This is a genomic window from Microbacterium sp. gxy059 (assembly GCF_050958665.1).
GTDB lineage: Bacteria > Actinomycetota > Actinomycetes > Actinomycetales > Microbacteriaceae > Microbacterium.
In genome coordinates this window covers 1-112,195 of record NZ_JAMXWT010000006.1, presented here as the reverse complement: position 1 = coordinate 112,195, position 112,195 = coordinate 1, and the positions used below count along the sequence as shown (strand labels likewise).

Annotated in this window: 111 protein-coding genes and 6 tRNA genes (1 of these 117 cut by a window edge); 92 read left to right on the top strand and 25 right to left on the bottom strand. The window is 72.2% G+C overall.

Annotated elements, in window-relative coordinates; translation table 11 throughout:
- Window positions 1-282: the 3' portion of a glyoxalase superfamily protein gene (locus NHL53_RS05770; RefSeq protein WP_433775892.1), read on the top strand. It extends 249 nt beyond the left edge of the window; only the last 282 of its 531 coding nucleotides appear in the window; the start codon falls outside the window, past its left edge; it ends in the stop codon at window positions 280-282.
- Window positions 283-334: 52 nt separating this feature from the next.
- Here the strand turns inward: NHL53_RS05770 and NHL53_RS05765 are convergent.
- Window positions 335-408 (bottom strand) — tRNA-Val (locus NHL53_RS05765).
- Between the two features lie 233 nt (window positions 409-641).
- Here NHL53_RS05765 and NHL53_RS05760 point away from each other — a divergent pair.
- The 7 genes from NHL53_RS05760 (at window position 642) to NHL53_RS05730 (ending at window position 4,047) form a co-directional block, all read left to right on the top strand.
- Window positions 642-714, top strand: a tRNA-Gly gene (locus tag NHL53_RS05760).
- Window positions 715-767: 53 nt separating this feature from the next.
- Window positions 768-841 (top strand) — tRNA-Cys (locus NHL53_RS05755).
- Window positions 842-863: 22 nt separating this feature from the next.
- Window positions 864-935 (top strand) — tRNA-Val (locus tag NHL53_RS05750).
- Between the two features lie 34 nt (window positions 936-969).
- Window positions 970-1,045, top strand: a tRNA-Gly gene (locus NHL53_RS05745).
- A gap of 58 nt (window positions 1,046-1,103) precedes the next feature.
- Window positions 1,104-1,478, top strand: coding sequence for an ankyrin repeat domain-containing protein (locus tag NHL53_RS05740; protein ID WP_433775891.1), 375 nt, complete (start codon window positions 1,104-1,106; stop codon window positions 1,476-1,478).
- Window positions 1,479-1,558: 80 nt separating this feature from the next.
- Window positions 1,559-3,490, top strand: a complete 1,932-nt coding sequence (thrS, locus tag NHL53_RS05735; RefSeq protein ID WP_433775917.1) for a threonine--tRNA ligase — start codon at window positions 1,559-1,561, stop codon at window positions 3,488-3,490.
- Window positions 3,487-4,047 (top strand): HIT family protein, encoded by a 561-nt coding sequence (locus NHL53_RS05730; RefSeq protein ID WP_433775890.1) that lies wholly within the window; start codon window positions 3,487-3,489, stop codon window positions 4,045-4,047. The genes thrS and NHL53_RS05730 overlap by 4 nt, the downstream gene beginning before the upstream one ends.
- On the opposite strand, the gene NHL53_RS05725 is transcribed toward NHL53_RS05730, so the two are convergent.
- Window positions 4,017-5,393 carry an aminotransferase class I/II-fold pyridoxal phosphate-dependent enzyme gene (locus NHL53_RS05725; RefSeq protein ID WP_433775889.1) on the bottom strand — a complete coding sequence of 459 codons (1,377 nt, stop codon included), beginning with the start codon at window positions 5,391-5,393 and terminating at the stop codon, window positions 4,017-4,019. The two genes, NHL53_RS05730 and NHL53_RS05725, sit on opposite strands and share 31 nt — an antisense overlap.
- Window positions 5,394-5,476: 83 nt before the next feature.
- Between NHL53_RS05725 and pdxS the strand changes: the two genes are divergently transcribed.
- Both pdxS and pdxT read left to right on the top strand, forming a co-directional pair.
- Window positions 5,477-6,364, top strand: a complete 888-nt coding sequence (gene pdxS, locus NHL53_RS05720; RefSeq protein ID WP_433775888.1) for a pyridoxal 5'-phosphate synthase lyase subunit PdxS — start codon at window positions 5,477-5,479, stop codon at window positions 6,362-6,364.
- Window positions 6,354-6,944, top strand: coding sequence for a pyridoxal 5'-phosphate synthase glutaminase subunit PdxT (gene pdxT, locus NHL53_RS05715; protein WP_433775887.1), 591 nt, complete (start codon window positions 6,354-6,356; stop codon window positions 6,942-6,944). Before pdxS ends, pdxT begins: the two co-directional genes overlap by 11 nt.
- Before the next feature lie 29 nt (window positions 6,945-6,973).
- Here the strand turns inward: pdxT and pdxY are convergent, their stop codons facing one another.
- On the bottom strand, window positions 6,974-7,825 hold the full coding sequence (gene pdxY / locus NHL53_RS05710) for a pyridoxal kinase PdxY (RefSeq protein ID WP_433775886.1): 852 nt from the start codon (window positions 7,823-7,825) through the stop codon (window positions 6,974-6,976).
- Window positions 7,826-7,902: 77 nt separating this feature from the next.
- Here pdxY and NHL53_RS05705 point away from each other — a divergent pair, with 77 nt between their 5' ends.
- The 9 genes from NHL53_RS05705 (at window position 7,903) to NHL53_RS05665 (ending at window position 17,559) form a co-directional block, all read left to right on the top strand.
- Entirely contained in the window at window positions 7,903-8,802 is a 900-nt protein-coding gene (locus NHL53_RS05705; protein ID WP_433775885.1) for a L,D-transpeptidase family protein, read from the top strand.
- Window positions 8,803-8,911: 109 nt separating this feature from the next.
- Entirely contained in the window at window positions 8,912-9,670 is a 759-nt protein-coding gene (locus tag NHL53_RS05700; RefSeq protein WP_433775884.1) for a YebC/PmpR family DNA-binding transcriptional regulator, read from the top strand.
- Between the two features lie 66 nt (window positions 9,671-9,736).
- A complete protein-coding gene (gene ruvC / locus NHL53_RS05695) occupies window positions 9,737-10,321 on the top strand; it encodes a crossover junction endodeoxyribonuclease RuvC (protein WP_433775883.1) in 585 nt (194 codons plus the stop codon).
- A 9-nt stretch (window positions 10,322-10,330) separates the two neighbouring features.
- Entirely contained in the window at window positions 10,331-10,951 is a 621-nt protein-coding gene (gene ruvA, locus NHL53_RS05690) for a Holliday junction branch migration protein RuvA (RefSeq protein WP_433775882.1), read from the top strand.
- A complete protein-coding gene (ruvB, locus tag NHL53_RS05685) occupies window positions 10,944-11,972 on the top strand; it encodes a Holliday junction branch migration DNA helicase RuvB (protein WP_433775881.1) in 1,029 nt (342 codons plus the stop codon). The genes ruvA and ruvB overlap by 8 nt, the downstream gene beginning before the upstream one ends.
- 90 nt (window positions 11,973-12,062) lie before the next feature.
- A complete protein-coding gene (locus NHL53_RS05680) occupies window positions 12,063-12,509 on the top strand; it encodes a preprotein translocase subunit YajC (RefSeq protein WP_433775880.1) in 447 nt (148 codons plus the stop codon).
- Between the two features lie 69 nt (window positions 12,510-12,578).
- Window positions 12,579-14,294, top strand: a complete 1,716-nt coding sequence (gene secD / locus NHL53_RS05675) for a protein translocase subunit SecD (RefSeq protein ID WP_433775879.1) — start codon at window positions 12,579-12,581, stop codon at window positions 14,292-14,294.
- Window positions 14,294-15,265 carry a protein translocase subunit SecF gene (gene secF / locus NHL53_RS05670; RefSeq protein ID WP_433775878.1) on the top strand — a complete coding sequence of 324 codons (972 nt, stop codon included), beginning with the start codon at window positions 14,294-14,296 and terminating at the stop codon, window positions 15,263-15,265. Before secD ends, secF begins: the two co-directional genes overlap by 1 nt.
- A gap of 41 nt (window positions 15,266-15,306) precedes the next feature.
- Window positions 15,307-17,559: a RelA/SpoT family protein gene (locus NHL53_RS05665; RefSeq protein WP_433775877.1), complete on the top strand. Its 2,253-nt coding sequence runs from the start codon at window positions 15,307-15,309 to the stop codon at window positions 17,557-17,559.
- Here NHL53_RS05665 and NHL53_RS05660 read toward each other — a convergent pair.
- From NHL53_RS05660 to NHL53_RS05650, 3 genes are all read right to left on the bottom strand, one after another.
- Window positions 17,538-18,107: a hypothetical protein gene (locus tag NHL53_RS05660; RefSeq protein WP_433775876.1), complete on the bottom strand. Its 570-nt coding sequence runs from the start codon at window positions 18,105-18,107 to the stop codon at window positions 17,538-17,540. The two genes, NHL53_RS05665 and NHL53_RS05660, sit on opposite strands and share 22 nt — an antisense overlap.
- A gap of 55 nt (window positions 18,108-18,162) precedes the next feature.
- The gene (locus tag NHL53_RS05655) at window positions 18,163-19,563 is read right to left on the bottom strand and encodes a DUF349 domain-containing protein (RefSeq protein ID WP_433775875.1); all 1,401 of its coding nucleotides are present in this window, start codon (window positions 19,561-19,563) and stop codon (window positions 18,163-18,165) included.
- Between the two features lie 87 nt (window positions 19,564-19,650).
- Entirely contained in the window at window positions 19,651-19,881 is a 231-nt protein-coding gene (locus NHL53_RS05650; protein WP_433775874.1) for a dioxygenase, read from the bottom strand.
- A gap of 112 nt (window positions 19,882-19,993) precedes the next feature.
- On the opposite strand from NHL53_RS05650, the gene NHL53_RS05645 reads away from it, so the two are divergent.
- From NHL53_RS05645 to NHL53_RS05525, 25 genes are all read left to right on the top strand, one after another.
- Window positions 19,994-21,322 carry a replication-associated recombination protein A gene (locus NHL53_RS05645; RefSeq protein WP_433775873.1) on the top strand — a complete coding sequence of 443 codons (1,329 nt, stop codon included), beginning with the start codon at window positions 19,994-19,996 and terminating at the stop codon, window positions 21,320-21,322.
- A 149-nt stretch (window positions 21,323-21,471) separates the two neighbouring features.
- A complete protein-coding gene (gene rpsD / locus NHL53_RS05640) occupies window positions 21,472-22,101 on the top strand; it encodes a 30S ribosomal protein S4 (protein ID WP_433775872.1) in 630 nt (209 codons plus the stop codon).
- A 133-nt stretch (window positions 22,102-22,234) separates the two neighbouring features.
- A complete protein-coding gene (locus tag NHL53_RS05635; protein WP_433775871.1) occupies window positions 22,235-22,414 on the top strand; it encodes a hypothetical protein in 180 nt (59 codons plus the stop codon).
- Between the two features lie 76 nt (window positions 22,415-22,490).
- A complete protein-coding gene (gene alaS / locus NHL53_RS05630) occupies window positions 22,491-25,151 on the top strand; it encodes an alanine--tRNA ligase (protein ID WP_433775870.1) in 2,661 nt (886 codons plus the stop codon).
- Window positions 25,152-25,156: 5 nt separating this feature from the next.
- The gene (ruvX, locus tag NHL53_RS05625; protein WP_433775869.1) at window positions 25,157-25,627 is read left to right on the top strand and encodes a Holliday junction resolvase RuvX; all 471 of its coding nucleotides are present in this window, start codon (window positions 25,157-25,159) and stop codon (window positions 25,625-25,627) included.
- 10 nt (window positions 25,628-25,637) lie between these two features.
- Window positions 25,638-27,152, top strand: a complete 1,515-nt coding sequence (gene mltG / locus NHL53_RS05620) for an endolytic transglycosylase MltG (RefSeq protein ID WP_433775868.1) — start codon at window positions 25,638-25,640, stop codon at window positions 27,150-27,152.
- Window positions 27,152-27,985, top strand: a complete 834-nt coding sequence (locus NHL53_RS05615; RefSeq protein ID WP_433775867.1) for a shikimate dehydrogenase family protein — start codon at window positions 27,152-27,154, stop codon at window positions 27,983-27,985. Before mltG ends, NHL53_RS05615 begins: the two co-directional genes overlap by 1 nt.
- Window positions 27,986-28,021: 36 nt before the next feature.
- Window positions 28,022-29,230: a chorismate synthase gene (gene aroC, locus NHL53_RS05610; protein ID WP_433775866.1), complete on the top strand. Its 1,209-nt coding sequence runs from the start codon at window positions 28,022-28,024 to the stop codon at window positions 29,228-29,230.
- The gene (locus tag NHL53_RS05605; RefSeq protein ID WP_433775865.1) at window positions 29,223-29,786 is read left to right on the top strand and encodes a shikimate kinase; all 564 of its coding nucleotides are present in this window, start codon (window positions 29,223-29,225) and stop codon (window positions 29,784-29,786) included. The genes aroC and NHL53_RS05605 overlap by 8 nt, the downstream gene beginning before the upstream one ends.
- Window positions 29,783-30,901, top strand: a complete 1,119-nt coding sequence (gene aroB / locus NHL53_RS05600) for a 3-dehydroquinate synthase (protein ID WP_433775864.1) — start codon at window positions 29,783-29,785, stop codon at window positions 30,899-30,901. Before NHL53_RS05605 ends, aroB begins: the two co-directional genes overlap by 4 nt.
- 65 nt (window positions 30,902-30,966) lie before the next feature.
- Complete coding sequence (gene efp / locus NHL53_RS05595) at window positions 30,967-31,530, top strand: elongation factor P (protein ID WP_433775863.1); 564 nt, start codon at window positions 30,967-30,969, stop codon at window positions 31,528-31,530.
- Between the two features lie 18 nt (window positions 31,531-31,548).
- The gene (gene nusB, locus NHL53_RS05590; protein WP_433775862.1) at window positions 31,549-31,959 is read left to right on the top strand and encodes a transcription antitermination factor NusB; all 411 of its coding nucleotides are present in this window, start codon (window positions 31,549-31,551) and stop codon (window positions 31,957-31,959) included.
- A gap of 71 nt (window positions 31,960-32,030) precedes the next feature.
- A complete protein-coding gene (gene pyrR / locus NHL53_RS05585; protein ID WP_433775861.1) occupies window positions 32,031-32,579 on the top strand; it encodes a bifunctional pyr operon transcriptional regulator/uracil phosphoribosyltransferase PyrR in 549 nt (182 codons plus the stop codon).
- On the top strand, window positions 32,576-33,544 hold the full coding sequence (locus NHL53_RS05580) for an aspartate carbamoyltransferase catalytic subunit (RefSeq protein ID WP_433775860.1): 969 nt from the start codon (window positions 32,576-32,578) through the stop codon (window positions 33,542-33,544). The genes pyrR and NHL53_RS05580 overlap by 4 nt, the downstream gene beginning before the upstream one ends.
- The gene (locus NHL53_RS05575; RefSeq protein WP_433775859.1) at window positions 33,541-34,851 is read left to right on the top strand and encodes a dihydroorotase; all 1,311 of its coding nucleotides are present in this window, start codon (window positions 33,541-33,543) and stop codon (window positions 34,849-34,851) included. The genes NHL53_RS05580 and NHL53_RS05575 overlap by 4 nt, the downstream gene beginning before the upstream one ends.
- On the top strand, window positions 34,848-35,351 hold the full coding sequence (locus NHL53_RS05570; protein WP_433775858.1) for a hypothetical protein: 504 nt from the start codon (window positions 34,848-34,850) through the stop codon (window positions 35,349-35,351). Before NHL53_RS05575 ends, NHL53_RS05570 begins: the two co-directional genes overlap by 4 nt.
- Entirely contained in the window at window positions 35,348-36,523 is a 1,176-nt protein-coding gene (gene carA, locus NHL53_RS05565; protein ID WP_433775857.1) for a glutamine-hydrolyzing carbamoyl-phosphate synthase small subunit, read from the top strand. The genes NHL53_RS05570 and carA overlap by 4 nt, the downstream gene beginning before the upstream one ends.
- A complete protein-coding gene (gene carB, locus NHL53_RS05560) occupies window positions 36,516-39,812 on the top strand; it encodes a carbamoyl-phosphate synthase large subunit (RefSeq protein ID WP_433775856.1) in 3,297 nt (1,098 codons plus the stop codon). The genes carA and carB overlap by 8 nt, the downstream gene beginning before the upstream one ends.
- Window positions 39,809-40,690 carry an orotidine-5'-phosphate decarboxylase gene (gene pyrF / locus NHL53_RS05555; protein WP_433775855.1) on the top strand — a complete coding sequence of 294 codons (882 nt, stop codon included), beginning with the start codon at window positions 39,809-39,811 and terminating at the stop codon, window positions 40,688-40,690. The genes carB and pyrF overlap by 4 nt, the downstream gene beginning before the upstream one ends.
- Complete coding sequence (gene gmk / locus NHL53_RS05550) at window positions 40,683-41,591, top strand: guanylate kinase (RefSeq protein WP_433775854.1); 909 nt, start codon at window positions 40,683-40,685, stop codon at window positions 41,589-41,591. Before pyrF ends, gmk begins: the two co-directional genes overlap by 8 nt.
- A 35-nt stretch (window positions 41,592-41,626) precedes the next feature.
- Complete coding sequence (rpoZ, locus tag NHL53_RS05545; RefSeq protein ID WP_433775853.1) at window positions 41,627-41,884, top strand: DNA-directed RNA polymerase subunit omega; 258 nt, start codon at window positions 41,627-41,629, stop codon at window positions 41,882-41,884.
- A gap of 114 nt (window positions 41,885-41,998) precedes the next feature.
- Window positions 41,999-43,189 carry a methionine adenosyltransferase gene (metK, locus tag NHL53_RS05540; RefSeq protein WP_433775852.1) on the top strand — a complete coding sequence of 397 codons (1,191 nt, stop codon included), beginning with the start codon at window positions 41,999-42,001 and terminating at the stop codon, window positions 43,187-43,189.
- A gap of 11 nt (window positions 43,190-43,200) precedes the next feature.
- Window positions 43,201-45,210: a primosomal protein N' gene (locus NHL53_RS05535; RefSeq protein WP_433775851.1), complete on the top strand. Its 2,010-nt coding sequence runs from the start codon at window positions 43,201-43,203 to the stop codon at window positions 45,208-45,210.
- 45 nt (window positions 45,211-45,255) lie between these two features.
- Window positions 45,256-46,176 carry a methionyl-tRNA formyltransferase gene (gene fmt / locus NHL53_RS05530; RefSeq protein WP_433775916.1) on the top strand — a complete coding sequence of 307 codons (921 nt, stop codon included), beginning with the start codon at window positions 45,256-45,258 and terminating at the stop codon, window positions 46,174-46,176.
- Window positions 46,173-47,582 carry an RsmB/NOP family class I SAM-dependent RNA methyltransferase gene (locus tag NHL53_RS05525; protein WP_433775850.1) on the top strand — a complete coding sequence of 470 codons (1,410 nt, stop codon included), beginning with the start codon at window positions 46,173-46,175 and terminating at the stop codon, window positions 47,580-47,582. Before fmt ends, NHL53_RS05525 begins: the two co-directional genes overlap by 4 nt.
- Before the next feature lie 10 nt (window positions 47,583-47,592).
- On the opposite strand, the gene NHL53_RS05520 is transcribed toward NHL53_RS05525, so the two are convergent.
- A complete protein-coding gene (locus NHL53_RS05520) occupies window positions 47,593-49,134 on the bottom strand; it encodes a hypothetical protein (protein ID WP_433775849.1) in 1,542 nt (513 codons plus the stop codon).
- Window positions 49,135-49,215: 81 nt separating this feature from the next.
- Here NHL53_RS05520 and rpe point away from each other — a divergent pair, with 81 nt between their 5' ends.
- The 16 genes from rpe to NHL53_RS05440 all read left to right on the top strand — a co-directional run bounded on the left by rpe (window position 49,216) and on the right by NHL53_RS05440 (window position 65,500).
- A complete protein-coding gene (rpe, locus tag NHL53_RS05515; protein ID WP_433775848.1) occupies window positions 49,216-49,926 on the top strand; it encodes a ribulose-phosphate 3-epimerase in 711 nt (236 codons plus the stop codon).
- Window positions 49,923-50,186, top strand: coding sequence for a phosphoribosyl-ATP diphosphatase (locus NHL53_RS05510; RefSeq protein ID WP_433775847.1), 264 nt, complete (start codon window positions 49,923-49,925; stop codon window positions 50,184-50,186). Before rpe ends, NHL53_RS05510 begins: the two co-directional genes overlap by 4 nt.
- A gap of 49 nt (window positions 50,187-50,235) precedes the next feature.
- Complete coding sequence (hisG, locus tag NHL53_RS05505; RefSeq protein WP_433775846.1) at window positions 50,236-51,078, top strand: ATP phosphoribosyltransferase; 843 nt, start codon at window positions 50,236-50,238, stop codon at window positions 51,076-51,078.
- On the top strand, window positions 51,065-51,844 hold the full coding sequence (gene hisF / locus NHL53_RS05500; protein ID WP_433775845.1) for an imidazole glycerol phosphate synthase subunit HisF: 780 nt from the start codon (window positions 51,065-51,067) through the stop codon (window positions 51,842-51,844). Before hisG ends, hisF begins: the two co-directional genes overlap by 14 nt.
- Window positions 51,841-52,197: a phosphoribosyl-AMP cyclohydrolase gene (hisI, locus tag NHL53_RS05495; RefSeq protein WP_433775844.1), complete on the top strand. Its 357-nt coding sequence runs from the start codon at window positions 51,841-51,843 to the stop codon at window positions 52,195-52,197. Before hisF ends, hisI begins: the two co-directional genes overlap by 4 nt.
- Before the next feature lie 38 nt (window positions 52,198-52,235).
- Window positions 52,236-52,799 (top strand): Trp biosynthesis-associated membrane protein, encoded by a 564-nt coding sequence (locus NHL53_RS05490; RefSeq protein WP_433775843.1) that lies wholly within the window; start codon window positions 52,236-52,238, stop codon window positions 52,797-52,799.
- A gap of 80 nt (window positions 52,800-52,879) precedes the next feature.
- Window positions 52,880-53,110: a DUF6704 family protein gene (locus NHL53_RS05485; RefSeq protein WP_433775842.1), complete on the top strand. Its 231-nt coding sequence runs from the start codon at window positions 52,880-52,882 to the stop codon at window positions 53,108-53,110.
- A complete protein-coding gene (trpC, locus tag NHL53_RS05480) occupies window positions 53,110-53,904 on the top strand; it encodes an indole-3-glycerol phosphate synthase TrpC (RefSeq protein ID WP_433775841.1) in 795 nt (264 codons plus the stop codon). Before NHL53_RS05485 ends, trpC begins: the two co-directional genes overlap by 1 nt.
- Complete coding sequence (gene trpB / locus NHL53_RS05475; protein WP_433775840.1) at window positions 53,901-55,115, top strand: tryptophan synthase subunit beta; 1,215 nt, start codon at window positions 53,901-53,903, stop codon at window positions 55,113-55,115. Before trpC ends, trpB begins: the two co-directional genes overlap by 4 nt.
- Window positions 55,112-55,906: a tryptophan synthase subunit alpha gene (trpA, locus tag NHL53_RS05470; RefSeq protein WP_433775839.1), complete on the top strand. Its 795-nt coding sequence runs from the start codon at window positions 55,112-55,114 to the stop codon at window positions 55,904-55,906. The genes trpB and trpA overlap by 4 nt, the downstream gene beginning before the upstream one ends.
- A 28-nt stretch (window positions 55,907-55,934) precedes the next feature.
- A complete protein-coding gene (gene lgt / locus NHL53_RS05465; RefSeq protein WP_433775838.1) occupies window positions 55,935-56,948 on the top strand; it encodes a prolipoprotein diacylglyceryl transferase in 1,014 nt (337 codons plus the stop codon).
- Window positions 56,949-57,071: 123 nt separating this feature from the next.
- Entirely contained in the window at window positions 57,072-61,637 is a 4,566-nt protein-coding gene (gene gltB / locus NHL53_RS05460) for a glutamate synthase large subunit (RefSeq protein WP_433775837.1), read from the top strand.
- Window positions 61,630-63,087 carry a glutamate synthase subunit beta gene (locus tag NHL53_RS05455; protein WP_433775836.1) on the top strand — a complete coding sequence of 486 codons (1,458 nt, stop codon included), beginning with the start codon at window positions 61,630-61,632 and terminating at the stop codon, window positions 63,085-63,087. The genes gltB and NHL53_RS05455 overlap by 8 nt, the downstream gene beginning before the upstream one ends.
- Before the next feature lie 152 nt (window positions 63,088-63,239).
- A complete protein-coding gene (pyk, locus tag NHL53_RS05450; RefSeq protein WP_433775835.1) occupies window positions 63,240-64,682 on the top strand; it encodes a pyruvate kinase in 1,443 nt (480 codons plus the stop codon).
- Window positions 64,683-64,726: 44 nt separating this feature from the next.
- Window positions 64,727-64,809 (top strand) — tRNA-Leu (locus NHL53_RS05445).
- Between the two features lie 67 nt (window positions 64,810-64,876).
- The gene (locus NHL53_RS05440) at window positions 64,877-65,500 is read left to right on the top strand and encodes an ANTAR domain-containing response regulator (RefSeq protein ID WP_433775834.1); all 624 of its coding nucleotides are present in this window, start codon (window positions 64,877-64,879) and stop codon (window positions 65,498-65,500) included.
- 45 nt (window positions 65,501-65,545) lie between these two features.
- Here the strand turns inward: NHL53_RS05440 and NHL53_RS05435 are convergent, their stop codons facing one another.
- Window positions 65,546-65,899 carry a hotdog fold thioesterase gene (locus NHL53_RS05435; RefSeq protein WP_433775915.1) on the bottom strand — a complete coding sequence of 118 codons (354 nt, stop codon included), beginning with the start codon at window positions 65,897-65,899 and terminating at the stop codon, window positions 65,546-65,548.
- A gap of 136 nt (window positions 65,900-66,035) precedes the next feature.
- Between NHL53_RS05435 and polA the strand changes: the two genes are divergently transcribed.
- From polA to NHL53_RS05385, 10 genes are all read left to right on the top strand, one after another.
- Window positions 66,036-68,663 (top strand): DNA polymerase I, encoded by a 2,628-nt coding sequence (polA, locus tag NHL53_RS05430; RefSeq protein ID WP_433775833.1) that lies wholly within the window; start codon window positions 66,036-66,038, stop codon window positions 68,661-68,663.
- Between the two features lie 21 nt (window positions 68,664-68,684).
- Window positions 68,685-70,343, top strand: coding sequence for a DUF885 domain-containing protein (locus NHL53_RS05425; protein WP_433775832.1), 1,659 nt, complete (start codon window positions 68,685-68,687; stop codon window positions 70,341-70,343).
- Window positions 70,344-70,388: 45 nt separating this feature from the next.
- On the top strand, window positions 70,389-71,726 hold the full coding sequence (locus NHL53_RS05420) for an MFS transporter (protein WP_433775831.1): 1,338 nt from the start codon (window positions 70,389-70,391) through the stop codon (window positions 71,724-71,726).
- Between the two features lie 34 nt (window positions 71,727-71,760).
- Window positions 71,761-72,519, top strand: a complete 759-nt coding sequence (locus NHL53_RS05415; RefSeq protein ID WP_433775830.1) for an SGNH/GDSL hydrolase family protein — start codon at window positions 71,761-71,763, stop codon at window positions 72,517-72,519.
- A gap of 21 nt (window positions 72,520-72,540) precedes the next feature.
- Window positions 72,541-73,599 (top strand): LLM class flavin-dependent oxidoreductase, encoded by a 1,059-nt coding sequence (locus tag NHL53_RS05410; protein ID WP_433775829.1) that lies wholly within the window; start codon window positions 72,541-72,543, stop codon window positions 73,597-73,599.
- A 98-nt stretch (window positions 73,600-73,697) separates the two neighbouring features.
- A complete protein-coding gene (locus NHL53_RS05405) occupies window positions 73,698-74,198 on the top strand; it encodes a hypothetical protein (RefSeq protein WP_433775828.1) in 501 nt (166 codons plus the stop codon).
- Window positions 74,195-74,509, top strand: coding sequence for a transcriptional regulator (locus NHL53_RS05400; protein ID WP_165132445.1), 315 nt, complete (start codon window positions 74,195-74,197; stop codon window positions 74,507-74,509). Before NHL53_RS05405 ends, NHL53_RS05400 begins: the two co-directional genes overlap by 4 nt.
- Before the next feature lie 184 nt (window positions 74,510-74,693).
- Window positions 74,694-75,152, top strand: a complete 459-nt coding sequence (locus NHL53_RS05395) for an acetyltransferase (RefSeq protein ID WP_433775827.1) — start codon at window positions 74,694-74,696, stop codon at window positions 75,150-75,152.
- Between the two features lie 319 nt (window positions 75,153-75,471).
- Complete coding sequence (locus NHL53_RS05390; protein WP_433775826.1) at window positions 75,472-75,951, top strand: hypothetical protein; 480 nt, start codon at window positions 75,472-75,474, stop codon at window positions 75,949-75,951.
- Between the two features lie 278 nt (window positions 75,952-76,229).
- A complete protein-coding gene (locus NHL53_RS05385; RefSeq protein ID WP_433775825.1) occupies window positions 76,230-76,940 on the top strand; it encodes a transglycosylase family protein in 711 nt (236 codons plus the stop codon).
- 428 nt (window positions 76,941-77,368) lie between these two features.
- On the opposite strand, the gene NHL53_RS05380 is transcribed toward NHL53_RS05385, so the two are convergent.
- Window positions 77,369-78,859: a deoxyguanosinetriphosphate triphosphohydrolase family protein gene (locus tag NHL53_RS05380; RefSeq protein ID WP_433775824.1), complete on the bottom strand. Its 1,491-nt coding sequence runs from the start codon at window positions 78,857-78,859 to the stop codon at window positions 77,369-77,371.
- A 54-nt stretch (window positions 78,860-78,913) separates the two neighbouring features.
- On the opposite strand from NHL53_RS05380, the gene NHL53_RS05375 reads away from it, so the two are divergent.
- From NHL53_RS05375 to NHL53_RS05360, 4 genes are read left to right on the top strand one after another with little or no spacing between them, the layout of a single operon-like run.
- Window positions 78,914-79,627, top strand: coding sequence for a DUF1345 domain-containing protein (locus tag NHL53_RS05375; RefSeq protein WP_433775823.1), 714 nt, complete (start codon window positions 78,914-78,916; stop codon window positions 79,625-79,627).
- Between the two features lie 20 nt (window positions 79,628-79,647).
- A complete protein-coding gene (locus tag NHL53_RS05370; protein ID WP_433775822.1) occupies window positions 79,648-79,932 on the top strand; it encodes an SIMPL domain-containing protein in 285 nt (94 codons plus the stop codon).
- Between the two features lie 14 nt (window positions 79,933-79,946).
- The gene (locus NHL53_RS05365; RefSeq protein ID WP_433775914.1) at window positions 79,947-80,675 is read left to right on the top strand and encodes a formylglycine-generating enzyme family protein; all 729 of its coding nucleotides are present in this window, start codon (window positions 79,947-79,949) and stop codon (window positions 80,673-80,675) included.
- A gap of 21 nt (window positions 80,676-80,696) precedes the next feature.
- Window positions 80,697-81,308, top strand: coding sequence for a GrpB family protein (locus tag NHL53_RS05360; RefSeq protein ID WP_433775821.1), 612 nt, complete (start codon window positions 80,697-80,699; stop codon window positions 81,306-81,308).
- Between the two features lie 15 nt (window positions 81,309-81,323).
- On the opposite strand, the gene hrpB is transcribed toward NHL53_RS05360, so the two are convergent.
- Window positions 81,324-83,882, bottom strand: a complete 2,559-nt coding sequence (gene hrpB, locus NHL53_RS05355; protein WP_433775820.1) for an ATP-dependent helicase HrpB — start codon at window positions 83,880-83,882, stop codon at window positions 81,324-81,326.
- 70 nt (window positions 83,883-83,952) lie between these two features.
- Between hrpB and NHL53_RS05350 the strand changes: the two genes are divergently transcribed.
- Entirely contained in the window at window positions 83,953-84,663 is a 711-nt protein-coding gene (locus NHL53_RS05350; RefSeq protein ID WP_433775819.1) for a hypothetical protein, read from the top strand.
- Window positions 84,664-84,763: 100 nt separating this feature from the next.
- On the opposite strand, the gene NHL53_RS05345 is transcribed toward NHL53_RS05350, so the two are convergent.
- Both NHL53_RS05345 and NHL53_RS05340 read right to left on the bottom strand, forming a co-directional pair.
- The gene (locus NHL53_RS05345; protein WP_433775818.1) at window positions 84,764-85,351 is read right to left on the bottom strand and encodes a hypothetical protein; all 588 of its coding nucleotides are present in this window, start codon (window positions 85,349-85,351) and stop codon (window positions 84,764-84,766) included.
- Window positions 85,348-85,839: a hypothetical protein gene (locus NHL53_RS05340; RefSeq protein WP_433775817.1), complete on the bottom strand. Its 492-nt coding sequence runs from the start codon at window positions 85,837-85,839 to the stop codon at window positions 85,348-85,350. Before NHL53_RS05340 ends, NHL53_RS05345 begins: the two co-directional genes overlap by 4 nt.
- An 81-nt stretch (window positions 85,840-85,920) precedes the next feature.
- Here NHL53_RS05340 and NHL53_RS05335 point away from each other — a divergent pair, with 81 nt between their 5' ends.
- The 3 genes from NHL53_RS05335 to NHL53_RS05325 all read left to right on the top strand — a co-directional run bounded on the left by NHL53_RS05335 (window position 85,921) and on the right by NHL53_RS05325 (window position 87,856).
- The gene (locus NHL53_RS05335; RefSeq protein WP_433775816.1) at window positions 85,921-86,268 is read left to right on the top strand and encodes a PadR family transcriptional regulator; all 348 of its coding nucleotides are present in this window, start codon (window positions 85,921-85,923) and stop codon (window positions 86,266-86,268) included.
- A gap of 1 nt (window position 86,269) precedes the next feature.
- On the top strand, window positions 86,270-87,217 hold the full coding sequence (locus NHL53_RS05330; RefSeq protein ID WP_433775815.1) for a permease prefix domain 1-containing protein: 948 nt from the start codon (window positions 86,270-86,272) through the stop codon (window positions 87,215-87,217).
- Window positions 87,218-87,292: 75 nt separating this feature from the next.
- A complete protein-coding gene (locus NHL53_RS05325) occupies window positions 87,293-87,856 on the top strand; it encodes a pyridoxine/pyridoxamine 5'-phosphate oxidase (RefSeq protein WP_433775814.1) in 564 nt (187 codons plus the stop codon).
- Here NHL53_RS05325 and NHL53_RS05320 read toward each other — a convergent pair.
- Together NHL53_RS05320 and NHL53_RS05315 are read right to left on the bottom strand one after the other, a co-directional pair.
- Window positions 87,853-88,518 carry an HAD family hydrolase gene (locus NHL53_RS05320; RefSeq protein ID WP_433775813.1) on the bottom strand — a complete coding sequence of 222 codons (666 nt, stop codon included), beginning with the start codon at window positions 88,516-88,518 and terminating at the stop codon, window positions 87,853-87,855. The genes NHL53_RS05325 and NHL53_RS05320 overlap by 4 nt on opposite strands.
- A gap of 30 nt (window positions 88,519-88,548) precedes the next feature.
- The gene (locus NHL53_RS05315; RefSeq protein WP_433775812.1) at window positions 88,549-89,004 is read right to left on the bottom strand and encodes an Lrp/AsnC family transcriptional regulator; all 456 of its coding nucleotides are present in this window, start codon (window positions 89,002-89,004) and stop codon (window positions 88,549-88,551) included.
- A 98-nt stretch (window positions 89,005-89,102) separates the two neighbouring features.
- Here NHL53_RS05315 and NHL53_RS05310 point away from each other — a divergent pair, with 98 nt between their 5' ends.
- The 3 genes from NHL53_RS05310 (at window position 89,103) to NHL53_RS05300 (ending at window position 91,488) form a co-directional block, all read left to right on the top strand.
- The gene (locus NHL53_RS05310) at window positions 89,103-89,747 is read left to right on the top strand and encodes a LysE family translocator (protein ID WP_433775811.1); all 645 of its coding nucleotides are present in this window, start codon (window positions 89,103-89,105) and stop codon (window positions 89,745-89,747) included.
- Window positions 89,748-89,768: 21 nt separating this feature from the next.
- Window positions 89,769-90,425 carry an HAD-IA family hydrolase gene (locus NHL53_RS05305; protein ID WP_433775810.1) on the top strand — a complete coding sequence of 219 codons (657 nt, stop codon included), beginning with the start codon at window positions 89,769-89,771 and terminating at the stop codon, window positions 90,423-90,425.
- An 85-nt stretch (window positions 90,426-90,510) separates the two neighbouring features.
- Window positions 90,511-91,488 (top strand): nucleoside hydrolase, encoded by a 978-nt coding sequence (locus NHL53_RS05300; protein WP_433775809.1) that lies wholly within the window; start codon window positions 90,511-90,513, stop codon window positions 91,486-91,488.
- A gap of 91 nt (window positions 91,489-91,579) precedes the next feature.
- On the opposite strand, the gene NHL53_RS05295 is transcribed toward NHL53_RS05300, so the two are convergent.
- Complete coding sequence (locus NHL53_RS05295) at window positions 91,580-92,308, bottom strand: alpha/beta fold hydrolase (protein ID WP_433775808.1); 729 nt, start codon at window positions 92,306-92,308, stop codon at window positions 91,580-91,582.
- A gap of 104 nt (window positions 92,309-92,412) precedes the next feature.
- On the opposite strand from NHL53_RS05295, the gene NHL53_RS05290 reads away from it, so the two are divergent.
- The 4 genes from NHL53_RS05290 (at window position 92,413) to NHL53_RS05275 (ending at window position 94,758) form a co-directional block, all read left to right on the top strand.
- Window positions 92,413-92,949: a GNAT family N-acetyltransferase gene (locus NHL53_RS05290; protein ID WP_433775807.1), complete on the top strand. Its 537-nt coding sequence runs from the start codon at window positions 92,413-92,415 to the stop codon at window positions 92,947-92,949.
- 82 nt (window positions 92,950-93,031) lie between these two features.
- A complete protein-coding gene (locus NHL53_RS05285; RefSeq protein ID WP_433775806.1) occupies window positions 93,032-93,835 on the top strand; it encodes a hypothetical protein in 804 nt (267 codons plus the stop codon).
- A gap of 38 nt (window positions 93,836-93,873) precedes the next feature.
- Window positions 93,874-94,311: an AAA family ATPase gene (locus NHL53_RS05280; RefSeq protein ID WP_433775805.1), complete on the top strand. Its 438-nt coding sequence runs from the start codon at window positions 93,874-93,876 to the stop codon at window positions 94,309-94,311.
- Window positions 94,312-94,506: 195 nt separating this feature from the next.
- Window positions 94,507-94,758 (top strand): HEAT repeat domain-containing protein, encoded by a 252-nt coding sequence (locus NHL53_RS05275; protein WP_433775803.1) that lies wholly within the window; start codon window positions 94,507-94,509, stop codon window positions 94,756-94,758.
- 75 nt (window positions 94,759-94,833) lie between these two features.
- On the opposite strand, the gene NHL53_RS05270 is transcribed toward NHL53_RS05275, so the two are convergent.
- Together NHL53_RS05270 and NHL53_RS05265 are read right to left on the bottom strand one after the other, a co-directional pair.
- Window positions 94,834-96,057, bottom strand: coding sequence for an MFS transporter (locus NHL53_RS05270; protein ID WP_433775802.1), 1,224 nt, complete (start codon window positions 96,055-96,057; stop codon window positions 94,834-94,836).
- 91 nt (window positions 96,058-96,148) lie between these two features.
- Window positions 96,149-96,646 (bottom strand): alpha/beta fold hydrolase, encoded by a 498-nt coding sequence (locus NHL53_RS05265; RefSeq protein ID WP_433775913.1) that lies wholly within the window; start codon window positions 96,644-96,646, stop codon window positions 96,149-96,151.
- A gap of 229 nt (window positions 96,647-96,875) precedes the next feature.
- On the opposite strand from NHL53_RS05265, the gene NHL53_RS05260 reads away from it, so the two are divergent.
- Window positions 96,876-97,586, top strand: coding sequence for a helix-turn-helix domain-containing protein (locus NHL53_RS05260; RefSeq protein WP_433775801.1), 711 nt, complete (start codon window positions 96,876-96,878; stop codon window positions 97,584-97,586).
- On the opposite strand, the gene NHL53_RS05255 is transcribed toward NHL53_RS05260, so the two are convergent.
- Entirely contained in the window at window positions 97,568-98,143 is a 576-nt protein-coding gene (locus tag NHL53_RS05255) for a dihydrofolate reductase family protein (RefSeq protein ID WP_433775800.1), read from the bottom strand. The genes NHL53_RS05260 and NHL53_RS05255 overlap by 19 nt on opposite strands.
- A gap of 160 nt (window positions 98,144-98,303) precedes the next feature.
- Here NHL53_RS05255 and NHL53_RS05250 point away from each other — a divergent pair, with 160 nt between their 5' ends.
- A complete protein-coding gene (locus NHL53_RS05250; protein ID WP_433775798.1) occupies window positions 98,304-98,993 on the top strand; it encodes an aspartate/glutamate racemase family protein in 690 nt (229 codons plus the stop codon).
- A 103-nt stretch (window positions 98,994-99,096) separates the two neighbouring features.
- On the opposite strand, the gene NHL53_RS05245 is transcribed toward NHL53_RS05250, so the two are convergent.
- Window positions 99,097-99,582 (bottom strand): HIT family protein, encoded by a 486-nt coding sequence (locus NHL53_RS05245; RefSeq protein WP_433775796.1) that lies wholly within the window; start codon window positions 99,580-99,582, stop codon window positions 99,097-99,099.
- Window positions 99,583-99,811: 229 nt separating this feature from the next.
- Here NHL53_RS05245 and NHL53_RS05240 point away from each other — a divergent pair, with 229 nt between their 5' ends.
- Window positions 99,812-101,143, top strand: a complete 1,332-nt coding sequence (locus NHL53_RS05240) for a M20/M25/M40 family metallo-hydrolase (protein WP_433775795.1) — start codon at window positions 99,812-99,814, stop codon at window positions 101,141-101,143.
- Window positions 101,140-102,561 (top strand): MFS transporter, encoded by a 1,422-nt coding sequence (locus NHL53_RS05235; RefSeq protein ID WP_433775793.1) that lies wholly within the window; start codon window positions 101,140-101,142, stop codon window positions 102,559-102,561. The genes NHL53_RS05240 and NHL53_RS05235 overlap by 4 nt, the downstream gene beginning before the upstream one ends.
- On the opposite strand, the gene NHL53_RS05230 is transcribed toward NHL53_RS05235, so the two are convergent.
- On the bottom strand, window positions 102,551-104,920 hold the full coding sequence (locus tag NHL53_RS05230; protein ID WP_433775791.1) for an ATP-binding cassette domain-containing protein: 2,370 nt from the start codon (window positions 104,918-104,920) through the stop codon (window positions 102,551-102,553). The genes NHL53_RS05235 and NHL53_RS05230 overlap by 11 nt on opposite strands.
- A 110-nt stretch (window positions 104,921-105,030) precedes the next feature.
- Here NHL53_RS05230 and NHL53_RS05225 point away from each other — a divergent pair, with 110 nt between their 5' ends.
- Window positions 105,031-105,951 (top strand): AEC family transporter, encoded by a 921-nt coding sequence (locus NHL53_RS05225; protein WP_433775789.1) that lies wholly within the window; start codon window positions 105,031-105,033, stop codon window positions 105,949-105,951.
- On the opposite strand, the gene NHL53_RS05220 is transcribed toward NHL53_RS05225, so the two are convergent.
- The 5 genes from NHL53_RS05220 to NHL53_RS05200 all read right to left on the bottom strand — a co-directional run bounded on the left by NHL53_RS05220 (window position 105,867) and on the right by NHL53_RS05200 (window position 110,640).
- Window positions 105,867-106,559, bottom strand: coding sequence for a DedA family protein (locus tag NHL53_RS05220; protein WP_433775788.1), 693 nt, complete (start codon window positions 106,557-106,559; stop codon window positions 105,867-105,869). The genes NHL53_RS05225 and NHL53_RS05220 overlap by 85 nt on opposite strands.
- 16 nt (window positions 106,560-106,575) lie before the next feature.
- A complete protein-coding gene (locus NHL53_RS05215; protein WP_433775787.1) occupies window positions 106,576-107,868 on the bottom strand; it encodes an acyltransferase family protein in 1,293 nt (430 codons plus the stop codon).
- A gap of 94 nt (window positions 107,869-107,962) precedes the next feature.
- Complete coding sequence (locus NHL53_RS05210) at window positions 107,963-108,637, bottom strand: response regulator (protein ID WP_433775786.1); 675 nt, start codon at window positions 108,635-108,637, stop codon at window positions 107,963-107,965.
- Window positions 108,634-109,842, bottom strand: coding sequence for a sensor histidine kinase (locus NHL53_RS05205; protein ID WP_433775785.1), 1,209 nt, complete (start codon window positions 109,840-109,842; stop codon window positions 108,634-108,636). The genes NHL53_RS05210 and NHL53_RS05205 overlap by 4 nt, the downstream gene beginning before the upstream one ends.
- A 27-nt stretch (window positions 109,843-109,869) precedes the next feature.
- Window positions 109,870-110,640 (bottom strand): SDR family oxidoreductase, encoded by a 771-nt coding sequence (locus tag NHL53_RS05200; RefSeq protein ID WP_433775783.1) that lies wholly within the window; start codon window positions 110,638-110,640, stop codon window positions 109,870-109,872.
- A 149-nt stretch (window positions 110,641-110,789) separates the two neighbouring features.
- Here NHL53_RS05200 and NHL53_RS05195 point away from each other — a divergent pair, with 149 nt between their 5' ends.
- Together NHL53_RS05195 and NHL53_RS05190 are read left to right on the top strand one after the other, a co-directional pair.
- Entirely contained in the window at window positions 110,790-111,590 is an 801-nt protein-coding gene (locus NHL53_RS05195) for a glycerophosphodiester phosphodiesterase family protein (RefSeq protein WP_433775782.1), read from the top strand.
- Window positions 111,591-111,766: 176 nt separating this feature from the next.
- Window positions 111,767-112,162, top strand: coding sequence for an RNA polymerase-binding protein RbpA (locus NHL53_RS05190; protein ID WP_433775780.1), 396 nt, complete (start codon window positions 111,767-111,769; stop codon window positions 112,160-112,162).
- Window positions 112,163-112,195 lie beyond the last annotated feature (33 nt).

Below are 112,195 nucleotides of genomic sequence, written 5' to 3'. Positions count from 1 at the left end.
GACGTCGAGTGGGAGCACCGGTTCGAGGCGGGCTGGCCGCTCTACGTGCGCATCCGGCGCGGCGACACGGTGCTCGACCTCTCCGAGCACCACGGCGACGGCACCCCCGGTACCGTCGCCTGGGTGCCCGTTCAGGATGTTCGCGCGCTCCATGCCGAGGTGTCGGAGCGGCCGCACCCGCGCCTTCGGCCGGGCATCGACGGCACCGCGCCGGGCGGCCCCACGATGGAGGTCATCGACCCGTGGGGGAACGTGCTGCGCTTCTGCGAGCCCACTGCGTGATCCGGGCCGGGGACGACGAAGGCCCCGGTCATGTGACCGGGGCCTTCTGCGGTGGGCGATGCGGGACTCGAACCCACGACCTCTTCCGTGTGAAGGAAGCGCGCTAACCAACTGCGCCAATCGCCCGTGTGGAGTTGTCGTGCCAGCGGCACAAGAGACGATAGTACAGGAAGAAGCGGCCAGGCTCGGAATGCGCGCGCCGCCCGGGGGTGTCGCGCGACGGGGCCGGGGCGTCCCGGCCTCGCCGGCACGGGCGGCGCCCCGCCGGACACGCCCGGATGCGCGATCCGGTTTGGCAGACGGCCGGGGCTGGGCTAATGTATTTCAAGTGCCCGGCGCAGTCAGCCGGAAACGAAGATGCGGATGTAGCGCAGTTGGTAGCGCATCACCTTGCCAAGGTGAGGGTCGCGAGTTCGAGTCTCGTCATCCGCTCGAGTGCAGGGCCACCGACGGGTGACTCGGCATGCGGGTTCGAATCCCACCACGGTGGCGTGGCCGAGAGGCTAGGCACCGGCCTGCAAAGCCGTTTACACGGGTTCGAATCCCGTCGCCACCTCCACTCAACTGAATAGCCTTCACAGGCGCGATTGGCGCAGCGGTAGCGCGCTTCCCTGACACGGAAGAGGTCACTGGTTCGATCCCAGTATCGCGCACGACGATCCCCGGCTCGCCGGGGTTGTCGTCTCTGCGGATGTAGCGCAGCTGGTAGCGCATCACCTTGCCAAGGTGAGGGTCGCGAGTTCGAGTCTCGTCATCCGCTCCATGTCGAAAGGGCCCGGTTCACGCCGGGCCCTTTCGTCGTTCCGGAGAAGGGAATCACCATGACTGACGAGATGCCCGACGACGACGTCGTCGCCTTCGCCTCCCGCCTGTTCGATCTCGCCCGCGCGGGCGACCAGGCGCTCCTCGCGTGCGTGGATCAGGGGGTGAGTGCTGACCTCGCCAATGGAGCGGGGGACACGCTGCTCATGCTCGCCGCCTACAGCGGCCACGCGGCCCTCGTCGCCGGGCTGATCGAGCGGGGCGCCGATCCGAACCGGGCCAACGACCGCGGACAGACGCCGCTCGCGGGCGCGGTCTTCAAGGGGCACGACGACGTCGCGCGGATCCTCGCCGACGCCGGAGCGGACCCCGACGCGGGAACCCCCTCCGCGCGGGAGGCCGCCGCGATGTTCGGCCGCGAGCTCCCGGCCTGACGGATCCGTCCAGACGCGCGGAATAGGATGGTGCCGTGACCACTGGATTCGATCTGTTCCCCGAGAAGAACGTCGTCGCGATGCGCGTCGACGGCGAGCTGAAGGACCTCGCGACCGAGGTCTCCGACACGCAGACGACCGAGGCGGTCACGATCGAGAGCGAGGACGGCCTCGCGATCCTGCGGCACTCGACCGCTCACGTCCTCGCGCAGGCGGTGCAGGAGCTCCACCCGCAGGCGAACCTCGGCATCGGACCGCCGATCGCCGATGGCTTCTACTACGACTTCGGCGTCGACGAGCCCTTCACCCCGGAGGACCTGCGCGCGATCAAGAAGCAGATGCAGCGCATCGTCAAGCAGGGTCAGCGCTTCGCGCGTCGCGTCGTCGCCGACGACGAGGCCCGCGCCGAGCTCGCCGACGAGCCGTTCAAGCTCGAGCTCATCGGGCTCAAGGGCGGCAAGAAGGAGGCCGCGGAGGGCGCGAGCGTCGAGGTCGGCGCCGGCGAGCTGACCATCTACGACAACGTCGACCCGAAGACGGGCCAGACCGTCTGGAAGGACCTCTGCCGCGGGCCTCACGTGCCGAGCACGCGTCTGCTCGGGAACGGGTGGGACATCGTGCGCGTCGCCGGAGCGTACTGGCGCGGCAGCGAGAAGAACCCGCAGCTCCAGCGCATCTACGGCACCGCCTGGCCCACCAAGGACGATCTGGTGGCCTACCAGAACCGTCTCGCGGAGGCGGCGCGCCGGGATCACCGCAAGCTCGGCCGCGAGCTCGACCTGTTCTCGTTCCCCGATGAGATCGGCTCCGGCCTGTCGGTGTGGCACCCCAAGGGCGGCGTCGTACGCGGCGAGATGGAGCAGCACGCGAGGCGCCGGCACATCGAGAACGGCTACACGTACGTCTACACGCCCCACATCTCGAAGCGCGACCTCTTCGACGCGTCCGGGCACCTCGCGACCTACGCGGATGGCATCTGGCCGCCGATCCGGATGGACGAGGAGCGCGACGACGACGGTCACGTCACCAAGCAGGGCGCCGACTACTACCTGAAGCCCATGAACTGCCCGATGCACATCCTCATCTACAAGGAGCGCGCGCGCAGCTATCGCGACCTGCCCCTGCGGTACGCCGAGAACGGCACGGTCTACCGCAACGAGCTCTCCGGCGCGCTGCACGGCCTCACGCGCGTGCGCGGCTTCACGCAGGACGACTCCCATCTCTTCGTCACGCCCGAGCAGCTCGAGGGCGAGGTGACGAAGGTGCTCGAGTTCATCCTCTCGATGCTGCGCGACTTCGGGCTCGACGACTTCGAGCTGGAGCTGTCGATGCGCGACGACGAGAAGGCCAAGTGGATCGGCTCCGACGAGTTCTGGGAGTACTCGACGAACGCCCTGCGCAACGTCGCCGTCGCGAGCGGGCTGAAGCTCACCGAGGTGCCGGGCGAGGCGGCTTTCTACGGGCCGAAGATCGACCTCAAGACCCGCGACGCGCTCGGCCGCGTCTGGCAGCTCTCGACGGTGCAGGTCGACCCGAACCTGCCCGAGCGGTTCGATCTCGAGTACACGGCCGCAGACGGCACGAAGCAGCGGCCCATCATGATCCACCGCGCGCTGTTCGGTTCCATCGAGCGGTTCTTCGCGATCCTCCTCGAGCACTACGCGGGCGACTTCCCGCTGTGGCTCGCGCCCGTGCAGGCGGTGGGCGTGCCCGTGGCAGACGAGTTCGCCGACTACCTCGGCGAGGTCGTCGACCGGCTGCGCCGGTCGGGCGTGCGCGCCGAGCTGGACGCCTCCGACGACCGCATGCAGAAGAAGATCCGCACGCACACCACGGGCAAGGTGCCGGTGATCCTCATCGCGGGCGAGCAGGACCGCTCCGCGGGCACGGTCTCGTTCCGGTTCCGCGACGGCTCCCAGCGCAACGGCGTGCCGGTCGACGAGGCCGTCGCGCTGCTCGCGCGCCTCATCGAGGAGAAGAAGCTCGTGCTGACCGACGAGGACGCCGCGTGACGCCCGACCCCGAGCGGGAGTTCGCGCAGCTCGAGCCCGAGAGCGCGTTCGGCGGCACGCCCGACGCGTTCCAGCGCCTCTGGACGCCGCACCGCATGGCGTACATCAGCGCAGGGGCCGACGTGAACCGGGGGAGCGGCTGCCCCTTCTGCGCCAACCCGCAGAAGTCCGACGAGGAGGGGCTCATCGTGCACCGCGGCGAGCACGCCTTCGTGGCGCTCAACCTCTTCCCGTACAACTCGGGCCACCTCCTCGTGTGCCCGTATCGCCACGTCGGCCTGTACGACGAGGCCACGCCGCAGGAGGTCGCCGAGATCGCCCACCTCACGCAGGTGGGCATGCGGGTGCTGCGCGCGACCTCGCGCTGCGACGGGTTCAACATCGGCATGAACCAGGGCCAGGTCGCGGGCGCCGGGATCGAGGAGCACCTGCACCAGCACATCGTGCCGCGGTGGGCGTCGGACGCGAACTTCTTCCCGATCATCGCGCGCACGAAGGCCCTGCCCCAGCTGCTCGGCGAAGTGCGTCAGGCCGTCGCGGAGGCCTGGCCCCGCTGATCCCCTGCGCGGACGGCCTCCTCGCAGCTCGCGGCGAGGTCGTCCGCCAGGCGCCGCGCGTCTGCGTCGTCGAGCGGGTGGACCGTGAGGCGCAGGTGCCGCGACGACTCCGGGGCCTCGACCTGGAAGTCGTCGCCGACGCGGGCGATCCAGCCCCGGGTCGCGAGACGCGCGGCGACCTCCGCGGCCGCTGCCGGGAGCGGCACCCACAGGCTCAGCCCGTCGCGCGCCGCGGCGTCGAAGCCGCGCTCGCGGAGGAGCTCCGCGAAGGCGGCGTTGCGCCGAGCGTAGTGCGCTCCGGCGCTCGCGATCGTCCGAAGGGCCCCGTCATCCGTGAGCATCGCGTGGGAGAGGCGCTGCAGGAGGTGGCTGACCCAGGTCGTCCCGGGGCTCAGGCGCAGCGCGAGGCGGTCGGCGGTCGCAGGGTCCGACGCGACGAGCGCGAGCGACATGTCGGGCCCGAGGAACTTCGACACCGACCGCACGAGCGCCCAGCGCCGGCGCCCGGGCGCGATGAGGGAGCGATACGGCGCGCGCGCGAGCAGGGAGAAGTGGTCGTCCTCGATCACGAGGACGTCGGGATGCTCGGCGAGCACGCCCCGCAGCCGTCGCGCGCGCTCCTCGCTGAGGCTGGCGCCGGTCGGGTTCTGCGCGCGCGGCGTGCAGAGCACCGCCCGCACGCCGGCATCGAGCGCGGCGCGCAGCCCCTCGACGGTCATGCCCTCGTCGTCGACGGGGACCGCCACGGGGCGGTAGCCCGCGAGGCGCACGGTGCGGAGCGTCGCGAGGAAGCAGGGATCCTCGATCGCCACCGCGTCGTCGCGCACGAGCGCCTGGGCGAGCAACCGCTCGACCGCGTCGAAGGCGCCGCCCGTGACGGTCAGCCGCATGTCGCTCGGCGCGTCGGGGGAGAGGGACTCGTCGGCCCAGTCCGCGAGGCCGGGGTCGATGACGGGCTCGCCGTAGAGCACGGGCGTCCCGGCGAGCGACGCGAGCGCGGCGCCCCTGTCGGGAATCCGCGCGGGATCCGGATTGCCCGTGCCGACGTCGCGGAGCTCCCGCTCGCCGGCGTACCCCTCCTGCGGCGTGGACGCGGGCGGTGCGACGCGGGTCCCGCCCCGACCCTGGGAGACGACGAGACCCGCGTGCGCGAGCTGCCGGTAGGCGGACACCGCCGTGTTGCGGTTCACGCCGAGCTCGTCCGCGAGTGCCCGCACCGGCGGAAGCCGATCGCCGGGGGCGAGGTCGCCGCGCTCGATGAGCGCGCGGAGCTCGTCCGCGATGTCGGACGCGGTCCGGCCGGAGATCCGCGTCGTCGCGCGGCTCGCGCCCTCGGGTTCGTCCACCTCCTCAGCCTACGCGGCGACGTGCTACGTTATGGCCTATGCCAAAGTGCGTCCGCCGGACGCCACGACGAGAAGAGGCGACAGTGAGCGAGACGACGGGGACGACGCGGGTCAAGAGAGGGCTTGCCGACATGCTGAAGGGCGGCGTCATCATGGACGTCGTCACGGCGGACCAGGCGCGCATCGCCGAGGACGCCGGGGCCGTGGCGGTCATGGCGCTCGAGCGCGTGCCCGCGGACATCCGCGCCCAGGGCGGCGTGGCGCGGATGAGCGCGCCGGTTCTCATCGAGGAGATCCAGGCGGCCGTCTCGATCCCCGTCATGGCGAAGGCCCGCATCGGGCACTTCGTCGAGGCCCAGGTGCTGCAGCAGCTAGGCGTCGACTACATCGACGAGTCGGAGGTGCTCTCGCCGGCCGACTACGTCAACCACATCGACAAGCAGCCCTTCACGACCCCGTTCGTCTGCGGCGCGACGAACCTCGGGGAGGCGCTGCGGCGCATCGCCGAGGGCGCCGCGATGATCCGCTCGAAGGGGGAGGCCGGAACGGGTGACGTGTCGGAGGCGACGCGCCACATCCGCCAGATCACGTCGGAGATCCGCGCGCTCGGAGCGAAGGGCGACGACGAGCTCTACGTGGCGGCGAAGGAGCTCCAGGCGCCCTACGACCTCGTCGTCGAGGTCGCGCGCACCGGATCCCTGCCCGTCGTCCTGTTCACGGCCGGCGGCGTCGCGACCCCGGCCGACGCGGCCATGATGATGCAGCTCGGCGCGGACGGCGTGTTCGTGGGGTCCGGGATCTTCGCCTCCGGCGACCCGGACGCGCGCGCCCGGGCGATCGTGCGGGCGACCGCCTCGTTCGACGACCCCGCGGCGGTCGCGGACGCCTCGCGCGGGCTCGGCCCCGCCATGGTGGGCATCAGCGTGTCGGAGATCCCCGCTCCGCACCGTCTCGCCGAGCGTGGCTGGTAGCGGCCCCCGCGTCGGGGTCCTCGCCCTCCAGGGCGGTGTGCGCGAGCACATCCGCCTGCTCGACGAGCTCGGCGCGCGCACGTCCGCCGTGCGTCGGCCTGAGGACCTCGAGGAGATCGACGGGATCGTCCTCCCGGGCGGCGAGTCCGGAGCCATCAGCAGGCTGCTCGACGTCGTCGGGCTGCGCGAGCCCCTCCTGGCCCGCCTGCGGGAGGGGCTGCCTGCCTACGGGACGTGCGCGGGGCTGATCCTGCTCGCCGACCGCGTCGAGGGCGCCGCGCCGGGCCAGCGTCCGCTCGGGGGCATCGACGCGACCGTGCGTCGCAACGCGTTCGGCCGGCAGAACGAGTCGTTCGAGGCCGACCTCGCTTCCCCCGACCTCGGCGATCCCCCGGTGCGCGCGGCGTTCATCCGAGCGCCCGTCGTCGTGCAGGTCGGGGCGAGCGTGCGGGTGCTGGCTGCCCTGCCGGACGGGCGGCCCGTCGCGGTCGAGGACGGCGTGCGGATCGGCACGTCGTTCCATCCCGAGGTGACGGGGGAGACGCGCTTCCACCGGCGCCTCCTCGACCGCTTGGGGTGAGCGTGGGCGCGGTCCGCGCCCCATGACGCTCAGCGCACGCGGCGCGGCGCGAACTCCATCCGGGGCGCCGCGTAGTGATCCTGCGCCTCGATGAGCTGCAGCTCCTTCGTGCCCGCGGCGTGGGTCTGCTCCAGCAGGCCGAACACGCTCGACGCCGTGCGCGCGAGGGCGTCGGCCGCATCGCCCGTGCGCACGTAGTGCGAGGTGAACAGCGCGGCGGTCACGTCGCCCGAGCCGTTCGCCTTCATCGGCAGATACGGCGTCTGCACGATCCAGGCGCCCGCGTCGTCGACCGCCATCATCTCGATCGTCCCCTCGGGGCGGTCCGGGCGCTCGACGCTCGTCACCAGCACGGTCCGGGGGCCCATGGCGCGGGCGGCGTCGACGGAGGCGAGCGTCGACTCGACCGTGTCGGGCGACGTCCCCGTCAGGAAGCCGAGCTCGAACTGGTTCGGCGTGATGATGTCGGCGACCGGCACCACCTTGTCGCGCAGCAGGTCGGGGATCGCGGGCGCCACGAAGCAGCCCGACTTCGCGTTGCCCATCACGGGATCGCACGCGTACACCGCGTCGGGGTTGGCGGCCTTCACGCGGGCGACCGCGTCGACGATGACGTCCGCGATGCCCTCGGATCCCTGGTAGCCGCTGAGGACGGCGTCGAGTGACGAGAAGGCGCCGCGGTCCTCGACGCCCGCGATGACCTCCGCGACGTCCTCCGCCGAGATGACGGGGCCGCGCCAGGCGCCGTAGCCCGTGTGATTCGAGAAGTTCACGGTGAAGACGGGCAGCACCTCGACGCCGATGCGCTGCATGGGGAACACGGCGGCCGAGTTTCCGGCATGGCCGTAGGCGACCGCCGACTGGATGGAGAGGATCTGCATGCCTCGATTCTGTCACCCGCGCGCCCGCTCCCCGGCCGCCGTTGCGCGCCGAGGCGCCTCCGGGGGAGCATGGGCGCATGGCGGAGGTGCGCGGACGGGTTCTCGCGGGGTGGGCGGTCGCCGCGGGCGTCGCGCTCGTCGTCGCGGTCGCGGTGCTCTGGGCGCTCCTCGGCCCCCGCGACGAGCCTCCGATCGAGTCGGCGCCCGCGGCGACGCAGGAGCCGCGCGAGCCCGCGCCTGCGCCGACGAAGCGCCCTCCGGGCTTCCCCGAGAACACCGAGACCTACGACCTCGATCCGCTGCCCGCCGCCGAGGTGTTCGCGATCCTCCCGGAGCTCGAGGTCGACGACGACCCGCTCGCCGAGACCGCCGGCCTCGTCGCGAACGCGGAGGAGGAGCGGATCCCCGTCTTCGCCGACCCCGAGGCCGACCCCGTCGCCTCCCTGGCGCGCGATCAGCGATACGGAGGGACGGCCGTCCCGGTCGTCGAGAAGCAGGACCACTGGGTGCGCGTGCTCCTGCCCGGGCGGCGGGGCCTGCCGCCGGACGGCGATCCGCGGCAGCTGACCGGATGGCTGCGCGCCGCCGACGTGAGCCTCGCCGAGCAGGAGGCGCGCGTGGACGTCCGGCTCGACGAGGGCGTCATCGAGATCGCGCGCGAGGACGGCGAGAGCGAGCGGCTCGACGGGCCGTTCGCGTGGGGCGAGGCCGCGACCCCGACGCCCGTCGGGCGCTCGTTCATCATGCTCAGCGAGGTGACCTCGCTCGACTACGCGCGCGGGCATCCGGTGGTGTACCTCGCGGCGCAGTCGCCGACGCTCGCGGGCTTCGCGGGGCAGTCGGTCGCGGTCACCGCGTTCCACTACCACGACGTCCACGAGGGGCCGATCTCCAACGGGTGCCTGCGACTCGGAGCCGCCGACATCGGCCGGCTCGCGGAGCTGCCGCTCGGCACCCCGGTGTTCGTCCACGGCTGATCGCACGAGACGGCGCGCCGTCTCCCCTTAGAATGGACGACGGCCCTCTGACCGGCGCCGAGCCGACGCACGTCGCCACGAGGGTCGTACACACTCTCGGAGGAAGCGAATGTCCGGACATTCCAAGTGGGCGACCACGAAGCACAAGAAGGCCGTCATCGACGCCAAGCGTGCCAAGTCGTTCGCCAAGCTCATCAAGAACATCGAGGTCGCGGCCCGTCTCGGCGGCCCCGACGTGCAGGGCAACCCGACGCTGTACGACGCGGTCCAGAAGGCCAAGAAGACCTCGGTCCCCAACGACAACATCGACCGCGCGATCAAGCGCGGCGCCGGCATCGGCGGCGAGGCGGTCGAGTACACGACGATCATGTACGAGGCCTACGGGCAGGGCGGCACCGCGCTGCTCATCGAGTGCCTCACCGATAACAAGAACCGCGCGGCGGCCGACGTGCGCACGGCGGTGACCCGCAACGGCGGCAACATGGCCGACCCCGGCAGCGTCTCGTTCAACTTCGAGCGCAAGGGCGTCATCATCGCCTCGGGCGAGGGCACCACCGAGGACGACGTCATGATGACGGCGCTCGAGGCCGGCGCGCAGGACGTGCAGCCCCACCCCGACGGGTTCGAGATCGTCACGGAGGCGAGCGACATGGTCGCCGTCCGGCAGGCGCTCCAGGCCGGCGGGATCGACTACGAGTCGGCCGACGCGGCCTTCGTGCCGAACGTCCAGGTGCCGCTCGACGCCGACACGGCCCGCAAGGTGTTCAAGCTCATCGACGCCCTCGAGGACCTCGACGACGTGCAGAACGTGTTCACGAACCTCGACCTCTCTCCCGAGGTCCAGAAGGAGCTCCAGGACGAGGACTGAGCCGTCCCTCCGCGAAACGCCCCGCCGATGCCTCCGCGCCTCGGCGGGGCGTCTACGTTGGAAGCCATGACGACGCGCGTGCTCGGGATCGATCCGGGCCTCACCCGGTGCGGAGTCGGCGTCGTCGACGTCGAGCGCAACCGCCGAGCGAGCCTCGTGCACGTCGGCGTGGTGCGCGCTCCCGTCGACGCGCCGGTCGGCGACCGGCTCGCCATCATCGCCCGGGGGATCCGCGAGGTGCTCGACGCGCACGCGCCCGACGTCGTCGCGGTCGAGCGGGTCTTCGCCCAGCACAACCGCTCGTCGGTGATGGGCACGGCTCAGGCGAGCGGCGTCGCCCTCATGCTCGCCGCGGAGCGCGGGCTCGCGACGGCGACGCACACCCCCAGCGAGGTGAAGGCCGCGGTCACCGGATACGGGTCCGCGGACAAGGCGCAGGTGCAGCACATGGTGGCGCGCGTGCTGGGGCTGGCCGAGCCGCCGCAGCCCGCCGACGCCGCCGACGCGATCGCGATCGCGCTCTGCCACGCCTGGCGATCCGGGGTCGCGGCCGCGGTCGCGGCCGAGAGCTCCACGCCCGCGCAGCGCGCCTGGGCCGAGGCCGAGAAGCGCACGCGCGGCGCTCGAACATACGTGCGAACGCCGCGATAGGGTGGGGGCATGATCTCCTCGCTCCGGGGCTCCGTGCTGTCCGCCGGCCCCGACACGCTCGTGCTCGATGTCTCCGGCGTGGGATTCGCCGTCGCGGTGCCCCCCGACCTGGCCCGCACCGCCCGCGTGGGAGAGGAGCTGTTCGTGCACACCACGCTCATCGTGCGCGACGACGCGATGAGCCTGTTCGGCTTCGCGACCCGCGAGGAGCTCGACGTGTTCGGCGTCCTCCTCGGCGTCTCGGGCGTCGGCCCCAAGTCGGCGCTCGGCGTGCTGTCCGGCATGACGATCGACCAGATCGCGGAGGCCGTCGCGGCCGAGGACGACAAGCCGTTCCGCAAAGTGTCCGGCATCGGGCCGAAGACCGCGAAGCTCATCGCCGTGCAGCTCCAGGGCCGACTGCAGGCCCCCGTTCCCTCCGCGCCCCGCGGATCGGCCCCCGCTCCCGCGGTGTCCGAGCAGGTCGTCGCGGCCGTCGCCGGGCTCGGCTGGCCCGAGAAGACCGCCCGCGAGGCCGTCGCGCAGGCCGCCGAGACGGCGAGCGAGGCCGACCGCTCGTCGGTGCAGGCGCTCCTGCGCGTGACGCTCGCCGTCCTGGGGCCCGCGCAGTCCGGGGGCGCGCGTGGCTGACGACGTCGTGTCGCCCGAGCCGCAGGACGAGGTCGAGCTCGCGGTCGAGGGGGCGCTGCGCCCCCAGAGCCTCGCCGACTTCGTCGGCCAGCAGAAGGTGCGCGGGCAGCTGCAGCTGCTGCTCGACGCCGCGCGCATCCAGGCGCGGCCCGCCGACCACATCCTGCTCGCCGGCCCTCCCGGGCTCGGCAAGACGACGCTCGCGATGATCGTGGCGCACGAGTCCGAGCGCCCGCTGCGCATGTCGAGCGGCCCGGCGATTCAGCACGCGGGCGACCTGGCGGCGCTGCTGTCGAGCCTCATGCCGGGCGAGGTGCTCTTCATCGACGAGATCCACCGGATGGCCAGGTCTGCCGAGGAGATGCTCTATCTCGCGATGGAGGACTTCCGCATCGACATCATGGTGGGCAAGGGCGCGGGCGCCACGAGCATCCCCCTGGATCTCGCGCCCTTCACCCTCGTCGGCGCGACGACGCGCTCGGGTCTCCTGCCGGGCCCCCTCCGCGACCGGTTCGGATTCACGGCGCACCTCGAGTTCTACGAGCCCGAGGAGCTCGAGCGCGTGATCGGGCGTTCGGCCGAGGTGCTCGGGATCGGGCTCGGCGACGCGCAGCGCGAGGAGATCGCCCGCCGCTCGCGGGGCACGCCGCGCATCGCGAACCGGCTGCTGCGCCGCGTGCGCGACTGGGCGCTCGTGCACGGCGGGGGAGCGGCGCTCGACCTCGACGGCGTGCGCGCGGCCCTCGATCTCTACGACGTCGACGACATCGGCCTGGACCGCCTCGACCGGGCCGTCCTCGACGCGCTCGTCCGACGCTTCCGCGGCGGCCCCGTCGGGCTGTCGACGCTGTCCGTCACCGTGGGCGAGGAGCAGGACACGGTCGAGAGCGTCGTCGAGCCCTACCTCGTGCGCGTCGGGCTCATGGCGCGCACCCCGCGCGGACGGGTCGCGACGCCCGCCGCATACGGACATCTCGGCATCCCGCATCCGGAGGAGCCCACCTCGGTCGATGGCCTATAATCGGTGAGATGCGCCGGGGCACACCTGGCGCCTCCTCTCGCGACGCTCTGATCGCGAGGCCCCCAGCTGTGAAAGGCGCTACCCGAACCTATGGACATCGCTCTCCTCGTCGTCGCGGGCGGCCTCATCGTCATGATGATCGTCAGCTCCAACCGCCGCCGCAAGAAGATGCAGGAGGAGGAGGAGAAGCGCCAGCGCTCTCTGCTCCCCGGCGCCCCCGTCATGACCCGGGCGGGCCTCTACGGGACGCTCGTCTCGTTCGACGCCGAAGACCTCACGAAGCGCGCCGTGATCGAGATCGCTCCGGGCGTCGAGGTCGAGGTGCACGCGCAGACGGTCGTCATCGACCCCGACGCGCAGCTCGAGGACGAGCCGGTCGAGGCGGAGGACGAGGCGATCGAGGACGACGAGACGATCGAGGTTCCCGACGATCTCCAGGGTCTCGAGGAGCTCGAGAAGACCGATCGTCCCGCCGACGACGAGGAGACGCGCTCGGGCGACTCCTCTGACGCCGACACGCGCGACGACAAGAACTGATCGGCAGCGCCGCCGGAGGATCCCTCCGGCGGCGTCTGCGTCCATTCACGAACGAAGGCAAGAGACGCCGTGTCGACTTCCTCTCCGACGCGCCGCGCATGGCGCGCCCTGATCGGCCTGCTCGGGATCACGCTGGTCCTGTTCGGCGCGAACGCCCTGGGCGTTCACCTGTTCAAGGAGGGCACCTGGGTGCCCGAGCTCGCGCTCGACCTGCAGGGCGGCACCCAGATCGTCATGGCGGCCGACACCGAGGGCGCCACTCCGACCAGCGAGCAGATGCAGCAGGCGGTGCAGATCATCCGCCAGCGCGTCGACGCCTCCGGCGTGGGCGAGGCGCAGGTGACCACCCAGGGATCCGAGAACATCGTCGTCCAGATCCCCGGCACCGCCGACGAGCAGACCCGCGAGCGCGTGCAGGCCAGCGCGCAGATGCAGCTGCGCCCCGTGATCTACGCGACCGACCCCGCGACGAGCTTCGTCGGCGAGGACGGCGAGGAGACGCCGTTCCCGACGCCTGACGACAGCATGAACGACGAGCGCACGGTCGAGCCGACGAACGCCAGCGACATCAACTGGGTGACCGACCGGCTGTGGGCCGAGATGCAGTCGTACGACTGCACGGCGGAGGACAACGACCCGGCGCACTCGCCGTCGGCCGAGCCGCTCATCACCTGCGACGTCGAGAACCAGGTCAAGTACATCCTCGGCCCGGTCGAGCTCGACGGCTCCGCGATCGACGACGCGCAGGCGGCGATCACGCAGGACAACGGCCGCTGGGCCGTGCAGATCACCTTCGACAGCGAGGGCGCGAAGACCTTCGGCGAGATCAGCCAGCGCCTCTACGGTCAGCAGCCGCCCCTCAACCAGTTCGCGTTCGTCCTCGACGGCGACGTGATCTCCGCGCCGTCGATGGACGCCGTCATCACCAACGGCCAGCCGCAGATCTCCGGCCCCGGCATCGCCGAGGAGTCGGCGAAGCTCCTCGCCGACCAGCTGCGCTTCGGCGCGCTGCCCATGAGCTTCGAGGTCGTCTCGAGCGACACCATCTCGGCGACCCTCGGCTCGCAGCAGCTCATGATCGGCCTCGTCGCCGGCCTCATCGGCCTCGCGCTGGTCGCGCTGTGGGTGCTGCTGGTCAGCTACCGCGCGCTCGGATTCGTGATCATCGCGTCGCTCGCCGTCATGGCGGTCCTCACGTTCGTCCTGCTCTGCCTGCTGTCCTGGCGCATCGACTATCGCCTGTCGCTCGCGGGCGTGGCGGGACTCATCGTGACGATCGGCTTCACCGCCGACTCGTTCATCGTCTACTTCGAACGCATCCGAGACGAGATGCGCGACGGCAAGTCCCCGACGGCCGCCGTCGAGGACGGCTGGGACCGCGCGAAGCGCACGATCTTCATCTCGAAGTCGATCAACATCCTCGCCGCCGTCGTGCTGTACATCCTCGCCGACGCGACGGTGAAGGGCTTCGCCTTCACCCTCGGCCTCACGACGCTGCTCGACGTGCTGATCTTCGTGATCTTCACGCATCCCGTCATGCAGCTGCTCGTGCGCACGAAGTTCTTCGGGGGAGGACACCCCCTGTCCGGACTGAACCCGGAGCTGCTCGGGGCCGTGCACGAGGAGCGCACGACGTTCCGGCGCCCGGTCGCTGTGGCGCCGCGCCGGTCCCGCTCGCAGGGAGAGGCCGAGCGCCGCCAGACCATCGCCGAGCGCAAACGCGCCGAGCAGCTCGCCGCGGGCGAGTCCGATACCGGCTCCGCGAACGGGGAGGGGGACCGCTGATGCGCTCCATGAACGAGCTCGGAAACGATCTCTACACCGGCAAGACATCCGTTCCGTTCATCCCGCGGCGGCGGATGTGGTTCATCATCGCCATCGCCCTCGTGGCGCTGTCCGCTCTCGCGCCGTTCGTGCGCGGGGTGGAGTTCTCGATCGAGTTCACGGGCGGATCGCAGTTCACGATCTCGAACCCGGCGTCGACCGATCAGGCGATCGCGACCGACGCGGTCGCCGAGGTCGCGCCCTCGGCGGAGTCGCAGGTCACGGTGGTCGGCGATGCCGACATCCGCGTGCAGACCTCCCAGCTGACCAACGACGAGACCCGCGACCTGTCGACGGCGCTGGCGGACGCCTACGGGGTGAGCGCCGACGAGGTCACCGACTCGTTCATCGGCCCGACCTGGGGGCAGGACGTCACGAAGCAGTCCCTCTGGGGCCTCGGGATCTTCCTCGCTCTGACCTTCCTCGTCCTCGCGATCTACTTCCGCACCTGGAAGATGTCTGTGGCGGCCATCATCGGCCTCCTCGACGTGCTGGTGATCACCATCGGGATCTATTCCCTCGCGGGCTTCCAGATCTCGCCTTCTGCGGTCATCGGGTTCCTCACGATCCTCGCCTACTCGCTGTACGACACGGCCGTGGTGTTCGACAAGATCCGCGAGAACACGGCAGACGAGGAATCGCAGCGCACCTTCGGGGAGTCGGTGAACCTCGCCGTCAACCAGACGCTGATCCGCTCCATCAACACCGCGGTCGTCGCGGCGCTGCCCGTCGGCGCGATCCTCTTCATCGGCGTGTTCGGGATGGGCGCGGAGACGCTCAGCGACATCTCGCTGTCGATCTTCGTGGGCATCCTCGTCGGCACCTACTCGACGATGTTCGTCGCCGCCCCGCTCTACGCGCTCCTGCGCGAGAAGGAGCCGGCGATCCAGCAGCACGACCAGCGTGTGCGCGAGGCGCGCGGCGAGGCCTGAGCGACATAGGATGAGCGCACTCGCGGGAGGGGTATCCGGACATGGCTGACGCGCAGACGACATCCACGGGTCCCAGTCTGCGCTGGCTCGTGCCCCGCATCTTCACGCGGGCGAAGCCGAACGCCGATGTGCAGAAGCTCATCGACACGGTCCGCTCCCACCACCCGCGGGGCGACATCGCGATCATCGACAAGGCCTATCGGGTCGCGGAGGAGAAGCACCGCGGGCAGAAACGGCAGAGCGGCGAGCCGTACATCACCCATCCCCTCGCCGTCGCCCAGATCCTGGCGGAGCTCGGCCTCGGACCGCGGGCGATCGCGGCGGCGCTCCTGCACGACACGGTCGAGGACACCGGGTACCCGCTCGACGAGCTGACGGCCGAGTTCGGCGACGAGGTGGCCCTCCTCGTCGACGGCGTGACGAAGCTCGACAAGGTCAAGTACGGCGAGAGCGCGCAGGCGGAGACCGTGCGCAAGATGATCGTCGCGATGTCGAAGGACGTGCGCGTCCTCATCATCAAGCTGGCCGACCGCCTGCACAACGCGCGGACCTGGGGCTTCGTCCCGCCCGAGAAGGCGAAGAAGAAGGCCACGGAGACGCTCGAGATCTACGCGCCTCTCGCTCACCGGCTCGGCATCCAGGCCATCAAGAGCGAGCTGGAGGACCTCTCCTTCGCCGTGCTGTACCCGAAGATCTACAACGAGATCGACAGCCTCGTGAAGCAGCGCACCCCGCAGCGGGAGCAGTACGTGCAGCGCGTGATCGACGAGGTCAACCGCGACCTGTCCGACCTGAGGATCCGCGGGACCGTGTCCGGCCGGCCGAAGCAGCTCTACTCCGTCTATCAGAAGATGGTCGTCCGCGGCCGCGAGTTCGACGACATCTACGACCTGATCGGCATCCGCGTGATCGTGCAGACGGTGCGCGACTGCTACGGCGTCCTCGGCGCCATCCACGCGCGCTGGACGCCGCTGCCCGGCCGCTTCAAGGACTACATCGCGACCCCGAAGTTCAACCTCTACCGGTCGCTCCACACGACCGTGATCGGCCCGGGCGGGCGCACCGTCGAGATCCAGATCCGCACGCAGGAGATGCATCAGCAGGCCGAGTACGGCGTGGCCGCGCACTGGATGTACAAGGAGCGGATGGCGTCGAACGCCGGGCGCGCCGACGAGAAGGCCTCCGGGCCCGACATGGCGTGGATCGCGCGGCTCAGCGACTGGCAGGCCGAGACGAAGGACCCGGGGGAGTTCCTCGATTCGCTCCGCTTCGAGATCGGGGCGAAGGAGGTCTACGTCTTCACCCCGAAGGGACGGGTCATCGGCCTCCCCGCGGGCGCCACGCCCGTCGACTTCGCCTTCGCGGTGCACACCGAGATCGGCTATCGCACGATGGGCGCGAAGGTCAACGGGCGCCTGGTGCCGCTCGAGACCGAGCTGCAGTCGGGCGACGTGGTCGAGGTCTTCACCTCGAAGAACCCCGATGCGGGGCCCAGCCAGGACTGGCTGACCTTCGTGAAGTCCACGCGCGCGCGCAACAAGATCCGCGGGTGGTTCACCAAGGAGCGCCGCGAGGAGGCCATCGAGCAGGGCAAGGAGAGCATCGCCCGCGCCATGCGCCGGCACCACCTGCCGCTCGCGCGCCTCAAGGAGGCGCTGCCCGAGGTCGCCTCGATCATGCGATACGAGGACATCTCGGCGCTCTACGCGGCGGTGGGCGAGGGGCACGTGTCCTCGCAGTCCGTCCTCGAGAAGGTGCAGGCGGCGCTGAGCGACGCGGAGCCGGCGACGGGCGCCATCGAGCTGCCCCCGACGGCCAGCGAGCGGTCGGCCGCGCGCGCCGGCGACTCCGGGATCCTCGTGCGCGGCGCGCCCGACATCCTCGTGAAGCTCGCAAAATGCTGCACCCCCGTGCCGGGCGACGAGATCGTCGGATTCGTCACGCGGGGGAGCGGCGTGTCCGTCCACCGCGCCGACTGCACGAACGTCCAGGCGCTGAGTCGCACCCCGGAGCGCATGATCGACGTCGAATGGGCGCCGCAGGCGGGCTCGGTGTTCCTCGTGCAGATCCAGGTCGAGGCGCTCGATCGGGCGGGGCTGCTCAGCGACATCACGCGGATCCTCACCGAGCACCACGTGAACATCCTGTCGGCGTCCGTCAGCACCTCGCGCAACCGGCTCGCGATCAGCCGCTACGTGTTCGAGATGGGCGACACCGTGCACCTCGATCGGGTGCTGAACGCGGTGCGGCGGATCGAGGGCGTCTACGACGTCTACCGCGTCACGTCGTCCTGAGCCTGTTCGGCGCGGAGCGCCGCGACGCCGCTCCTCATCGTGCGCGCATGCGGGAGGCGCGGGATGCCCTCCAGGTGCGCCAGGAGGGACTCCTGGGCGAGGGGATCGCGCAGGAGGCGCCTGACCGCTCCGCCCACGGCTTCGGAGGGCTCCCCGAGATGGGAGGCCCACAGGTCGTAGACGGTGCGCCCGAGGCCGGAGACCTCCGTTCCGCCCCGTGAGACGACGTGCGCGGGATCGATGCGCCTGCTCAGCAGCCGCGCGCCGTCCGGCGCCGGCGCGCCGGACCCGCTGCGGCCGCGGATGAGCCGCAACCGGACGATCTCCGGCGGGCGGCGGAGCGCGCCGTGCACCCAGGCCGCGGCCAGCTCGACGATCGCGCAGCCGCGCGGCACGAGGTGTCCGAGCGTCGCCGCACGCAGATCCGGTCGATCGATCGAGGCGACAGGAGAGAAGGCCTCGCCGACAGGGACGACGTCTCCGTCGAGGAGCGCGGCGGACAGCTCCGCGGGTGAGAGGGCGCCGGGGCGGAGGACGAAGGGGGCCATGACGCGAGTATCCCGCGTCATGGCCCCTGGCGTTCGTGCCTGTGGACGGAAGTCGTCAGCCGCCGATCGCGCGCAGCCAGGCGACGCGCGCGTCGAGCGCCTCCTGGGCGTCCGAGATGGCCTTCGCGTCGCCCGACTCCTGCGCGCGGGAGAGCTCAGCCTCGAGGTCGGAGATCGCCTCGCGCAGCTGGGAGCCGAGGTCGTTCGCACGCGCCTTCGTCTCCGGGTTGTTGCGCGTCCAGTCCACGTCCTCGCGCTCCTTGAGGGCGACCTCGATGCGGCGCATGCGGCTGTCGAGACCGCGCTCGACCTCCCGCGGGAAGATGCGCCCGATCTCGTCCCACCGGCGCTGGATGTCGGTGAGCACCGACCTGGCCTTCTTCAGGTCGGCGATGTCGGCGACCTTCTCCGCTTCGGCGAGCAGAGCCTCGCGTGCCTCGATGCGCGGCTTCGACTCGGCCTCCTCCTCGGCGCTCCGCTCGGCGCGAGCGCCGTAGAGGACGTCGCCCGCGGCCTTGAACCGCGCCCACAGCGCGTCGTCGGCCTTCCGGCCGGCGCGGCCCGAGCGCTTCCACTCGTCGAGGAGCGCGCGATAGGCGGGGATGCCCTGCTCGCCCTGCGAGGCAAGGGCCTCGGCGCGCTCGATGATGCGCGTCTTCTCGGCCTTCGCCGTCTTGTGCGTCTCGTCCAGCTCCGCGAAGAACGCCCGTCGGGCGCGCTCGACGCGGGAGCGGGCGTCGCGGAAGCGCTTCCAGAGGGCCTGCGCGGTCGACTTCGGCAGGCGGGGTCCGTTCTTCTGGTGCGTCTGCCATGCGGCGAAGAGGTCGTTCAGCTCGGCCGTCGCCTGCTTCCACTGCACGCTCTTCGGATCGCGGGCGGCGAGCTGCTCGACCTGCACGACGATCTGCTCGCGCTCGGCGATCGCGGCGTCCACCGCGGCGCGCTGAGCGGCCTGCTCGGCCTTCGCGGCCTCCTCCAGGGCGTCGAGGACGACCGTGAGCCGCTGCTCGAGGGCGGCGAGGTCGCCGACCGCGGCCGCGCCGACGACGTCGTCGCGGAGCTGCGCCGCCTGCTTGCGCAGCTCGGACGCCGAGGCGCCGCCCGCCTGGTGGCGCTGCTCGATCGCCGCGATCTTGAAGGCGAGGTCGTCGTACTTGCGGACGTAGTACTGCAGAGCCTCGTCGTGGGTGCCGTCGGGGTACTCGCCCACGACGCGCCACGCGTCGCCCTCGCGCACCGACACGACGCCGTTCTCGTCGACGCGGCCCCAGTCGGCGGCACCCGGCGTCGCGGGCGGGGCCGGCACGACGGGCTGCTCCTCGGCAGCGGCGGCAGGGGCGGGTGCGGGCTTCGCGCGCTTGGCGAGCGCGGCAGGGCTCGGAACCGGACCGGGGACGGGCGCCTCGGCGGCGTCGTCGTTCTGAGAGGTCTGGGGGGTGTTGTCGGAGGTCGACACGAGGGGCTCCTTAGCGCGGCGTCCGCGGGAAGGGGAACAGGACGCGCCCAGCCTAGTACGCGAATCGGCCCTCGGACGAGGGGAGGGTCACGACCCGTCTTCGGCGACGCCGGACTCGGCGGCCGAGCCGGGCCCCACGGTGTAGAACAGCGTCTGGCCGCCGATGGCGCCGAGCACGATGGCGCTCGCGACGCTCAGGGCGATGATGTTGTCGCGTCGACGCCGTCCGGTCTGGACGGCGTGGACCTGCTGGCGCGCCGCGTAGGCGCGAGCGCGATCGCGCTCTTCGCGCGCAGCGCGCTTCTTGGCCGTTGCCACGGGAACTCCTCATCTGCAGCCGACGTGGGACCGCCCGAGAGACTACGCCCGCACGGGGGCGGAACCAAACTGGCGCGCCCGCACCTCGCGAAGGCCGCGTAACGTGGACGGGATGAACGCATCCGGCGCCCTCTTCCAGGGGCAGACCCCGCTCGCCGTGCGGATGCGCCCGACGTCCCTCGACGAGGTGGCGGGGCAGCAGCACCTCCTCGGCCCCGGATCCCCGATCGTGGCTCTGGCGGATCCCGAGGCCTCGAAGCCCGGCACCGTCTCGGTGATCCTCTGGGGTCCGCCCGGCACCGGCAAGACCACGCTCGCGCAGGCGATCGCCCGCTCGTCGGGGCGCCGCTTCGTCGAGCTCTCCGCGATCACGGCCGGAGTGAAGGACGTGCGCGAGGTGATGCAGCAGGCGCTCGACCAGCGCGACCTGTACGGCCAGTCCACGATCCTCTTCCTCGACGAGATCCACCGCTTCACGAAGGCGCAGCAGGACGCCCTCCTCCCCGGCGTGGAGAACGGATGGGTGATCCTCATCGCGGCGACGACGGAGAACCCGTCGTTCTCCGTCATCTCGCCCCTGCTGTCGCGCTCCCTGCTGCTGACGCTGACGCCGCTCACCGACGACGACCTCGCGATGCTCGTGGACCGCGCGGTCGGCGACGCGAGGGGCCTCGCGGGCGCCGTCGACCTGGAGGACGAGGCGCGGGAGGCGATCGTCCACCTCGCCTCCGGAGACGCCAGGCGCGCGCTCACCGCGCTCGAGGCGGCGGCCGGCGTCGCGCTCAGCGAGCGGCAGGACGACGAGCGGCCCGTCGTCACGGCGGAGCGCGTCGCCCAGGCCGTCGACCGCGCGCTGCTGCGCTACGACCGGCAGGGCGACGAGCACTACGACGTCATCAGCGCCTTCATCAAGTCGATCCGCGGATCCGATCCCGACGCGGCGATCCACTACCTCGCGCGCATGATCGAGGCGGGGGAGGATCCGCGCTTCATCGCGCGGCGGCTCATGGTGCACGCCGCGGAGGACATCGGGATGGCCGACCCGCGCGCGCTGCAGATCGCCGTCGCGGCGGCGGATGCCGTGCAGCGGATCGGCATGCCGGAGGGGCGGATCCCGCTCGCCGAGGCCACCGTGTACCTCGCGACCGCGCCGAAGTCGGCCGCCGTGACGGTCGCGATCGAGCAGGCGATCGCCGACGTGCGCGCGGGGAGGATCGGCACCGTGCCGAAGCACCTGCGCGACTCCCACTATCCGGGGGCGAAGCGCCTCGGGCACGGCAAGGGCTACCTCTACCCCCACGACGACGCGCGGGGCGTGCTCGCCCAGCAGTACCTCCCGGATCCGCTGCGGGGGAAGCGCTACTACGAGCCGACCGGGCACGGCGAGGAGCGGGTGGTCTCGGAGCGCCTGGAGAGGATCCGACGGATCCTGAACGGCTGAGGCCCGAGCGCCTGATAAGATCGATCGGCTCGAGATCCGAGCACATCCCCTTCGCATGTCCCGCGGGCAGTCCGGCGTACGCCCGCGATCGGGACGAACGGGGAATGTACGCCCGTGTCAGCCGCACCCGCGGCACGTGAAAGGAAATCATGGTCACCAAGGCACAGGACCGTCGCAAGGTCCGCCTGTCGCGCGCGCTCGGCGTCGCGCTCACCCCGAAGGCCGCGCGCTACCTCGAGAAGCGTCCCTACGGCCCCGGTCAGCACGGCCGCACGAAGCGCCGCACCGACAGCGACTACGCGGTCCGTCTGCGCGAGAAGCAGCGTCTGCGCGAGCAGTACGGCATCCGCGAGAAGCAGCTGCGCATCGCGTTCAACGAGGCGCGCCGCCAGGACGGCCTGACGGGTGAGAACCTCGTCGAGCTGCTCGAGATGCGCCTCGACGCGCTCGTGCTGCGGTCGGGCTTCGCCCGCACCACGGCTCAGGCCCGTCAGTTCGTCGTGCACCGCCACATCCTCGTGGACGGCAAGATCGTCGACCGTCCGTCGTTCCGCGTGAAGCCGGGCCAGACGATCGAGGTCAAGGCCAAGAGCGAGGGCCTCGAGCCCTTCCAGGTCGCGGCCGCCGGCGGCCACGCCGAGGTCCTGCCCCCCGTTCCGGGCTACCTCGAGGTGTCCCTCGACAAGCTCCAGACGACGCTCGTGCGCCGTCCGAAGCGCGCCGAGGTCCCCGTGGTGTGCGAGGTCCAGCTCGTCGTCGAGTACTACGCCGCGCGCTGATCGCCTCATCGGCATCTCAGAGGGCGTCGCGGGCTTCGTGCTCGCGACGCCCTCTGTCGCACCCACGGTCGTCCCGACGAGCGCCTAGGATGGAGTCTCGCGTGACCGTTCGCCTCTCGACCCCGGAGAAGACATGAAGAACCTGCTGCTGCTCGTCCTCGGCGTCCTCGGCGGATTCGTGCTGGCGCACCTCGTCAACAAGGATCCGCGCGGCAACGAGCTGCTCGCGTCGATCGACGCGAGGATCAGCGGCTTCACGGATGCGGTGGGCGACGCCTACCGCGCGGAGGTCGCGCGCGACGAGCGCGCCTGACCCCTCTCCGCCCCGCCCGCGGTCGTCTCCGGACGGCCGCTTCCTCCCGTCACAGACCAAGGACACACACCCTCACATGAAGACCGCGGAGATCGCCAACCGCTACCTCGAGTTCTTCCGGAAGAAGGACCACACGATCGTCCCGTCGGCGTCGCTCGTCAGCGACGACCCGTCGCTGATGTTCACGGTCGCCGGCATGGTGCCCTTCATCCCCCACTTCACCGGCGTGGTCCCGGCTCCGCATCCGCGGATCGCCGACCTGCAGAAGTGCATCCGGACGAACGACATCGAGGAGGTCGGCAGGACCGCCCGCCACGGCACGTTCTTCCAGATGATGGGCAACTGGTCGTTCGGCGACTACTTCAAGGAGGAGGCCATCAGCTACGCCTGGGAGCTCCTCACTTCGAGCGAGGCCGACGGCGGCCTCGGATTCGACGAGAAGGACCTCTGGGTCACGGTCTACGAGGACGACGACGAGGCGGAGGACCTCTGGCGGCGCCTCGCCGGCCTGCCCGCGTCGCGCATCCAGCGCATGGGCCGCGAAGACAACTACTGGACGACGGGACAGCCCGGTCCGGCCGGCCCCTGCTCCGAGATCTACTTCGACCGCGGTCCCGCCTACGGGCGCGACGGCGGGCCGGCGGTCGACGACGACCGCTTCCTCGAGATCTGGAACCTCGTCTTCATGCAGTACGCGATCGAGAACGTGCGCTCGAAGGTCGAGTTCGACATCGTCGGGGAGCTCCCCGAGAAGAACATCGACACCGGCATGGGGCTCGAGCGCGTCGCGTTCCTCAAGCAGGGCGTCGAGAACATGTACGAGACCGACCAGGTGCGTCCGGTGCTCGACCGCGCGGCGGACATCAGCGGGCGCCGCTACGGGGTCGACAGGGAGGACGACGTGCGCTTCCGCGTCGTCGCCGACCACGTGCGGTCCTCGCTCATGCTGCTCAGCGACGGGGTGACGCCGTCGAACGAGGGCCGCGGATACATCCTGCGTCGGCTCATGCGCCGCACGGTGCGCTCGATGCGCCTCCTCGGCGTCGAGGAGGCCACGTTCCCCGAGCTCTTCGCCGCGTCGCGCGACGCCATGGCCGACAACTACCCCGAGCTGCGCGCCGACTGGCAGCGGATCTCGTCCTCCGCCTTCGCGGAGGAGGAGACGTTCCTGCGCACGCTCACGGCCGGATCCACGATCCTCGACACCGCCGTCGGCCAGGCGAAGGAGTCCGGGCGCACTCAGCTGGCGGGCGACCAGGCCTTCCTGCTGCACGACACCTACGGCTTCCCGATCGATCTCACCCTCGAGGTCGCCGAGGAGGCCGGCCTCGGCGTCGACCGCGACGCCTTCGACGCCCTCATGCGCGAGCAGCGGCAGCGGGCGAAGGCCGACGCGCGCTCGCGCAAGCAGACGATCGCCGACGTGAGCGTCTACCGCGACCTCCGCGCGCAGGGCGAGACGACGTTCACCGGCTACGACGATCTCGTCACCGAGACCCGCGTGCTCGGGCTCCTCGTCGACGGCGCCCCCGCGCAGAGGGCGACGGCGGGGCAGATCGCCGAGGTGGTGCTCTCCGAGACCGCGCTGTACGCCGAGTCGGGCGGCCAGGTGGCCGACCGGGGCACGATCACGGGCAGCGGCTTCGAGCTCGAGGTGCTCGACGTGCAGCGTCCCGTCCCCGGCCTCATCAGCCACACCGTGCAGGTGACGACGGGCGAGGTGGGCGTCGGCGACGCCGCGACCACCGTGGTCGACGCCGCCAACCGGCGTGCGGCGCAGCAGGCGCACTCCGCGACGCACCTCGTGCACGCCGCCCTTCGCGACACGCTCGGCTCGGGGGCGACGCAGGCCGGATCCCTCAACCGCGCCGGCTACCTGCGCTTCGACTTCACGTGGGGCCAGGCGCTGTCGCCCGAGACGCGCAGCGAGATCGAGGAGATCGCCAACAACGCGGTCCGCGACAACCTCGAGGTGACGACCCGCCTGCTCTCGCTCGACGAGGCGAAGGCCCAGGGCGCCATGGCGCTCTTCGGCGAGAAGTACGGCGAGACGGTCCGCATGGTCGACATCGGCGGGCCCTGGTCGCGCGAGCTCTGCGGCGGCACGCACGTCGCGGCGTCGTCCGAGATCGGCCTCATCTCGCTCACGGGCGAGTCGTCGGTGGGGGCGAGCAACCGTCGCGTCGAGGCGCTCGTGGGGGAGGACGCCTTCCGCGAGCTCACGGCCGAGCGCGCTCTCGTCGCCGAGCTGACCTCCTCGCTGAAGACCCCGAGGGACCGGCTCCTCGATCGCGTGTCCGAGCTCTCCGCGAGCCTCAAGGCCGCGGAGAAGCGCATCGCGGCGTTCGAGGCGCAGGCTCTGCAGCAGCGCGTACCCGATCTCGCCGGCCGGGCGTCGCGCGCGGGACGCGTCTCGCTCGTGGCGGAGTCGCTCGGGCAGGTCGGGTCGGCGGACGACGTGCGCGCGCTCGTGACGCAGGTGCGCGAGCGCCTCGGATCGGACCCGGCGGTCGTCGTCCTCGCGGGCGAGGCGAACGGACGGCCCGTCGTGGTCGTCGCGACCAACGAGGCCGCGCGCCGCGAGGGAGCCCAGGCGGGCGCCCTCGTCAAGGTCGCGTCGCAGACGCTCGGCGGCGGAGGCGGCGGCAAGCCGGACCTCGCGCAGGGCGGCGGCGCGGACGCGCAGGCGATCCCCGCGGCGCTCGACGCCGTGCGACGCGCCGTCGAGGGGCTCTGACCCGCATGCAGGAGTTCCGGCGGGGGGTCCGGCTCGGCGTCGACGTCGGCCGGGCCCGCATCGGCGTCGCGCGATGCGACCCCGACGGGATGCTCGCGGTGCCCGTCGAGACGGTGCCCCGCGACGACGGATCCCTGGGGCGCATCGGCGCCCTCATCGACGAGCACGAGCCCGTCGAGATCGTCGTCGGGCTCCCGCTGAACATGCGCGGCGAGGACACGCCGTCGACGACCGACGCCCGCGAGTTCGCCGACGCGATCCGCGCCGCCCGGCCGGATCGGGCCGTGCGGCTCGTCGACGAGCGTCTGAGCACGGTGAGCGCCCACCAGGCGCTGCGCCAGTCCGGACGCTCTCAGAAGGCGTCCCGCGGCGTCGTCGACCAGGTCGCCGCCGTGGTGTTCCTGCAGCACGCGATCGACACCGAGAAGCGAACAGGCCGCGCACCCGGCGAGGTGCTCGGCCCGGACGAGGAGTGACCACACGCGTATGACCGACCCGTCGACCTCCCCCCACGGCGCGCCCCTCACTCGGCGCGAGATGCGCTCCCGCCAGCGCGCCTCCGAGCAGACCGCCGCGGACGACGCGACGAGACGCCAGGAGGAGGTCGTGCGCGCGGAGAGGGCGGCGCGCCTCGCCGCGGTCGCCCGCGCGGAGGAGGCCGAATCGGCCAGGGACTCGGTGCCGACCGGGAGCGAGGAGCCGGCGCGCGCGCCCCGCGAGGAGGCGGCGCCCCGCCCGACGGCGAGCGAGCGGCCCGCTCCTCGCCCGACGGCGAGTGCGCAGGCCGGCCCCCGCCCGCCGCGCGACGAGCGGCCTGCGGCGTCCGCCGCGGGATCCGAGCCGCCGACGCAGACCGCCTCGACCTCGCTCGAGACGCTGTTCGACGACGGGGACGGCCCCGCCCGCAAGGAGAGGAGGCGACGCGGGGGATGCGCCATCTGGGCGATCGTCATCGTCGTGATCCTCGGCGGCGCCGTCGCGGGAGGCCTCTACGCGATCGACTCGCTCGGACAGCGCGTGGGCAGCTTCCTCGGGCTGAACCAGGAGCCGGCCGACTACGAGGAGGGCGAGGCGACGGGGGAGGCCCTCGTCGCGATCGCGCAGGGCGACACGGGGTACGAGGTGTCGGTCAGCCTCTACGAGGCCGGCGTGACGCTCACCGAGTCCGCCTTCTACGACATGCTCGTGCGCGCGCAGCAGAACCCGGAGTTCCAGCCGGGCGTGTACCGCCTCCAGCAGAAGATGACGTCGGCCGCCGCCCTCGCCGCGCTCGAGGACCCGGACAGCCTCGTGCAGGGCGGCGTCGGATTCCCCGAGGGCACCTCGATCGACGGCGCCGTCCCGGTCATCGCGACGGGGCTCGACGTGTCGGAGGACGAGGTGCGCGCGGCGCTCGAGGACCCCGCCGACTACGGCGTCGACGCCGACAGCCTCGAAGGATGGCTCTTCCCGGCGACCTACAACTTCGGTCCCGACACGTCTCCCGCCGAGGCGATCCAGGCGATGGTCGACCGCACCCGCTCCTCCCTCGACAGCGCGGGCGTCTCCGGCGGCGACGCGCAGCGGATCCTCACGATCGCGTCGATCATCGAGCGCGAGGCGCGCTTCCCGGACGACTTCTACAAGGTCTCGCGCGTCATCGAGAACCGGATCGACTCGTCGAACCCGGAGACCCACGGGTACCTGCAGATGGACTCGACCGCCCAGTACGGATACGGCGAGATGCACGACGGCAGCGCGTCGAGCACCCAGGAGGCGCTCGACGACGACAACCCGTGGAACACCTACCAGCACACGGGGCTGCCCGCCGGGCCGATCTCGAACCCGGGAGACCGGGCGATCGACGCGGCGATGAACCCCGCCGCGGGCGACTGGCTCTACTTCGTGACGGTCGACCTCGACTCCGGCGAGACCGTCTTCACGAACACGTACGCGGAGCACGAGGAGGCCGTCCAGCAGTGGCAGGAGTGGTGCGCGGACAACCCGGACCGGGGCTGCTGATGCCCGCCGCGCACCTCGAGGTGTGGGGCTCGCCGATCGGGCACAGCCGCTCGCCGCAGCTGCACCTCGCCGCCTACCGCGCGCTCGGCCTCGACTGGGGGTTCTCGCGCCGCGAGGTCTCGCCCGACCGGTTCGACGCGATGCTCGCCTCCTCGTCCGCGCGCGGCCTCGCCGTGACCCACCCCCTCAAGGAGCGCGCCTTCCGGGCGACCGGCGAGCGCGACCGCCGCGCGCTGCTCACCCGCGTCGCGAACACGCTGCTCCTGCGGGGGCCCGACGGCGGCGCCCCGGACGGCGGCCCCCGCGCGTTCAACACGGACGTCGGCGGCATCGTGCGCGCCCTGCGCGAGGAGCGGGGCGACGCGCCCGTCGACCGCGTGCGCATCGTCGGATCCGGCGCGACGGCGACCTCCGCCCTCGTCGCGGCCGCCGAGATGGGCGCGTCGCGCATCGAGATCGCCGCGCGTCGCCCCGAGCGCGCCGCGGCCCTCGCCGGCCTCGCCCCGGATCTCGGGGCGGACGTGCGCGTCGCCGCGCTCCCCGACGCCGCGGACGAGGTCGACCTCACGATCGCGACGCTGCCCGGGGGCACCGCGCTGCCGGACGAGACAGCGGATCGCCTCGGTGCGATCGGCGGGGCGCTCTTCGACGTCGCCTACAGCCCCTGGCCGTCGCCGCTCGCGACGCGGTGGCCAGGAGCGGCGGGGCACGGTCTCGGGATGCTGCTGCACCAGGCGGTGCTGCAGGTGCGGATCTTCGTCGGCGGCGATCCCGACCTGCCGCTCCCGGACGAGCCCGCGATCGTCGACGCCATGCGCCGCGCGGTCGCGTGACGCGGACCCGCTCGCGGAGCATGGGAGACTAGTGCCATGCTCCGCGTGCTGACGGCCGGCGAATCGCACGGCCCCGAACTCATCGCCGTCATGGAGGGACTCCCCGCGGGGGTCCCCGTCTCGTCGTCGGCCATCCAGGCCGACCTCCAGCGCCGCAAGCTCGGCTACGGCCGCGGCTCGCGCATGAAGTTCGAGCAGGACGAGCTGACGATCTCCAGCGGCGTGCGGCACGGCAGCACGCTCGGCAGCCCCATCGCGCTGCGCGTGGGGAACACCGAGTGGCCCAAGTGGACCGAGGTCATGAGCCCCGAGCCCGTCGAGCTCACCGCGAAGTCGCGCGGGCGCTCCGCTCCGCTCACCCGCCCGCGTCCGGGCCACGCCGACCTCGTCGGCATGCAGAAGTACGGCTTCGACGAGGCCCGCCCGATCCTCGAGCGCGCGAGCGCCCGAGAGACGGCGGCGCGGGTGGCGCTGGGCGCCATCGCACGCAGCTTCCTGGGCGAGCTCGGCATCCGCCTCGTGAGCCACACCCTGTCGATCGGCCCCGTGCAGGTGCCGGCCGACGCGCCGGTCCCCGGCCCCGACGACGTCGACGCCCTCGACGCCGATCCGCTGCGCTGCTTCCACGCGGACACCAGCGCCCGCATGGTCGCGGAGGTCGACGACGCGAAGAAGGCGGGAGACACCCTCGGCGGCATCGTCGAGGTCCTCGCCTACGGCCTCCCCCCTGGCCTCGGCTCCCACGTGCAGTGGGATCGCCGCCTCGACGCGAAGCTCGCGCAGGCGCTCATGAGCATCCAGGCCATCAAGGGCATCGAGGTCGGCGACGGCTTCGAGACGACGCGCCGCCGCGGCTCCGCCGCCCACGACGAGCTGCACCCCACGGACGACGGCGTCGCGCGCGGCACCGACCGCGCGGGCGGCACCGAGGGCGGGATGTCGACGGGAACCGTGCTGCGCGTGCGCGCCGGGATGAAGCCCATCGCCACGGTGCCCCGGGCGCTCGAGACCGTCGACGTGTCCACCGGCGAGAAGGCGACGGCGCACCACCAGCGCTCCGACGTGTGCGCGGTCCCCGCGGCGGGCGTCGTGGCCGAGGCGATGGTCGCGATCACGCTCGCGGACGTCGTGCTCGAGAAGTTCGGCGGCGACTCGATCGACGAGACGCGCCGCAACCTCGACGCGTACCTCGCCGCGATCCCCGACACCCTGCGCACGACCGCGGCGTCGCTGCCGCATGGCTGACGGGCGGGCCGTCTGCTTCATCGGCCCGATGGGGGCGGGGAAGACGAGCATCGGACGGCGCGTCGCGAAGCGCCTCGGCGTGCCGTTCGCCGACACGGACGCGGCGATCGTCCGCGCGCACGGGCCGATCGCCGAGATCTTCCGCACCCGCGGCGAGAGCGCGTTCCGCGAGATCGAGCGCGAGGCCGTTCGCGAGGCCGTCGAGGCCGGCGGGGTCGTCTCGCTCGGCGGTGGCGCGGTGCTCGCGCCGGAGACGCAGCGACTGCTCGCCGAGCACCTCGTCGTGCTCCTCACGGTCTCGGAGCGCACCGTCGCCTCGCGGATCCGCGGGGGGCGGCGCCCGCTCCTCGCGGGCGAGGACCCGATGGCCGAATGGCGGCGGATCGGCGAGGAGAGGCGGCCGGTGTACGAGCGGCTCGCGGATCGGACGTTCGACACCTCCCACGGCCCCCTGCGGCGCGTGGTAGACGACGCGGCCGCCTGGGCGGCCGAGCGGCTGGGCATCGAGCTGAGCCCGGCCGGAGAGCACGGAGAAGGCGAGGAGAACGCGCGATGAGCGAGGAGACGACCATCCGGGTGGAGGGCGATCCCGGCTACGACGTGACGGTGCGCCGCGGCGCCAGGCACGACCTGCGCCAGGCGCTGCCCCCTGAGGCGAAGAAGGTGCTCATCGTGCACCAGCCGTCGCTCGGGCGGATCGCCGGCGACCTCCGGGAGGAGCTGCTCGCGGAGGGCGGCATCGAGGTGCTGCTCGCCGAGATCCCGGACGCGGAGGACGCCAAGCGGGTCGAGGTCGCCTCCTTCCTCTGGCAGATCCTCGGCCAGGCAGACTTCACCCGGACCGACGCGATCGTGGGCTTCGGCGGGGGAGCGGCGACCGACCTCGCGGGCTTCGCGGCCGCGACCTGGCTGCGGGGCGTCGCGGTCGTGCAGGTCCCGACCACCGTGCTGGGCATGGTCGACGCGGCGATCGGCGGCAAGACCGGCATCAACACGGCCGAGGGGAAGAACCTCGTCGGCAGCTTCTGGGCCCCGCGCGCGGTGCTCTGCGACCTCGAGCTCCTCGAGCCGCTGCCCGCGAACGAGGCGGTCGCCGGCTTCGCGGAGGTGCTCAAGGCCGGCTTCGTGCGCTATCCCGAGATCCTCGACATCGTCGAGGCCGATCCGGCGCGCGCGGTCGACGTGACCACCGACGAGTTCCGTCGCTGCATCGAGCTGGCGATCCGCATGAAGGCGGAGGTCGTGGGCGTCGACTTCCGGGAGGCCGGCCCGCGCGAGATCCTCAACTACGGACACACCCTCGGACACGCGATCGAGCATGCGGAGCGGTACCAGTGGCGCCACGGCGCGGCGGTCTCGATCGGCATGATGTACGCGGCCGAGCTGTCGCGCCTCGCGGGACGCCTCGGCGACGCGGCCGTCGACCGCCACCGGAGCATCCTCACCTCGCTCGGGCTCCCGACGACCTACCGCGCGGGCGCCTGGAACCAGCTGCTCGCGACGATGCAGCGCGACAAGAAGGCGCGCGCGGGCCAGCTGCGATTCGTCCTCCTCGACGACATCGGCAAGCCGACCGTGCTGCAGGCGCCCGACCAGTCCCTGCTCTTCGCCGCCTACCAGGAGATCGCCGAGGAGAGCGCGGGCGGCATCATCCAGGTCGGATCGCGATAGAATCTCCCGTCGGGCCCGCGCGCCCGGATCATCCACCCCTCACGACGGAACGGAACTCCCTCCTCATGGCATCGACCGCAGACATCCGCAACGGCGTCGTCCTCTCGATCGACGGACAGCTCTGGAGCGTTGTGGAGTTCCAGCACGTCAAGCCCGGCAAGGGCGGCGCGTTCGTCCGCACGAAGATGAAGAACGTCGTCTCCGGGAAGACGGTCGACCGCACGTTCAACGCGGGGGCGAAGATCGACATCCAGAACGTCGACCGCAGCGACTACCAGTACCTGTACAACGACGGCGACTCGTTCGTGTTCATGGACGTCGACGACTACGACCAGATCAACGTGCCGGCCGTCGTGGTGGGCGACGCCTCGCGCTTCCTGCTCGAGCAGATGATGGTCACGATCGCCATGCACGACGGCCAGCCGCTCTACATCGAGATGCCCCCGTCGGTCGTCCTCGAGATCACCTACACCGAGCCGGGCCTGCAGGGCGACCGCTCGAACGCGGGCACCAAGCCCGCGACGGTGCAGACGGGCGCCGAGATCCAGGTCCCGCTCTTCGTGGGCGAGGGCACCAAGATCAAGGTCGACACGCGCTCGGGCGAGTACCTCGGCCGCGTCAACGACTGATCAGGGGCGACGGATCACGTGAGCGCACGGACCAAGGCGCGCAGGCGCGCGCTGAACATGCTCTTCTCGTCCGACGTGCGCGGCGACGACCTCGCCGTCACGCTGGCGGCGGAGGCGAAGCGCGCCGCGGGCGAGCCCGAGCGCCAGGCCTCCTGGCTGTACGCCAGGGAGATCGTGGACGGCGTCGTCGACCATCGCGACGAGATCGACGAGCAGATCGCCACCCACAGCCGCGACTGGCGCCTCGAGCGCATGCCAGCGGTCGACCGGGCGCTGCTGCGGCTGGGCACCTGGGAGATCCTCTGGAACGAGGACGTCCCGACCGCCGTGGCCATCGACGAGGCCGTCGAGCTGGCCAAGGAGCTCTCGACCGAGGAGTCGGGGGCCTTCGTGCACGGCGTGCTCGCGCGCATCGCGCGGTCGAACTGAATACACTGGTCGCAGCACCTCGAATCCAGCACCTTTAACCCCGTCCCGTGAGGCGGAGAAGGGAGCGGCGGATGAGCACACGCACCGTGCTCCAGGAAGCCGACATGTCGCGCGCGCTGACGCGCATCGCCCACGAGATCCTCGAGTCGAACCGCGGGGCCTCCGGCCTCGTCCTCCTCGGGATCCCCACGCGCGGGGTGTTCCTCGCCCGTCGCCTCGGCGCGCTCATCGAGCGCTTCGCCGGCGAGAGCGTGCCCGTCGGGGCGCTCGACGTCACGATGTACCGCGACGACCTCGCGCAGCACCCGACCCGCGCCCCGCAGCCGACGGACATCCCCGCGAGCGGGGTGGACGGGCGCGTCGTCGTCCTCGTCGACGACGTGCTGTTCTCCGGACGCACGATCCGCGCGGCGCTCGACGCGATCGGCGACATCGGGCGGCCCTCCGCCGTGCGCCTCGCGATCCTCGCCGACCGCGGCCACCGCGAGGTGCCGATCCGGCCCGACTTCGTGGGGAAGAACCTGCCGTCCTCCCGCTCGGAGCGCGTGAACGTGCGGCTGGCGGAGATCGACGGCGCCGACGAGATCAGCATCGCCTCGCCCGAGGGGAGCGCCTCATGAGGCACCTTCTCGACACGAAGACGCTGAGCCGCGCGGACGCGATCCGCATCCTCGACGTCGCCGAGGACATGGCAGACACGCAGGGGCGCGAGGTGCGCAAGCTCCCCACGCTGCGCGGGCGCACGGTCGTCAACCTCTTCTTCGAGGACTCCACGCGCACGCGCATCTCGTTCGAGGCGGCCGCGAAGCGGCTCTCGGCCGACGTCATCAACTTCTCGGCGAAGGGGTCCAGCGTGTCCAAGGGCGAGAGCCTGCAGGACACGGCGCAGACGCTGCAGGCGATGAACGCCGACGCCGTGGTCGTCCGGCACGGCGCCTCCGGCGCGCCGCGCACGCTCGCCACGAGCGGCTGGATCGACGCGGGCGTCGTGAACGCCGGCGACGGCATGCACGAGCACCCGACGCAGGCGCTCCTCGACGCCTTCACGATGCGCCGCAGGCGCTACGGCGCCGAGTCCCGGGGCCGCGACCTCGCCGGATACCGCGTCGCGATCGTCGGCGACATCCTGCACTCGCGCGTCGCCCGCTCCAACGTGTGGCTGCTCGACGCCCTCGGCGCCGAGGTGACGCTCGTCGCCCCGCCCACCCTGCTGCCGCAGGACGTGTCCGCCTGGCCCGCGACGGTGCGCTACAGCATCGACGAGGCGATCGCGGAGGCGCCGGACGCTCTCATGATGCTCCGCATCCAGCTCGAGCGGATGAACGCCGCGTTCTTCCCCTCCTCGCGCGAGTACACGCGGTGGTGGGGGCTCGACCCCGTCCGGCTGGCGGCACTTCCGAGCGATACGATCGTGATGCATCCCGGCCCGATGAACCGCGGGCTCGAGATCTGCGCGGAAGCCGCCGACTCGCCGCGCGCCACGGTGCGCGAGCAGGTCGCGAACGGGGTGTCCGTGCGCATGGCCGTGCTCTACCTGCTGCTGGCGGGGGAGCGGAACACACCGACGAACGAGGAGGACCGATGAGCGAGGTGCTCCTCATCCAGGGCGCGCAGATCGAGGGCGGCGACCGGGCCGACATCCTGATCGAGGACGGCCGCGTGGCCGAGGTGGGCGCGGGGCTCTCGCGACGAGGCGCCCGCGTGATCGACGCCGACGGCCTCATCGCGCTGCGCGGTCTCGTCGACCTGCACGTCCACCTCCGCGAGCCGGGCTTCGAAGCGAGCGAGACCGTGCTGACCGGCACGAGGGCCGCCGCCGCGGGCGGGTTCACGGCGGTGTTCGCGATGCCCAACACGAGGCCCGTCGCCGACACGGCCGGCGTGGTCGAGCAGGAGCTCGCCCTCGGCGAGGAGGCCGGATACGCGACCGTGCAGCCGATCGGCGCCGTCACGGTCGGGCAGCAGGGAGAGCGGCTCGCGGAGCTCGGGGCCATGGCCGACTCGCGCGCCCGGGTGCGGGTCTTCAGCGACGACGGCTTCTGCGTCTCCGATCCGCTGATCATGCGCCGCGCGCTCGAATACGTGAAGGCCTTCGGCGGCGTCATCGCGCAGCACGCGCAGGACCCCCGGCTCACGGAGGGCGCCCTCATGAACGAGGGCGTCGTCTCGGCGGAGCTCGGACTGACCGGCTGGCCCGCCGTCGCGGAGGAGTCGATCATCGCGCGCGACGTGCTGCTCGCCGAGCACGTCGGGTCGCGCCTGCACGTGTGCCACCTGTCGACCGCGGGCAGCGTCGACATCGTCCGCTGGGCGAAGAAGCGGGGCATCGCCGTCACGGCCGAGGTCACCCCGCACCACCTCCTGCTCACCGACGAGAGCGCGCGCGGCTACGACGCGCGCTTCAAGGTCAACCCGCCGCTGCGCACCGAGGAGGACGTCCTCGCGGTGCGGGAGGGGCTCGCCGACGGGACGATCGACATCGTCGCGACCGACCACGCCCCGCACCCGGCCGAGGCGAAGGCCACCGAGTGGGCCGCCGCCGCGCACGGCATGGTCGGCCTCGAGAGCGCCCTGCGCGTCGTCCACGACACGATGGTCGCCACCGGCGCCCTCGACTGGGACGACGTCGCGCGGGTCCTGTCCCGCACGCCCGCCGAGATCGGCCAGCTGTCCGGTCACGGACGGCCCGTCGCCGCGGGAGAGCCCGCCGAGCTGACGCTGTACGACCCCGCAGCGGGCGGCGCGTTCTCCGCCGCGGACCTCCGCGGCCGGAGCGCGAACTCGCCCTACCTCGGACGGGAGCTGCCAGGCAGCGTGCGCTGGACGATCCACGGCGGCCGGGTCACCCTCGCCGACGGGGAGCTCGCACCGGCGGACGAGGTGCGCCGGTGACCCGGGAGGTGGCCGGCATCGTCATGCTGGCGCTGGCCGTCATCGGCCTCGCCCTCATGCTGTGGGGCTGGAGGCGACGACGCGCGCGCGACGCGGGCGTCCGCGTGCCGACGGGAGCGCCGACGGGCGCCCACGTCGCATCCTTCTCCGGCTTCTACGTCGCGACGACCCGCCGCGACGCGCCCCTCGACCGCATCACCGCGCGGCCGCTCGCGTTCCGCGCGCAGGCCGACATCGAGATGACGACGGACGGCCTCGCCCTTGCCCTGCCGGGGGAGGAGACGGTCTTCATCCCCGCCGGCGCCATCTCGGGCGTCGGCCGCGCCACCTGGACCATCGACCGCGTTGTCGAGCGCGACGGCCTCGTCGTCGTCTCGTGGACCGCGGCCGACGCCGAACTCGACACCTACCTGCGGCTGCAGGACGACGATCCGTCTCGACTCATCGAGGCCGTCTCGTCCCAGGCCGCCACCGACACATCCTCAGGAGCAACCCGATGACGTCCACCGACATCCGCACGCTCCTCGACCGGGATCCCGCCGTTCTCGTCCTGGAGGACGGCACCCGCTACGCGGGCCGCGCCTACGGAGCGCGCGGCAGGACCCTGGGCGAGGTGGTCTTCACGACCGGCATGACCGGCTACCAGGAGACCCTCACCGACCCCTCCTACGCGGGGCAGATCGTCCTGCAGACGGCGCCCCACATCGGCAACACGGGCGTGAACAGCGAGGACCCCGAGTCCCGGCGCATCTGGGTGGCCGGGTACATCGTGCGCGACCCCTCCCGCGTCGTGTCGAACTGGCGGGCGGAGGGATCGCTCGACGACCAGCTCGCCTCCTCGGGCGTCGTCGGCATCTCCGGGCTCGACACCCGGGCCGTGACCCGCAGGATCCGCTCCGAGGGCTCCATGCGCGGGGGCGTCTTCTCCGGCGCCGATGCGGAGCTCGACGCGGACGAGCAGCTCCGCATCGTGCGCGAGGCGCCGCAGATGGCGGGCCGCAGCCTCTCCCAGGAGGTGTCGGTCTCCGAGACCGAGGTGACCCCCGCCGTGGGCGAGCGCATCGGCAACCTCGCCGTGATCGACCTCGGCATCAAGCAGGCGACCGTCGAGAACCTCGCGCGGCGCGGCTTCGACGTGCACGTCATGCCGCAGGACTCGACGGCGGAGCAGATCCGCGCGATCGACCCCGTCGCGGTGTTCTACTCGAACGGCCCCGGCGACCCGGCGGCGAGCGACGCCCACGTCGAGCTCCTGCGCGGCGTGCTGCGCGACGGCATCCCGTACTTCGGCATCTGCTTCGGCAACCAGCTGTTCGGCCGCGCGCTCGGCTTCGGCACGTACAAGCTGCCGTTCGGCCACCGCGGCGCGAACCAGCCGGTGCTCGACAAGGCGACCGGCCGCGTTGAGATCACCTCGCAGAACCACGGATTCGCGGTCGACGCACCCCTCGAGGAGATCGTCGACAGCCCCGAGGGCTTCGGCCGGGTCGAGGTGAGCCACATCGGCCTCAACGACCGGGTCGTCGAGGGGCTGCGCGCGCTGGACATCCCGGCGTTCTCCGTGCAGTACCACCCGGAGGCCGAGGGCGGCCCCCACGACGCCAACTACCTCTTCGATCGATTCCGCGACATGGTCGTGGACGCACTGAGCAAGAAGGGCACCCATGCCTAAGCGCGACGACATCCAGTCCGTTCTCGTCATCGGGTCGGGCCCGATCGTCATCGGCCAGGCGTGCGAGTTCGACTACTCGGGGACGCAGGCGTGCCGCGTCCTGCGCGAGGAGGGCGTGCGCGTCATCCTCGTGAACTCGAACCCCGCGACGATCATGACCGATCCCGACTTCGCCGACGCGACCTACGTCGAGCCGATCACCCCCGAGATCATCGAGTCGATCATCGTCAAGGAGCGTCCGGACGCGATCCTGCCGACCCTCGGCGGCCAGACCGCCCTGAACGCGGCGATGGCCCTGCACGAGCAGGGGATCCTGGAGCGCCACGGCGTCGAGCTGATCGGCGCGAACGTCGACGCGATCCGCAAGGGCGAGGACCGCCAGGTCTTCAAGGAGCTCGTCGTCGCCTCGGGCGCTGAGGTGGCGCGCAGCCGCATCGCGCACACGATGGACGAGGTCCTCGCCGCCGCGGACGACCTCGGCTACCCGCTCGTCGTGCGCCCCTCGTTCACGATGGGCGGGCTCGGATCCGGCTTCGCGTTCGACGAGGAGCAGCTGCGCCGCATCGCCGGCAGCGGTCTGCGCGAGTCGACCACGACCGAGGTTCTCCTCGAGGAGTCGATCCTCGGCTGGAAGGAGTACGAGCTCGAGCTCATGCGCGACACGGCCGACAACACGGTCGTCGTCTGCTCCATCGAGAACGTCGACCCGGTCGGCGTGCACACGGGCGACTCGATCACGGTCGCGCCGTCGCTGACCCTGACCGACGAGGAGTACCAGAAGCTCCGCGACATCGGCATCGACATCATCCGCGCGGTGGGGGTCGACACGGGCGGCTGCAACATCCAGTTCGCCGTCGATCCCGAGACGGGGCGCATCATCGTCATCGAGATGAACCCCCGCGTCTCGCGGTCGTCCGCGCTCGCGTCGAAGGCGACGGGCTTCCCGATCGCGAAGCTCGCCGCGAAGCTCGCTCTCGGCTACCGCCTCGACGAGGTCCCGAACGACATCACGGGCGTCACGCCCGCCTCGTTCGAGCCGACCCTCGACTACGTCGTCGTCAAGGTGCCGCGCTTCGCCTTCGAGAAGTTCCCGGCCGCCGACCCCACCCTCACGACGACCATGAAGTCGGTCGGCGAGGCGATGGCGATCGGCCGCAACTACACGACGGCGCTGCAGAAGGCGCTGCGCTCGATCGAGAAGCGCGGATCCAGCTTCCACTGGGGCGCCGAGGAGCGGACGGTCGACGAGCTGCTCGCGTCGATGACGATCCCCACCGACGGGCGCATCGTCGACGTGCAGCAGGCGCTGCGCCTCGGCGCGACGCCCGAGCAGGTGTTCGAGGCGACGAAGATCGACCCGTGGTTCATCGACCAGATCGTCCTCATCAACGAGGTCGCCGACGCGGTCGCCCAGGCCCCGGCGCTCGACGACGAGGCGCTGCTCCTCGCGAAGGAGCACGGCTTCTCCGACGCGCAGATCGCCCAGCTCCGCGGTCTCGCTGAGGAGGACGTCAGGGCGCTGCGCCACGAGCGCGGGCTCCGCCCCGTCTACAAGACGGTCGACACCTGCGCGGGCGAGTTCCCGGCTCTCACGCCGTATCACTACTCCTCCTACGACCTCGAGACGGAGGTCGCGCCCAGCGACCGCCGCAAGGTCGTGATCATCGGATCGGGCCCGAACCGCATCGGCCAGGGTGTCGAGTTCGACTACTCGTGCGTGCACGCGTCGTTCGCGCTGAGCGACGCGGGCTTCGAGACCGTGATGATCAACTGCAACCCCGAGACGGTCTCGACCGACTACGACACGTCCGACCGCCTCTACTTCGAGCCGCTCACGCTCGAGGACGTGCTCGAGGTGCTGCACGCGGAGTCGGCCTCGGGCGAGATCCACGGCGTGATCTGCCAGCTGGGCGGCCAGACGCCTCTCGCGCTCTCGCACGGGATCCAGGAGGCGGGCTACCGGATCCTCGGCACGAGCCCGGCCGCGATCGATCTCGCGGAGGACCGCAAGCTGTTCGGCGAGATCCTCGAGCGGGGCGACCTCGTGGCGCCGCGCAACGGCACGGCGACGAGCGAGGAGGAGGCCGTGCGGATCGCCGAGGAGATCGGCTACCCCGTTCTCGTGCGCCCCTCGTTCGTGCTGGGCGGCCGCGGCATGGAGATCGTCTACGACACGGCCAGCCTGCACGACTACTTCCGCCGCATCGCGTCGAGCGCGATCATCGGCCCGGACGCGCCGCTGCTCGTCGACCGCTTCCTCGACGACGCCGTGGAGATCGACGTCGACGCGCTGTTCGACGGCGACGACCTCTACGTCGGCGGGATCATGGAGCACCTCGAGGAGGCGGGCATCCACTCGGGCGACTCGTCGTGCACCCTGCCGCCCATGTCGCTCGGCCGCAGCGAGATCGACCGGGTCGTCCAGGCGACCCGCGCGATCGCGGAGGGAGTGGGCGTGCGCGGCCTCATCAACGTGCAGTACGCGATCAGCGCCGGCGTGCTCTATGTGATCGAGGCCAACCCGCGCGCGAGCCGCACCGTCCCGTTCGTCTCGAAGGCCCTCGGCATCCAGCTCGCGAAGGCGGCGAGCCGCGTCATGGCGGGCGAGTCGATCGCCGAGCTGCGCGCGGAGGGCGTGCTGCCCGAGCAGGACGGATCGCGGGTGCCGCTCGACGCGCCCGTCGCCGTGAAGGAGGCCGTGCTGCCGTTCAAGCGCTTCCGAACCGCGGACGGCGCCATCGTCGATTCGGTGCTCGGGCCGGAGATGCGCTCGACGGGCGAGGTCATGGGCATCGACCGCGACTTCCCGACGGCGTTCGCGAAGAGCCAGGACGCGGCCTACGCGGGCGGCATCCCGCTGTCGGGGACCGTGTTCATCTCGGTCGCGGACAGCGACAAGCGCGACGTCATCCTCCCCGCGCACCGTCTGCAGCAGCTCGGCTTCCGGCTGCTGGCGACGGAGGGCACGGCGGAGATCCTCGCGCGCAACGGCATCGAGGTGTCCGTCGTGCGCAAGTACAGCGAGACGCAGGCGTCGGGCGAGGACAACATCGTCGACCTCATCACCCGCGGCGAGGTGGACATCGTCGTGAACACCCCGAGCGGCATGTCGGCGCGCGCCGACGGGTACGAGATCCGCGCCGCCGCGGTGGGTGCCGACAAGGCGCTCTTCACGACGATCTCCGTGCTCGGCGCCGCCGTGAGCGCGATGGACTCGATGCGCGACGGCTTCGGGGTGAAGAGCCTGCAGGAGTTCGCGCGCGAGCGCGCCGCCGGAGAGGCCGCATGACCGAGACGTTCGGACAGCGGGTCCGCGCCGCCCTCCGGCGGCGCGGCCCGCTCTGCGCGGGGATCGACCCGCACCCCGGTCTGCTCGACGACTGGGGCCTGACGCAGGACGCGGCGGGCGCGCGGGAGTTCGGCCTGCGGGTCGTCGACGCGGCGGCGGGGCGCGTGGCGTTCGCGAAGCCCCAGGTGTCGTTCTTCGAGCGCTTCGGCTCGGCGGGGAGCGCCGCGCTCGAGGACGTGATGCGCGCGGCCAGGGAGGCGGGCCTCCTCGTCATCGCCGACGCGAAGCGCGGAGACATCGGCTCCACGATGGACGCCTACGCGGCCGCATGGCTCACGCCGGGCTCGCCCCTCGAGGCCGACGCGCTCACCGTGAGCCCGTACCTCGGGGTGGGTGCGCTCGACGGGGCGCTCGACCTGGCGCTCGCGCACGGCAAGGGGCTCTTCGTCCTCGCGGCGACGAGCAATCCCGAGGCAGAGCCGCTGCAGCGCGCCGTCGGGGCCGGCGGCGCGACGGTGGCCGCGGGCGTCATCGCCGAGGTGTCGCGGCGCAGCGCCGCGCGGACGGAGCCGGGGGAGTGGGCGAGCGCCGGGTTCGTGATCGGCGCGACCGTGGACTGGGCGCGCGCGGGGATCGCTCCGTTCGCCCCCCTCGCGCCGATCCTGGCGCCGGGCTTCGGGTTCCAGGGCGCTCGGCCGGGCGATCTCGTCGACCTCTACGGCCCGATGGCGCCCGCGGTGATCGCGAGCGAGAGCCGAAGCATTCTCTCGGCTGGGCCTGGGAGAATCGCCGACGTGATCGCAGAACGCGCCCTTCTCTATCCCGCCGCAGGCGACGCCCCCGCGGGGCGCGACGCACAGGAGCCGCAGGATGTCTGAGCCCGTGCGTCCCCCCGAGGTCGATCGTGTCGCCGCGTCGCGCAAGGCCGTCGCCGCCCGCCGGGCGCGTGCGAGCCTGAAGCGCGACCTGTCCACGCGCGTCGTGTCGCCCCAGGATGTTCTGCGCGCGGCGACCGCCGACCCGCAGTCGGCCGCGGGCACGCTGCGTGTGCCGGAGTTCCTCACCGCTCTGCCGGCGATCGGCGAGGGCAAGCGCGATCGCGTGCTCGCCGAGCTGAAGATCTCTCCGGTCAAGCGACTGGGCGGTCTCGGCGCGCGGCAGCGCGAGGCTCTCCGCCAGTGGCTCGATCAGCGCTCGCCCGAGCCGCAGCCCCGCCCCGGCCGCAGCCGCCTGGTCGTGCTGGCGGGCCCCACCGCCGTGGGCAAGGGAACGGTGGCGGCGCACATCCGCGAGAACCACCCCGACGTGCTGCTGTCCGTGTCGGCGACGACGCGCGCGCCGCGTCCGGGCGAGGTCGACGGCGAGCACTACTTCTTCGTCGACGACGCCGAGTTCGACCGCATGGTCGCCGACGGCGAGCTGCTCGAGTGGGCGACCGTGCACGGCGTCCACCGCTACGGCACGCCGCGCGGTCCGATCGATCGCGCGCTGTCCGAGGGGCGCTCGGTGCTGCTCGAGATCGACATGCAGGGCGCGTTCCAGGTGCGGGAGTCGGATCCGCGGGCCACGCTCGTGTTCCTCCTCCCTCCGACCTGGGACGAGCTGGTGAGCCGGCTCGTCGGCCGCGGTACGGAGGGCGAGGAGGAGCGGGCCCGCCGCCTGCGCACGGCGAAGGCCGAGCTCGCGGCGCAGGGCGAGTTCGATTTCCGGATCGTGAACGACGACGTCGCCGATGCGGCGGCGCAGGTCGTAGACTTGATGCAGGCGTCTGCGCGCTGAGGCTCTCTCGCGCGCTGAAACAGGAGGAACAGGCAATGGCCGCAGAGAACAAGGGCATCATCGACCCGCCCATCGACGAGCTGCTGGATCGCGTCGACTCGAAGTACCAGCTCGTGATCTACGGGGCGAAGCGCGCCCGCCAGATCAACGACTACTACACGGATCTGCAGGAGGGCTCGCTCTTCGACAACGTCGGCCCCCTGGTCGACGCGGCCGTCGAGGACAAGCCGCTCTCGATCGCTCTTCGCGAGATCCACGAGGACAAGCTGCGCATGCGCCCCGCCGGGGAGTGAGCGCCGCGCCTCGCTGAAGAAGCCGCCGAGGACCCCCGTCATTCGTTTGTCGGGGGTCCTCGTCATCGTTGTCCCGAGCATCCGTCCCGTCCGAAGCGAATACCGAGGTCCGCTATGAGCCTGCGCCTGTTCACGTCCGAGTCCGTCACCGAGGGCCACCCCGACAAGATCTGCGATCAGATCAGCGACAGCGTGCTCGACGCGCTGCTCGCCGACGATCCCGGGGCGCGCGTCGCGGTCGAGACGCTCGTCACGACCGGTCTCGTGCACGTGGCGGGGGAGATCCGCACCGAGGGCTACGCGGACATCTCGACGATCGTGCGCCGCGTGATCCGCGACATCGGCTACACGTCGAGCGAGATGGGCTTCGACGCCGACTCGTGCGGCGTGACGGTGTCGGTGGGCGAGCAGTCGGTCGAGATCGGCGACGGCGTGACGACGAGCGAGGAGCACCGCTCGGGCGAGACGGGCGACGAGCTCGACGCGCAGGGCGCGGGAGACCAGGGCATCATGTTCGGCTACGCGACCGACGAGACGCCGGAGCTCATGCCGATGGCCGCGTGGACGGCGCACCGGATGGCGGAGCGGCTGACGAAGGTGCGCCGATCGGGCGAGCTCGCCTTCCTCCGCCCGGACGGCAAGACCCAGGTGACGGTCGGCTACGACGGAGACGTCCCCCGCACCATCGAGACGGTCGTGCTGTCGACCCAGCACCACCCCGACATCTCGCAGGCCGACCTCGAGGAGGCCGTGAACCGGCTCGTGGTGCAGCCGGTGCTCGAGCAGACCGGGCTCGACGTCTCCGGTGCCGAGCTGCACATCAACCCGTCCGGCAGCTTCGTGCTCGGCGGGCCGAAGGCCGACGCGGGCCTCACGGGCCGCAAGATCATCGTCGACACCTACGGCGGCGCGGCGCGGCACGGCGGAGGCGCCTTCAGCGGCAAGGACCCGTCGAAGGTCGACCGCTCGGCGGCCTACGCGATGCGCTGGGTCGCGAAGAACGCGGTGGCGGCGGGGCTCGCGCGACGCCTCGAGGTGCAGGTGGCCTACGCCATCGGCCGGGCGCGACCCGTCGGCCTGTACGTCGAGACGTTCGGCACGGGAGCCGTGTCCGACGAGACGATCACCGCGGCGATCCGCGAGGTCTTCGACCTGCGGCCGGCCGCGATCATCCGCGATCTGGACCTGCTGCGTCCCATCTACGCGCAGACGGCCGCGTACGGGCACTTCGGCCGCGAGCTGCCCGACTTCACGTGGGAGCGCACCGACCGCGTCGAGGCGCTGCGCCGGGCCGCGGGCCTCTGACGGCGGCGACCGTGACGGCGGGTGACGTCGGCGGGTCGCGCGCCATCGCGCGCGTCGCGGTCGACACGCCCCTGCCGCAGCTCGACCGCCTCTTCGACTACGCCATCCCGCGCGAGCTCGCCGATCAGGTGGTGCCGGGGGTGCGCGTCAAGGCGCCCCTGCGCACCGCCGGGCGCGTCATCGAGGGGTTCGTCGTCGAGGTGGCGACGGAGTCCGACGCCGAGCGGGCTCTGAGCGAGATCGAGCAGGTCGTGTCGGCCGCCCGCGTGCTCCCCGAGCGCCTGCACCGTCTCGCGCGCGCCGTCGCCGACCGGGCGGCGGGCTCGCTGAGCGACGTGCTGCGGCTCGCGATCCCCCGGCGCATGGTACGCGTCGAGAAGGCGTGGCTCGCCGCCGACCCGGCGGCGCCGCCTGTGCCGACCGCCGAGGCGCGGGATCGCGCCGCCCGGGTGCTCTCGGCGTTCCCCGACCTCGACGAGCGGATCGCGGCGGGCGAGCGCCTCGCCGTCGACGCCCCTCCCGGGGTGTCCGCGGGGCTCCCCGCGTGGACCGCGCTGCTCGCCGCGGCGGCCACGACGACGCTCGCCCGCGGGGCCTCCGCGGTCATCGCCGTGCCCGACCATCGCGACCTCGACCTCCTCGAGCAGGCGCTGCGGGACCTCGCCCCGTCCGACGCGATCGTGCGGCACGACGCCCAGCAGTCGGGCCCCGAGCGCTACGCGGGGTACCTGCGCACGCTCGAGGACGCGCCGTGCATCGTGATCGGCAACCGCTCGGCGGTCTATGCGCCGGTGCCGCGCCTCGGCCTGCTCGCGCTGTGGGACGACGGCGACAGCCTCCTCGAGGAGCCGCTCGCGCCCTACGTCCACGCGCGCGACGTCGCGCTCGTGCGGCAGAGCGCCGACGGCGGGGCCCTGCTGTTCGCAGGGCACACCCGCACGAGCGACGTCGAGAGGCTCGTCGCGATCGGCTACGCGCACGACTGCCCGGCGACCCGCCGCGCCTCGCCCCGCGTCGTCCTCGGCGCGCCGCAGGACACGCCGCAGACCGGCCGCATCCCGTCCGCGTCGTTCCGCGCGGCGCGGGAGGCGCTCGAGCGCGGGCCGGTGCTCGTGCAGGTGGCGCGCCCCGGCTACGCTCCGACCCTCGTCTGCGCCGAGTGCCGCGCGCCCGCGCGGTGCCTCACCTGCGGCGGGCCGCTGCACGCCACCGGGCGCGGCGCCACCCCCGTGTGCACCCGGTGCGCGCGCGAGGCGCGCGGGTGGATGTGCCGGTCCTGCGAGTCGACGCGCGTGCGCCTCGCCTCCTCGGGATCCGAGCGCACCGCCGATGAGCTCGGACGGGCCTTCCCCGGGGTGCGGGTGATCGTCGCCGACGGCGCCCATCCCGTGAGCGAGGTCGACGACGAGCCCGCTCTCGTGATCGCCACGCGCGGCGCCGAGCCTCTCCCGGCAGGCGGATACGCGATGGTGCTGCTGCTCGACGGCGATCGCATGCTGCAGGCCCCCGAGCTGCGCATCGGCGAGTCGTGCCTGCGCTGGTGGTCGAACGCCGCCGCGCTCGCGGCTCCCGACGCCCCCGTGCACCTGGTGGGCGTCACGGGGCCGGTGGCGAGGGCCCTCGCCACCTGGACCCAGCCCGCGTACGCCCGCACCCAGCTCGCCGAGCGCGCGCCCCTCCGGATGCCTCCGGCGGCTCGGGTGGCGCGCGTCGACGGCGACGCCGAGGTCGTCGAGGCGGCGCTCGACCGGCTCCGCGCCGACGTCCCGGCCCTCGACGACGAGGCGATCCTCGGGCCGGTCCCGCTCGACGACATCGCGGATCGTCGCCGCTCGCGCGCGCTCGTGCGGGTCGACTACGCGCACGGCCGCGACGTCGCGCAGAGCCTGCGCGCGTCGGTCGTCCAGGCGGCCATGGCGTCGCGCAGCCGGTCGCGGCGCCGCGAGCCCGGCTCAGGCCGCGTGCGGCCGCCGGGCAATACACTCGCTGTGCGGTTCGACCTCGTCGAGCCCGACCTCTAGACCCCCGCGAAAGGCCGCCCCGACATGCCCGAGCCCTCCGACCGTCTGCGGATCGTCTTCGCCGGAACCCCCGACGCGGCGGTTCCCTCGCTCACCGCGCTGCATGAGGCGGGGCACGACATCGCGGCCGTCGTCACCCGCCCCGACGCGCCGCTCGGGCGCCGCCGCGTGCTCACGCCGTCCCCCGTGGCGCAGGAGGCCGAGCGGCTGGGGCTGCCGGTCATCCGCGCCGCGCGGCTCGACGAGGAGGCGACGGAGCGCCTCGCGGCCCTGGGCGCCGACCTCGGCGTGATCGTCGCCTACGGCGGCCTCGTGCGGGAGCCGCTGCTGTCGACGCCGCCCCGGGGGTGGATCAACCTGCACTTCTCGCTGCTGCCGCGCTGGAGGGGAGCGGCGCCCGTGCAGCACGCGCTCATCGCCGGCGACGCCGAGACCGGCGCCGCCGTCTTCCAGCTCGTCGAGGGGCTCGACGCGGGAGACCTCCTCGCCGTGGAGCGCGTCGTCCCGGGCGCGGAGCAGACCGCGGGCGAGCTCCTCGCGCAGCTCGCCGGCAGCGGCGCGGGGCTGCTCCGCGACGCCGTCGCCGCGATCGCGCGCGGCGAGGCGACCCCGCGCCCCCAGGAGGGCGAGCCGACGCTCGCCCCGAAGCTGACGCTCTCCGACGGACTCCTCGACTGGACGCGCCCCGCCGACGAGGTGCACGCGCGCTATCGCGGGACGACGCCCGAGCCGGGGGCGCACACGACCGTCGACGGAGCGCGTCTCAAGGTGCTCGCGGCGCGGCGCGCGGAGGGCGACGCCGTCTCGCTCGAGCCGGGGGAAGCGCGGGGCGTCCGCGACGGCGTCCTCGTCGGCACCGCGACCGAGCCGCTGCTCGTCACCCGCGTCCAGCCCGCGGGCAAGGGCGCGATGGCCGCCGCCGACTGGCTCCGCGGCGCACGCGGCGACGTGGTGCTGGGCTCGTGAGCGACCGACGCCCCGCGCGACGTCCCCGACGCTCTCCCCGTCCGGCGGGTCGCGTCCAGCTCGCGCGAGAGGTCGCGTACACCGTGCTGCGCGCGGTCGACGCCTCGGACGCCTACGCCAACCTGCTCCTGCCGAAGGAGATCGACCGCGCGGGGCTGAGCGCGGCCGACGCGGCCTTCGCGACCGAGCTGACCTACGGCACGCTGCGCCGCCGCGGCACGTACGACGCGGTGATCGCCGAGGCCTCGGGGCGCGACGTCCGCCAGATCGACCCGGCGGTGCTCGACGCGCTCCGCCTGGGCGCCCACCAGCTGCTCGCCACGCGCGTCGCCTCCCACGCCGCGGTGGACGAGTCGGTGACGATCGTCTCCCGCGAGGCCGGCCGGGGCGCGTCCGGCTTCGCCAACGCCGTCCTGAGGCGCATCTCGCGCGAGACCCCCGGCGTCTGGGAGGAGCGGATCCTCGAGGGAGCCCGATCGGACGACGAGGCGCTCGCGATGCGCTTCTCCCACCCGGTGTGGGTGATCAGGGCCCTCCGCCGCGCCCTCGCGGCCGAGGGACGGGAGACGGAGCTCGAGGAGCTGCTCGACGCCGACAACGCCTCGCCGTCGGTCACGATGGCCGCCCTGCCGGGGCTCGCGGAGCCCGGAGGGCGCCGCACGCCGTTCTCGCCCGTGGGCTTCCGCGCGCCGCAGGGCGATCCCGAGCCGATCGTGCGCGCCTCGGGCGGCGCGCAGCGAGTGCAGGACGAGGGATCCCAGCTCGTCGCGCTGGCGCTCGCGCGGGCGGTGCCCGTGCGCGACGGGGAGGAGTGGCTCGACCTGTGCGCGGGGCCGGGCGGGAAGACCGCGCTGCTCGGCGCCGAGGCGATGCGCGCCGGAGCGACGCTCGAGGCGAACGAGCTCGTCCCCGCCCGCGCCGGTCTCGTCGGGCGCGCCCTCGAGGCGGTGCCCGCGGAGGTGCGGGTGCACGTCGGCGACGGACGCGCGTTCGCGAGGGCTCGGGCGGGCCGCTACGACCGGATCCTCGTCGATGCGCCGTGCACGGGCCTCGGCGCGCTGCGTCGCCGCCCCGAGGCGCGCTGGCGCAAGCGCCCCGAGGACGTGGCCGAGCTGGCGGAGCTGCAGGGCGAGCTGCTCGACGCCGCGATCGATGCGGCGGCGCCGGGCGGCCTCGTCGCCTACGTGACGTGCTCGCCCCATCTCGCCGAGACGGCGGGCATCGTGCGCGACGCGCTGCGTCGGAGGGACGACGTCGAGGAGCTCGACGCCCGCGCCGCGATCCGCGCCGTCTCCCGCGCGGAGATCGACCTGCCCCCGCAGGAGGACGGGTCGGGGCGGGCGCAGCTCTGGCCGCACCGTCACGGCGTCGACGCGATGAGCCTGTCGCTTCTGCGTCGCCGCTGACGCGGCGCCGTCAGTACTGCCGCCAGGTGACGGCGGGCGTCTCGAGGTCGCGCAGGTCGACCGCGGGCTGGGCCGCGAACACGAAGGCCTCGCAGTCGACCTCCTCCGCGCCGTCGAGGCAGCGGGCGGAGACGGTCAGATGCACGCCGCGCGTGGCGCGGACGACGAGCGGGTCGTCGTAGGTGGGATCAGGCTCCGTCCCGTCGTCGTCCTGCTCGCCGCGCACCGTGCGGGTGACCGTGCCGTCGATCGGCTCGAGCCCGCCGAACCAGTCGGCGTCGACCGGGGCGCACGACGCATCGAGGTCGCGGGAGGCGAGGCAGGCGTCGAGCGAGCGGTCGACGGCGTCCGCGACGATGTCGAGGCCCTCGTCGGACAGCGCGGCCTCGTGGAAGACGCGCGCGGGATTCGGGATCGCGAGCCGATCGCCGGACAGCCGGTGCTGCTCGCCGTCCTCGCTGAACCAGGCGGGTTCGATGAGGTCGCTCGCCGTGTCGAGCGCGTACAGCCCGGGGAGCATCGGGTACCAGAGGTCGGGCTCGAGGGGGACGCCCTCGATCGTCAGGTCGAGCGCGGCGAGCTGCTCTCCGTAGCGGATCGAGAGCGACGACGGGCTGATGAGCCAGTCGCCGCCCGACCGCCAGAGGTCGAGCTGCGCCTCGTGGGTCTCGCCGCCCAGCGCCATGGCGACGTCGGCGACGGCGTGGGAGGAGTAGTCGGGGTCGAGCTCCACGGAGACGTCGGGGAAGCCCTCGAGCGGCGCGCGCTCGTGCGCCGCCTCGAAGACGGCCTCGTCGAGCAGCGCGTGGTCCTCGCCCGTGCCGGATTCGTCGAGCGACAGGTACGAGAGGGCCTCGTCCCTCTCGCCCTCCGCGACGGCGTCGAAGAAGCGCAGCACCGTCTCGGTCGCCGCCGTCTCCGCGGACGCGACCTCCTCCGGGTCGGGATCGTTCCGCGAGGATCCCCCGGAGGAGAAGATCGCCCCGGCCGAGATGAGGAGCACCGGGATGCCGATGACGGCCGCGACGACGCCCAGCGCGATCCGTCCCGCGCCCGAGGAGCCGGTCGTCGCGGGGGAGGGCGCAGGGGGAGGGACCGGCGGGATGGCGGGCGCCTTCTGGCGGGCTCGCTCCGGCGACGCGGCGGCGCCGACGGGCGGCGGCCCCGGCATCGCGGCGTCGGCCGGGGCGGGCGACGGGGCCGTCTCGGGCTCCGGCGGCGCGACGGGGCCCTGATCCTCCGGCTCCTCGCGTTCGGCGGCGGGGAGCGGCGCGGGCGGCGGGGCCTCGCCCCGCGGTTCGACGCGCTCCGGGGCCGTCCCCTCATCTCCGGGCGCCTCAGGATCCGCGGGGGAGTGCTCGGCGGGCGGTGCCGGCGAGGGGGCCGGAGCGTCCTCCGCCGGAGGGGAGGGGGCGGGGGCCCTCTCCGTCGACGCGCCCGGCTCGCCCTCGGCGTCGTCCGATCCGGCGTCGTCGTCGCGCTGCCACGGCATGCGGCGATCCCAGGCGTAGGCGTCTCGGTCGGAGCGCTTCCAGGGGAAGTCGTCGCTCATCGGTGGTGCCTCCCCGTCCTCTGCGAGCCCGACCCAGCGTATCCCGCCCGCAGAGCCGCCCGGTGCGGCGATAATGACGGGGTGAGCCTTCCCGACGCCCCGCGCATCAACCCGAGCATCCTGTCCGCCGACTTCGCGAACATGCAGCGCGACCTCGAGCGGATCGCCGCGGCCGACCTCGTGCACGTCGACGTCATGGACAACCACTTCGTGCCGAACCTCACGTTCGGGCCGCAGATGGTCGAGCGGATCCAGCAGACGAGTCCCGTCCCGCTCGACGTGCACCTCATGATCTCCGACCCGGATCGCTGGGCGCCGGGGTACGCCGAGATCGGGGCGGCCTCCGTGACGTTCCACGTCGAGGCGGCCGCCGACCCGGTCGGGGTCGCGCGTCGGCTGCGCGAGATCGGCTCCCGCGCGGGCGTCGCCGTGAAGCCCGACACGCCCGTCGAGCCTCTGCTCGATCACCTCGGCGAGTTCGACCAGGTGCTCGTGATGACGGTCGAGCCCGGCTTCGGGGGGCAGGCGTTCCGCCCCGAGACGCTGCCGAAGCTGCGGCTGCTCCGGCAGGAGGCCTCGCGCCGAGGAGCGGACGTGTGGCTGCAGGTCGACGGCGGCATCGCGCCGGGCACGATCGAGCAGGCCGCGGCGGCGGGAGCCGACACGTTCGTCGCCGGATCCGCGGTGTTCGGCGCGGACGACATCGAGGCGCGCATCGGCGAGCTCCGCGAACTCGCGCGGGCGCACGCGTGCGCCGATCGGTCCGCGGGAGCGAGTAGCCTGAACGGGTGAAATCGTTCGATGACCTGTTCGCCGAGCTGAGCGAGAAGGCCCAGACGCGCCCCGAGGGCTCCGGCACGGTTGCGGAGCTCGACCGCGGCGTGCACTTCATCGGGAAGAAGATCGTCGAGGAGGCCGCCGAGGTCTGGATGGCGTCGGAGTACGAGTCCGACGCCGAGGCGGCCGAGGAGATGTCGCAGCTGCTCTACCACCTGCAGGTGATGATGATCGCCAAGGGCCTCACCCTCGAAGACGTCTACCGACATCTCTGAGCCCGCGCCCGCCTCCCTCCCCATCGATCCAGGAAAGAACCCCTTCGCCGTGCTCCGTATCGCCATCCCCAACAAGGGATCCCTCTCCGAGACCGCCGTGCAGATGCTGAAGGAGGCGGGGTACGCGACCCGCCGCGACGCGAAGACGCTGCATCTGATCGACGAGGCGAACGGCGTCGAGTTCTTCTACCTCCGTCCCCGCGACATCGCGACCTACGTCGCGCGCGGCGCGCTCGACGTCGGCCTCACGGGGCGCGACCTCCTGCTCGACGTGCGGATGCCGGAGGCCAGGGAGATCGAGTCGCTCGGCTTCGGGAGCTCCACCTTCCGCTTCGCCGCGCCTCCCGGGCGCTTCTCGTCGCTCGCGGACCTCGACGGCGCGCGCATCGCCACCTCCTACACGGGACTCGTGGAGTCGTTCCTCGCCGAGCAGGGCATCTCCGTCGACGTCGTGCCGCTCAACGGCGCGGTGGAGTCGGCCGTCGAGCTCGGCATCGCCGACGCCGTCGCGGACGTCGTCGAGACGGGCACGACGCTCCGTCAGGCCGGCCTCGAGATCTTCGGCCCCGTGATGCTCGAGTCGGAGGCCGTGCTCATCGGGGGGCCGCGCGAGCCGGAGGGCCTCGAGAAGCTCCTCCGGCGCCTGCGCGGCGTGCTCGTCGCCCGGCGCTACGTGATGCTCGACTACGACCTTCCTGCCGAGGCACTGGACGCCGCGAGCGGCGTCGCCCAGGGGATCCAGTCGCCGACCGTGTCGCCGCTGCAGCGCGAGGGGTGGGTGGCCGTGCGCGTCATGGTGCCCCAGCGCGACGTGAACCGCATCATGGACGACCTGTACGCCCTCGGCGCCCGCGCCCTGCTCGTGACGGCGATCCACAATGCCCGCCTCTGACGCGGCGGGCGTCGCCACGCGCGTCATCCCCTGCCTCGACGTCTCGGACGGGCGCGTCGTCAAGGGCGTGAACTTCGAGAACCTCCGCGAGATGGGCGACCCGGTCGAGCTGGCTCGCGAGTACTTCGCGCAGGGCGCCGACGAGCTGACCTTCCTCGACGTGAGCGCCACGGTCGAGGAGCGCTCGACGATGTACGACGTGGTGCGCCGCACCGCCGAGCAGGTGTTCATCCCGCTGACCGTCGGCGGGGGAGTGCGCTCCGTCGACGACGTCGCGCGGCTGCAGGAGGTCGGCGCCGACAAGGTGGGCGTGAACTCCGCCGCGATCGCGCGACCCGACCTGCTGGACGAGATCGCCGACCGCTTCGGGGCGCAGGCCCTCGTGCTCTCGCTCGACATCCGCCGCTCGCCGGAGACGCCGAGCGGATTCGTCGTGACGACCCACGGCGGACGGCGCGCGACCGCTCTCGACGCGCTCGCCTGGGCGCGCGAGGCCATCGAGCGCGGCGCGGGGGAGCTGCTCGTCAACTCCATCGACGCCGACGGGACCAAGAGCGGCTTCGACCTCGAGCTCATCGAGCGCGTGCGCGCGCTCGCGACCGTCCCGGTGATCGCCTCAGGAGGGGCGGGCGAGGTGTCGCACTTCGCGCCCGCCGTGCGCGCCGGGGCCGACGCGGTGCTCGCGGCGACGGTGTTCCACTCCGGGCAGATGACGATCGGCGAGGTCAAGCGGGCCATGAGCTCAGAGGGGGTCGCGGTCCGATGAGCGACGACGTCCTGGACCGCATCGCCCAGGTGCGCTTCGACGCGCAGGGCCTCGTCCCCGCGATCGTCCAGCAGCACGACACGCGCGAGGTGCTCATGCTCGCGTGGATGGACAGGGAGGCGCTGCGCCGCACCCTCGTCGAGGGGCGCGTGACCTACTGGTCGCGCAGCCGCGGCGAGTACTGGCGCAAAGGCGACACGTCCGGGCACATCCAGCGGGTCCGCGGCGCGCGCATCGACTGCGACGCCGACGTCGTGCTGCTGTTCGTCGAGCAGACGGGCGCCGCGTGCCACACCGGGACCCGCACCTGCTTCGACGGCGACGAGCGCGACCTGAGGCCGGAGACGCCGTGACCGGCGGCTGGACCGTCCGCCGGGGTCGGTCGGCGAGCGTGTTGGCGATCATCGCGGGCGGCGCCCTCGCCCTCATCTCCTCGACGCAGACGTGGGCCGTCGCGCGGGTCGCCGGGGCGGACGTGCCCGCTCCCGGGTCGGAGGCGCTGTCGCTGCTGCAGCCGCTGAGCCTCGCCGCCCTGGCCCTGGCGCTCGCCCTGGCGCTCGCGGGCCGCGCGACCCGCGTCGTCCTCTCGATCCTCGCGATCGCGATCGGCGGCGGGCTCGTCGCGATCGCGGCGCCCGTCATCGCGGGAGACGGGCTTGCGGCCGTGCAGACCACCGTGACGGAGCACACGGGGCTCGCCGGGGAGGAGGCGCTCTCCGACCTCGTCGAGCGGGTGGCGCTCACCCCGTGGCCCGTGATCGCCGCCTGCTGCGGCGCGCTGGTCGTCGCCGGAGGCGTCCTCGCGCTCGCGACGGGGAGGCGGTGGCGCGACGGCGGCAGGCGGTACGGCGCGTCGACCCGCCGGGCGCAGACGGACGAGAGCGTCCCGCTCGACGCCGTCGACTCGTGGGACGAGCTCTCGCGAGGCGACGACCCGACCCGTCCGGACGCCTGACCCGCGGGGCGCCGCCAGGCCGGACCCGCACGCATCCCCTAGACTCGGATCAGCCCCTGCTTCACTCGAGGAGTTCCCCTATGACCAACCCCATCGGCGACCCCGGCCACGGACACTCGCCCGCCGCCTGGACCAGTGTGATCATCATGCTGATCGCGATCTCGATCGGAACGGTGGCGCTGTTCCTCGGCGAGATCTGGCTCGTCTGGGCCTCCGCCGGTCTCCTCGTGCTGGGCCCGATCCTCGGGTTCATCCTGTCGAAGGCCGGGTACGGCGTGAACGGGCCGAAGTACCAGCCCAAGGCGCACTGATGTCGCTCCTGGCCGACCTGACGGCGGGGGCGGTCGAGGACGCCGAGCGTCGGAGGGACGCCCGCCCGCTCGCGGATGTCGAGCGCGCGGCGGCCGAGCGCCCCGAGCCGCTCGACGCCGTCGCCGCCCTGCGCCGCGCCGAGACCGTGCGCGTCATCGCCGAGGTCAAGCGCGCGAGCCCCTCGCGCGGCGATCTCGCGGCGATCCCCGACCCCGCCCACCAGGCCGGCCTGTACGCGGAGGGCGGCGCGAGCGCGATCAGCGTGCTGACCGAGCAGCGCCGCTTCAAGGGATCGCTCGACGATCTCGCCGCTGTCGCGGAGCGCGTCGACGTGCCCGTGCTGCGCAAGGACTTCATCGCGACGCCGTACCAGGTGGCGGAGGCGCGCGCCGCGGGAGCCGATCTCGTGCTCCTCATCGTCGCGGGCCTCGAGCCGCGCGTCCTCGGCGAGCTGTTCGCGCTCATCGTCGATATGGGGATGACGCCGCTCGTCGAGGCGCATTCGCGCGACGAGGTGCGCATCGCCGCCGATCTCGGGGCGCCGCTCATCGGCGTCAACGCCCGCGATCTCACCGACTTCTCGCTCGACCGCGACCTGTTCGCCCGCCTCGCGGGGGAGATCCCCGACGGCACGGTGCGGATCGCGGAGTCGGCGGTGTTCGCCCCCGACGACGTCGTCCACTACCGGCGCTCGGGCGCCGACGCGGTGCTCATCGGGGAGGCGCTCGTGACGGGCGACCCGGTGGCGACGCTGCGCTCGTTCATCTCCGCGACCGAGGGGATCCCCGTATGACCCTGCGCGAGCAGCCCGGACCGTTCTTCGGCGACTTCGGCGGACGGTTCATGCCCGAGTCGCTCATCGCGGCGATCGACGAGCTGACGGCGGCGCACGCGGAGGCGATGGCCGATCCCGCCTTCCGCGCGGAGCTCGCCCAGCTGCTGACCGATTACGCGGGGCGCCCGTCGCCGCTCACCGAGGTGCCGCGCTTCGCGGAGCACGCCGGGGGAGCGCGCGTCTTCCTCAAGCGCGAGGATCTCAACCACACCGGCAGCCACAAGATCAACAACGTGCTCGGTCAGGCGCTCCTCACCCGTCGCCTGGGCAAGACGCGCGTGATCGCCGAGACGGGAGCGGGCCAGCACGGCGTCGCGACCGCGACCGCCGCCGCGCTGTTCGGCCTCGAGTGCACGATCTACATGGGGGAGGTCGACACGGAGCGCCAGGCGCTCAACGTCGCCCGCATGCGCCTCCTCGGCGCCGAGGTCGTGCCCGTGACCACCGGATCCCGCACGCTGAAGGACGCGATCAACGAGGCGTACCGCGACTGGGTCGCCTCGGTCGAGACCACGAACTACCTCTTCGGCACGGCGGCGGGGCCCCACCCGTTCCCGGCGATGGTGCGCGACTTCCAGAAGGTCATCTCGGAGGAGGCGCGCGGCCAGCTGCTCGACCGCGCCGGACGCCTGCCCGACGCGGTCCTCGCGTGCGTGGGCGGCGGATCGAACGCGATCGGCATGTTCGACGCCTTCATCGACGATCCCGGCGTCGCGCTGTACGGGGTGGAGGCCGCCGGCGACGGCGTCGACACCGACCGGCACGCCGCGTCGATCCAGCGAGGGCGCCCCGGCGTGCTGCACGGCGCGCGCACCTACGTGCTGATGGACGACGACGGGCAGACGATCGAGTCGCACTCGATCTCCGCGGGGCTCGACTACCCGGGCGTCGGCCCGGAGCACGCCTGGCTCGCGGCCACGGGTCGCGCGTCGTACATCCCGGCGACGGACGCCGAGGCGATGGAGGCGCTGCGCCTCCTCAGCCGCACGGAGGGCATCATCCCGGCGATCGAGTCGGCGCACGCCCTCGCGGGAGCGATGCGGGTCGGCCGCGAGCTCGGCCCCGACGCGGTCCTCGCCGTGTGCCTGTCCGGCCGCGGAGACAAGGACATGGACACCGCGGCCCGCTTCTTCGACCTGTACGACGAGCACGAGGGAGACGAGCGATGACATCGCCGGTCGAGCGCGCGATCGACCGCGCGAAGGCCGAGGGGCGCGGGGCGCTCGTCGGCTACCTGCCCGCGGGCTATCCGGACGTCGAGACGTCGATCGAGGCCATCGTGGCGCTCGCGGAGAACGGAGCGGACGTCATCGAGCTGGGCCCGCCCTACAGCGACCCGGTGATGGACGGCCCCGTCATCCAGGAGGCGACCTCCGCCGCCCTCGCGAACGGCTTCCGCACCCGCGACCTGTTCGACGTGATCCGCGAGGTGACGCGTCGCACCGACGTCCCGGTGCTCGTCATGACCTACTGGAACCTCGTCGTCCAGCACGGCGTCGACCGCTACGCGGACGATCTCGCCGCGGCAGGCGGCGCGGGGCTCATCACGCCCGACATCACGCCGGATGCCGCAGACGACTGGATCGCCGCCTCCGAGCGGGCCGGCCTCGACCGCGTGTTCCTCGCCGCGCCCACGTCGTCCGACGAGCGTCTCCGCCTCGTGGCGGAGACGTCCACGGGATTCGTCTACACGGTGTCGACGATGGGCATCACGGGCGAGCGCCAGGAGCTCGACCGGGCCGCCAGGGCGCTCACCGGACGACTGCGCGAGGCGGGCGCCGAGCGCGCCTGCGTCGGCATCGGCATCTCCACCGCCGAGCACGTGGCGAACGTCGTGTCCTACGCCGACGGCGCGATCGTCGGCACGGCCTTCGTGCGCGCGCTGCGCGGCGGAGGCGTCGAGGGCCTCGCGGCGAAGGTCCGCGAGCTCGCCGCCGGCACCCGCGCTCACCGATCCTGATCGCCGAAGGACGTACACTCACCTCATCATGCTGTCTTCCCCGTCGCTCGCGCCCGCGAGCATCCCCAGCCCTCCCGTGTCCTCCTGGACCTTCGGGAGCGAGTTCACGATCGGATCGCTCACGTTCGGTCCGTTCACGATCCACATCTACGCGCTGTGCATCCTGCTCGGCATGGTCGTCGCGACGATCATGACCCACCGTCGCCTCACGCGGCGCGGAGCGGAGCCGTGGATCGTCATCGACATCGGCGTGCCCGCCGTGATCCTCGCGTTCATCGGGGCCCGCGCGTTCCACGTCCTGACGCACTTCGACTTCTACTTCGCGGGCGACCGCGAATGGTGGAATCCCATGGTGCGCCACGCGATCTGGAACATCTGGGACGGCGGCATCGCCATCTTCGGCGCGCTCCTCGGCGGCGCCCTCGGCGCCTGGATCGGCTGCCGGTTCACGGGGATCCGCTTCACGACCTTCGCCGATGCGATCGCTCCCGGGCTGCTGCTCGCGCAGGCGCTCGGCCGGTTCGGCAACTGGTTCAACCAGGAGCTCTTCGGCCTGCCGACCGACCTGCCGTGGGGCCTCGAGATCGACTCCGACAACCCGGCGATCCCCGTCGGCCTGCCGGAGGGCACGCTGTTCCACCCGACGTTCCTCTACGAGGTGCTCTGGAACGGCCTCGGCGTGATCGTCCTGCTGTGGCTCGGACGCCGCGTCGGCATGCAGTGGGGGCGCCTCTTCGCGGTCTACCTCGTCTGGTACGGCGCGGGACGCGTGGTGTGGGAGTCGATCCGCATCGATCCGAGCGAGGTCATCCTCGGTCTGCGCACCAACGTCTGGGCGGCGATCGGCGCGGTCGTGCTCGGCATCGTGATCCTCGTCGTGCAGCGCAGGCACCAGGGACTGGAGCCCTCGCCGTATCGCCCTGGCCGCGTTCCGGAGGAGCTCGACGAGGCGTTACACTCGCAGAGCGACTTCGTGGACGTGAGCGACCCCGATACGTCCGCCGTCGCAGAAGAGCCGTCGCCACAAGCGTCGCAGCGATGACCTGATCGCTCTGCTGTCCCTTCGGAGGGGGCACGAGGTCGCCAGGCCCGCGCGAGACGGCTGTTCGCGCGGGCCGATGGCGTCCCGCCTCGTCAGTGACCCTCGAAGAAGGACAGCAACCAGATGTACTTCCAGCCCCCTTACGGCGCCAGCGGCGCCTATCCTCCGCAGCAGGGCATGTACAGCCCGCGTTTCGAGAAGGACGCGTGCGGCCTCGCGATGGTCGCCACGCTCCGCGGAGAAGCCGGGCACGACATCGTCGCCCTGGCGCTGGAGGCTCTGCGGAATCTGGAGCACCGGGGCGCCGTCGGTTCCGACGCCGGCACGGGAGACGGCGCCGGGATCCTCACCCAGATGCCCGACGCGTTCTTCCGCGCGGTGACGGACATCGATCTCCCGCCCGTCGGCCGCTATGCGGCCGGGGCGATCTTCCTCCCCACAGACCCCTCCGCCCGCGCGGAGCAGAAGGCCGGCGTCGCCCGCCTCGCGGCGCTCGAGAACCTGGAGGTCCTCGGCTGGCGCGACGTCCCCGTCGCCCCCGAGCACCTCGGTCGCCTCGCCCGCGACGCGCAGCCCGTCATCGAGCAGCTCTTCCTCGCCGGGCGAGCCGACGCGCCGCTCGAGGGCCTCGCGCTCGATCGCCGCGCGTATCGCCTGCGCAAGCGCGCGCAGCACGAGCTCGGCGCGTACATCGTGTCGCTCTCCAGCCGCACCCTCGGCTACAAGGGCATGGTCACGACGCTGCAGCTCGAGCCGTTCTACCTCGATCTGCAGGATCCGCGGTTCGCGACGGAGCTCGCGATCGTCCACTCGCGCTACTCGACCAACACCTTCCCCTCCTGGCCCCTCGCGCAGCCGCTGCGCCTCATGGCCCACAACGGCGAGATCAACACGATCGGCGGCAACCGCAACTGGATGCGCGCCCGGCAGTCGCAGCTCGAGAGCGAGCTGCTCGGCGACATCCGACCGCTGCTGCCCATCTGCTCCGACCACGAGAGCGACTCGGCGTCGTTCGACGAGACCCTCGAGCTGCTGACGCTCACCGGCCGGTCGCTGCCGCACGCGCTCCTGATGATGGTCCCGGAGGCGTACGAGACGAAGGACGACCTGGATCCGGATCTGCGGGCCTTCTACCGCTACCACGCGGGCCAGATGGAGCCGTGGGACGGGCCGGCGGCGATCCTCGCGACCGACGGCGCCCGCGTGTGCGCCACGCTCGACCGCAACGGACTGCGCCCCGGTCGCTGGACCGAGACGACCGACGGGCTCGTCGTCGTCGGATCCGAGACGGGCGTGCTCGACTTCGCCCCCGAGCGCATCGCGCGCCGCGGACGGCTGCAGCCCGGCACGATGTTCGTCGTCGACACGGCCGAGGGGCGGATCATCTCCGACGAGGAGATCAAGCGCGACCTCGCGACGCAGGAGCCGTGGCAGGAGTGGCTCGATCGCGGCACCGTGCGGCTGGCCGATCTGCCGGAGCGCGAGCACCTCCTGCACCCGGCCGCGTCGATCCGTCGGCGTCAGCGCACGTTCGGCTACACGGAGGAGGAGCTCAAGATCCTCCTCGCGCCGATGGGGCGCGCCGGGCAGGAGCCGATCGGCGCCATGGGATCCGACACCGCGATCGCCGTGCTGAGCGATCGCCCCCGTCTGCTGTTCGACTACTTCGTGCAGCGCTTCGCGCAGGTGACGAACCCGCCGCTCGACGCGATCCGCGAGGAGACGGTGACGACGCTCGCGCTGTCGCTCGGACCGTCGGGCAACCTCCTCAGCTGGGGGCCGGAGAACGCGCGCGGCGTCGGCCTCGACTTCCCGGTCATCGACAACGACGAGCTCGCGAAGATCCAGCACATCGGCCGGGCGCTGCCGGGCCGCGCGTCCGTCACGATCCACGGCCTCTACCGCGTCTCGGAGGGCGCGGACGGCATGCGCCGTCGCCTCGAGGAGATGTGCGCCGAGGCCGACCGCGCGATCGCCGAGGGCGCCGAGTTCCTCGTCATCAGTGACCGCGACTCGAACCAGGACCTCGCCCCGATCCCCACGCTCCTCGCGGTGGCGGCCGTGCACCACCACCTCATCCGGGCCGAGACGCGCATGCGCGTCGGGCTCGTGGTGGAGGCGGGCGACGTGCGCGAGGTGCACCACGTCGCCGTCCTCGTGGGATACGGCGCGAGCGCGGTCAACCCGTACCTCGCGATGGAGACGGTGGAGCACCTGGTGCGCAGCGGGACGTTGTCCGGGGTGACGCCGGAGCAGGCCGTCGCGAACCTCATCACCGCGCTCGGCAAGGGCGTGCTGAAGATCATGTCGAAGATCGGCATCTCGGCCGTGTCGTCCTACGCGGGCGCGCAGGTCTTCGAGGCGGTGGGGCTCGCGCCCGGCCTCGTCGAGGAGTTCTTCACGGGCACCGAGACGAAGATCGCCGGCGTCGGCCTCGACGTCATCGCCAGGGAGACCGCCGAACGCCACGCGTACGCGTACCCCGAGGACCGAGCGCCGCGCGCGCACGAGCGCCTCTGGACGGGCGGCGAGTACCAGTGGCGCCGCGACGGGTCGCCCCACCTCTTCTCGCCGGAGACGATCTTCCGCCTGCAGCACTCGACGCGCTCGCGGCGCTACGACATCTTCCGCGAGTACACCCGCGGCGTCGACGAGCAGGCGGAGCAGCTGAAGACGCTGCGCGGCCTGTTCCGCCTGCGCACCGACGAGCGGCCCCCCGTGCCGATCGACGAGGTGGAGCCGGTGTCGAGCATCGTCCGGCGCTTCTCGACGGGCGCGATGAGCTACGGCTCCATCTCGCGCGAGGCGCACGAGACGCTGGCGATCGCCATGAACCGGCTCGGCGCGAAGTCGAACACGGGGGAGGGCGGCGAGGACGTCGAGCGCCTCCTCGACCCCGAGCGCCGCAGCGCGATCAAGCAGGTCGCCTCCGGGCGCTTCGGCGTGACGAGCATGTACCTGTCGCACGCCGACGACCTCCAGATCAAGCTCGCGCAGGGCGCGAAGCCCGGGGAGGGCGGCCAGCTGCCGCCGGGCAAGGTCTACCCCTGGGTCGCGCGGACGCGGCACTCGACGCCGGGCGTCGGGCTCATCTCGCCGCCCCCGCACCACGACATCTACTCGATCGAGGACCTCAAGCAGCTCATCTTCGACCTGAAGCGGGCCAACCCTCGCGCCCGGGTCCACACGAAGCTCGTCAGCCAGTCGGGCATCGGCGCGGTCGCGGCGGGCGTCGCGAAGGCGCTGAGCGACGTGATCCTCATCTCGGGGCACGACGGCGGCACGGGCGCGAGCCCGCTGAACTCGCTGAAGCACGCCGGCACGCCCTGGGAGCTGGGGCTCGCCGAGACGCAGCAGACCCTCATGCTGAACGGGCTGCGCGACCGGGTCGTGCTGCAGGCCGACGGGCAGATGAAGACGGGGCGCGACGTGATCATCGCCGCGCTCCTCGGAGCCGAGGAGTTCGGCTTCGCGACGGCTCCGCTCGTGGTGGAGGGCTGCATCATGATGCGGGTCTGCCACCTCGACACCTGCCCCGTCGGCGTCGCCACGCAGAACCCGGTCCTGCGCTCGCGCTTCACGGGCAGGGCCGAGCACGTCATCACCTTCATGGAGTTCATCGCGCAGGAGGTGCGCGAGCACCTCGCCGCCCTCGGCTTCCGCTCGCTCGACGAGGCGATCGGCCGGGTGGACCTCCTCGACGTCGACCGCGCGATCCGGCACTGGAAGGCCGACGGCCTCGACCTGTCGCCGATCCTGCACGGCCCGAGCCTGCCGGACGTCGAGCCGCGTCGCTCGCGTCGCGCGCAGGATCACGAGCTCGACGCCCACATCGACCAGACGCTCATCGCCAGGGCGCAGGACGTCATCGCCTCGGGCGGCGAGGTGCGGATCGCGCTGCCCATCCGCAACACCGACCGCGCGATCGGCACGATGCTCGGCAACAGAGTGACGCTCGAGCACGGCGAGCACGGGATGCCCTCCGGGTCGATCCGCGTCGACCTGACGGGATCCGCCGGGCAGTCGCTGGGCGCGTTCCTGCCGAGCGGCATCTCGATCCGCCTGTCCGGTGACGCCAACGACTACGTCGGCAAGGGCCTGTCCGGCGGCGAGATCGTCGTCCGGCCGCCCCTTGGCGCCGCGTTCGCGGCCTCCGAGAACGTCATCGCCGGCAACGTCATCGGCTACGGCGCGACGCAGGGGGCGATGTTCCTCTCGGGCGTCGTGGGGGAGCGCTTCCTCGTCCGGAACTCCGGCGCGACGGCCGTCGTGGAGGGCGTGGGCGACCACGCGCTCGAGTACATGACGGGCGGCCTCGCCGTCATCCTCGGCCGCACCGGCCGCAACCTCGGCGCCGGCATGTCGGGCGGCACGGCGTACGTGCGCGACCTTGACACCGCCCAGGTGAACGCGCGCGCCCTCGCCCTGGGCGAGCTCGTGCTGTCCCCGCTGGAGTCGGCGGATCGCGAGATCCTGCGCGACCTCCTCGTCCGGCACGCGCAGGAGACGGGCTCCGATCTCGCCCAGCGCCTGCTGGACGACTTCGAGACGGAGGCGGATCGGTTCGTGCGGGTCGTCCCACGCGACTATGCCGCCGTCCTCGAGACCCGTGACGAGGCGATCGCCGAGGGGCTGGACCCCGACGGCGACGTCGTATGGAACCGCATCCTGGAGGTGACCCGTGGCTGACCCGCAGGGATTCCTGAAGGTGACGGAGCGCGAGCTGCCGCCGCGTCGCCCCGTCCCCGTCCGCATCCTCGACTGGAAGGAGGTGCAGGACAAGGGCGATCGCGCCGTCCTGAACCGCCAGGCCGGTCGCTGCATGGACTGCGGCGTGCCGTTCTGCCACCAGGGGTGCCCGCTCGGCAACCTCATCCCCGAGTGGAACGACCTCACGTGGCGGGGGGAGGACCGCGCGGCGATCGAGCGCCTGCACGCGACGAACAACTTCCCGGAGTTCACGGGACGCCTGTGCCCTGCCCCGTGCGAGAGCGCCTGCGTGCTCGGCATCAACCAGCCGGCTGTGACGATCAAGCAGGTCGAGGTGTCGATCATCGACGAGGCGTTCGCCCACGGGTGGGTCGAGCCGCAGCCGCCGTCGCGTCTCACGGGGCGCACGGTCGCGGTCGTCGGCTCCGGGCCCGCGGGCCTCGCCGCCGCCCAGCAGCTCACGCGCGCCGGCCACACGGTCGCCGTGTACGAGCGCGACGACCGGATCGGCGGTCTGATGCGCTACGGGATCCCCGACTTCAAGATGGAGAAGGGCCACCTCGAGCGGCGGCTCAACCAGATGCGCGAGGAGGGCACCCGCTTCCGCGTCGGCGTCGAGATCGGGGTCGACGAGACGTGGGACGAGCTGCGCGCCCGGTACGACGCGATCGTCGTCGCGACCGGCGCGACCGTGCCCCGCGAGCTGGCGCTCCCCGGCCGCGACCTCGAGGGCGTGCACGTGGCGATGGACTACCTCGTGCGCTCCAACCGCCAGGTCGCGGGCGACGACGTCCGGGAGCCGATCTCCGCCGAGGGGCGCCACGTCGTCGTCATCGGCGGCGGCGACACGGGCGCCGACTGCATCGGGACGGCCCACCGCCAGGGGGCGCTGAGCGTCACCAACCTGGCGATCGGACGGCGTCCCGCCGACGCCCGCCCCGACCACCAGCCCTGGCCGATGACGCCGACGGTGTTCGAGGTCTCGAGCGCGCACGAGGAGGGCGGAGAGCGCCAGTTCCTCGCGTCGACGGTCGAGTTCCTGGGCGACGAGAGCGGGCAGGTGCGCGCGCTCCGCGTCGCCGAGACGGAGTACGTCGACGGCGGCCGCGTGCCGAAGAGCGGGACCGAGCGGGAGATCCCCGCGGATCTCGTGCTCATCGCGATGGGCTTCACCGGGCCCGAGCAGGAGCACCTGGCCGGTCAGCTCGGCACGCGCTTCACCGGCCGCGGAGCGGTCGAGCGCGACGACGCCTATGCGACGAGCACGCCGGGCGTGTTCGTCGCGGGCGACGCCGGGCGCGGCCAGTCGCTCATCGTCTGGGCGATCGCGGAGGGCCGCGCGGCGGCCGCCGAGGTGGATCGCTTCCTCATGGGCGAGACCGCCCTCCCGCGTCCGGTCGCTCCGACCGACGCGCCCATCGGGCTCTGAGTCCGTCACATCGGGGCCCCGAATGCGCGTAGGCTGAGACACGCGCCGGGGCCCCGATCCCGCTTGTACGTGCGGTACGACGCGATCGGACCGTGCGCGAACCTCGACAGCCAACGGGCGCTGATGCGCCCAGCAGTGCGGAAGGCGATTCTGTGAGACGAGCCAAGATCGTCGCGACCCTCGGGCCGGCGACCTCGACCAAGGAGACCGTCAGGGAGCTCATCGACGCGGGGCTCGACGTAGCCCGGCTGAACATGAGCCACGGCGACCACTCCGTCCACGACGACAACTTCGCGAACGTCCGCGGAGCGGCGGAGGAGGCGGGGCGCCCGGTCGCGATCCTCGCCGACCTGCAGGGGCCGAAGATCCGCCTCGGCCGGTTCGCCGACGGCCCCCACGACCTCGCGCCCGGCGACATCTTCACCATCACCACGGAGGACGTGGAGGGCACCAAGGAGCTCGTCGGCACGACGTTCTCGGGCCTCGCGAAGGACGTCAAGGCGGGCGACTTCCTCCTCATCGACGACGGCAAGGTGCGCGTGAAGGTCCTCGAGACCGACGGGGTGAAGGTCACGACGGAGGTCATCGTCGGCGGCCCCGTCAGCAACAACAAGGGCATCAACCTGCCCGGCGTCGCGGTCAACGTCCCCGCCCTCAGCGAGAAGGACGAGGACGACCTCCGCTGGGCGCTGCGCAAGGGCGCCGACATCATCGCGCTGTCCTTCGTGCGCAGCGCGAAGGACGTCCAGCGGGCCCACGTGATCATGGCGGAGGAGGGGCGCCGCGTCCCGATCATCGCGAAGATCGAGAAGCCGCAGGCGGTCGACGTCCTCGAGGAGATCGTCGAGGCGTTCGACGGCATCATGGTCGCCCGCGGCGACCTCGGCGTCGAGCTGCCGCTCGAGGCCGTGCCGATCGTGCAGAAGCGGGCGATCTCGATCGCGCGCCGTCTCGCGAAGCCGGTCATCGTCGCGACGCAGATGCTCGAGTCGATGATCCAGAACCCGGTCCCGACGCGCGCGGAGACGAGCGACGTCGCGAACGCCGTCCTCGACGGCGCCGACGCGGTCATGCTCTCGGGCGAGACCAGCGTGGGCGAGTACCCGGTCGTCACGGTGCAGACGATGGCCCGCATCGTGGCCTCGACCGAGGACCACGGCCTGGAGCGCATCGAGACGCTGGCGACGAAGCCCCGCACGCAGGGCGGGGCGATCACGCTCGCCGCCGTCGAGGTGGCCGACTTCGTCGACGCGAAGCTCCTCTGCATCTTCACGCAGACGGGCGACTCGGCGCGCCGCATGTCGCGCCTGCGCTCCTCGCGCCCGATGATCGCCTTCACCCTCGCGGAGGAGACCCGGCGTCGCATGCAGCTGACCTGGGGCATCCGCTCGGCCATCGTCGACCCGGTCGAGCACACCGACCGCATGTTCCTCCAGGTCGACGAGTACCTGCTCGCCAACGAGCTGGCCCGCGTCGGCGACAAGGTGATCGTCATCTCCGGATCCCCTCCCGGGATCGCGGGCTCGACGAACGATCTGCGCGTGCACCGCGTGGGCGACGCGCTGCACGGCGCGGCCCCCGCGTATCAGGCCTGATAGCGTGCGAGCCAGGGCGTCGGTCTTCTGACCGGCGCCCTTCGGCCGGTGTGGCGGAACGGTAGACGCGGCGCACTCAAAATGCGCTGTCCGCGAGGGCGTATGGGTTCGAGTCCCATCACCGGCACGATCGTGATCCTCCCCCGTCGGCTTTCCGGAAAGTCGTCAGGGTCGGGGAGGGTCGGAGTCCTAGGATGGGGAACGTGAGCGAAGAGCAGAACGACCAGAACGCGCCCGCGCCGCGCCGCGTCGTGGTGGCAGAGGACGAGTCGCTGATCCGTCTCGACATCGTCGAGATCCTCCGCGACAACGGATACGACGTCGTCGGCGAGGCGGGTGACGGCGAGACCGCCGTGCAGCTCGCTACCGAGCTGCGTCCCGACCTCGTCGTGATGGACGTCAAGATGCCGCAGCTCGACGGCATCACCGCGGCGGAGCGCCTGAGCAAGGACAACATCGCCCCCGTCGTGCTCCTGACCGCGTTCAGCCAGAAGGAGCTCGTCGAGCGGGCGAGCGAGGCCGGCGCGCTGGCCTACGTCGTCAAGCCGTTCACGCCGAACGACCTGCTGCCGGCGATCGAGATCGCGCTGGCGCGCCACGAGCAGATCATCACGCTCGAGGCCGAGGTGGCCGACATGGTCGAGCGCTTCGAGACCCGCAAGCTGGTCGACAGGGCCAAGGGCCTCCTCAACGAGAAGATGGGGCTCAGCGAGCCGGAGGCGTTCCGCTGGATCCAGAAGGCGTCGATGGATCGTCGCCTCACGATGCAGGACGTCGCCAAGGCGATCATCGAGCAGATCTCTCCGAAGAAGGACTGACCTCCCGGCGGATCCTCCCTCGCCGACGCGGACGCGCCGGGGCTGTCACAGCCCCGGCGCGTCTTTGATGAGGTTGGTGATCCGCACGGTGGAGCAGCGGCGCCCCGCCTCGTTCTCGATCGCGATCTCGTGCACCGTGAGGGTGCGGCCGAGGTGGACGGGCGTGCAGACGCCGGTGACCACGCCGGAGGTGGCGGACGCCGTGTGCGTCGCGTTGATGTCGACGCCGACGGCGAGACGCCCGGGGCCGGCCACGAGGTTGGCGGACATCGAGCCGAGGGACTCGCCCAGGACGACGTAGGCGCCGCCGTGCAGCAGGCCGACCGGCTGCGTGTTGCCCTCGACGGGCATCGTCGCCACGGACCGATCGACGCCGAACTCGACGATCCGGATGCCCATCCGGTCGGCGAGCGCTCCCAGGCCGCGCGAGCGCACCCACGCGAGTCCGTCGATCGTTCGGGGGTCGTACGCGGTCACGCGGGGCTCCTTCGGCGTCGGTGGTTCGTTTGTCACCGGACCGCCATAGGGTGGAGGAGTGACAGACCCCACGAAGCCTACTCTGCTCGTCGTCGACGGACATTCGCTCGCATTCCGGGCCTTCTTCGCCCTGCCGGTCGACTCCTTCCAGAACAAGGAGGGGCAGCACACCAACGGCATCCACGGATTCCTGTCGATGTTCATCAACCTGCTCAAGAACGAGCAGCCCACGCACGTGGCGGTGGCCTTCGACGTGTCCGACAAGACGTTCCGCAAGGAGGAGTACCCCGATTACAAGGAGGGGCGCCAAGAGACGCCCGCCGAGTTCAAGGGGCAGATCCCGCTGCTCAAGCAGTGCCTCGAGGCGATGAGCATCACGGTGCTCGAGAAGGACGGGTTCGAGGCCGACGACATCCTCGCCACGCTCGCGCGCCGAGGCGCGGAGGCCGGATATCGCGTGCTCGTCTGCTCGGGCGACCGCGACGCGATCCAGCTCGTCACCGACGACGTGACCCTCCTGTACCCGTCTGTGCAGGGCGTCTCGAAGCTCAAGCGGTACGACCCCCCGGCGGTCGAGGAGCGCTACGGGGTCCCTCCCGAGCAGTACCCCGACATCGCGGCGCTCGTCGGCGAGAAGGCCGACAACCTCCCCGGCGTGCCGAAGGTGGGGGAGAAGACCGCGGTGAAGTGGCTGAACCAGTTCGGCTCGCTCGACGCGATCCTCGACGGCGCCGACGGCATCAAGGGCGTCGTGGGCGGCAACCTGCGCGAGCACATCGACGACGTGCGCCGCAACCGCCGCCTCAACCGGCTGCTCGACGACCTCGAGCTCCCCGTCGGGCTCGACGACCTCGAGACCCGGCCCGCCGACGAGCGCGCCGTGCGCGACATCTTCTCGACGCTCGAGTTCCGCAAGCTCCTCGAGCGCGTCCTCCAGGCCACGGGCGGCTCCGTGTCCGAGGAGGCGGCGGAGCCGCAGGTCGAGGCGCCGGCCATCGTGGAGCTGGACGCCGAGGCGCTCGCGGGCTGGTTCGTCGATCCCGAGCGGCCCGTGGGCGTGACGGTCGTCGTCGACGACGGCCTGCCCTCGCGTCTCGGCCTCGCGACGTCCGACGCGGCCGTCGAGGCGGCCTGGAGCGACGACGTGCGCGATGCCGTCGCGTCCTGGTTCGCCTCGGACGCGCCGAAGGTGATGTGCGACGCGAAGACGCAGGTCAAGGCGCTGAGGCGGGCGGGCCTCGAGGTCCGCGGCCTCGCCAACGACGCGCTCATCGCCGGATGGGTCGCGCGGCCGTCCTTCCCGGACAAGACGCTGGCGCACCTGGTCGATCGCTACCTCGGCGAGACGCTGCCGGAGGCCGATCCGAACCAGCTCGTGCCCGAGAACGACGGCGCGACGCCCGGACAGCTCAGCTGGTACGCGCTCCGGGCCGGGGAGGCGGTGGTCGAGGAGCTCCCCAACCGCGCGCGCGAGGTCCTCTTCGAGATCGAGATGCCGACGCTCCTCGCCCTCGCCGACATGGAGATCGCGGGCGTGGCGGTCTCCCACGACAAGCTCTCGACGTTCTCCGCAGAGCTGGGAGAGCGCGCCGCCGACATCGCGCAGCGTGCGTACGCCGAGATCGGGCGCGAGGTCAACCTCGGCTCGCCCAAGCAGCTGCAGCAGGTGCTCTTCGAGGAGCTCGAGCTGCCGAAGACGCGCAAGACCAAGACCGGATACACGACCGACGCGAGCGCGCTCGGCGACCTGCAGGCGAAGACGGGGCACCCGTTCCTCGGGCAGCTGCTCGCGCACCGCGAGGCGACCAAGCTCAAGCAGATCATCGACGGACTCGACGCGGCGATCGGCGACGACGGGCGCGTGCACACGACCTACCTCCAGACGGGCAGCCAGACCGGCCGGCTCTCGAGCACCGACCCGAACCTGCAGAACATCCCCGTGCGCTCCGAGGAGTCCCGCCGCATCCGCGCCGCGTTCGAGGTGGGCGAGGGGTACGAGACCCTCCTCACCGCCGACTACTCGCAGATCGAGATGCGCATCATGGCGCACCTCTCGGGAGATCCGAGCCTCATCGCCGCGTTCAACGCGGGTGAGGACCTCCACCGCTACGTCGGAGCGCAGGTGTTCGGCGTCGCTCCGGAGGACGTCACGGGCGACATGCGCAGCAAGGTGAAGGCCATGTCGTACGGGCTCGTCTACGGGCTGTCGGCCTTCGGCCTGGCGAAGCAGCTCGGCATCGAGCAGAAGGAGGCCAAGCAGCTCATGCTCGGCTACTTCGAGCGCTTCGGGGCCGTGCGCGACTACCTGCGAGGCTCCGTCGAGAAGGCGAGGGAAGACGGCTACACCGAGACGATCTTCGGCCGTCGTCGCCCGTTCCCGGATCTCTCGAGCCCCAACCGCGTGCTGCGCGAGAACGCCGAGCGCGCCGCGCTCAACGCCCCGATCCAGGGCAGTGCCGCCGACATCATGAAGATCGCGCTGTTCGGGATCGGCGACGACCTGCGCGACCTGCGCTCGCGCCTGCTGCTGCAGATCCACGACGAGGTCGTCGTCGAGGTCGCCGCCGGGGAGTGGGACGACGTGGAGCGCATCGTGTGCGACCGAATGTCCTCGGCCGCCGAGCTCAGCGTGCCCCTCTCGGTCCAGGTCGGCCACGGCGCCGACTGGAACGAGGCCGCTCACTGACCCGGTAGCGTGGAGCACCGCATGGATGAGAACACGAGAGAACCGTCCCTGATCGACCGCATCGCGGAGGAGTGGGTGGACGCGAGCGTCGCGCTCGATCCCACGCTCGGCACCTATCTCGGTCGCCGCGAGGCGAACGACCGCTACGGCGACTACAGCCCGGCCGGCGCGGAGGCCGCGGCGTCCGCTGCGCGCGCGGCGCTCGCCCGTCTCGAGGCCGCCGACCCGGTCGACGACGTCGACCGGGTCACCCAGGCCGACCTCGCCGCCTCTCTGCGGCTCGACATCGAGCTGCACGAGTCGCGCTGGCACCTGCGCGACCTCAACGTGCTCGAGAGCCCGTCCCAGCAGATCCGTCAGGCGTACGACCTCATGCCGCGGGAGACCCCCGACGACTGGCACGACGTCGCGCGGCGTCTCTCCCTCGTCCCCGACGCGATCGACGGCTACATCGAGACGCTGCGGGAGGGCATCCACCAGGGCGTGGCGCCCGCCGTGCGGCAGGTGCGGGAGGTCGCCGACCAGGTGCGCGGGCACGCGCTGCCCGGGGGATTCTTCGACCAGCTCGTCGGTGACGCCGACGTGTCCGCCTCGCTGACCTCCGATCTCGCCTCCGGAGCGGACGCGGCGCGCTCGGCGTACGGCCGTCTCGCGCGCTTCCTCGACGGGGTGCTGGCGCCCCGCGCGGGAGAGGACGACGCGGTGGGCCGCGAGCTGTACGCGCTGCACTCCCGCCGCTTCCTCGGCGCCGAGATCGACCTCGACGAGACCTACGACTGGGGCCTCGAGGAGCTCTCGCGCATGACGCGCGAGCAGGAGGCGCTGGCCAGGGAGATCCTGCCCGGCGCGACCGTCGAGGAGGCGGTCGCCTTCCTCGAGCGCGACCCCGCCCGGAAGCTCGCGGGCACCGAGGCGCTGCGCGAATGGATGCAGAAGACCGCCGACCAGGCGGTCGAGGAGCTCGGAGAGACGCACTTCGACATCCCCGAGCCGGTGCGCCGCATCGAGTGCATGATCGCGCCGACCACGTCGGGGGAGATCTACTACACGGCGCCCAGCGACGACTTCTCGCGGCCGGGCCGCATGTGGTGGTCCGTTCCGGAGGGCGTGACCTCGTTCGACACGTGGCGCGAGCTGACGACGGTCTATCACGAGGGCGTCCCGGGGCATCACCTGCAGATCGGCCAGGCCGTGCACAACCGCGGACAGCTGAACAGCTGGCGGCGCCTTCTCGCGGGCTCGTCTGGCCATGCGGAGGGGTGGGCGCTGTACGCGGAGCGCCTCATGGAGCAGCTCGGCTACCTCGAGGACCCCGCCGCCCGGTTCGGCATGCTCGACGCGCAGCGCATGCGCGCCGCGCGCGTCGTCCTCGACATCGGCGTGCACCTCGGCAAGCGGCGTCCCGACAGCTATCAGAGGTGGGATGCCGACTACGCGCTCGACTTCATGCGCCGCAACGTCAACATGGCCGACGAGTTCGTGCGCTTCGAGGTGAACCGCTACCTCGGCTGGCCGGGTCAGGCGCCGTCGTACAAGGTGGGGCAGCGCATCTGGGAGGAGGTCCGCGACGCGTGCCGAGAGCGCGAGGGAGAGCGCTTCTCGATGAAGGCCTTCCACCGACGCGCGCTCGATCTCGGCGGCGTCGGGCTCGACACCCTGCGTGCGGCGCTCGTCGGCTAGCGCCGCCGATTTCACTTAAGGTCACTTCGACACTAACCTGTCGCTGTGACCTCCCTCCGTGAACCCACGACCTCCCCCTCGTCGCGTCTCGACCGGCTGCGCTTCAACCGCGAGCACGGCCGCGTCCTCACGGGCTCCGGCGTCGGCTGGGCGCTCGACGCGATGGACGTGGGGCTCATCTCGTTCATCATCGCCGCACTGGCCGTCGAGTGGGGCCTCGCCCCGCACGAGACGGGGTGGATCACGTCGGTGGGCTTCATCGGGATGGCGATCGGGGCGAGCCTCGGTGGGCTGCTCGCCGATCGCCTGGGGCGCCGCCAGGTGTTCGCGATCACGCTGCTCGTCTACGGCGTCGCCACGGGCGCGAGCGCCCTGGTCGGGGGAGTGGGCGCGCTGCTCGTGCTGCGCTTCCTCGTGGGCCTGGGGCTCGGCTCGGAGCTGCCGGTCGCGTCGACCTACGTGAGCGAGTTCGCGCCCGCGCGGATCCGCGGTCGGCTCGTCGTCATCCTCGAGGCGTTCTGGGCGGTGGGATGGACGGCGTCGGCCGTGATCGGCTATTTCGTCGTGCCGCTCGAGAACGGATGGCGCTGGGCGTTCGCGCTCGGCGCGATCCCGGCCGCCTACGCGCTCGTGGTGCGCTGGGGCCTGCCGGAATCGGCTCGCTGGCTGGAGCGCCGCGGCCGCATCGCGGAGGCGGACGCGGTCGTGCGCCGCTTCGAGGATGCGGCGCCCATCGACGCGGCCCCGGTCGCCGAACCGGAGCCCGAGGAGGCGCCCGCGTCGACGGCGACGGGATTCCGCGCGCTCTTCGCCGGCGGGATGGCGCGGCGCACCGGCGCGCTGTGGCTGGTGTGGTTCTGCGTGAACTTCTCGTACTACGGCGCGTTCATCTGGATCCCGACGATCCTCGTCAGCCGCGGCTTCGACCTCGTCACGTCGTTCGGCTACACGCTCATCATCACGCTCGCCCAGCTGCCCGGCTACGCGGTGGCCGCGTGGCTGATCGAGACGTGGGGGCGCCGCGCGACGCTCTCCGCGTTCCTCGTGGGGTCGGCCCTCTCGGCGGTGCTGTTCGGCACGGCGGGGGAGGTGTGGCAGATCCTCCTGTTCGGATGCCTGCTGTCGTTCTTCAACCTCGGCGCGTGGGGCGCGCTCTACGCCGTGAGCCCCGAGACGTATCCGACGCGGGTCCGCGCGACGGGCGCCGGCTGGGCGGCGGGCGTGGGGCGGATCGCCTCGATCCTCGCTCCGCTGTTCACGCCGTGGGCGCTGCAGATCGGCGGCCCGCCGCTGGTGTTCGTCGTGTTCGCGGCGTTCTTCGCGATCGCCGCGGCGGGCGCGTGGCTGCTGCCCGATCTGAAGGGGCGCGCCCTCGCGTCCTGAGGCCGCATCCCGGCGACCTTCGTAGACTGGGGCGATGACTGACGTGCGCTTCGTCGCGATCGGAGACTCGTTCACGGAGGGCGTCGGCGACGAGCGCCCGGACGGCACGCCCCGCGGGTGGGCGGATCTCGCCGCGGAGGGATGGGCCTCCGCGCGCGGCGAGGCGATCTCGTACGCGAACCTCGCGATCCGCGGGCGCCTGGCGTGGCCGGTCGTCGAGGAGCAGCTCGAGCCCGCGCTGGCGCTGGGCCCCACGCACCTGTCGTTCAACGGCGGGGGCAACGACATGCTCCGGCCGGGCACGTCGCCCGAGCGCATCGTCGACGCGTTCGTCAAGGTCGTGCGCCGCTGTCGCGAGGAGGGCGTCGTCCCGGTGCTCCTCTCCGGGGCGGATCCGTCGGCCGGGCTCCCGATGGGGCGGATGATCCGCCGCCGCGGCGACGACCTGAGCGCGGCGGTCACGGCACGGCTGCGCGGGGACGCGGACATCGTCTGGGCGCTCAACTGGCCGGATCCGCTGCTGCGCGACCCGGCGTTCTGGTCGCCGGATCGCCTGCACATGAACGCCCGCGGCCACCACCGCGTCGCCGCGCGCGTGCTCGATGCGCTCGGCGTCGAGCCGCCGGAGGAGTGGTGGTCGCTGTCCGAGCCGGCGGCGGCGCACCTGGGCACGCGCGACTACTACCGCGCGCACGTGGCCCCCTGGGTGAGGCGCCGCCTCACCGGCCGCTCGTCCGGCGACGGCCGACGCCCGAAGATCGCCGACTGGGCGCGGGTCGACCCCACCCCCTGATCTATGCGCCAGAATGGACCCATGAACACATTCGGGTTCCTCTCGTTCGGGCACTGGACGCCGCACCCGCAGTCGGGGGCGCGGTCGGCGAGCGATGTGCTGCACCAGTCGATCGACCTCGCGCAGGCCGCAGAAGACGTCGGCGCGGACGGCGCGTACTTCCGGGTGCACCACTTCGCGCGCCAGCTCGCGTCGCCGTTCCCGCTCCTCGCGGCCGCGGGGGCGAAGACGAGCCGCATCGAGCTCGGCACCGGCGTCATCGACATGCGCTACGAGAACCCGCTGTACTTCGTCGAGGACGCGGGCGCGGCCGACCTGATCGCGGACGGCCGACTGCAGCTCGGCATCTCGCGCGGGTCACCCGAGCAGGTGATCGACGGCTGGCGCCACTTCGGGTATGCGACCGGCGAGGAGGATCCGTCCGGCGCGGAGATGGCGCGGCAGAAGACCGAGCTCGTGCTCGAGCTGCTGGAGGGCGACGGGTTCGCGCAGCCGAACCCGCGCCCGATGTTCCCGAACCCGCCGGGACTCCTCCGCCTCGAGCCGCACAGCGAGGGGCTCCGCCAGCGGATCTGGTGGGGCGCGGGATCCGACGACACCGCACGGTGGGCCGCCGCGCGCGGCATGAACCTCATGTCGTCGACGCTGAAGAACGACGAGTCGGGCGAGCCGTTCCACGTGCAGCAGCGCCGCCAGATCGACGCGTTCCGCGAGGAGTGGGCGCGCCACGACCACGGCTTCTCGCCGCGGGTGTCGGTCTCGAGGTCGATCTTCCCGATCGTCGACGACGTGGACCGCCGCTTCTTCCTCGCGGGCGAGACGGAAGACCAGGTCGGATTCATCGACGGCGAGCAGCGCGCGATCTTCGGACGTACGTACGCCGACGAGCCCGACGCGCTCATCGAGCAGCTGCGGCACGACGAGGCGATCGCCGCGGCCGACACGCTCCTCCTCACGGTCCCGAATCAGCTCGGCGTGGCGCTCAACGCGTCGATCCTCGAGAAGTTCGCTGCCCACGTGGCTCCGGCGCTGGGGTGGAAGCCGAACACGGCTGGTCCTGTCGTTGGAGACGTGATCTGAATTCACCTCCTCAAAACGTTCGTCAGCCCCTGCCGCTGTTGCGCATCACTCCGGCAGGTCACTTTCCGTATAGGAAAGTCTCTGATACGCTTGCCAGTATGGAAAGAGACCTGATCCCGGAACCGGCTGGCGACAAACCGCAACCGCCCTCCGCATCCGAGGCGGCAGATATTCTCAGTCGACTGAGTGCCGACCGATCACGATTGGCCAAGCAAGTCGTAACGCCATGGTGGTATCACCCGGCCCTGGGGCTCATTGTGTCCGTCCTTGTTCTGGCTCAGGTCCTGTCGCCTCCGTTGAGCATTTCGCTCGTCACCCTCGGCATCATCGCTATACCCGTGCTCACCACCGCCTACTCGCGGCGCTACGGCCTCTCGCTCACTCAGCCGACTGGCAAGCGTAGCGGTCGGATGCTCTTGGCTTCCGTCGGAGTACTGGCGCTCGCCATGGCCGGGGCTCTCGTCGTTCGTCCCACTGAGGTTTCGTCGTGGTGGGTTCTTCCCGTGGTCATTAGTGCATTCGTGGCGACGGTGGTGCTCGGCCGTCGCTACGACAAAACGCTCAGGAAAGAACTCGCTCAAGATCAGGGCACCACATGAGCGCTCCCGTCATAGCGGCATTCAACGAGATCATCCATTCTCCAGTGCGTCTGCGCATCTGCGGACTCTTGCGTCGGGTCGCTGAACTGGAGTTCGCCGTTGTCAGAGACACTCTCCAGCTCAGCGATGCCAATCTTTCGAAGAACTTGAAGACCCTAGCAACAGCCGGACTCATCACAGTTCGCAAGGAAAGCTCAGACGCGCGGGCCGACTCACGGCGCTTGACGTGGGTGAGTCTCACGCCGCGAGGGAGGACAGCACTGGAAGCTCATCTTGCTGCCCTAGCGCAGATCGTCGACGAAGGACGCTAGGACGAGTGAGTCGGCAGATGGCTAACTGGACACAGCAGTCCAACCAGCTCGGCGTGGCGCTCAACGCGTCGATCCTCGAGAAGTTCGCTGCCCACGTGGCTCCGGCGCTGGGGGGGGGAAGCCGAACACCGAGGGGCCGGCGGAGGGCGACGCGACCTCATGAGGACGATGCGATGATGGACCGATGAACGAGCCCGCGCCCCGGTTCCTCATCCGACCATCACGCGGCTGGACGGAGTATCCGGAGCTCGTGGAGATCTGGCGCAGCGCCGTGCGCGCCACCCATGACTTTCTCGATGAGTCCGATTTCGAGCGCATCGAATCCCGTCTGATCTCCACGTATTTTCCGGCTGTCTCGATGCTCGTCGCTGATACCGATGACCGGCCGGTGGGCTTCGCCGGAGTCGCCGAGGGGTCTCTCGAGATGCTCTTCGTGGCGGACTCGGCCCGCGGCGCCGGCGTCGGCACCGCGCTCGTCAACGAGACCATCGCGCGGTACGGCGTGACCAGGGTGGACGTCAACGAGCAGAACGCGGGAGCGCTCGGCTTCTACCTCCGGCGAGGTTTCGTGCAGGCGGGCCGGAGCGAACTCGACGGCGACGGCCGCCCCTACCCGCTCCTTCAACTGGAGATCCCCGCCTGAGTCGGCCCGCTCTCCGCCGCGGAGAGCGGGCCGGCCCCGCATCAGCTCGGGGGGGGGCTGAGGGCCGGGTGATCGCCGACGGCGTCCCGCGGATCAGCTTCGCGTCGAGGTATCCGCGCTTCGCGAACGCTTGGCGGAGTCACCACCTCCGCCGGCGGATCCGGCACGACGTGCGCGCCGCTCCGGCGCGCTGCGGCCTCTCTGGCCGCCGACCCGGGGGCGTTCCCCTCGTGTTCAGCGGATGGTCACCGGGCGTGCCTCCTGTCGCGCGCCCGGGCTCGTAGAGTCGGCGATGGAGAGAGTCGCGCGGAGGGGATCCATGTCGAGCAGCACGGTCCGCCACCTGGTCGTCCCCTTCGAGGGCGTCGACGACGTGCGGTTCGGCATGACGCCTCAGGAGGTCGCGGACGTCGCCGGCGACGCGGAGGACGTGCGCGAGGACCCGATCCTCGAGGCCATCACCGAGCGGCGGGGCGCGACCGAGCACATCTTCGAGGACGGCGTGCTCAGCGAGATCGTCGTCTACCGGCCCGGCCGCGGCGCGGCCATCCGAGAGCAGCTCGGCGGCGCCGGATACGAGCCGGTGCTCGTCGGCGACATCGAGATCCTCGACAGGAGCGGATTCGCGACGCTGTGCGCGCGGGAGCGGATGCAGGAGGGCCGCGGCGGGCATTCGACGCTGTTCCCCGACATCGGGATCCTCGTGACCGGCTTCGGCAAGCGGGTGCCCGAGGGGGCGTACGTCGCCGTCTTCCCCCGGGGGAGCCTGGGGCGCTTCGCGACCATGCTCGAGGTCTGAATCGGGGACGCACCGGGGCTCGTGTTCGTCGGTGACGTCGAGGACGTACAGCACGACTTCCTCGAGTGACCGGCGGCGAGCTACCCGGAATCAAGAGTCTCCTGACAAGACGCTGAACAGATTTGTTATCCAACCGTGACCTAGGTGTAGCGTGGGCGACTTGAACCGCGAAGGACCGCCGTCGGATCCGCCCCCAGAGTCCTTCGTTCCCTGATGTCGATGCATCGGTCGGGCGGTCGGCGCGAGGATCGTGCCGAGACGGGGCCGCGGAGTTCGCAGTGACCAAGACCACGACTACCCGACCCGCCCACACCGACGCGCGCCGTTCCCCCCGATTCGCGCGGGGCGGAGCGATCGCGGCCGGCGCGCTGGCCCTCGCCGCCGCGGCGACGTTCGTCCCCGCGGCCGCCAACGCCGCGGACGACGCGACGTGGGACGCGCTCGCCCAGTGCGAGTCCGGCGGCAACTGGGCCATCGACACCGGCAACGGCTACTACGGCGGCCTGCAGTTCTCGCTGCCGACGTGGGAGGCGAACGGCGGCAGCGGCAACCCCGCCGCCGCATCGCGCGAGGAGCAGATCCGCGTCGCGGAGAACGTCCTCGCCACCCAGGGCTGGGGCGCCTGGCCGACGTGCTCGGCCCAGATCGGCGCGGCCGGATCCGCCGAGCCGCGCGAGGAGCAGGCGCCCGCTCCTGCCGAGGAGCCGGCTCCCGCCGCCGCCCCGCAGCAGGAGGCCCCCGCTGAGGAGGCGCCCGCCCCCGAGGCCGCTCCCGCACCGGAGGAGGCCCCGGCGCCTGCTCTCGACCTGCCGGACGTCGAGGCCTCCGACGAGACCTACACGGTCGAGTCGGGCGACACCCTCTTCCAGATCGCGGAGTCCCTCGACCTCGACAGCGGCTGGCTCGGCCTCTACGCCGTCAACCAGGACAGCGTGTCGGACACCGACCTCATCTACGCCGGCCAGGAGCTCGTGCTCCCCGCCGAGTGATCCTCTGGCGCGAAGGGGGGGCGCGACCTGCACGGTCGCGCCCCCTTCTGCGTGTCCGCACCGTGTCTCGCGAACGGCGGCTATCCGGCGTGCTTTCCCGCAGGAGGTGAGACACGGTCGTACCGTGTCTCGGAAACGGCGGCTCCGGCGCCCGGTTTCCCGCAGAAAGCGAGACACGGACCTCGCACCACCGCCGTGTCTCGCGAACGGCGGGTATCCGGCGGCCTTTCCCGCAGGAAGTGAGACACGGCCGTCCGGCAGCCCGCACCATGTCTCGGAAACGGCGGCTCCGGCGCCCGGTTTCCCGCAGAAGACGAGACACGGACCTCGCCCCACCGCATCTCAGGCGCGGCGGGGGAGCCCGCCGCTGGCCCCGCACCGCGTCGCACGGAGAGGGCCCAATCCCCGCCGCGGATCCGAGACGCGCCTTACAGCCCCTGGCCGGCGTCCCACAGGCGCTCGGTGCGGCCGCTGAGGAGCGCGTCGAGCGATGTCGCCTGGGTGTCGCTGAGGGCCGCGACGTAGTCGATGATGCCCCGCCCGGCGGCGCGGCGGCGCAGCTCGCGCTCGCTGCCCTCGTCCGCGAAATCGGGGTGCTCCCTGCGCAGCCGCAGCGCGTCCTCCGTCGCGAGATCCACGAGGTCCACGAGCCGCCGCGGGGCGCGCCGCGCGTCGTGCGGATCGTCGAGCCAGGCGGCGAAGCCCATCACGAGCCGCTCGACCAGGCTCGCCTGCCCCCGCTGGTACACGGCGAGGTCGGGGCGGTCGAGGATGAACCGCTCGTGCAGGAACTTCAGCACCGCGACCTCGTGCCAGGCCTCCTGATCGAGGCTCACGTGACCGCTGCGCAGCGCCGGCTCCGCATGCAGGACGATCGACCGCTGCAGGTGCGTGATCCACTCCGACGTGAAGGCGGCGAGCGCGCGCTCGGAGGCCAGCGACCCGTCGAAGGGCACGGCGAGCAGGCCGTCGATGACCTCGTCGGCGACCTTCTGCACGGCGTGCGCGAAGGCGTCGGCGTCCGCGATCCACGGATCGCGCGACGCGAGCCGGCGCCACAGCAGCTCGAGCGAGCGGCCGGGGACGCGCGAAGCGGGCCGGAGCTCCGCGACGTCGGCGAGGCGCAGCTCGGTGAGGTCGCGCTCCCAGGCGCGGAACTCCGCGGAGATCGTCGTCTGATCGAGCAGGCCCGCACGGTAGAAGTCGTCGAGGTCGTGCATCGAATAGGCGATGTCGTCGGCGATGTCCATGACGGAGCACTCGATGGTCTGCTGGCCGGAAGCGATGCGCGGGTAGGCGGCGAGCGCGTCGTGCATCGCGTCGAGGTCGATCGCGTACGCGGAGAACTTGCGGGATCCGCCGCGCCTGCCTCCGCCCTCGCCCCGCAGCCACGGGTACTTCAGCACGGCCGCTCGCACGGCCGCGGTGAGGTTCAGCCCGATGCCGGGCTTGTCGTGCTCGTCGAGGCGGGTCATGATGCGGAAGGTCTGCGCGTTGCCCTCGAACCCGTCCGTCAGGCCGAACCGCTCGCGTGCCACGCGGTCGAGCGTCTGCTCGCCGAGGTGGCCGAAGGGCGGGTGGCCGAGGTCGTGCGCGCTGGCCGCGGCCTGCACGACGACGGGGTGGCACCCTCCGAGGTCGTGCACGAGCTTCCCGGTCGCTCCCGCGGTCGTCTCCAGGTGGACGGCGATCGCGCGGGCCACCGCGGCGACCTTCACGGAGTGGGTCAGCCGGTTGTGCACGGCGAGGCCGGCGCCCGTCGGGGAGATGACTTGCGTCACCGCGGACAGGCGCGAGAAGTAGGGCGAGAAGCGGATCCGCTCCACATCGACGCGGTACTCGGGATGGCGCTCGGCCTGCTGGAACTCATCGAGAGCCTCGGGGACGGCCCGCAGGGTGCGCGGATCGGCGGCGGTCATGGCATCAGTGTCGCAGATCGCGGCGGCCGCGCTGCGCCGTGGAACAATCGGCGCATGCCGGCACGCTACGTGAGCGACACGACCCGCTCGAATCTCGCCATGCTCGTCGCCGCGGCGGCGGGAACGGGGCTCGTGACGCTCGACGTGTGGCGTCGCGGGGAGTGGGGCGAGGTGGCCGGCCCGGAGCTCGTGACCCGCGGCGTGCTCTTCTGCTGGCCGCTGTTCGCCGCGGGCTACCTCATCTGGACCCACCTGTCGTACCGCGACCGCGGTCCGCGCGCGCTGAGCTCCGCCGCGCGCCGAGAACGCCGCAGCCGAGGCACCCTGTGGGCGGCGCTGTTCGGCACGGGAGACGCCACGGACTGGACGCTCGCCGGATCGCTCGTGGCGGTGGTGCTCATGCTGGTCGTCGCGCTGGATCCCGGCTACCGCTCCGACCCGATCTACATCGGGCTCGGCCTCGCGAGCGTCGCGGGCGCGTGGGCGATCATGGTCTACTCCTTCGCCCTCCAGTACCTGCACCTGGACACGCAGAAGCAGGACGACGGATCCGCCCATCTCGTGCTCCACGTCGACGGCGATCCGCGATTCGGCGACTACCTCACGCTCGCGGTGCTCATGTCGGCCATGGCGGCGGCCGCGCCCGCGGATCTGCGCTCCCGAGCCGCCTGGACGCTGGCGCGCGTCAACGTGCTGTTCGCGTTCGCCTTCAACACGGTGATCCTCGCCATGACGGTGTCGGTGCTCTTCTCGAGCATCGTCGGATAAGCGGTGGCTAGGCTCGGGGCATGCCCTCCGACGACGCCCTCGAGGTGAACGGCCTGGCCCTCAACGTCACGATCCCGGAGCATCTGCGCTGGAACGACGTGCGTCGCGGCGAGGAGTTCCGGCTGACGTCGCTCACGGTGCGTCTGCTGAAGGACGGCACGCTCGCGGCGAAGGCCTACGGGCGCCCCGTGGCCGGGGGACGGGGAGCGTACGTGTCGTTCTCGGTGCCGGACGATCCCGCGCTGCGCGACCTCATGGAGCAGGCGGCGGCCGAGGCGGCGCGCCTCTGGACGGCGCGGCCGTGACCCCGGACGTCGAGATGGCGCGGATCCCCGGCGGGTCCGTGACGCTTGAGGATCCGCGGCGAAAGGCGCGCCGCGTCGTGCGGCTCGAGCCGTTCGCGATCGCGACGTTCGCCGTGACGGAGGAGCTGCTCGCCGAGCTTCTCGGCGTGCCCTCCCGCCACCCGCGTCGCCCCGCCGTGGGCGTGAGCTGGCAGCGGGCGATCCGCTTCTGCAACGCGCTCTCCGAGTGGGAGGGTCTGGATCCCGCTTACGCGGTGGACGCGGAGGAGGTGCGCTGGCACGTCGACTCCGACGGGTACCGGCTGCCGACCGAGGCCGAGTGGGAGCTCGCCTGCCGGGCGGGCTCCGCGGCCCCGCAGTACGGTCCGCTTCCGGAGATCGCCTGGACCGCCGCGGACGGGCTGCGGTCTCCGCAGGACGTCGGCGGACGCATGCCGAACCTCTTCGGCCTGTTCGACATGCTCGGCAACGCGAACGAGTGGTGCTGGGACCTGCTCGACCCCGCGCGGGGCGAGGAGCGGGTGTTCCGCGGGGGCGGCTTCTCGGACAGCGCCTGGAACGTGCGAGCCTCCGTGCGCCGCGGGGCGGGACCGCGCTCGCGCCATGACGACGTCGGGTTCCGCGTGGCGCGCGGCGGGTTCGACGGACAGGACGCCGCCCAGGGATGGTCGGCGGCGCGAGACGAGATCAACGCGATCGAGGACGGCCCGATCCTCACCGGCTGGCGGGCGTCCGGACGCTGACGCGCGGTGCATGATGGGGGAATGACCTCCATCCGGGACATCGTCACGTTCGCCGAGACCCCCGCACCGGACGGCGTCTCCCCGTGGGTGGCCGGCGCGGAGCCGCCGCAGCACGTCGACATCGCACCGTGGTCGCCCGCGTGGCCCGAGACCTTCCGCGGACTGAGCGCGCGCATCCGGGAGGCGCTCGGGTGGCGTGCGCTCGAGATCCATCACGTCGGATCCACCTCGCTTCCGGGGCTCGCCGCGAAGCCGATCGTCGACATCGACCTGATCGTCGCCGACCCGGATGACGAGGACGCCTACGTTCCGCCGCTCGAGGACGCCGGATTCGCCCTGCGGATCCGCGAACCCTGGTGGCAGCGCCACCGCATGCTGCGCGGGGAGGAGCCGATGTGCAACGTGCACGTGTTCGGCTGGGACAGCCCGGAGCCCATCAGGCACCGTCTCTTCCGCGACTGGCTCGCGGGCGAGGCCGACGACCGCGCGCTCTACGAGCAGGCGAAGCGCGACGCCGCCCGGCACGCGAACACGGGGCCGGGGCTCGTCTCGGACTACAACGCCCGCAAGCAGCGCGTGATCCGCGAGATCCACGCCCGCGCGTTCGCCGCGATGGGCCTCACGTCGCGCTGAGCGGAGCCACGCCGATCACTCCCTCCTCATCCCGCGGGTGGTGCGCGCCGTCGCGGGGGCCGTCCAGGGGTCCTCGGGCCAGGGGTGCCTCGGATAGCGCCCGCGCATCTCCTTCCGCACCTCCCGGTACGGGCCGTTCCAGAACGAGGCGAGATCGTCGGTGACGGCGAGCGGCCGCCGTGCGGGGGAGAGGAGGTGGAAGAGCACGGGCACGCGCCCGCCGGCGATGCGCGGGGTCTCCGCCAGCCCGAACACCTCCTGCAGCTTCACGGGGACGACGGGGCGCGCGTCGGGATCCGATGGGTCGGGGTAGGCGATCCGCACGCGGGAGCCGGACGGCACGGGAAGGTGCTCCGGAGCCAGCTCGTCGAGCCTGATCGCCTCCGGCCAGGGGAGCAGGCGCCGCAGCGCGGTCGCCGGGTCGAGGGAGGCGAGCGACGCCCCTGGCCGGAGCGCGTCGATGTCGGGCCCGAGCCACGCGTCGAGATCGGCGAGGAGCGCGTCGTCGCGCACATCGGGCCAGGGCTCCCCGATCTCGCGGCGGAGCAGCGCGAGCCGCGCGCGCAGCGCCGTCGCCTGCTCCGACCACGCGAGGGCCGCGAGGCCCCGTTCGCGCAGGTGCGCCGCGAACGCCGGACCGGCGTCCTCCGGCCGCGGCGAGACGGGAGTGGACGACAGGACGATCGCGCCGAGGCGCCTCTCCTCGCGCACCCGCAGCCGCCCGTCGTCGATGCGCGCCTCGCGCGCGCTGCTCTCCAGCGGGGATCCGACGCGCAGCGCGTCGTCCTCCGACAGCGGGGCGGCGAGGCGGATCACGGCGCCCGTTCCGTCCGCCGCGCGCCCCTCGACGCGCTGCATCTCGTGCACGGCGAGCCAATCGGATCCGACGAGCGCGCTCGTCTCCGGAAGCGCGGCGCGCGTGCCGGAGGCCAGCAGGTAGGTGCGGCCCCCGGACGAGACGCGGCGCGCGATCCACTCCGGCCGCGCAAGCGCCGTGACGACCGCGGTCGGGTCCCCGCGCGGCGCGGAGGGGCCCTCGCCGTGCACGAGGGCGGCGAGGCGGCGCGCCTCGCTCCGCCAGCGGCGGGAGGCGGGGCCGCGCCCCTCGCGCAGGTCGCGCAGCAGACGCGACAGATCGGCGCCCGGCTCGCGCGCGTCGCCGGAGAGCGCCGCGATCACCTCCGCGGCGAGGCGCGGATCGATCCCCTCGCCGGCGGCCGCGAGGAGGGCGCGGGCCTCGCGAGCACCCACCGGCATGCGGGCCACCCGCCGGCCCAGGTCGGTCGGGTGCCCTGCCCCGTCGACGAGACGCAGGGCCCGCAGGGCGGAGACGGCGCTCCCCATCGCGGCCGCCGGCGGCCGGGTGAGCAGCGGGAGCCCCTCGCCGCCCGGGGTGCCCCACGCGGCGAGCAGCAGCGCGGCATCTGTCAGGTCGGCCGCCTGGATCTCCGGGCCCGCGGCCTTCGGGAACGCGGCGAGGTCGGCCTCGGAGAACAGCCGCACGGCCCGTCCCGGCCCCTGACGCGCGGCGCGTCCGGAGCGCTGCTCGACGCTCGCTCGCGAGGCGCTCGCGGTCACGAGGCCGGTGATCTCCCGCATCTGGTCGCGGCGCACCTCGCGCGCGAGCCCCGCGTCGACGACGAGGCGGACGCCAGGCACCGTGAGGGAGCTCTCGGCGAGCGCCGTGCTCACGACGATCCGCGGAGGAGACGTGTCGTCCGCGCGCCCCGACGTCGCGCGGTCCTGATCCTCGGCGGGCAGCCGCCCGTGCAGGGGGAGGACATCGACGGACCCCTCGGGATCGAGGCCGCGGATCCGCCTCACGACCTCGTCGACCTCGCGGGCTCCGGGAAGGAACACGAGCGCGTCGGCATCGGCGGCCTCCCGCTCCGCGAGCGCCGTGCGCGCGACGTGGTCGAGGAAGGCCGGGGTGACGCCGCGCGCGTCGAGTCGCGGCGCGACGCCAGGGACGTAGGCGAGGGAGAGCGGATGCAGCGCGGACGGCACATCCACGACCGGAGCCGGCTGGCCGATGAGCTCCGCGACGGCTCCCGCGTCGAGCGTGGCCGACATCGCCACGAGGACGAGATCGTCGCGCAGCTGCCGCACCTCGGCGAGCATGCCGAGCAGCAGGTCGCCGTCGACCGACCGCTCGTGCACCTCGTCCAGGACGACGGCGGCGACGCCGTCGAGCCCCGGATCGGCGAGCAGGCGCCGGAGCAGGACGCCCGGCGTGACGATCTCGATCGCCGTGCCGTCGGACGCGCGCCTCTCGCCGCGGACGGCGAAGCCGACGCGCTCGCCCGCCCTGCTCCCGTCGAGTTCCGCGATCCTCCGGGCCGCGGCGCGGACGGCGACGCGTCGAGGCTGCGTGACGAGCACGCGACCGCCGGCGCGCTCGGCGACGAGGTTCGCGACGATCGGCGGCACGAGCGTGGTCTTGCCCGTTCCGGGCGGCGCGGTGACGACGGCCGCCCCGCCGGCGATCGCGCGCGCGATCTCGTCCGCGGCGTCGGCGACGGCCAGCCCGGCGCCGAGGCGGGCGATGCCGAACGGGTGAGGGGCGGCGCTCATCCGGCCATTCTCCCAGCCCGTCCGCGAGGGACGCGTCGGCGGTCCGCCGCGCCGCCCCTGCAATCGGCTCGTGGTCATCACGCGCGCGCTCGGTCAGGTCGTGGGATCCGCCGTGCGCACGTTCGGCCGCTTCGTCGTCGACGGGCTCCGCGTCCTCTGGCAGCACTGGCCGCAGCTGATCGCCCTGTGCCTCCTGGGGTGGACGGGGCGGATGATCTTCCTCTGGATCGCGACCGTCGTCTCCGACCACAGCCCCACCGCGGCCGTGCTCATCCTCCCGCTCGCGCCGCTGTCGACGCTGCTGTCCTTCGTCTTCATGCTGCGCGCGATGGCGCCGACGCTGCCCGCCTTCTCGGATCTCGTCGAGCAGACGACCCGCAGGCAGCGGTGGCGCGAGGATCTCACGGTCGCCGGGCAGGTCATGATCCCGTTCCTCGCGGTCTACGCGTCCGCCGGGCTGCTGAAGGAGGACGCGTCCGTGTTCCTCCTCGACTCCGCCGCGGACGAGAGCCTCAACACCGTCATCTTCGAGCTCGACTGGGGGCGCGCCGACTACGCGCCCGGCCTCGCGATCGTGGCCTTCATCGTGATCGCCCTCGTGATCCGCAAGGTCATCACGATGCTCGGCCTCGTCTCCACGCACGTGTGCGGGGTCACCGCGACGACGGACACGCGCACCTCGCGGTCGCGCGTCTCGCCGTCGAGCTCGACATACGTCTGGCGGAGGACGCCGGACGAGCCCTCGGCGACGGTCGGCCGGGACCACTCCCACGGAAGATAGAGCGTCACGAGGCGGAAGGACGACGCGCCGAGCGCGACGATGACGAGCGGGACGAGGAGGGCGAGCCACAGGCGGTTGCGGCGCCACCACGATCGACGGGTCACGAGGTCGCCGCCGTGCTCTCGAGGAGCGCGATCTGCTCGTCGCTCTCCGTCCACCGCTCCACCGTGGCGCGATCGATGCCCGGGTCGATGCGCGCCACGTCGTCGGCCGCGCGCACGGACGTCTCCGCCGGCACGAGGAGCTGCGCGTCGGCGAGGGCATCGGGATCCACCTCGATCGCGATCTGGCACGCGACCGCCAGGCCGGGCTGCGTCGGACCGCACGTGTTGTTGACCGTCTGCGCGTCGCCGAATGTGCGCCCGTCCGTCGTCTCGAGGGCCACGAAGGCGCCTCCGAGGGAGCTGGGCGACGCGATCGGCGCCCAGACGATCTCGGCGACGAGCCAGATGCCCGCGGCCTCGGACACCTGGCCGAACAGCTCGACGCGCTTGGCCGGCTGCACCTCGACGACGGTGACCTCCGCGGTCCTCAGCTCGACGGGATCCCCGATCGGCGTCTCCTGGAGGAAGGGCCTCCCGCCGAGGAGCGCGTCGGGAGTCGGCATGCGCTCGACGACGAACGATCCGACGAAGAGTGCCGCGACGACGAGGATCGCGGTGAGGAATCCCTCGCGCGTGAGCTTCACTGCTCCTCCTCGGGGACGTCGAGCGGTTCGAGGGGCAGCGTGAGGCGAGAGGAGGGCTCGCCGTCTCGCCAGCCCCAGGAGTCGTCGAGCAGGGAACGGCGCCAGGTCTGCTCGGAGAAGACCACCGACGCCTCTGCGGCCACGGGTTCGGCGACGTGCTGCTTCCAGGCGAGGACGACCTCGATCGGCAGCCCGGGCTGGAAGGTGCGCTGGGGGAGGCTGTCGGCGGAGCGCAGCACCTCGGGATCGACGATCTTCTCGCCGGCGTCGAGGGCGATCGTCTGAAGCCGCGGGAGGTCGAGGGCGACGGCCTGCGCGAGCACGCGCGCGGCCACGGGATCGTCCGACGTGTTCTCGGCCGTGGCCATGACCGCGATGTAGCGCATGCCGTCCTCCGCGGGGAAGACGTCGGCGAGCTCGTCGAACACGCGTGCCCGGGTGACGGAGATCGCGAACGGCGCCGCTTCCACGATCTCGTCGGGGTCCACGTCCGGGACTTCCTCCGCGGCGTCGTCCGAAATGAGGGGTAGCTGTTGCAATACTGTGTGACGCACACTAATGTTGTCGACATGAGCGAGGACTTCGAGACGCACCGGCAGGAGCTGCGCCGGGGGACCGTCGTGCTCGCCTGCCTGCAGCTGCTCCGCACGCCGGGATACGGGTACGGCCTGCTGCAGCAGCTCGAGCAGCGCGGATTCGCGACCGATGCGAACACGCTGTATCCGCTGCTGCGGCGCCTCGAGAAGCAGGGGCACCTCACGAGCGAATGGAACACCGACGAGGCCCGCCCGCGGAAGTTCTATCGCACATCGGACGCGGGCCTCCGCCTCGCCGATGCCCTCCGGGGGGAGTGGCGCGCGCTCGACGCCGCGATCTCCTCCCTCGACGACGACAGCACGGCCTCCGAGGAGCGCTGACATGACCACCCTGACCGAGCGGTACATCTCCGCTACCATCTCGTCCCTGCCGCCCGCCGCGCAGGACGACGTGCGCGACGAGCTGCGCGCGTCGATCTCCGACGCCGTCGAGGCGCGCACCGAGCAGGGCGAGCCGCGCGAGGAGGCCGAGCGCACCGTGCTCACGGAGCTCGGCGACCCCGCTGCGCTCGCCGCCGGCTACGCCGACCGCCCCCTCCACCTCATCGGCCCCCGCTTCTACCTCGCGTGGTGGCGTCTCATGAAGCTGCTGCTCGCGATCGTGCCGGCGTGCGTGGCCGGAGCACTGATCCTCGGTCTGTCGCTCGCGGGCGAGCCGATCGGCGCCATCATCGGCCAGACGGTCGGCGTCACCGCCACGGTCGTCATCCACCTGTTCTTCTGGGTGACGCTCATCTTCGCGATCCTCGACCGCACGGGCGCCGACGCGGTGTCGACGTGGAGCCTCGACCAGCTGCCCGAGCCGCAGGACGACGGGGCGAGCCGATCCGAGATGATCGTCTCGCTCGTCCTCCTCGCGCTGATGGGCGCGGCCCTCTTCTGGGATCGCCTCGTCGGGTTCGTCTGGCTCGGGGGAGAGTCGCTTCCGGTCCTGGATCCCGCGCTCTGGTGGCTCGGCATGCTGGGCCTCTTCGCGATCCTCCTCGCCAAGGCGGGCGTGCTCGTGGGCGTGCGCCTGCGACGCCGCTGGACGACCGGCCTCGCCGTCGCGAACACCGCCGTCGCCGTGCTGTTCGTCAGCTGGTCCGTGACGCTCCTCGCGCGCGGCGATCTCGTGAACCCGGCGTTCCTCGACGCCGTCTTCCTGCAGAACGGCGTCGGTCCCGACGTGCTGCGCATCCTCGCGATCCTCACGGGCTTCTTCTTGGTCGGCATCCCGGTGTGGGAGGTCATCGACACCTGGATGAAGAAGCGCCGCGCCGACCGCTGAGCGCATCGCGACAAGCGCTGCGGCGCGTCTCCCGCGGGCCTCCGATCGTTCATGCCGTCGCCCTACGGTGACGGCATGAACGATCTGCGCTCGCGCCTCCGCTCGCTGCCCGCCTTCCCCGCCGAGCTCCCGGGACGGGACGTCGCGCACCTGCCGGAGGATCCCCGCGAGCTGTTCCTGCGCTGGCTCGAGGAGGCCATCGACGCGGGGGAGCGGCAGCCGCACGCGATGACGGTCGCGACGGTCGGCGCTGACGGGAGCCCCGCTCTCCGCACCCTCCTCGTCAAGGACGTCGACGAGGACGGCTTCCGGTTCGCGAGCAAGCGCTCCTCGCGCAAGGCGCGCGACATCGCGGCCGACCCGCGCGGAGCGCTGCTGTTCTTCTGGCGATCCTCCGGGCGCCAGGCCGAGGTGTCGGGGCGCATCGCCGCGCTGTCGGACGAGGAGTCGCAGCGCGACTGGCGGGCGCGCCCCAGCTACGACGGATCCCCGAACCCCGACTGGCGGGTGTGGACGCTGCGTCCGGACCGCATCCAGTTCCTGCAGGCGCGCCACGACCGCGCTCACACCCGCGTCGAGTACCTCCGCGACGCGGCCGGCTGGACCCACCGCGAGCTCGACCCGCGCACGGCGGGCTAAGGCGCGAACGTCAGCTCGTCGAGCGTGCGGATGCGGCGGATCCGCGGATCGTCGCTCCTCCCGTCGCGATCGAGGAGCACCGCGTCGAGGCCGGCGGCGAGCGCGCCGTGCACGTCGTTCTCGAGGCTGTCGCCGACCATGAGAGCCTCGTCGGGGCGCGCGCCGATGCACTGGAGCGTCTCGGCGAATGCCCGCGGATCCGGCTTGCTCGCCGTCAGCTCGGACGACGCGACGACGTGGTCGAGCAGGGGAGCGAGGCCGATCGTCGCGACCTTCTCGCTCTGCCGGTCCGCGTCGCCGTTCGTGAGGACGGCGGCCCGGAGCCCGGCCGCGCGGGCGCGGCGCACGGCGGCGAGCGCGTCCGGGAACGGCCGCCACGCGGCGCGGTACCGGTCGAAGTAGCGCTCGAACAGATCGTCGGCCTCGGCGTCGCCGAGCGGACGGGCGACGAAGTCGCGCATGCGCGCCCGGCGCTGACCGACGAAGTCGATCTCGCGGCGCTGATAGCGCGGGTAGTGGATGTCCGTCAGCTCGGCCCACCGCGCGACGGGGTCCGGGTGCGCGACGCCGAGCGACGCGGCCCACCCGGAGACGGCCTCCGCGGCGGCGGACCGGTGATCCAGCAGCGTGTCGTCGAGGTCGAAGATCACGGCGCGCAGCATGCTTCCGAGTCTCCCACCGGCCCGCGCCTCTCAGGCGGAGGGATACGGCCGGTCGGAGACGATGCTCTTCATCACGAGGGTCGAGTTGAGGCGCTGCACGCCGGGCAGCGCGGCGAACACCTCGTCCTGCAGGCGCGCGTACGCGTCGAGGTCGGTCGTGCGCACCCGCAGCAGATAGTCCGGATCGCCGAACAGCCGCTGTGCGAGCAGCACGCTGGGGATGGCCGCGACCGCCTCCTCGAACGCGAGCAGCGTCTCGCGATCCTCCTGGCCCATCGTCACGAACACGATCGCCTCGAACTCGAGGCCGAGGGCGTTCGGATCCACGATCGCGCGATAGCCGGTGATGGCCCCGGAGCGCTCGAGATCGCGCATGCGCCGCTGGGCGGGCGACACCGTGAGCCCGACGCGCCCGGCGAGCTCGGTGATGCTGAGACGTCCCTCTTCCTGGAGCTCCGCAAGAATCTTGCGATCGAGATCGTCCATCGGAAGATTCCTCCTTCTGTGTCGGCGGATCCGCCCGGATTCCGGACAGCACTTCCCGTCGATTCTCGCGTAGCTTCCTCGCGAAAGGGAGAGTCGACATGGAACCTGTGATGATCGCCGCGTTCGCGGGCGTCGCGCTGACGCTGATCGCCGTGCCCGGCCCCGACTGGGCGTTCGTCCTCACGGCGAGCGCGCGCAGCCGCGTCGTGGCGCCGGCCGTGGCGGGGCTCATGCTCGGCTACGCGCTCGTCGTCTCCCTCGTCGCCGCAGGACTCGGCGCGATCATCGGGTCCGCGCCGTGGGCGCTCGTGCTGCTGACCCTCGCGGGCGCGGCCTACCTCGTGCATCTCGGCGTGGGGATCCTCCGCGCGCCCGCGCCGGCGGAGGGCGCGGACGAAGCGTTCGCCCCGCTGCGGCGCCGGGCGTACGTGGCGAGGGGGATCGGCGTGAGCACGCTGAACCCGAAGGGCCTCCTCCTGCTCCTCGCGATCCTCCCGCAGTTCGCCCGTGCAGACGGGTCCTGGCCGTTGGGGGTCCAGCTGCTCGTCCTCGGAGCCGTGTTCATCGCGGCCTGCGGGGCCTTCTACCTCCTGCTGGGCGCCGCGGCGGGGCGGATCCTCGGGGGAAGCCCGCGCGCGGCGGCCGTCGTGTCGCGCCTCTCCGGCGTCGTGATGGTGCTGCTCGGCGCGGCGCTCGTCGGCGAGCGGATCCTCGAGATCGCGCGCCACGGCTGGCCTGTCTGACGGCGACGGTAGCCTCGGGGCATGACGACCGCGATCCGCGCCTCCGGCCTGCTCCTCGACATGGACGGCACGCTCGTCGACTCGACGCCCGTCGTCGAGCGCGTGTGGCGGGAGTGGTCGGCCGCGCACGGCCTCGATCCCGCGGAGGTGCTGTCCGTCGTGCACGGCCGGCAGAGCCACGAGAGCATGGCGATCCTGCTGCCGGATCGCTCGCACGCCGAGAACATGGCCGATCATCGCGCCATGCTCGCGCGCGAGACCGCCGAGACCGAGGGCATCGTGGAGATCCCGGGAGCCGCATCGTTCCTCGCCGCGCTCGCCCGTCTGCCGCACGCCCTCGTGACGTCGGCGACCGACGCGCTCGCTCGCGCGCGGCTCGCCGCCGCGGGCCTCGACGCGCCGGAGAAGGCGATCATGGCCGAGCACGTCTCGGCGAGCAAGCCCGATCCCGAGGGCTTCCTCGCCGGAGCGGCCGCGCTCGGCCTGCCGCCCGCGGGCTGCGTCGCCTTCGAGGACTCGCCCGCGGGCATCGCCGCCGCACGCGCCGCGGGGATGCGGGTCGTCGGCATCGGAGAGGCGACGCGCGAGCTCGGCGCCGACTGGTCGGTGCGCGATCTCGCGGCGGTGCGCGTCGAGGCTGATGGCGGCGAAATCGTGGTGTACGTCGACGCCCTCTGAACGCAGGCGCCTCCACCCGATCACGCCGGTCGGGCGGCGCGCCATCGCGATCTCGCGTCGGCGAGGGGCATGGGATGATGCGATGATGCCCGCCTCCGCACCCCTGTACGTCGACTGCGACACCGGCATCGACGACGCCCTCGCCCTCGCCTATCTGCTCGCCCGCGATGCGCGCATCGTCGGCATCGGCACGGTGCCGGGGAACGTCGCGGCCGCCGCGGGCGCCCGCAACACGCTGGATCTGCTCGAGGTGCTCGGCGCGCCGCCGATCCCCGTCGCGGTCGGATGCGAGGGCTTCACCACCCATCGGTTCGCTCCCCGTCCCGGCGCGCGCGTGCACGGCGCGAACGGCATCGGGGACGTTGCCCTTCCGCCCAGCTCGCGGCAGGCGGACCCTCGCCACGCCGTGTCCCTTCTCGGCGACCTCGCCCGGAGCCACCCGGGCGAGCTGCGGATCCTCGCGCTCGGGTCGGTCACGAACCTCGCCGCCGCGCTCGCGGAGGATCCCGAGCTCCCGCGCCTCGTGCGCGACGTGACGATCATGGGCGGAGCAGCGCTCGCCCCGGGCAACATCACGCCCGCGGCGGAGGCCAACATCGCGCACGATCCCGAAGCGGCGGCGTCCGTGCTCGCGGCCGGATGGGGCGTGACGCTCGTGCCGCTCGACGTGACGATGCGGCAGCGCCTCACCGCCGCGCAGACCGCCGAGCTGCGCGCGACGGGGGACGCGGGGCTCGTCGCGGTGGCGGACATCCTCGAGCACTACCTCGACTTCTACGGCGCGCGGTACGGGGAGCGCGCCGCGGCGCTGCACGACCCGCTGGCGGCCGCGGTGCTCCTCGGCGACGTGCCGCTCTCCCTCGCCGCGCATGCGGCCGTCGTCGTGGACACGACGGACGGTCCGGGGCGCGGCCAGACGATCGTCGACCTGCGCGACATATACGGCGGCTTCCGGAGCCAGGACCCGTCGCATCCGCGCATCGCGCTCCGCATCGACGCCGACTTCGGAGCCCAGCTGGTCGAGACGCTGCTCAGGTGGCGGGGGAGCGGCGCGCCGGCCTGACCGCGCCCCGAGTCCCCGAGTCTTCGCGAAGTCCCCGCGGAATGACTGTGGACTTCGCGAAGACTTGGGGACTTCTATCGGTCCGCGCCCCTCACGCGCCGAGCCATTCGTCGATCCGCTCGTGGAACCAGTCGGGATGCTGGAGGGCGATCCCGTGGCCGGCGCTCTCGTGGACGACGAGCCGCGACCGGGGCTGGGCGGCGTGCAGCCGGCGCATCCCGTCGCGGAGGGCGCGCGGCTCCCTCTCGCCCATCATCAGCAGGGACGGGCCGGGGAATGCCGGCCAGCCCTCGGGCGTGCGGAACGCGGCGTTGGCGTCCGTGAGGGCGAGGAGATCCTCTCGCGACAGCAGCCGCGAGGTGCGCACGTAGTCGTCTGCGAGCGCCTCGGGCACGAACAGCGAGCGGGCCTGGAGGCGCGCGAACCACGTGCGTCGCGCCAGAGGCGCCGCGGCGGAGACGAGAGCGCGGTTCGCTCGGGGGAGGGGAGCCCCCTCGGCGAGTGCGCTCACGACGGTGACGCGCTCGACGAGATCCGGGCGGGTGGAGGCGAGCTGCAGGGCGATCTGCGCGCCGAGCGAGAAGCCGACCACGCTCGCGCGCTCGTCGCCGAGGAGGTCGGCGAGGGCGTCCGCGATCCGGGGGATCGTCGTGAACGGGACATCCGAGCTGCGGTCGTGGCCAGGCAGGTCCGGGACGATCGTGCGATATCGCGAGCGGAGCCGCGCGACCTCGGCGGACCACATCCATCCGGCTACGCCGCCGCCGTGGACGAGGAGGATCGCGGGCAGGTTCTGCTCGCCGCTGTCGGCGACGAACACCGCTATCGCCGCCCGAGGCGGATCATGCCGCGGCGATTCGACGGGGGAGGGGCGGACGCCATGCGGTCACCGTATCGCGACTCGGGCAGGCAGCGCTGGATGGCGTGCACGACGCGTCGCGGACGCCGTTCGGGTTCCCGTGGACCGATGCGCCCGCCGAGGAGCTGCCGCGCAATCTCGCCGCCTACCAGTGGGGTCTCCGCGGCCGGGTCGATCCTGCGTTCTGGGCGATCGTGTTCGCCGTGCACGTCGACGGACGGGTCGTCGGATCACAGGAGCTCTCCGCGCACGACTTCGCGAACCGCCGCACGGTCAACTCCGGATCCTGGCTCACCTCGTCCGCGCAGGGGAGAGGACTCGGGACCGAGATACACGCCGCGCTCCTCCTCTTCGCGTTCGATGTGCTCGGCGCCGAGTGGGCGGAGTCGAGCGCGGCAGCGTGGAACGAGCGGTCGCTCGCGGTCTCACGGCGGCGCGGATACCGCGACAACGGCGTGACGCGGGTCTCGCCGCGGCCAGGAGAGCCGGTCGACGAGCAGCGTGTGCGCCTCTCGAAAGGCGAGTGCCGACGCCCCTCCTGGTCGATCGCGGTGCGTGGAGCGGATCGGGCGCTCGCGCAGCTCGGGGTCAGCGCGGCGTGACGGTCACGATGGCGCGAGACCTCGGGCCTCTCCCGATCCCCGCGTCTCTTGCCCAGAACCCGAAGCGCGCTATCGTCCCCGCATGACCGAATCGGCGACGGATCCCGACCAGCCTCCGGCCGGGGTGCTCGCCGCGTTCGGCGCGAGCGCCCCGCTCCCGCCCCTGACGGGCGGCCGCGGGCTCACCTGGAGGTCCGGGAGCATCGTGCTGAGGCCGATCGAGGGCGATGCCGAGGCCGAGTGGAAGTCGGCGGTGCTCGCGGACGTTCCGACCAACGACGCCTTCACCGTCCCGCGACCCCTCCGTGCCGCGAGCGGCCGATGGGTGCACGCCGGCTGGCAGGCGATGGCGTGGATCCCCGGCGCCGCCGCCGAGCGTCGGCTCGCCGACGTCATCCGGGCAGGGGCGGCCTTTCACGACGCGATCGCGTCGCAGCCGCGTCCGAGCTTCATCGACGACGCGACCGATGCTTGGAGCGTCGCCGACCGCATCGCCTGGGACGAAGCGCCCGGGCCGGACGACGCGCTGTCCGCGCAGCTGCGCGCGGAGTACCGGCCGGTTTCGCTGCCCAGCCAGGTCATCCACGGCGACCTGCTGGGCAACGTGCTCTTTGCGCCGGATCGTCCGCCCGCGATCATCGACTGGGCTCCCTACTGGCGTCCCGCCGGCTTCGGGGCGGCTGTCGCCGCGGCCGACGCGGCGTGCTGGCACGGGCTTCCCCTGGAAGAGCTCCGGAACGACTACGGCAACGCGCACTGGCGCCAGCTCCTGCTGAGGGCGCTGATCTTCCGAATCGCCACCCTGCAACTGAACGGGTATCGGAACGACGCGCAGGTGGCTCGGCTTATCCCCGTCGCACGGGCCGTCATCGCGCTGGGCGAGTGAGGCCACGCAGGGGAGCGGCGGGTGCGTAGGCTCCTGCCATGGCGCGCATTCTCGTCACGGGCATGTCGGGAGCAGGGAAATCGACCCTGCTCGGCGAGCTCGCGCGCCGCGGACATCTCACCGTCGACACGGATTATGACGGGTGGGAGCTGCCCGGCGCCGTGTGGGACGAGGATCGGATGAGCGACCTCCTGCAGCGCCACCAAGACGTCGTCGTCTCGGGAACGGCCGAGAACCAGGGGCGCTTCTACGACCGGCTCGATCACGTGGTGCTGCTGAGCGCGCCGGTCGACGTGCTGATCACGCGCGTCGCGAATCGCACGACCAACCCGTATGGGCGGTCGCAGGAGGAGCAGGCCGAGATCCGGCGGTACGTGCGCGAGGTCGAGCCGCTGCTCCGTTGCGGCGCGAGCGTCGAGCTCGACGGACGCCGCCCCCTCGCCGAGCTGGCGGATGCCGTCGAAGCCCTCGAGTGAGGAAAGCATGGACCCGTCTGGCCCCCGGCACGCCGTCCCCGATCGCTGGCGGCGACCCGCGGGGAACGCGCGCACCGCGGTCGATCTCTTCGGGCGCGAGACGGTCGTCGCGTGGTGCAAGGCCCTGCTGTCCGGCGAGGCCGACGACGATGATCCGCGATACCCGGCCATCGAGTGGCTCGGCGGCGCGACCGGATGGCCGGATCCCTGGGCGCGGTCTGGGGCGCACGCGGGCTGCTGCACATCGGACCTCCCGCGCACCCGGGCGTGGTGGTGGCCGCGCTCGACGACGACGCCTGGCGCGTCAGGGAGATGGCGCTCAAGGTGCTCATCCGTCACGAGCTCGACGACCCGGCCGGTCGCCTCGCGGATCTGACCGAGGATCCCGTCGCGCGGGTGCGCGCGCAGGCGCTGCGCGCGCTCGGCGTTCCCCCGTCGGATCGGTGAGATCTGCGAGCACCGGGGACGAGCCGCGATCACGTCGCCCGCTTCCTCGCTGATCGGGTGGGAGACGATCGAGCCTCATGTCGCCGGGCTGGAACCTCCCGGGAGCTCCGGCGGGAGAGAACGGCGGGTCGCGCAGACCCAGACGGCGAGGGCGAGGAGTCCGAGCGCGGCGGCCAGCACGAACGGCGCGTCCAGACCGAAGGCGGATCCCGCGGCCCCGCCGATCAGCGCTCCGGAGGCGCCCGCCCCGAGGACGATCGTCCGCGAAGCGGCGATGACGCGGCCTCGGAGAGCATCCGGGGTCAGCCGGTGACGGAGCGACACGGTCGCCACGTTGAATGCGCCGAACCCTGCGCTGGTGACCAGCACGACGGCCGCGGCAGCCCAGATCGACGGCGCGAGGAGCAGGATCCCGGGGGTGACCGCGGCGGCAGCGATCGTCCCGACGACCACGATGCGATAGCCGAGCCACCGGATGAGCCGCTCGGCGAGCAGCGATCCGAGCAGCCCGCCTGCCGCGCCCACCGCGAGCAGGCCTCCGAAGGCCGCAGGTCCGAGCCCGAGACGGTCTTCGGCGTAGATGACGAAGATGGCGAACCAGGCACTGTCGGCAAGAGCGACCAGCGCCCCGACGAGGACGAGCGAGCGGAGCGTGCGGTGGCCGATCAGCCATCGCAGGCCCTTCGCGACTCCTGCACCGGCGCGCTCTGCCGGCTGGGACGGGGCAGCTCGCACGCTCAGCGCGGGCAGTCCGAGAACGAGCAGGATCGCGAACACCGACACGGCGCTGTTGGCGAGGAACGGCAGAGCCGCGCCCGCCGCGAACAGCACCCCGCCGACCAGGGGGCCGACGAACTCGTTCGCGACGACCTCGCCCGCTACCAGCCGCCCGTTGGCGCGCTCCAGGAGAGGGGTCGGTACCAGGCGCGGCACGGCGCTCTGAGCGGTGGTGTCTCTCACCGTCTCGCCGACTCCGAGGAGGAAGGCACTGGCGGCGAGCACCCCGATGCTGCCCATGTCGAGAGCGAACGTGACGACCAGAACACCCAGGACGGCGGCTCTGAGGGCGTCGGCGCCCACGAGCAGAGCTCTCGCGTTGCCGCGGTCCGCCCATGCTCCGGCGACCAGCCCCGTGACCAGCCAGGGGAGCGCCGCGGCAGCCGCCACAGCGCCGACCAGAAGCGCATCGTCTGTGAGGGAAGCCGCCACGAGGGGGAACGCGGCCACGCGGATCCCGTCTCCGAGATTGACCGCCGCGGTCGCCGCCCAGAAGCGCCAGTACGTCCGCCCCAGCCGCATTGCATCACCGCCCCTTCAGTCCCGGAGTTAGCACTCTACACACTCGAGTGCTAACGCCGACGGGCGAGCGGATCGGTTCGCCACCGTCATCTCACGCCGCGGCGAACTCCGTGTTCGCGTCGGCGATCGCCTGCGGCCGCGAGATGTAGGGGGAGTGGCTGGCGTCGAAGACCCGAGCAGCGGAACAGCGGGACGCCATCCTCCGCTGCAGGTCCGGGCTCGTCGCGCGATCCTGCGTGCACACGACGTAGAGGCTCCGCACGTGTCGCCACGCCGCCGTGCTCACCTCGCCGCGGCCGTGACCGGCGGCCTGCGGGACGAGCAGGCTCGCGGCGTCCCGCGCAGCGCTCGGGGTGCAGTCGCCGTAGAAGAGCCCCGGAGCCACGTCCTCGGGCACGTAGGTGAACCCGTCGGAGAAGGGGCGGATCCACGCGTTCACCGGGGCGTCCGGTCCGCCGAGCGTCGCGCAGCTCTCGCCCACATCGGGAACGAAGGCGGCGAGATACACGAGTGCGCCGGCACCCTGGACGCCCGTCGCGACCGCCCCGCGCCGTAGCTGTGGCCCACGACGATCGGGGGATCCTCGCAGGCGTCGACCGCCCCTTGCACCGCGCGCGTGTCTCCGGCAAGCGAGCCCCGATGCAGGCCGGGCACCCTGACGGCAACACCCCGCTCCTCAAGCGCCTCCGCCAGCAGGCGCATGTGGGCCGCCTGATGGTAGAGGCCGTGCACGAGCACTGCTTCTCTGGTGGCCACATCACTCAGGGAACCACAGCGGACCGGGTCATCGGGATCCGCGGCGCGGGTACCGTGTGCCCATGGGCCTGCTGTTCGAGACGCGGACATCGGCCTCTCCGTGGGTGTCGACGGTGTGGACCTGCCGGAGCGCGCAGGTGTCCGAGATGACCAGCGTGGCGAGCGAGACCTGGGGGCTCGTGCTCTGGGAGGAGCGGGGGAGTGCGCACGCGGCCGTCGTCGGCCCAGAGAGCCGCACGGCCAGGGCTCCGGTGCCTCAGGACGCGAGCTTCGTGGGGATCCAGTTCGCGGTGGGCGCCTCGCTCCGCATGTCCGACATGGTCTCCCTCGTCGACGGCGGCATCGCGCTGCCTGACGCGCGACCTCGGAGCTTCTGGCTCGACGGGCGACGATGGCCGACGCCCCGCGTGGACGACGCCGAGCTCCTCGTGGATCGCCTCGTTCGGCACGAGGTGCTCGTGCGCGACCCGGTCGTGTCCGAGATGCTCCGCGGGCGCCGCTCGAACGTGAGCCCTCGCACGGTGGAGCGCCGGTTCCGCGCCGCGACAGGGATGACCCGCGGGTCGATCGCGCAGATCGAGCGGGCGCGCGCCGCGGCGGAGCTGCTGACCGCCGGCGCGACGGCGGGCGAGGTCGTGGAGAGGCTCGACTTCTACGACGAGCCCCACCTCGCCCGCGCGCTGCGGCGATACATCGGGCGGTCGGCTCAGCAGCTGCGATCCGGATCCGTCGGCACGATCGCGCTCGACCCGGATCACCGCACGACGTCGTAGACGAGCTTCGCCACCCCGTTCGCGTAGCTCGCGGACTCGCGCAGTCGAAGATCCCGCTTGTCGCGATCCTCGCGGGAGAAGAGGCTCTTGCCGGCGCCGAGCAGCACGGGGAACACGAGCAGGTTGTATCGGTCGATGAGATCCGCGTCCGAGAGGCGCCGCGCGAGCTCCGCGCTGCCGTGGATGAAGATGCCACCGCCGTCCTCCTGCTTCAGCGCGGCGACGTCGTCATCCGAACGCAGGATCGCCGTCGGCCCCCATCCGTCGAAGAGCGCGTCGTCGGAGAGGGTCGTCGACACGACATACTTCGGCAGGTCCTGGTACGCCGCGTGGTCCTCCGATTCGCGCCAGAACGGGGCGAACGCCTCGTAGCTGCGACGTCCGAACAGCAGCGCGGTCGTGTCGGCGAGCTCTTCCTCCTTGAGCGAGAACGCCTCCGGCACGAACTCGGTCGCCGCGACCCAGCCACCGCTCCGGTGTCCCTCGGCCTCGCTGCCGGGGGAGTCGACGACGCCGTCGAGAGACATGAACCCCGTGTAGACCAGTTCGCGTGCCATGGATCTTCCTTCTGCAGGTGAGCGAGGCGGCAGGAGGATCCGTGCCCGCGGTCTCAGGCTAGGGCGAGCGCGGGGTCGCCGTCTTGGACGAAAACGACAGCGATCCCGGGGCGCGAGCACCCGCCGTACGCCGTTCCGCACGAGCTTCTAGAGTGGACTCGTGAAGACGATCGGCGTTCTCGGAGGCATGAGCTGGGAGTCCTCGCTGGACTGGTATCGGCTCGCGAACGAGCAGGTGCGGGAGCGACTCGGTGGATTCCACTCGGCGCCGATCCTGCTCGACTCGCTGGACTTCGCGGAGATCGAGCGGCTGCAGGCCGCGGGGGAGTGGGGCGAAGCGGGCACCATCCTGGCCTCCCGCGCCCGGCGGCTGGAGGATGCGGGCGCCGAGCTGATCGTGCTGTGCACCAACACGATGCACATCGTCGCCGACCGCATCGAGGAGGCGATCGGCGTGCCCTTCCTGCACATCGCCGATACGACGGCCGCGGCCATCGCCGACGCGGCCCTGACGACGGTCGGACTGCTCGGCACGGCATTCACGATGGAGCAGCCGTTCTACCGCGATCGGCTCGCGCAGCGCGGCATCACGACGGTGATCCCGGGCGCGGACGACCGCGGGACGGTGCATCGGATCATCTACGACGAGCTCGTGCTCGGCGTGGTCGACGACGGATCCCGACGGCGCTACCAGGAGATCATCGAGCGCCTGGTCGGCGCGGGCGCGCAGGGGATCGTCCTCGGCTGCACCGAGATCGAGCTGCTGATCTCGGCCGACGAGGTCTCCGTGCCGGTCTTCCCGACCACGGCGCTGCACGTCTCCGCGGCCCTCGCGGCCGCGGGGCTCTGAGGACTCGTCGTCGGTGGGGGCGGGCGAGCGATCAGCCTCCCTACGCGAAACAGCGGCAACACCCTGGGCGCACGGCGCGACAGGTCCAGGACAACCCGTGGGGTCAGTCGTCGAAGGTGACTGGCAGGCCAAGGCTTCGTCGGAGCTTCAGCGCGTACGCTGCCCGCGCGTCGGGGGAGACCCATTCCGCCTCGGCGTGTCGCTCGTAGAGTCGGTCGCCCTCGTATCGCGGGAACACATGCACGTGAAGATGCCAGACCTCCTGATCCCCGGCTGGCTCGTTATGCTGACGGATCGACGTCCCTTCGCACCCGTAGGCGGCGCGGATCCCGACGGCGACCCGCTGCACGAGGTCCCACACTGCGCTCCCGTCGAGCGGGGCCAGGGCGTAGATGTTCTCCACATGGGTGCGCGGCATCACGAGGGCTCCGCCCGGGTTGCCGGGCCACCATTTGGGGGCGATGCGCGCGAAAGCGCGGTTTGTGACGGCGACTACGTCAGAAGGGGAATTCCACTCGTCGACGAAGCCTTGCTGGATCCCGCAGAACGGGCAGGAATACCCCGTCGGCTCATGTGTCGGAGGAAGCACACGCGATTTTCTCACAGGGGACGCGCTCGTCTGCTCCTCGGATCTGCCATATGGAAAGCGGACATCCGGGTGGCGAGCACCGGGGGAGAGTCTCGGATGCCCCGATCGCCAGCCCGGGCTTCGGGGAGCGGCCCCCCGAATCCGTAAACTGACATAATGTGCATTATCGGCGATACCTTGTGATGCGCCCGTTCCGGGCGAGAGGGGCTGCAGCCGCTACTCTCAGCGCATGGATGACGACGCCTTGGAGATCGCGCGGCGGCTGGCGCGGCTCGTCCGCATCCCGACGGTCAGCGCCGAGCTCGACGAGCGCGGGCTCGCGCCGTTCGACGAGGCGCTCGAGCTGCTGGCAGAGATGTATCCGCGCACGCACGCGACGCTGGAGCGCGAGATGATCGGCGACCTCGGCGTGCTGTACCGCTGGCCGGGATCCGGCGACGGCGATCCGATCGTCCTCATGGCGCACTACGACGTGGTCCCCGCGGACGAGGCGGACGGATGGACGCGGGATCCCTTCTCCGGCGAGATCGACGACGCGTTCGTGCACGGGCGCGGCGCCCTCGACGACAAGGGTCCGCTCATCGTGATCCTCGAGGCGATAGAATACCTGCTCAGGGCAGATTTTCAACCAACCAGGGACGTCTATCTCTCCTTCGGCGGCAACGAGGAGACCTTCGGCGACGCGGCGCGGGCGATCTCCGACGCGCTGCGCGATCGGGGCGTCGTGCCTTGGCTCGTGCTCGACGAGGGCGGAGCGATCGTCGACGCTCCCCTGCCGTTCGTCTCCGGCCGCGCCGCGATGATCGGCGTCGGCGAGAAGGGCATCGTCTCGCTGCGCCTCGACGCCCAGGGCGACGGCGGCCACGCGTCCGCGCCGCAAGGCCCCTCGGCGATCGACCGCATCGCCAGGGCCGTCGCGCGCCTCGACGTCTCGACGTTCCCGCCCCGTACGCCGTCGGCCATCACGCGCATGCTCGGCGTCTTCTCCGAACGCGCGTCCGGCCCGGCACGTCTCGTGCTGCGCCTGCTCTCCCGCTCCCGGCTCCTCACGGGGAGGGTCTCCGCGATGCTCGGCGGCGAGCCGGCGGCCCTCGTGCGCACCACGATCGCCGCGACGATGCAGGACGGCGGATCCGCCGTCAACGTGCTGCCCGCCCGCGCGTCCGCCGTGCTCAACCTGCGCCTCATCCCGGGCGAGACGGTCCAGACCGCCGTGCGGAGGATCCGCCGCCGGATCCGGGACCCGAAGGTCGGCATCGAGGTGCTCGAGGCATCAGACCCCTCGCCGCAGTCGGATCCGTCGGGCGAGCCGTTCGCGGCCGTCGCCCGCGCGGTGCGCCGGGCCTTCCCGGACGCGCTGCCCGCGCCGTACCTGATGATGCAGGCGAGCGACGCCCGGCACTTCCACCGCTTCTCCCCCGACGTGCTCCGCTTCGCGCCGCTCGAGATGTCGGCCGCCCAGCGCGCGGGCATCCACGGCGTCGACGAGCGCGTCGAGATCGCGTCGCTGGCCCGCGGCCGCGACTTCCACGTCGCGCTCCTCTCCGAGCAGGCGTCGTGACGACGCCCGGCCGCCTCGGCGCGCTCTGGAGCGTCGTCGGCCTGCTCGCGTTCGTCGAGTTCACGAGCGGCATCATCCAGGGCTACTACACGCCGATGCTCACCGACATCGCGCGTCACCTCGGCGTGCACGACGCCGACGTCAACTGGCTCGAGGGCAGCCAGCTCATGCTGTCGGCGCTCGTCGTGCCCGCCTTCGCGAAGCTCGGCGACATGGTCGGGCACCGGCGCATGCTCCTGTGGTCGACCGCGGCGACGGCCGCGGCCTCGCTCGTCCTCCCCTTCGCCGACTCCTTCTGGCTGTTCCTCGTCGCGTGGTCGCTGCAGGGCGTGTACGTCGTGTGGCTCCCCCTCGAGGTCGCGCTCATCTGGTCGCGCTCCCGGGCCAGGGGCGCGCCGGCGTCGCTCACCGCGAAGGCCGCGGGCGTGCTCGTCGCCGCGCTCGAGGCGGGGGCGATCGCCGGTGCGCTGGCGGGCGGCGCCCTCGTCGACGCGCTGTCCCTCCGCATCGTCCTCCTCGTGCCCGCCCTCGCCGTCGTCGCCTGCTTCGCCGTCATCCTGCTCGGCGTCGAGGAATCGCCCTCCGTCGCGGGCGGACGGCTCGACACGACGGGGCTCGTGCTCGTCTCCCTCGCCCTCATCCTGTTCACGGGCGGGCTCAGCCTGCTGCGCCTCGGCGACGCGACCGCGTGGGCGCTCATCGCCGCGGGGCTCGCGCTGCTCGTGCCGTTCGCGCTCTGGGAGCTGCGCCATCCGGATCCGCTCATCGACGTGCGCATGTTCCGGCAGAGCGCCCTCTGGCCGGTGTTCCTCACCGCGGGGCTCTTCGGCGTGAGCGTGCTCGGAGCGCAGGCGCCCCTGTCGACCTTCGCCCGCACGGACCCCGCCGTGCACGGCTACGGGCTCGGCACCTCGGGGTTCGACACCTCGCTGATCATCGGCGTCTACCTCGTCGCGATGATCGCGGGCGCCCTCCTCTCCCCCGTCCTCGCGCGGCGCACGTCGCCCCGTGTCTCGCTCATCGTCGCCGCCTGCTGCGTCGGCGCGGGATACCTGCTCTTCCTGCCGTGCCACGACGCCTACCTGCAGGTGACGACGAACATGGTGATCGCGGGGCTGGGATCCGGGGCGCTCGTCGCCGCGCTTCCCGCGACGGCCGCCGCTGCCGCCCCGCCCGCGCAGACCGGGGTCGCGACGGGGCTCACGAACTCGACGAAGACCGTCGGCGGCGCCGTCGCGTCGTGCGTCTTCGGCCTCGCCCTCATGAACGGCGCGGCGGACGCGGCCGCGAGCACCGCGGGATCCTTCTCCGGCTATGCGACCGTGTGGACGATCTGCGGGGTCACGGCCCTCGTCGCCGCCGCGGCGCTCGTCGCCGTGCCCCGCACCGCCTTCACCGACCGCGAGGTCACGCGCTGACGTACTCCGCGAGGTGCTGGCCGGTCAGCGTGCTCTTCTCCGCGACGAGCTCGGCGGGGGTGCCCTCGAAGACGACGCGGCCGCCCTCGTGGCCCGCGCCGGGCCCCATGTCGATGATCCAGTCGGCGTGGGCCATCACGGCCTGATGGTGCTCGATGGCGATCACCGACGTTCCGCCGTCGACGAGCCCGTCGAGCATCTCGAGCATCTTCTCCACGTCGGCGAGGTGCAGGCCCGTCGTGGGCTCGTCGAGCACGTACACCTCGGCGCCCTCCGCCATCTGCACCGCGAGCTTCAGGCGCTGTCGCTCCCCGCCGGACAGAGTCGAGAGCGCCTGGCCGAGGGTGATGTAGCCGATCCCCACCGCGTCGAGGCGCGCGAGGATCTTCGCGGCCGCGGGAACCCTGGCCGCGCCCGCGGAGAAGAAGGGCAGCGCCTCGGAGACGGGCATCGCGAGCACGTCGGCGATGCTCTTCCCGCCCAGCAGGTACTCGAGCACCTCCGCGGTGAACCGGCGACCGCCACAGTCCTCGCACGGCGTCGTGACGCCCTGCATGAAGCCGAACTCCGTCGTGATCACGCCGTTGCCCTTGCACGTCGGGCAGGCGCCCTCGCTGTTCGAGCTGAACAGGGCCGGCTTGACGCCGTTCGCCTTCGCGAACGCCTTGCGGATCGGCTCCAACATGCCCGTGTAGGTCGCCGGGTTGCTGCGGCTCGACCCCTTGATCGCCGTCTGGTCCACGAACACGACGCCGTCGCGCCCCGCCAGCGTCTCGGAGACGAGCGAGCTCTTGCCGGATCCCGCGACGCCCGTCAGCGCGACGAGCACGCCCGTGGGGATGTCCACGTCGACGTCCTGCAGGTTATGGGAGGACGCGCCGCGCAGCTCGAGCGCGCCCGTGGGGGTGCGCACCTCGCTCTTGAGGCGAGCGCGGTCGTCGAGATGCCGGCCCGTGACCGTGTCGGCGCGGCGCAGATCATCGACCGCGCCCGTGAAGCAGATCTCGCCGCCCGCGCCGCCCGCGCCCGGGCCCACGTCGACGACGTGGTCGGCGATCGAGATCGTCTCGGGCTTGTGCTCGACGACGAGCACCGTGTTGCCCTTGTCGCGGAGCTGCCGCAGCAGGTCGTTCATCCGCTGGATGTCGTGGGGATGGAGACCGGCCGTGGGCTCGTCGAACACGTACGTCACGTCGGTCAGGGGCGAGCCGAGGTGCGTGATCATCTTCAGCCGCTGGGCCTCTCCCCCGCTGAGCGTGCCGGAGGCGCGGTCGAGCGAGAGATAGCCGAGGCCGATGTCGACGAACGACTGCAGCAGGGCCTCGAGGGATCCGAGCAGCGTCGCCGCGCCCGGCTCGTCGAGGTCGCGCACCCAGGCGAGCAGATCCGTCACCTGCATCGCGCAGGCCTCGCCGATGTGGATCCCTCTGATCGTCGAGGAGCGCGCGGGCTCCGCGAGGCGCGTGCCGCCGCAGTCGGGGCACGACTGGAAGGCGACGGCGCGATCCACGAACGCGCGGACGGCGGGCTGCATCGCCTCGCGATCCTTCGTCAGGATCGACGCGCGCACGCGCGGGATGAGACCCGTGTAGGTCATGTTCACGCCGCCGATCTTCACCTTCGTCTCGTCGCGGCGCAGGAAGTCGTCGAGCTCGGTCGGCGTGAAGTCGCGCACCGGCTTGTCCGGGTCGAAGAAGCCCGACTCGGCGTAGAAGCGCACCGACCAGCCTCCGACCTTGTAACCGGGAACGCGGATCGCCCCCTCGTTGATCGAGAGGGTCTCGTCGTACAGCTCGGCCGTGTCGAGGTCGCTCACCCTGCCCGTGCCCTCGCAGCCGGGGCACATGCCGCCGAGCATCGAGAACGACGCGCGCTCCCGCTTGGCCGTGCCCGAGCGCTCCACGAGGATCGCGCCGGACGCCTTCACGGAGGGCGTGTTGAACGAGTACGCGTTGGGCGGGCCGATCTGCGGATCCCCGAGCCGGCTGAAGAGCACGCGCAGCATCGCGTTCGCGTCGCTCGCCGTGCCCACGGTCGAGCGGATGTTCGCGCCCATCCGCTCCTGGTCGACGATGATCGCGGTCGTCAGCCCCTCGAGCGCGTCGACGTCGGGGCGGGCCGTCTGCGGCATCATGCCCTGCAGGAACGCGCTGTAGGTCTCGTTGACGATGCGGCGCGACTCGTTCGCGATGGTCTCGAACGCGAGCGAGCTCTTCCCGGATCCCGACACCCCGGTGAACACCGTGAGGCGGCGCTTCGGGATGTCGAGGTCGATGTTCTTGAGGTTGTTCTCGCGGGCGCCGCGCACGCGGATGGTGTCGTGCTGGTCGGCGGGATGGGCGGCGCGCGTCTCGGTCATGGATCGATGGTGCCACGCCCCGCTCCCCTCCGCCCGCACCGACGCCGGGCGGAGCGGGCGCTTCGGTAGGTTGGTTCCGTGACACTCCTCCCCGCTCCCCTGCCGACGACGTGATCGAGGTCGTCACCGGCTTCGCCGTGGTCGGCGTCGCGATCGTCACGGGCTACGTCATCGGCCGCATCGGACTGCTCGGCGAGAACGGCGGAGCCGTGCTCGGACGCCTCTCGTTCTTCGTGCTCAATCCGTTCCTCATGTTCCTCGTGCTGAGCGAGTCGGACGTCGCGGTGCTGTTCTCCTGGATCCTGCCCGTGTCGGCCGCCGCTGCCGGCGTCGTCTTCGTCGCCTACGGACTCGTCGCCCGGCTCCTCTGGAAGCGCTCGTGGGGCGACGTGGTGATGGGCTGCCTGTCGGCAGGGCAGGTGAACGGCAACAACGTCGGCATCCCGATCTCGACCTACGTGCTGGGAAACGCCGCCTACTCGGCGCCGGTCATCCTCATGCAGCAGCTCGTCTTCACGCCGGTCTCCCTCGCGATCCTCGACGCGCTGTCGAGCGGGGAGAGCCGGTGGTGGCGCGCGCTGCTGCGGGCGCTGCGGAACCCCATGATCGTCGGCTCCCTCGCGGGCCTCATCGTCGCGCTCGCGGGGATCCCCGTCCCGCCGCTCGTGCGCGAGCCGATCGCCCTCGTCGCCGGCGCCGCCGTGCCGGTGATCCTCATCAGCTTCGGCATGTCGCTGCACGGTCAGCGCGTGCTGTCGCAGCCGGGCACGCGACGCGATGTCACGACCGCCTCGCTCATCAAGCTGCTCGGCATGCCTCTCGCGGCATATCTCCTCGGCGCGTTCGCGTTCGGGCTGACGGGCCACGCGCTGCTCGTCGTGGTGGTGCTCGCGGCGCTGCCGACCGCGCAGAACGTCTTCAACTACGCGCAGCGCTACGGCATCGGCTACGTCATCTCGCGCGACGTGGTGTTCATCACGACCCTCGGGTGCGCGCCGGTGCTCTTCGGCGTCGCGCTGCTGCTCGGCTGAGTCGCGCGCCGCCCGCGTCGGGTGCGCACCGCCGCGATGATCCGGTCGGCGACGAGGCCGAGCACGATGGCCGCCACGATGCCGACGCCGGCGCCGATCAGCGGATGGTCGCCCAGCCACGCGCCGGCCAGCGCGCCGATGCCCACCGAGTAGGCCGACCAGCTCACGGCGGCGATGAGCGACAGAAGCACGAACCGCGCCCGCGGATAGCGCGTGGCGCCGGCCGTGAGGTTCACGGCGGTCCTGCCGATCGGGATGTACCGCGCGATGAGGATCGCGGAGGCGCCGCCTCGGGCGAGCCCCCGCTCCGCGAGGGAGATGGCGCGCCGTCCGCGCTCCGAGCGCATCCACCGGAACCGCCGCGTGCCGACGCCGCGGCCGATCGCGTAGGTGAGGTTGTCGCCCGTGAAGGCGCCCGCCGCCGCGACGACGCCGAGGAGCGCCCATTCCGGATGGCCGGTCGACAGCCCGATCGCCGTCGCGCCGACCAGCACGGTCTCGCTCGGGACGGGAGGGAAGAACCCGTCGAGCAGCGCGAAGGCGAACACGACGAGGAAGATGACGGGCGAGCCCGCCAGGGAGAGGACGGCATCGATCAGGAGATCCACGCTCCGATCCTTTCGGTCAGGCGAGACGGACGGAATGGGTCTGTCCCGCGGGAAGATGCGGGGGAAAACCCCCGGCCGCGGGCCGGGAGGAGAGGAAGAGGGCCGCGCCGCCGATGGCCGCGCTGAGGACCGCCGTCTCGACATCGAGACCCCGCACGAAGACGCACGCGACGCTCGCGATGCCCAGCAGGGCGCCGGCCGCCACACGCCAGCCCGCCGCCGCGCGCTGCCCGGAGGCGGGACGCTCGGCGCCGTGCGCGATGCGGGCCACCGCGAACACGAGTGCGGCGATCACCAGGCACCAGAGGGGGCGCGACGCCCACCAGGCGACCGAGAGGATCTCGGGCAGGTCGGTGCCCCGCAGCAGCGCGGACCCGGCCAGCAGCCCGGCGAGCCCGATGATCACGGGCATGTGCCACAGGTAGATCGTCATGGCCCGGGTGCCGAGGACGTCGACGACGCGGAGGGTCGCGCCGCCGACGCGACGCAGCGCCGGCTGAGCGACGGAGAACAGCAGGGTCTGAGCGACTCCGAGGAGCAAGAGCGCCGCCGTCGGCGGGTTGAGGTTGACGTACATGTCCGGCGAGTAGACCCCGGCGCCCGCGAGCGCGCCGAGACCGACCAGGGCGATGAGCGCCGCCGCGATGCGGACGCGCGGGCGGATCCGCTCGCACCACCCGTCGGCGAGCGCGAAGCCGAGCTGCTGGATGAGCAGCCAGACGAACGCGAGGTTGAGGAGGCCGACGGCCTCCGCGCCCGTCGCGGCCCGGGCGATGTCGACGCCGCACACGGCGGCGGAGAGGGCGACGAGCGTGACGACGGGGCGCCGCTCGTGGAGGGCGACCATCGCGGGGACGAGGGCCTGCACGAGGAGGAACACCCCGAGGAACCACAGGGGCTGGGAGATCCGGAACCCCGCCTCCGCCACGACGGGCTCGGGCGCTCCCGCGGCGCTGAGCGCGGCGAGCGCCACCGCGACGACGGCCATGGCGACGATGCTCGGCCGGAGCAGCCGCATGAGGCGTCCGTGGACGAACGACGACGCCGTCTCTCCCCCTGCGCGACGGCGCCTCCAGGCAGTCACGCCGGTCGCGCCTCCCGCGAGGAAGAACAGCGGCATGACCTGCACGACCCAGCTGACGGGCCAGAACCACGGCGCATCGAGCGCGTTCGCGAACACGGTCTCGCCGGCCCGCACCGAGACGCCCGCCATCACCGCGTGCAGCAGCACGACCACGACGAGGCAGGCCGCGCGGATCACGTCGATGCTGCGGTCTCTGACGGGCGTCTGAGGGGGTGTCGAACTCATGGTTCCACGCTAGGAATCGGGCCGCTCCCCGCGCGTCCCTCTGCGGAGCGATCTTCGCGCTCCCGACCCCCTACTCCGGTAGGGGGTCGGGAGCTCAGCCGCCCGGCGAGACCAGCCCCGCGTCGTACGCGCGGATCACCGCCTGCACGCGGTCCCGCGCGCCGAGCTTCATGAGGATCCTGCTGACGTGCGACTTCACGGTCTGCTCGGCGATCACGAGCTCCCCGGCGATCTCGCCGTTCGACAGGCCGCGGCCGATGCAGGTGAGCACATCGACCTCGCGCTGGGTGAGCTCGGCGAGCGGATCCGCTCCGGCTCGCGGAGCCGGGGCTCCCCCGCGGAAGCGCTCGATGAGCCGGCGCGTGACGCTCGGCGCGAGGAGCGCCTCCCCCGCCGCGACGACCCGCACCGCCTGGACGAGCTCGGCGGGCAGCGCGTCCTTCAGGAGGAACCCGCTCGCGCCCGCCTCGAGGGCCTCGAACACGTAGTCGTCGATGTCGAAGGTCGTGAGCATGATGATGCGCGGCGCGGGGCGGTCGTCGGCGCGTTCGGCGCCGAGGATGCGCCGTGCGGCGTCGAGCCCGTCGCGCACGGGCATGCGCACGTCCATCAGCACGACGTCCGGATGCTCGCGCGCGACCGCGGCGATCGCCTCGTCGCCGTCGGCCGCCTGCGCGACGACCCTGATCCCGTCCTGCGCGTCGAGGAGGGCCGCGAAGCCCGCCCGGACCATCGCCTGGTCGTCCGCGATCGCCACGGTGATGCTCATCGCTCTCCTCCGCTCGTCGGGAGCGTCGCGCGCACCCGGAAGACGTCGCCCTCGTCGCTCTCCCCCACCTCGACACTGCCGCCGACGAGAGCCGCCCGCTCGTGCATCCCGACGATTCCGTGCCCGGGTGCCTCGGCCCGACGCCCGGGCGGAACCGCGTTCTCCACGAGGATCCGCACCTCCCCGTCGGATGCCCGGATCCGCATGCGCACGGGTGCTCCCGGGGCGTGGCGCACGGCGTTGCTCAGCGACTCCTGGGCGATGCGGAACGCCGCGAGGTCGGCGGCGGCGTCCCGAAGCTCGTCGCCTCCGGTCATCTCGAAGTCGATCTCGGCGCCGGCGGCGCGCGCCTGCTCGACGATCTCCGGGAGGTCTCCGATCCCCCGCTGGGGCGCGTATTCCGCGGGCCCGTCGCCGCGCAGGACGCCGAGGATCCGGCGCATCTCGCCGAGCGATCCGCGCGCCGCCTGCCCGATCGCGTCGAACTCGGCGGCTGCGGCGTCGTCGAGCTCCGGCAGGCGGTAGCGGGCGGTCGAGGCCTGCACCTGGATGAGGGACATCCCGTGGGCCACGACGTCGTGCAGCTCTCGGGCGATCCGCTGGCGCTCCTCCGCCACGAGGCGCCGCTCCGTCTCGACGTCGCCTCGGCGCGTCTCCTCCTCCAGCAGGCGGGCGATGCGGAGGCGCTCCGAGAGCAGGGACCCCACGAGCGCGCCGGTCGCGGCGAGCGAGAGCGCGACGATCGTGCTCGCGAGCGGCCCGGCCTCGGGGTGCGCGAACGCCCATGACGAGACGGTCGCGGCGGGCGCGAGCAGCGCGACGCCCGCCCATCTCCAGCCGTGGAACGCGCCGACCGTGCCGGTGAGGAGCACGAAGGCGATGATCGAGGTCACGGCCCACGGCCAGGGCGCGCCGGGGGTCGCCGTGCCGACCAGGCGCAGGAGCACCCCTGCCGCGGAGAACAGCACGATCGCGAGCGCGGGGATGCGCCGCGCGACGAGCAGGGCGGCCGACTGGAGGCTCGCGAACAGCAGCGCCCACCCGCCGCCTACCCCGTAGACGACGTGCTCGACCGGGGCGGCGACAGCCAGGAGCGCGAGCGCCGCGACGGCGAGCAGGAGGTCCCACGGGAGGATGCCCAGGCGCGCCATCAGGCGCCGCACGGCGGCGAACCGCGCGGCGCCTGAAGGGTCGTCCGACCTCATGCGGTCACCTGCCGTGCGCGCGGGGCGTCAGCCCTCCGGCGTGAAGCTCGACAGGTCGCCGAGGATGCGCTCGTTGCCCTCCGGCACGTCCGCGACGGCGGCGCGGGCGATCTCCGCGGCGAACTCCGACACGTTGAGCAGCTTGCCCGCCTCGGAGCGGCGCGTCTCGATGGCGCCCGGGTTCGCGCGCTCGAGCAGCGTCGCGGTGATCGTGCCCTCGATCATGTCGCCGGAGACGACGACGAAGCCGATGCCCTTCTCCTCCAGCTCGGGGATCCGCTCGCGCAGCGCGTCCTCGCCCGCGCGCTTCGACAGGGCGACGGGCTCGTACTCGGGCATCGTCGGCGTCGTGCGGATGAAGTGCGCCTGGTGGCTCGTGACGAACACGACCCGCGAGCCCTCCCCGAGTAGCGGCAGCGCAGCGTCGAGCATGCCCACCTGCGCATCGCGGTTGAGGCGCATCGCGTAGTCCTCGCCCAGGTTCTGCTCCATGCCGCCGGAGGCGTTGAGCACGAGGATGTCGAGCGACCCGAAGATGTCCTTCACGGCGCCCATCATCGAGTCGACCGACTCGCGATCGGTGAGGTCGGCGCCGACGACGAGCGTCTGCGCGCCGTATGCCTCGTTCACCTCGCGGGCGAGCTTCTCGGCTCGGGGCGCCTTGTTGCGGAAGTTGATGACGACGTTCGCGCCGGCCTGCGCGAAGAAGCGCACGGTGTCGGCGCCGACGCCGCGCGACGAGCCGGTGACGAGGACGGTCCTGCCGTCGAGGGATCCGGAGGCGAGCGGCTGCGACATGTACGGGCTCCTGTCGGGACGTGAGACACGGGGCCGCGCCGGGGTGAGGGAGGCGCGACGGAAGAACCCTCCGAGACTATCGCCCGCATCCGCGCCGTCCCCGTGGGCGCACCGCCAACCCTCGCGAGCCCGGGTGATAGGTTCCCGACATGCCGACGCCCGAGCACCCGCGCGGATCCGCACCGCACCCCTTCTTCCGCGACGCGGAGGGGACGAGAGTGCTCGCCCACCGGGGGCTCGTGACCGACGAGATGCGGGCGGACGGCATCGCGGAGAACACGGTCGCGGCCTTCGCGGCGGCCGATGCGGCCGGCGTCGTGTTCGCGGAGTCGGACTGCCATCTCACGGCGGACGGCGAGGTCGTGCTCTTCCACGACGCGAACCTCGAGCGCGTCACCGGGGATCCGCGGGACGTCGCGGACGTGCCGCTCCGGGAGCTCGAGGACATGATGGCGGAGCGCGGCGGTCTCACGACGCTGGAGCAGGCCCTCGAGGCGTTCCCCGACCTGCGCTTCAACATCGACGTCAAGGCCGAGGGCGCGGCCGAGCCGACCGGCCGCATCGCCGCCCCGCACGCGCACCGCGTGCTGCTCACGAGCTTCTCGGATCGCCGGCGCCTCGCCGCTCTCGCGGCGGCGCGCCGCGAGGGAGGCGCACCGGCGACCTCCGCCGGCATGGGCACGGTCGCCCGCGTGCTCGCCCTCGCGAGCGTCGGCAGGTCCGCGCACGCGGCGCGGCTGCTGCGCGACGTCGACGCACTGCAGATCCCCGAGCGCCAGAAGGGCCTCCCGGTGCTGACGCGGCGCCTCCTGGAGGCCGCGCACGGAGCGGGCACCGAGGTGCACGTGTGGACGGTGAACGAGCCCTCGGACATGTCGCGGCTCCTGGCGCGCGGGGTCGACGGGATCGTCACCGACAGGGCCGACGTCGCCCACGACGTCCTCTCCTGACGGAGTGCATTGACCCGCCTGCGGGGCCGCGCTACCTTTCGCCCAGACGGGTGCCCTCCCCCGGCCCCGCGGGTTCCCACTGGGGATCTGCTGGGAAACCCTCCGCCCGTCTCGGGTTTCGGATGATCCGCCCAGACCCGAGCGTTAGACCAGGAGATCGACGAGAGGACACGGACATGGCAGAACGAAGCCTTCGCGGAATCCGCCTCGGCGCCCAGAGCCTTCAGAGCGAAGAGGGCGTCGTCTTCATGGAGCGCAAGGAGCACACCTACCTCTGCAGCTCGTGCGGTCGCGAGACCACGCTGATGTTCGCGGCCGACGCAGAGCCCCCCGCCGCCTGGGAGTGCCGCACCTGCGGCGCCGAGGCGGTTCTTCAGACCGAGAAGGGCGCGGCAGAGGTCGACCACTCGGGCGACAAGACCCCGCGCACGCACTGGGACATGCTGCTCGAGCGCCGCACGATCCCGGAGCTCGAGGAGCTCCTGGAGGAGCGTCTCGCGTACATCCGCGAGCGTCGCGGCGAGGGTCAGGACCCGACCAAGGAGAAGCGCTCCTCGCGTCGGAGCGCCTGATCCCGTCGTGGAGCTCGTCTCCGTAGAGGGGCT

Bases quoted from the DNA above. Each gene is read 5' to 3' on its own strand.
- NHL53_RS05740 (WP_433775891.1), top strand. From the start codon at position 1,104: ATGACTGACGAGATGCCCGACGACGACGTCGTCGCCTTCGCCTCCCGC.
- thrS (WP_433775917.1), top strand. From the start codon at position 1,559: ATGCGCGTCGACGGCGAGCTGAAGGACCTCGCGACCGAGGTCTCCGAC.
- pdxY (WP_433775886.1), bottom strand. From the start codon at position 7,825: ATGCAGATCCTCTCCATCCAGTCGGCGGTCGCCTACGGCCATGCCGGA.
- NHL53_RS05705 (WP_433775885.1), top strand. From the start codon at position 7,903: ATGGCGGAGGTGCGCGGACGGGTTCTCGCGGGGTGGGCGGTCGCCGCG.
- NHL53_RS05700 (WP_433775884.1), top strand. From the start codon at position 8,912: ATGTCCGGACATTCCAAGTGGGCGACCACGAAGCACAAGAAGGCCGTC.
- ruvC (WP_433775883.1), top strand. From the start codon at position 9,737: ATGACGACGCGCGTGCTCGGGATCGATCCGGGCCTCACCCGGTGCGGA.
- ruvA (WP_433775882.1), top strand. From the start codon at position 10,331: ATGATCTCCTCGCTCCGGGGCTCCGTGCTGTCCGCCGGCCCCGACACG.
- NHL53_RS05680 (WP_433775880.1), top strand. From the start codon at position 12,063: ATGGACATCGCTCTCCTCGTCGTCGCGGGCGGCCTCATCGTCATGATG.
- secF (WP_433775878.1), top strand. From the start codon at position 14,294: ATGCGCTCCATGAACGAGCTCGGAAACGATCTCTACACCGGCAAGACA.
- NHL53_RS05665 (WP_433775877.1), top strand. From the start codon at position 15,307: ATGGCTGACGCGCAGACGACATCCACGGGTCCCAGTCTGCGCTGGCTC.
- NHL53_RS05660 (WP_433775876.1), bottom strand. From the start codon at position 18,107: ATGGCCCCCTTCGTCCTCCGCCCCGGCGCCCTCTCACCCGCGGAGCTG.
- NHL53_RS05645 (WP_433775873.1), top strand. From the start codon at position 19,994: ATGAACGCATCCGGCGCCCTCTTCCAGGGGCAGACCCCGCTCGCCGTG.
- rpsD (WP_433775872.1), top strand. From the start codon at position 21,472: ATGGTCACCAAGGCACAGGACCGTCGCAAGGTCCGCCTGTCGCGCGCG.
- NHL53_RS05635 (WP_433775871.1), top strand. From the start codon at position 22,235: ATGAAGAACCTGCTGCTGCTCGTCCTCGGCGTCCTCGGCGGATTCGTG.
- alaS (WP_433775870.1), top strand. From the start codon at position 22,491: ATGAAGACCGCGGAGATCGCCAACCGCTACCTCGAGTTCTTCCGGAAG.
- ruvX (WP_433775869.1), top strand. From the start codon at position 25,157: ATGCAGGAGTTCCGGCGGGGGGTCCGGCTCGGCGTCGACGTCGGCCGG.
- mltG (WP_433775868.1), top strand. From the start codon at position 25,638: ATGACCGACCCGTCGACCTCCCCCCACGGCGCGCCCCTCACTCGGCGC.
- NHL53_RS05615 (WP_433775867.1), top strand. From the start codon at position 27,152: ATGCCCGCCGCGCACCTCGAGGTGTGGGGCTCGCCGATCGGGCACAGC.
- aroC (WP_433775866.1), top strand. From the start codon at position 28,022: ATGCTCCGCGTGCTGACGGCCGGCGAATCGCACGGCCCCGAACTCATC.
- NHL53_RS05605 (WP_433775865.1), top strand. From the start codon at position 29,223: ATGGCTGACGGGCGGGCCGTCTGCTTCATCGGCCCGATGGGGGCGGGG.
- aroB (WP_433775864.1), top strand. From the start codon at position 29,783: ATGAGCGAGGAGACGACCATCCGGGTGGAGGGCGATCCCGGCTACGAC.
- efp (WP_433775863.1), top strand. From the start codon at position 30,967: ATGGCATCGACCGCAGACATCCGCAACGGCGTCGTCCTCTCGATCGAC.
- pyrR (WP_433775861.1), top strand. From the start codon at position 32,031: ATGAGCACACGCACCGTGCTCCAGGAAGCCGACATGTCGCGCGCGCTG.
- NHL53_RS05580 (WP_433775860.1), top strand. From the start codon at position 32,576: ATGAGGCACCTTCTCGACACGAAGACGCTGAGCCGCGCGGACGCGATC.
- NHL53_RS05575 (WP_433775859.1), top strand. From the start codon at position 33,541: ATGAGCGAGGTGCTCCTCATCCAGGGCGCGCAGATCGAGGGCGGCGAC.
- carA (WP_433775857.1), top strand. From the start codon at position 35,348: ATGACGTCCACCGACATCCGCACGCTCCTCGACCGGGATCCCGCCGTT.
- carB (WP_433775856.1), top strand. From the start codon at position 36,516: ATGCCTAAGCGCGACGACATCCAGTCCGTTCTCGTCATCGGGTCGGGC.
- pyrF (WP_433775855.1), top strand. From the start codon at position 39,809: ATGACCGAGACGTTCGGACAGCGGGTCCGCGCCGCCCTCCGGCGGCGC.
- gmk (WP_433775854.1), top strand. From the start codon at position 40,683: ATGTCTGAGCCCGTGCGTCCCCCCGAGGTCGATCGTGTCGCCGCGTCG.
- rpoZ (WP_433775853.1), top strand. From the start codon at position 41,627: ATGGCCGCAGAGAACAAGGGCATCATCGACCCGCCCATCGACGAGCTG.
- metK (WP_433775852.1), top strand. From the start codon at position 41,999: ATGAGCCTGCGCCTGTTCACGTCCGAGTCCGTCACCGAGGGCCACCCC.
- NHL53_RS05520 (WP_433775849.1), bottom strand. From the start codon at position 49,134: ATGAGCGACGACTTCCCCTGGAAGCGCTCCGACCGAGACGCCTACGCC.
- hisF (WP_433775845.1), top strand. From the start codon at position 51,065: ATGCCCGCCTCTGACGCGGCGGGCGTCGCCACGCGCGTCATCCCCTGC.
- hisI (WP_433775844.1), top strand. From the start codon at position 51,841: ATGAGCGACGACGTCCTGGACCGCATCGCCCAGGTGCGCTTCGACGCG.
- NHL53_RS05485 (WP_433775842.1), top strand. From the start codon at position 52,880: ATGACCAACCCCATCGGCGACCCCGGCCACGGACACTCGCCCGCCGCC.
- trpC (WP_433775841.1), top strand. From the start codon at position 53,110: ATGTCGCTCCTGGCCGACCTGACGGCGGGGGCGGTCGAGGACGCCGAG.
- trpB (WP_433775840.1), top strand. From the start codon at position 53,901: ATGACCCTGCGCGAGCAGCCCGGACCGTTCTTCGGCGACTTCGGCGGA.
- trpA (WP_433775839.1), top strand. From the start codon at position 55,112: ATGACATCGCCGGTCGAGCGCGCGATCGACCGCGCGAAGGCCGAGGGG.
- lgt (WP_433775838.1), top strand. From the start codon at position 55,935: ATGCTGTCTTCCCCGTCGCTCGCGCCCGCGAGCATCCCCAGCCCTCCC.
- gltB (WP_433775837.1), top strand. From the start codon at position 57,072: ATGTACTTCCAGCCCCCTTACGGCGCCAGCGGCGCCTATCCTCCGCAG.
- NHL53_RS05440 (WP_433775834.1), top strand. From the start codon at position 64,877: ATGGGGAACGTGAGCGAAGAGCAGAACGACCAGAACGCGCCCGCGCCG.
- NHL53_RS05435 (WP_433775915.1), bottom strand. From the start codon at position 65,899: ATGGGCATCCGGATCGTCGAGTTCGGCGTCGATCGGTCCGTGGCGACG.
- NHL53_RS05425 (WP_433775832.1), top strand. From the start codon at position 68,685: ATGGATGAGAACACGAGAGAACCGTCCCTGATCGACCGCATCGCGGAG.
- NHL53_RS05415 (WP_433775830.1), top strand. From the start codon at position 71,761: ATGACTGACGTGCGCTTCGTCGCGATCGGAGACTCGTTCACGGAGGGC.
- NHL53_RS05410 (WP_433775829.1), top strand. From the start codon at position 72,541: ATGAACACATTCGGGTTCCTCTCGTTCGGGCACTGGACGCCGCACCCG.
- NHL53_RS05405 (WP_433775828.1), top strand. From the start codon at position 73,698: ATGGAAAGAGACCTGATCCCGGAACCGGCTGGCGACAAACCGCAACCG.
- NHL53_RS05400 (WP_165132445.1), top strand. From the start codon at position 74,195: ATGAGCGCTCCCGTCATAGCGGCATTCAACGAGATCATCCATTCTCCA.
- NHL53_RS05395 (WP_433775827.1), top strand. From the start codon at position 74,694: ATGAACGAGCCCGCGCCCCGGTTCCTCATCCGACCATCACGCGGCTGG.
- NHL53_RS05390 (WP_433775826.1), top strand. From the start codon at position 75,472: ATGTCGAGCAGCACGGTCCGCCACCTGGTCGTCCCCTTCGAGGGCGTC.
- NHL53_RS05380 (WP_433775824.1), bottom strand. From the start codon at position 78,859: ATGACCGCCGCCGATCCGCGCACCCTGCGGGCCGTCCCCGAGGCTCTC.
- NHL53_RS05375 (WP_433775823.1), top strand. From the start codon at position 78,914: ATGCCGGCACGCTACGTGAGCGACACGACCCGCTCGAATCTCGCCATG.
- NHL53_RS05370 (WP_433775822.1), top strand. From the start codon at position 79,648: ATGCCCTCCGACGACGCCCTCGAGGTGAACGGCCTGGCCCTCAACGTC.
- NHL53_RS05365 (WP_433775914.1), top strand. From the start codon at position 79,947: ATGGCGCGGATCCCCGGCGGGTCCGTGACGCTTGAGGATCCGCGGCGA.
- NHL53_RS05360 (WP_433775821.1), top strand. From the start codon at position 80,697: ATGACCTCCATCCGGGACATCGTCACGTTCGCCGAGACCCCCGCACCG.
- hrpB (WP_433775820.1), bottom strand. From the start codon at position 83,882: ATGAGCGCCGCCCCTCACCCGTTCGGCATCGCCCGCCTCGGCGCCGGG.
- NHL53_RS05335 (WP_433775816.1), top strand. From the start codon at position 85,921: ATGAGCGAGGACTTCGAGACGCACCGGCAGGAGCTGCGCCGGGGGACC.
- NHL53_RS05330 (WP_433775815.1), top strand. From the start codon at position 86,270: ATGACCACCCTGACCGAGCGGTACATCTCCGCTACCATCTCGTCCCTG.
- NHL53_RS05325 (WP_433775814.1), top strand. From the start codon at position 87,293: ATGAACGATCTGCGCTCGCGCCTCCGCTCGCTGCCCGCCTTCCCCGCC.
- NHL53_RS05320 (WP_433775813.1), bottom strand. From the start codon at position 88,518: ATGCTGCGCGCCGTGATCTTCGACCTCGACGACACGCTGCTGGATCAC.
- NHL53_RS05315 (WP_433775812.1), bottom strand. From the start codon at position 89,004: ATGGACGATCTCGATCGCAAGATTCTTGCGGAGCTCCAGGAAGAGGGA.
- NHL53_RS05310 (WP_433775811.1), top strand. From the start codon at position 89,103: ATGGAACCTGTGATGATCGCCGCGTTCGCGGGCGTCGCGCTGACGCTG.
- NHL53_RS05305 (WP_433775810.1), top strand. From the start codon at position 89,769: ATGACGACCGCGATCCGCGCCTCCGGCCTGCTCCTCGACATGGACGGC.
- NHL53_RS05300 (WP_433775809.1), top strand. From the start codon at position 90,511: ATGCCCGCCTCCGCACCCCTGTACGTCGACTGCGACACCGGCATCGAC.
- NHL53_RS05285 (WP_433775806.1), top strand. From the start codon at position 93,032: ATGACCGAATCGGCGACGGATCCCGACCAGCCTCCGGCCGGGGTGCTC.
- NHL53_RS05280 (WP_433775805.1), top strand. From the start codon at position 93,874: ATGGCGCGCATTCTCGTCACGGGCATGTCGGGAGCAGGGAAATCGACC.
- NHL53_RS05275 (WP_433775803.1), top strand. From the start codon at position 94,507: ATGGCCGGATCCCTGGGCGCGGTCTGGGGCGCACGCGGGCTGCTGCAC.
- NHL53_RS05270 (WP_433775802.1), bottom strand. From the start codon at position 96,057: ATGCGGCTGGGGCGGACGTACTGGCGCTTCTGGGCGGCGACCGCGGCG.
- NHL53_RS05260 (WP_433775801.1), top strand. From the start codon at position 96,876: ATGGGCCTGCTGTTCGAGACGCGGACATCGGCCTCTCCGTGGGTGTCG.
- NHL53_RS05255 (WP_433775800.1), bottom strand. From the start codon at position 98,143: ATGGCACGCGAACTGGTCTACACGGGGTTCATGTCTCTCGACGGCGTC.
- NHL53_RS05240 (WP_433775795.1), top strand. From the start codon at position 99,812: ATGGATGACGACGCCTTGGAGATCGCGCGGCGGCTGGCGCGGCTCGTC.
- NHL53_RS05230 (WP_433775791.1), bottom strand. From the start codon at position 104,920: ATGACCGAGACGCGCGCCGCCCATCCCGCCGACCAGCACGACACCATC.
- NHL53_RS05215 (WP_433775787.1), bottom strand. From the start codon at position 107,868: ATGAGTTCGACACCCCCTCAGACGCCCGTCAGAGACCGCAGCATCGAC.
- NHL53_RS05210 (WP_433775786.1), bottom strand. From the start codon at position 108,637: ATGAGCATCACCGTGGCGATCGCGGACGACCAGGCGATGGTCCGGGCG.
- NHL53_RS05205 (WP_433775785.1), bottom strand. From the start codon at position 109,842: ATGAGGTCGGACGACCCTTCAGGCGCCGCGCGGTTCGCCGCCGTGCGG.
- NHL53_RS05200 (WP_433775783.1), bottom strand. From the start codon at position 110,640: ATGTCGCAGCCGCTCGCCTCCGGATCCCTCGACGGCAGGACCGTCCTC.
- NHL53_RS05195 (WP_433775782.1), top strand. From the start codon at position 110,790: ATGCCGACGCCCGAGCACCCGCGCGGATCCGCACCGCACCCCTTCTTC.
- NHL53_RS05190 (WP_433775780.1), top strand. From the start codon at position 111,767: ATGGCAGAACGAAGCCTTCGCGGAATCCGCCTCGGCGCCCAGAGCCTT.